Source organism: Cytophagales bacterium, assembly GCA_033344775.1.
Taxonomy (GTDB): Bacteria; Bacteroidota; Bacteroidia; order Cytophagales; family Cyclobacteriaceae; genus JAWPMT01.
The window spans coordinates 634,383-741,842 of the sequence record JAWPMT010000007.1 but is presented as its reverse complement, the minus strand read 5'-3'; the positions used below and the strand labels follow the sequence as shown (position 1 = coordinate 741,842).

Annotated in this window: 100 protein-coding genes and 1 tRNA gene (1 of these 101 cut by a window edge); 46 read left to right on the top strand and 55 right to left on the bottom strand. The window is 43.4% G+C overall.

The genetic code is table 11. The features are described from left to right. The 9 genes from R8G66_35275 to R8G66_35235 form a co-directional block, all read right to left on the bottom strand. A partial coding sequence (locus R8G66_35275) for a hypothetical protein (GenBank protein MDW3197682.1) occupies window positions 1-883 on the bottom strand: 883 nt, incomplete at its 3' end. Window positions 884-915: 32 nt separating this feature from the next. After that, complete coding sequence (locus R8G66_35270) at window positions 916-2,121, bottom strand: exo-alpha-sialidase (protein MDW3197681.1); 1,206 nt, start codon at window positions 2,119-2,121, stop codon at window positions 916-918. Beyond that, window positions 2,121-2,696: a DUF2911 domain-containing protein gene (locus R8G66_35265; GenBank protein ID MDW3197680.1), complete on the bottom strand. Its 576-nt coding sequence runs from the start codon at window positions 2,694-2,696 to the stop codon at window positions 2,121-2,123. Before R8G66_35265 ends, R8G66_35270 begins: the two co-directional genes overlap by 1 nt. A 25-nt stretch (window positions 2,697-2,721) precedes the next feature. Beyond that, window positions 2,722-4,524 (bottom strand): efflux RND transporter periplasmic adaptor subunit, encoded by a 1,803-nt coding sequence (locus tag R8G66_35260; protein ID MDW3197679.1) that lies wholly within the window; start codon window positions 4,522-4,524, stop codon window positions 2,722-2,724. Then, window positions 4,521-5,744: a TolC family protein gene (locus R8G66_35255; GenBank protein MDW3197678.1), complete on the bottom strand. Its 1,224-nt coding sequence runs from the start codon at window positions 5,742-5,744 to the stop codon at window positions 4,521-4,523. The genes R8G66_35260 and R8G66_35255 overlap by 4 nt, the downstream gene beginning before the upstream one ends. Then, entirely contained in the window at window positions 5,741-9,556 is a 3,816-nt protein-coding gene (locus R8G66_35250; protein ID MDW3197677.1) for an efflux RND transporter permease subunit, read from the bottom strand. Before R8G66_35250 ends, R8G66_35255 begins: the two co-directional genes overlap by 4 nt. An 89-nt stretch (window positions 9,557-9,645) precedes the next feature. Then, window positions 9,646-10,014 (bottom strand): hypothetical protein, encoded by a 369-nt coding sequence (locus R8G66_35245; protein MDW3197676.1) that lies wholly within the window; start codon window positions 10,012-10,014, stop codon window positions 9,646-9,648. A gap of 80 nt (window positions 10,015-10,094) precedes the next feature. Then, a complete protein-coding gene (locus R8G66_35240; GenBank protein MDW3197675.1) occupies window positions 10,095-10,748 on the bottom strand; it encodes a DUF4396 domain-containing protein in 654 nt (217 codons plus the stop codon). A gap of 84 nt (window positions 10,749-10,832) precedes the next feature. Further along, on the bottom strand, window positions 10,833-11,399 hold the full coding sequence (locus R8G66_35235) for an AraC family transcriptional regulator (GenBank protein ID MDW3197674.1): 567 nt from the start codon (window positions 11,397-11,399) through the stop codon (window positions 10,833-10,835). Between the two features lie 298 nt (window positions 11,400-11,697). On the opposite strand from R8G66_35235, the gene R8G66_35230 reads away from it, so the two are divergent. Continuing rightward, window positions 11,698-12,171: a cupin domain-containing protein gene (locus R8G66_35230; protein MDW3197673.1), complete on the top strand. Its 474-nt coding sequence runs from the start codon at window positions 11,698-11,700 to the stop codon at window positions 12,169-12,171. A gap of 83 nt (window positions 12,172-12,254) precedes the next feature. Here R8G66_35230 and R8G66_35225 read toward each other — a convergent pair whose 3' ends face one another. The 11 genes from R8G66_35225 to R8G66_35175 all read right to left on the bottom strand — a co-directional run bounded on the left by R8G66_35225 (window position 12,255) and on the right by R8G66_35175 (window position 19,377). Beyond that, window positions 12,255-13,175, bottom strand: coding sequence for an isoaspartyl peptidase/L-asparaginase (locus tag R8G66_35225; GenBank protein MDW3197672.1), 921 nt, complete (start codon window positions 13,173-13,175; stop codon window positions 12,255-12,257). Continuing rightward, window positions 13,172-14,224 (bottom strand): hypothetical protein, encoded by a 1,053-nt coding sequence (locus R8G66_35220; GenBank protein ID MDW3197671.1) that lies wholly within the window; start codon window positions 14,222-14,224, stop codon window positions 13,172-13,174. Before R8G66_35220 ends, R8G66_35225 begins: the two co-directional genes overlap by 4 nt. Before the next feature lie 28 nt (window positions 14,225-14,252). Beyond that, window positions 14,253-14,684: a DUF2141 domain-containing protein gene (locus R8G66_35215; GenBank protein ID MDW3197670.1), complete on the bottom strand. Its 432-nt coding sequence runs from the start codon at window positions 14,682-14,684 to the stop codon at window positions 14,253-14,255. 1 nt (window position 14,685) lies between these two features. Beyond that, entirely contained in the window at window positions 14,686-14,865 is a 180-nt protein-coding gene (locus R8G66_35210; GenBank protein ID MDW3197669.1) for a hypothetical protein, read from the bottom strand. Window positions 14,866-14,871: 6 nt separating this feature from the next. After that, window positions 14,872-15,108: a hypothetical protein gene (locus R8G66_35205; protein MDW3197668.1), complete on the bottom strand. Its 237-nt coding sequence runs from the start codon at window positions 15,106-15,108 to the stop codon at window positions 14,872-14,874. A gap of 86 nt (window positions 15,109-15,194) precedes the next feature. Then, window positions 15,195-15,392, bottom strand: coding sequence for a hypothetical protein (locus R8G66_35200; GenBank protein ID MDW3197667.1), 198 nt, complete (start codon window positions 15,390-15,392; stop codon window positions 15,195-15,197). Window positions 15,393-15,456: 64 nt separating this feature from the next. Further along, window positions 15,457-16,806, bottom strand: a complete 1,350-nt coding sequence (mgtE, locus tag R8G66_35195) for a magnesium transporter (protein MDW3197666.1) — start codon at window positions 16,804-16,806, stop codon at window positions 15,457-15,459. Between the two features lie 465 nt (window positions 16,807-17,271). Beyond that, entirely contained in the window at window positions 17,272-17,808 is a 537-nt protein-coding gene (locus R8G66_35190) for a hypothetical protein (GenBank protein MDW3197665.1), read from the bottom strand. 85 nt (window positions 17,809-17,893) lie between these two features. Then, the gene (locus R8G66_35185; protein MDW3197664.1) at window positions 17,894-18,088 is read right to left on the bottom strand and encodes a hypothetical protein; all 195 of its coding nucleotides are present in this window, start codon (window positions 18,086-18,088) and stop codon (window positions 17,894-17,896) included. Beyond that, complete coding sequence (locus R8G66_35180; GenBank protein ID MDW3197663.1) at window positions 18,075-18,653, bottom strand: RNA polymerase sigma factor; 579 nt, start codon at window positions 18,651-18,653, stop codon at window positions 18,075-18,077. Before R8G66_35180 ends, R8G66_35185 begins: the two co-directional genes overlap by 14 nt. 73 nt (window positions 18,654-18,726) lie before the next feature. Next, window positions 18,727-19,377 (bottom strand): hypothetical protein, encoded by a 651-nt coding sequence (locus R8G66_35175; GenBank protein ID MDW3197662.1) that lies wholly within the window; start codon window positions 19,375-19,377, stop codon window positions 18,727-18,729. A gap of 62 nt (window positions 19,378-19,439) precedes the next feature. On the opposite strand from R8G66_35175, the gene R8G66_35170 reads away from it, so the two are divergent. Further along, complete coding sequence (locus R8G66_35170) at window positions 19,440-19,946, top strand: DUF2391 family protein (GenBank protein ID MDW3197661.1); 507 nt, start codon at window positions 19,440-19,442, stop codon at window positions 19,944-19,946. A 172-nt stretch (window positions 19,947-20,118) separates the two neighbouring features. Here the strand turns inward: R8G66_35170 and R8G66_35165 are convergent, their stop codons facing one another. Next, window positions 20,119-21,567 carry a C1 family peptidase gene (locus tag R8G66_35165; GenBank protein ID MDW3197660.1) on the bottom strand — a complete coding sequence of 483 codons (1,449 nt, stop codon included), beginning with the start codon at window positions 21,565-21,567 and terminating at the stop codon, window positions 20,119-20,121. 34 nt (window positions 21,568-21,601) lie between these two features. Then, window positions 21,602-23,380, bottom strand: coding sequence for a caspase family protein (locus R8G66_35160; GenBank protein MDW3197659.1), 1,779 nt, complete (start codon window positions 23,378-23,380; stop codon window positions 21,602-21,604). A gap of 381 nt (window positions 23,381-23,761) precedes the next feature. Here R8G66_35160 and R8G66_35155 point away from each other — a divergent pair, with 381 nt between their 5' ends. Then, a complete protein-coding gene (locus R8G66_35155; GenBank protein MDW3197658.1) occupies window positions 23,762-24,148 on the top strand; it encodes a hypothetical protein in 387 nt (128 codons plus the stop codon). A gap of 82 nt (window positions 24,149-24,230) precedes the next feature. Here the strand turns inward: R8G66_35155 and ppk2 are convergent, their stop codons facing one another. The 6 genes from ppk2 to R8G66_35125 all read right to left on the bottom strand — a co-directional run bounded on the left by ppk2 (window position 24,231) and on the right by R8G66_35125 (window position 31,559). After that, window positions 24,231-24,968, bottom strand: coding sequence for a polyphosphate kinase 2 (ppk2, locus tag R8G66_35150; protein ID MDW3197657.1), 738 nt, complete (start codon window positions 24,966-24,968; stop codon window positions 24,231-24,233). After that, entirely contained in the window at window positions 24,968-26,005 is a 1,038-nt protein-coding gene (locus R8G66_35145; GenBank protein MDW3197656.1) for a PepSY-like domain-containing protein, read from the bottom strand. Before R8G66_35145 ends, ppk2 begins: the two co-directional genes overlap by 1 nt. A gap of 189 nt (window positions 26,006-26,194) precedes the next feature. Continuing rightward, window positions 26,195-27,382: a cation:proton antiporter gene (locus R8G66_35140; protein MDW3197655.1), complete on the bottom strand. Its 1,188-nt coding sequence runs from the start codon at window positions 27,380-27,382 to the stop codon at window positions 26,195-26,197. Between the two features lies 1 nt (window position 27,383). Further along, on the bottom strand, window positions 27,384-28,349 hold the full coding sequence (locus R8G66_35135; protein ID MDW3197654.1) for a mechanosensitive ion channel: 966 nt from the start codon (window positions 28,347-28,349) through the stop codon (window positions 27,384-27,386). Next, entirely contained in the window at window positions 28,349-31,303 is a 2,955-nt protein-coding gene (locus R8G66_35130; protein ID MDW3197653.1) for a hypothetical protein, read from the bottom strand. The genes R8G66_35135 and R8G66_35130 overlap by 1 nt, the downstream gene beginning before the upstream one ends. Next, window positions 31,296-31,559 (bottom strand): hypothetical protein, encoded by a 264-nt coding sequence (locus tag R8G66_35125; protein ID MDW3197652.1) that lies wholly within the window; start codon window positions 31,557-31,559, stop codon window positions 31,296-31,298. The genes R8G66_35130 and R8G66_35125 overlap by 8 nt, the downstream gene beginning before the upstream one ends. Window positions 31,560-31,730: 171 nt before the next feature. On the opposite strand from R8G66_35125, the gene R8G66_35120 reads away from it, so the two are divergent. Continuing rightward, the gene (locus R8G66_35120) at window positions 31,731-32,264 is read left to right on the top strand and encodes a mechanosensitive ion channel (GenBank protein ID MDW3197651.1); all 534 of its coding nucleotides are present in this window, start codon (window positions 31,731-31,733) and stop codon (window positions 32,262-32,264) included. On the opposite strand, the gene R8G66_35115 is transcribed toward R8G66_35120, so the two are convergent. From R8G66_35115 to R8G66_35065, 11 genes are all read right to left on the bottom strand, one after another. Next, window positions 32,261-33,106 (bottom strand): universal stress protein, encoded by an 846-nt coding sequence (locus R8G66_35115; protein ID MDW3197650.1) that lies wholly within the window; start codon window positions 33,104-33,106, stop codon window positions 32,261-32,263. The two genes, R8G66_35120 and R8G66_35115, sit on opposite strands and share 4 nt — an antisense overlap. Window positions 33,107-33,161: 55 nt before the next feature. After that, the gene (locus R8G66_35110; protein MDW3197649.1) at window positions 33,162-33,605 is read right to left on the bottom strand and encodes a hypothetical protein; all 444 of its coding nucleotides are present in this window, start codon (window positions 33,603-33,605) and stop codon (window positions 33,162-33,164) included. Between the two features lie 296 nt (window positions 33,606-33,901). Continuing rightward, a complete protein-coding gene (locus R8G66_35105) occupies window positions 33,902-34,813 on the bottom strand; it encodes a D-Ala-D-Ala carboxypeptidase family metallohydrolase (protein ID MDW3197648.1) in 912 nt (303 codons plus the stop codon). Next, window positions 34,813-36,423 carry a L,D-transpeptidase family protein gene (locus tag R8G66_35100; GenBank protein MDW3197647.1) on the bottom strand — a complete coding sequence of 537 codons (1,611 nt, stop codon included), beginning with the start codon at window positions 36,421-36,423 and terminating at the stop codon, window positions 34,813-34,815. Before R8G66_35100 ends, R8G66_35105 begins: the two co-directional genes overlap by 1 nt. Window positions 36,424-36,614: 191 nt before the next feature. Further along, window positions 36,615-37,565, bottom strand: coding sequence for a calcium/sodium antiporter (locus R8G66_35095; GenBank protein ID MDW3197646.1), 951 nt, complete (start codon window positions 37,563-37,565; stop codon window positions 36,615-36,617). A gap of 9 nt (window positions 37,566-37,574) precedes the next feature. Then, on the bottom strand, window positions 37,575-38,402 hold the full coding sequence (locus R8G66_35090) for a universal stress protein (protein MDW3197645.1): 828 nt from the start codon (window positions 38,400-38,402) through the stop codon (window positions 37,575-37,577). 62 nt (window positions 38,403-38,464) lie between these two features. Next, window positions 38,465-39,049 carry a DUF5698 domain-containing protein gene (locus R8G66_35085; protein ID MDW3197644.1) on the bottom strand — a complete coding sequence of 195 codons (585 nt, stop codon included), beginning with the start codon at window positions 39,047-39,049 and terminating at the stop codon, window positions 38,465-38,467. 100 nt (window positions 39,050-39,149) lie between these two features. Beyond that, window positions 39,150-39,827 carry a hypothetical protein gene (locus R8G66_35080; protein ID MDW3197643.1) on the bottom strand — a complete coding sequence of 226 codons (678 nt, stop codon included), beginning with the start codon at window positions 39,825-39,827 and terminating at the stop codon, window positions 39,150-39,152. Between the two features lie 134 nt (window positions 39,828-39,961). Further along, window positions 39,962-40,819: a universal stress protein gene (locus R8G66_35075; GenBank protein ID MDW3197642.1), complete on the bottom strand. Its 858-nt coding sequence runs from the start codon at window positions 40,817-40,819 to the stop codon at window positions 39,962-39,964. A 4-nt stretch (window positions 40,820-40,823) separates the two neighbouring features. Further along, window positions 40,824-42,146, bottom strand: a complete 1,323-nt coding sequence (locus tag R8G66_35070; protein ID MDW3197641.1) for a hemolysin family protein — start codon at window positions 42,144-42,146, stop codon at window positions 40,824-40,826. Between the two features lie 2 nt (window positions 42,147-42,148). Then, window positions 42,149-42,997 carry a universal stress protein gene (locus tag R8G66_35065; protein MDW3197640.1) on the bottom strand — a complete coding sequence of 283 codons (849 nt, stop codon included), beginning with the start codon at window positions 42,995-42,997 and terminating at the stop codon, window positions 42,149-42,151. Between the two features lie 141 nt (window positions 42,998-43,138). Here R8G66_35065 and corA point away from each other — a divergent pair, with 141 nt between their 5' ends. From corA to R8G66_35045, 4 genes are all read left to right on the top strand, one after another. Continuing rightward, window positions 43,139-44,266 carry a magnesium/cobalt transporter CorA gene (gene corA / locus R8G66_35060; protein ID MDW3197639.1) on the top strand — a complete coding sequence of 376 codons (1,128 nt, stop codon included), beginning with the start codon at window positions 43,139-43,141 and terminating at the stop codon, window positions 44,264-44,266. Window positions 44,267-44,335: 69 nt separating this feature from the next. After that, window positions 44,336-44,836: a PepSY-like domain-containing protein gene (locus tag R8G66_35055; protein ID MDW3197638.1), complete on the top strand. Its 501-nt coding sequence runs from the start codon at window positions 44,336-44,338 to the stop codon at window positions 44,834-44,836. A 184-nt stretch (window positions 44,837-45,020) separates the two neighbouring features. Then, on the top strand, window positions 45,021-45,443 hold the full coding sequence (locus R8G66_35050) for a DUF2141 domain-containing protein (GenBank protein ID MDW3197637.1): 423 nt from the start codon (window positions 45,021-45,023) through the stop codon (window positions 45,441-45,443). A gap of 68 nt (window positions 45,444-45,511) precedes the next feature. Then, the gene (locus tag R8G66_35045) at window positions 45,512-46,138 is read left to right on the top strand and encodes a MarC family protein (protein MDW3197636.1); all 627 of its coding nucleotides are present in this window, start codon (window positions 45,512-45,514) and stop codon (window positions 46,136-46,138) included. A gap of 44 nt (window positions 46,139-46,182) precedes the next feature. On the opposite strand, the gene R8G66_35040 is transcribed toward R8G66_35045, so the two are convergent. From R8G66_35040 to R8G66_35020, 5 genes are all read right to left on the bottom strand, one after another. Further along, window positions 46,183-46,815 (bottom strand): JAB domain-containing protein, encoded by a 633-nt coding sequence (locus R8G66_35040; protein MDW3197635.1) that lies wholly within the window; start codon window positions 46,813-46,815, stop codon window positions 46,183-46,185. Window positions 46,816-46,890: 75 nt separating this feature from the next. Then, window positions 46,891-47,604 (bottom strand): hypothetical protein, encoded by a 714-nt coding sequence (locus R8G66_35035; protein ID MDW3197634.1) that lies wholly within the window; start codon window positions 47,602-47,604, stop codon window positions 46,891-46,893. After that, window positions 47,604-50,543: an N-6 DNA methylase gene (locus R8G66_35030; GenBank protein ID MDW3197633.1), complete on the bottom strand. Its 2,940-nt coding sequence runs from the start codon at window positions 50,541-50,543 to the stop codon at window positions 47,604-47,606. Before R8G66_35030 ends, R8G66_35035 begins: the two co-directional genes overlap by 1 nt. Window positions 50,544-50,702: 159 nt before the next feature. Next, the gene (gene cutA / locus R8G66_35025; GenBank protein ID MDW3197632.1) at window positions 50,703-51,014 is read right to left on the bottom strand and encodes a divalent cation tolerance protein CutA; all 312 of its coding nucleotides are present in this window, start codon (window positions 51,012-51,014) and stop codon (window positions 50,703-50,705) included. A gap of 121 nt (window positions 51,015-51,135) precedes the next feature. Further along, complete coding sequence (locus R8G66_35020; GenBank protein MDW3197631.1) at window positions 51,136-51,570, bottom strand: Hsp20/alpha crystallin family protein; 435 nt, start codon at window positions 51,568-51,570, stop codon at window positions 51,136-51,138. Between the two features lie 255 nt (window positions 51,571-51,825). Between R8G66_35020 and R8G66_35015 the strand changes: the two genes are divergently transcribed. The 13 genes from R8G66_35015 to R8G66_34955 all read left to right on the top strand — a co-directional run bounded on the left by R8G66_35015 (window position 51,826) and on the right by R8G66_34955 (window position 65,026). Then, complete coding sequence (locus tag R8G66_35015) at window positions 51,826-52,137, top strand: co-chaperone GroES (protein ID MDW3197630.1); 312 nt, start codon at window positions 51,826-51,828, stop codon at window positions 52,135-52,137. Window positions 52,138-52,144: 7 nt separating this feature from the next. Then, window positions 52,145-53,767: a chaperonin GroEL gene (gene groL, locus R8G66_35010; GenBank protein ID MDW3197629.1), complete on the top strand. Its 1,623-nt coding sequence runs from the start codon at window positions 52,145-52,147 to the stop codon at window positions 53,765-53,767. A 188-nt stretch (window positions 53,768-53,955) separates the two neighbouring features. Continuing rightward, the gene (locus R8G66_35005) at window positions 53,956-55,014 is read left to right on the top strand and encodes a pyridoxal-phosphate dependent enzyme (GenBank protein MDW3197628.1); all 1,059 of its coding nucleotides are present in this window, start codon (window positions 53,956-53,958) and stop codon (window positions 55,012-55,014) included. Next, window positions 55,011-56,069: a DUF1611 domain-containing protein gene (locus R8G66_35000; GenBank protein MDW3197627.1), complete on the top strand. Its 1,059-nt coding sequence runs from the start codon at window positions 55,011-55,013 to the stop codon at window positions 56,067-56,069. The genes R8G66_35005 and R8G66_35000 overlap by 4 nt, the downstream gene beginning before the upstream one ends. Next, complete coding sequence (locus tag R8G66_34995; GenBank protein MDW3197626.1) at window positions 56,066-58,417, top strand: creatininase family protein; 2,352 nt, start codon at window positions 56,066-56,068, stop codon at window positions 58,415-58,417. The genes R8G66_35000 and R8G66_34995 overlap by 4 nt, the downstream gene beginning before the upstream one ends. 2 nt (window positions 58,418-58,419) lie before the next feature. Next, the gene (locus tag R8G66_34990) at window positions 58,420-59,481 is read left to right on the top strand and encodes a dipeptide epimerase (GenBank protein MDW3197625.1); all 1,062 of its coding nucleotides are present in this window, start codon (window positions 58,420-58,422) and stop codon (window positions 59,479-59,481) included. A gap of 215 nt (window positions 59,482-59,696) precedes the next feature. Further along, on the top strand, window positions 59,697-59,894 hold the full coding sequence (locus R8G66_34985; protein MDW3197624.1) for a hypothetical protein: 198 nt from the start codon (window positions 59,697-59,699) through the stop codon (window positions 59,892-59,894). Window positions 59,895-59,962: 68 nt separating this feature from the next. Then, on the top strand, window positions 59,963-60,424 hold the full coding sequence (locus tag R8G66_34980; protein MDW3197623.1) for an STAS domain-containing protein: 462 nt from the start codon (window positions 59,963-59,965) through the stop codon (window positions 60,422-60,424). Between the two features lie 2 nt (window positions 60,425-60,426). Then, window positions 60,427-61,419 carry an ATP-binding protein gene (locus R8G66_34975; GenBank protein ID MDW3197622.1) on the top strand — a complete coding sequence of 331 codons (993 nt, stop codon included), beginning with the start codon at window positions 60,427-60,429 and terminating at the stop codon, window positions 61,417-61,419. Further along, the gene (locus R8G66_34970) at window positions 61,416-62,411 is read left to right on the top strand and encodes a PAS domain-containing sensor histidine kinase (GenBank protein MDW3197621.1); all 996 of its coding nucleotides are present in this window, start codon (window positions 61,416-61,418) and stop codon (window positions 62,409-62,411) included. Before R8G66_34975 ends, R8G66_34970 begins: the two co-directional genes overlap by 4 nt. A gap of 1 nt (window position 62,412) precedes the next feature. Further along, on the top strand, window positions 62,413-63,075 hold the full coding sequence (locus R8G66_34965) for a response regulator transcription factor (protein ID MDW3197620.1): 663 nt from the start codon (window positions 62,413-62,415) through the stop codon (window positions 63,073-63,075). Between the two features lie 409 nt (window positions 63,076-63,484). Continuing rightward, window positions 63,485-64,063, top strand: a complete 579-nt coding sequence (locus tag R8G66_34960) for an RNA polymerase sigma factor (GenBank protein ID MDW3197619.1) — start codon at window positions 63,485-63,487, stop codon at window positions 64,061-64,063. 609 nt (window positions 64,064-64,672) lie between these two features. After that, the gene (locus R8G66_34955; protein ID MDW3197618.1) at window positions 64,673-65,026 is read left to right on the top strand and encodes a hypothetical protein; all 354 of its coding nucleotides are present in this window, start codon (window positions 64,673-64,675) and stop codon (window positions 65,024-65,026) included. 37 nt (window positions 65,027-65,063) lie between these two features. On the opposite strand, the gene R8G66_34950 is transcribed toward R8G66_34955, so the two are convergent. Continuing rightward, on the bottom strand, window positions 65,064-66,200 hold the full coding sequence (locus tag R8G66_34950; protein MDW3197617.1) for a putative porin: 1,137 nt from the start codon (window positions 66,198-66,200) through the stop codon (window positions 65,064-65,066). 241 nt (window positions 66,201-66,441) lie between these two features. Between R8G66_34950 and R8G66_34945 the strand changes: the two genes are divergently transcribed. The 3 genes from R8G66_34945 (at window position 66,442) to R8G66_34935 (ending at window position 68,713) form a co-directional block, all read left to right on the top strand. Beyond that, window positions 66,442-66,828, top strand: coding sequence for a hypothetical protein (locus tag R8G66_34945; GenBank protein ID MDW3197616.1), 387 nt, complete (start codon window positions 66,442-66,444; stop codon window positions 66,826-66,828). 243 nt (window positions 66,829-67,071) lie between these two features. Beyond that, entirely contained in the window at window positions 67,072-68,304 is a 1,233-nt protein-coding gene (locus R8G66_34940) for an ATP-binding protein (GenBank protein MDW3197615.1), read from the top strand. Continuing rightward, on the top strand, window positions 68,297-68,713 hold the full coding sequence (locus R8G66_34935) for a response regulator (GenBank protein MDW3197614.1): 417 nt from the start codon (window positions 68,297-68,299) through the stop codon (window positions 68,711-68,713). The genes R8G66_34940 and R8G66_34935 overlap by 8 nt, the downstream gene beginning before the upstream one ends. 12 nt (window positions 68,714-68,725) lie before the next feature. Here R8G66_34935 and R8G66_34930 read toward each other — a convergent pair whose 3' ends face one another. From R8G66_34930 to R8G66_34920, 3 genes are all read right to left on the bottom strand, one after another. After that, complete coding sequence (locus tag R8G66_34930) at window positions 68,726-69,427, bottom strand: ATP-binding protein (protein MDW3197613.1); 702 nt, start codon at window positions 69,425-69,427, stop codon at window positions 68,726-68,728. Between the two features lie 290 nt (window positions 69,428-69,717). After that, complete coding sequence (locus R8G66_34925; protein ID MDW3197612.1) at window positions 69,718-70,041, bottom strand: hypothetical protein; 324 nt, start codon at window positions 70,039-70,041, stop codon at window positions 69,718-69,720. Window positions 70,042-70,217: 176 nt separating this feature from the next. After that, window positions 70,218-71,024 (bottom strand): hypothetical protein, encoded by an 807-nt coding sequence (locus R8G66_34920; protein ID MDW3197611.1) that lies wholly within the window; start codon window positions 71,022-71,024, stop codon window positions 70,218-70,220. A gap of 2,930 nt (window positions 71,025-73,954) precedes the next feature. On the opposite strand from R8G66_34920, the gene R8G66_34915 reads away from it, so the two are divergent. Together R8G66_34915 and R8G66_34910 are read left to right on the top strand one after the other, a co-directional pair. Continuing rightward, window positions 73,955-74,431 carry a hypothetical protein gene (locus R8G66_34915; protein MDW3197610.1) on the top strand — a complete coding sequence of 159 codons (477 nt, stop codon included), beginning with the start codon at window positions 73,955-73,957 and terminating at the stop codon, window positions 74,429-74,431. A 281-nt stretch (window positions 74,432-74,712) separates the two neighbouring features. After that, a complete protein-coding gene (locus R8G66_34910; protein MDW3197609.1) occupies window positions 74,713-74,913 on the top strand; it encodes a hypothetical protein in 201 nt (66 codons plus the stop codon). Window positions 74,914-76,484: 1,571 nt separating this feature from the next. Here R8G66_34910 and R8G66_34905 read toward each other — a convergent pair. The 4 genes from R8G66_34905 to R8G66_34890 form a co-directional block, all read right to left on the bottom strand. Further along, window positions 76,485-76,562, bottom strand: a tRNA-Val gene (locus tag R8G66_34905). 94 nt (window positions 76,563-76,656) lie between these two features. After that, complete coding sequence (locus R8G66_34900; GenBank protein MDW3197608.1) at window positions 76,657-77,307, bottom strand: DUF2461 domain-containing protein; 651 nt, start codon at window positions 77,305-77,307, stop codon at window positions 76,657-76,659. A 5-nt stretch (window positions 77,308-77,312) separates the two neighbouring features. Beyond that, window positions 77,313-78,587: a UDP-N-acetylmuramoyl-tripeptide--D-alanyl-D-alanine ligase gene (gene murF, locus R8G66_34895; protein ID MDW3197607.1), complete on the bottom strand. Its 1,275-nt coding sequence runs from the start codon at window positions 78,585-78,587 to the stop codon at window positions 77,313-77,315. Window positions 78,588-78,627: 40 nt separating this feature from the next. Continuing rightward, window positions 78,628-80,052 carry a helix-turn-helix domain-containing protein gene (locus tag R8G66_34890; protein MDW3197606.1) on the bottom strand — a complete coding sequence of 475 codons (1,425 nt, stop codon included), beginning with the start codon at window positions 80,050-80,052 and terminating at the stop codon, window positions 78,628-78,630. A gap of 251 nt (window positions 80,053-80,303) precedes the next feature. Between R8G66_34890 and R8G66_34885 the strand changes: the two genes are divergently transcribed. The 5 genes from R8G66_34885 (at window position 80,304) to R8G66_34865 (ending at window position 86,081) form a co-directional block, all read left to right on the top strand. Then, window positions 80,304-81,311 (top strand): S8/S53 family peptidase, encoded by a 1,008-nt coding sequence (locus tag R8G66_34885; protein ID MDW3197605.1) that lies wholly within the window; start codon window positions 80,304-80,306, stop codon window positions 81,309-81,311. Beyond that, the gene (locus R8G66_34880) at window positions 81,308-81,688 is read left to right on the top strand and encodes a hypothetical protein (GenBank protein ID MDW3197604.1); all 381 of its coding nucleotides are present in this window, start codon (window positions 81,308-81,310) and stop codon (window positions 81,686-81,688) included. The genes R8G66_34885 and R8G66_34880 overlap by 4 nt, the downstream gene beginning before the upstream one ends. A 185-nt stretch (window positions 81,689-81,873) precedes the next feature. Further along, on the top strand, window positions 81,874-83,550 hold the full coding sequence (locus tag R8G66_34875; GenBank protein MDW3197603.1) for a sensor histidine kinase: 1,677 nt from the start codon (window positions 81,874-81,876) through the stop codon (window positions 83,548-83,550). Then, window positions 83,547-84,191 carry a response regulator transcription factor gene (locus R8G66_34870; protein ID MDW3197602.1) on the top strand — a complete coding sequence of 215 codons (645 nt, stop codon included), beginning with the start codon at window positions 83,547-83,549 and terminating at the stop codon, window positions 84,189-84,191. The genes R8G66_34875 and R8G66_34870 overlap by 4 nt, the downstream gene beginning before the upstream one ends. 147 nt (window positions 84,192-84,338) lie before the next feature. Beyond that, window positions 84,339-86,081, top strand: coding sequence for an ABC transporter ATP-binding protein (locus R8G66_34865; protein MDW3197601.1), 1,743 nt, complete (start codon window positions 84,339-84,341; stop codon window positions 86,079-86,081). Between the two features lie 136 nt (window positions 86,082-86,217). Here the strand turns inward: R8G66_34865 and R8G66_34860 are convergent, their stop codons facing one another. Further along, a complete protein-coding gene (locus tag R8G66_34860) occupies window positions 86,218-86,910 on the bottom strand; it encodes a DUF547 domain-containing protein (protein ID MDW3197600.1) in 693 nt (230 codons plus the stop codon). A gap of 170 nt (window positions 86,911-87,080) precedes the next feature. Between R8G66_34860 and R8G66_34855 the strand changes: the two genes are divergently transcribed. Together R8G66_34855 and R8G66_34850 are read left to right on the top strand one after the other, a co-directional pair. After that, complete coding sequence (locus tag R8G66_34855; GenBank protein ID MDW3197599.1) at window positions 87,081-88,415, top strand: FAD/NAD(P)-binding oxidoreductase; 1,335 nt, start codon at window positions 87,081-87,083, stop codon at window positions 88,413-88,415. A gap of 16 nt (window positions 88,416-88,431) precedes the next feature. Continuing rightward, on the top strand, window positions 88,432-90,006 hold the full coding sequence (locus tag R8G66_34850; GenBank protein MDW3197598.1) for a 4Fe-4S binding protein: 1,575 nt from the start codon (window positions 88,432-88,434) through the stop codon (window positions 90,004-90,006). Window positions 90,007-90,049: 43 nt separating this feature from the next. Here the strand turns inward: R8G66_34850 and R8G66_34845 are convergent, their stop codons facing one another. Together R8G66_34845 and R8G66_34840 are read right to left on the bottom strand one after the other, a co-directional pair. Further along, window positions 90,050-90,727, bottom strand: a complete 678-nt coding sequence (locus R8G66_34845) for a hypothetical protein (GenBank protein ID MDW3197597.1) — start codon at window positions 90,725-90,727, stop codon at window positions 90,050-90,052. A gap of 58 nt (window positions 90,728-90,785) precedes the next feature. Then, on the bottom strand, window positions 90,786-91,580 hold the full coding sequence (locus R8G66_34840) for an MOSC domain-containing protein (protein MDW3197596.1): 795 nt from the start codon (window positions 91,578-91,580) through the stop codon (window positions 90,786-90,788). Window positions 91,581-91,649: 69 nt separating this feature from the next. On the opposite strand from R8G66_34840, the gene R8G66_34835 reads away from it, so the two are divergent. The 13 genes from R8G66_34835 to R8G66_34775 form a co-directional block, all read left to right on the top strand. Further along, window positions 91,650-92,360, top strand: a complete 711-nt coding sequence (locus tag R8G66_34835) for a hypothetical protein (protein ID MDW3197595.1) — start codon at window positions 91,650-91,652, stop codon at window positions 92,358-92,360. A gap of 5 nt (window positions 92,361-92,365) precedes the next feature. Continuing rightward, complete coding sequence (locus R8G66_34830; GenBank protein MDW3197594.1) at window positions 92,366-93,871, top strand: hypothetical protein; 1,506 nt, start codon at window positions 92,366-92,368, stop codon at window positions 93,869-93,871. 332 nt (window positions 93,872-94,203) lie between these two features. Next, window positions 94,204-94,530, top strand: a complete 327-nt coding sequence (locus R8G66_34825; GenBank protein ID MDW3197593.1) for a helix-turn-helix transcriptional regulator — start codon at window positions 94,204-94,206, stop codon at window positions 94,528-94,530. Beyond that, on the top strand, window positions 94,527-97,082 hold the full coding sequence (locus R8G66_34820) for an ABC transporter permease (protein MDW3197592.1): 2,556 nt from the start codon (window positions 94,527-94,529) through the stop codon (window positions 97,080-97,082). Before R8G66_34825 ends, R8G66_34820 begins: the two co-directional genes overlap by 4 nt. A 15-nt stretch (window positions 97,083-97,097) precedes the next feature. After that, entirely contained in the window at window positions 97,098-99,740 is a 2,643-nt protein-coding gene (locus R8G66_34815; protein MDW3197591.1) for an ABC transporter permease, read from the top strand. A gap of 107 nt (window positions 99,741-99,847) precedes the next feature. Further along, window positions 99,848-100,513 carry a hypothetical protein gene (locus tag R8G66_34810; GenBank protein ID MDW3197590.1) on the top strand — a complete coding sequence of 222 codons (666 nt, stop codon included), beginning with the start codon at window positions 99,848-99,850 and terminating at the stop codon, window positions 100,511-100,513. Window positions 100,514-100,705: 192 nt separating this feature from the next. After that, a complete protein-coding gene (gene ggt, locus R8G66_34805) occupies window positions 100,706-102,394 on the top strand; it encodes a gamma-glutamyltransferase (GenBank protein ID MDW3197589.1) in 1,689 nt (562 codons plus the stop codon). An 87-nt stretch (window positions 102,395-102,481) separates the two neighbouring features. Beyond that, a complete protein-coding gene (locus R8G66_34800) occupies window positions 102,482-102,967 on the top strand; it encodes a sigma-70 family RNA polymerase sigma factor (GenBank protein MDW3197588.1) in 486 nt (161 codons plus the stop codon). Window positions 102,968-102,969: 2 nt separating this feature from the next. Continuing rightward, window positions 102,970-103,602 carry a hypothetical protein gene (locus R8G66_34795; GenBank protein MDW3197587.1) on the top strand — a complete coding sequence of 211 codons (633 nt, stop codon included), beginning with the start codon at window positions 102,970-102,972 and terminating at the stop codon, window positions 103,600-103,602. A gap of 85 nt (window positions 103,603-103,687) precedes the next feature. Continuing rightward, window positions 103,688-104,383, top strand: a complete 696-nt coding sequence (locus R8G66_34790; protein ID MDW3197586.1) for a glycosyltransferase family 2 protein — start codon at window positions 103,688-103,690, stop codon at window positions 104,381-104,383. Window positions 104,384-104,388: 5 nt separating this feature from the next. Then, window positions 104,389-105,849 carry a glycosyltransferase family 2 protein gene (locus R8G66_34785; protein MDW3197585.1) on the top strand — a complete coding sequence of 487 codons (1,461 nt, stop codon included), beginning with the start codon at window positions 104,389-104,391 and terminating at the stop codon, window positions 105,847-105,849. Beyond that, window positions 105,849-107,189 (top strand): hypothetical protein, encoded by a 1,341-nt coding sequence (locus R8G66_34780; protein MDW3197584.1) that lies wholly within the window; start codon window positions 105,849-105,851, stop codon window positions 107,187-107,189. The genes R8G66_34785 and R8G66_34780 overlap by 1 nt, the downstream gene beginning before the upstream one ends. Beyond that, on the top strand, window positions 107,176-107,460 hold the 5' portion of the coding sequence (locus tag R8G66_34775; protein MDW3197583.1) for a rhodanese-like domain-containing protein. Its footprint extends 225 nt past the window's final position; only the first 285 of its 510 coding nucleotides appear in the window; its start codon is at window positions 107,176-107,178; its stop codon lies beyond the right edge, outside the window. Before R8G66_34780 ends, R8G66_34775 begins: the two co-directional genes overlap by 14 nt.

The following is a 107,460-nucleotide window of genomic DNA, read 5'->3' as shown; positions in this document are numbered from 1 at the left end:
AACCCCATTCCGTAAGGATAATACCCCGTTGGTGTGATGATGAAATTTTCTCAAGCTCTGAAGAGATCCTTTCCCAAGATTTTATCAACGCCTCTTTGGATGGCAAACGCTCATTGCTCAAAGGGAAATAGGCATCCACACCGATATAATCGAAAGAATTCCAAAACTTGATCTTGTCGTAACTGTCCCAATTTGCGGCATAAATTATTGGTCCATCATAGACTTCCCGGACTTGTTTCGCCAACTTTCGGAAAAAGTCAGGCCGTTCTAATGCCACGCGCTTAAGCTCAGTACCTACACAAAATAATTCAACATCCAGTGAGTCAGCAATCCGGGCATAGTCAAGTATGAAGTCAATATATCCCTTCTCAAAGACCTGCCAATCTTCCTCTGTTTTTACTGCAAAATCTCCTCTCCAGCTACTGTTCCCTTCTACCTTACTTTCCTGACTTGATAAGAACTGCCTTGCACTCCTCGCATATTGCATTCTCGAAACACTATCTTCCAAATTGACCTCAGGCTCCTCCCAACCAGTCATGTCCCAACCTACGGCCAAATGAGGCTTTAACATGATCTTCAGTCCATGTTTCCTTGCCAGTCCGATACCCTCATAAACGGCCTGCTTGGTTTCACCGTACCATTGCCGTTGAAAACTGTATTTGACTTGTAAAGTTTGACGATAAACAGTAGCCTCAGGCACAAGGGCTACAAAGTTCCCATTGATTCCCGCCATATTGACAAAAGCTGTTGAATCATACGGCCCACGACCAGGACCTGTAAATGTGAGTCCTTTGATGTGGGTATTGAAATGCTCTGCAACTTTCAAGTCAGTACGACAACTTACAAAAAGCAATACCGATAAAATAGCAGCTAGGAATTTCATGAAAAGTTGGTTTTACATCACAATTTAAAACGTCACATCCCCATCTTAGCCACCTTCACCGAGTTACTATCTTCTGCAAGATCAGCCCAGGCAAACCACATTTCACCGTTGTGATAAGCCATCTGAGGGAAGCCGCTGCCACGAGACTCATTGCTTTGGGCAATGGTCATAGCAGGTTCTGCGCGTCCAGTCTTACTCACGATCCTGGCTTTAATGACACTGTTTTCCCCTTCACGACCTAGCCAGCTGACCATGGCTTTCTCTTCATCGATCATCACAACATCTACACGTCCCAGAGGCATTTGATTATCAATGGTTACTGGATTACCAAAGCTTGCGCCTCCATCCTCCGAGAAGATCAATTTTACTTGCGGTTGCTTATTAGGAGCGGCAAACCAGGCTACCGCCAAGGTGTTACCCACCGCATCGGCTCTGGGTCCATTGACCGGACAGCCTTCAATCTTCCAATTGTCGGCATAGATCGTTTGAGGTGCAGTCCATTCTCCGTCTACCAGTCTAACAATAGACATGTCTCGAACTTCCATTTCAGAGCGATCACGATAAACTATAACCGGTCCATTTGCGGTCATAGCACCACCGGTTTGACAGCAATCACAAACACGATTGTCCAACTCCACTTCGTTAGAAATCGCTCCCTGATCATCCAGCATGGCAGCTCTTATTGTCATAGCTCCCTGGTGTTCACCATGACCTCCGGAAGTGTTTCTGCCATCCAGCCAGGCCAGTTGAAATCCATTGCTTGCCGTGGGGATCATCGTTGCAAATCCGTGTTCCGTTGGTGTGCTGTCCTGATGAGGAATTAATGCAGAAGTCCAGGAATTGTCTACCCTTCTTGTAATGTTCACATCATAAGAATAGGTGCCTCCAGAATTTTTCGCTAGATAATGCGCGACCATTCCTCCATCCTTACTAGCGGCCAACATGGGATAATCAGCCCAATTGACAAACCAATCCGTACCAGAAGCAATGTCCTCGGTAGAAGACCAGTTATTTCCTTCCCATTTCGTGTATTTCAGAAGCGCGGTATCTCCCAATTGCTCTACCCAGGATAAATACAACTCACCATCATCACCAGAGATCAAATAAGGCAATGAGCTATTACCTACTGCCGGTGAGGTCACGGCAGCCAATTCCTGCTTTACCTCAGGATCTTGCTCCTTTGGTCCCTGGGTACACCCGAGGATCAAAAGGAATAAAAAGATGTATGCCCCTTTCATCAGCTATTCTTTACTTCAAAACTGATTGCCACATCATCCCAGGAAATGGTGATGGTACCGGTTGCTTCATCAACAGGCTCTACCAAATAGGTCAATGACTCCATTGGTTGATCCAGCTTCTTTGGAGTCACCTGAAATCTCACCACATCTTCAGCCTGATCGTAATCATCGGCTAAGTGCTGCTCCCAGTTTTTGTTGATGATCACGGTCCACTCTTCTTCACCAGGAATGGTAAAGAGCGCATACTTTCCTATCGGTATTTGTGTGCCTCCAATTTCGACATCCTTAGAGAAGCGAATAGAGGTTGCATTGTGCGCACCCGTCACCCAAACTTCACCATAGGCTACCAGACCACCGAAGATTTGACGTCCACGCTTGCTTGGTGAGTGATATTCGATATGCACGTGGTTTTTACCCACATTGTTCATGGCCATCTTTGCCGGACTCTTGGACTTGGGTTTTTCTGAACTTGCAGCAGCATGACTTTCATGTCCGCTATGGTCTTCAGATTTATTTTCAGGAGCTGAGCAAGCTCCAAGGATCACCAGGATCAAAAGGAATGTTAGATTTTTCATGTTTATAATTTCTTAGGGTTGAGGGTCATTTTAATTCTTCTTCGACGTTGCCACAGGTGAGCATTTCATCTCCGAAATAAGGGTTGAGTACTTCGTCCGAATCACTAAGCCAGAAAGCGCCTTTGAAATCAAAGGCCATTGGGCAGTACTGGCGAAATCCTCCGGTTTCTACCTGAAACTTGATCAGGGTTTGGTACAGCTGGTCACTGAGTGGCGAAAGTGTGGTTCGGATTTTCTCAACGTCAGATTCCGACACGATCATTTCCGCAGTAGTCTTAAGCACGCTCAGATCTTTCATCCACTCGACGTGCGCATCACCTTTCACCAGCGACATATCCACGGCATTGATAGAGGCCAGAAGCGGCTCCGCCTTTTCTTTGGCCGTGGAGGCATCTGTTTCTACTAGGGCATCTTTTAGCGGCAGATAGGTCTCGAAAACAGCCTTCAACTGATCGCGAAATGCCGCACTCACTTCATAGAGGTTTCCGGAAATGTTCACTTCAGGATGACTCATTTCATGACCAGAGTGATCTTCCATTCCGCCATGATCATGACCAGTAGATGATTTGCCGCCCATGGGACTGGCCGTCTGGCGATTCATCATGGAGGTCTTTCCCTGAAGTTGAGCCGCTGCATCAATCTTGAAAACACCATTAGCAGCCACTTCTTCATCTTCCTCCAGTCCGGCATTCACCACATAGTAGTCTCCGGCATCAGGGCCTAGTTCCACCTCTCTGAATTGAAAAGTAGGTTGACTGTAGTTCGGACGCTTCACATACGCGACAGCCCTTTTTCCAGTCCAGAGAATAGCCGATTTTGGTACCAATACGGCCGCCTCTCCCATAGTCAGGCCTGCCTCCACTGCTCCTTCCACAAACATTTCAGGCTTAAGCAAATTGTCAGTATTCCCGATCTCTGTGCGTACCGAAGCGGTTCTCGTTTGCTTGTTGACCACCGGATCAATGAAGGTCACCACACTTTCAAAGGTTTGTCCAGGAATGGACTGCACTTTAAACGATATAGAGTCTCCCGTGCTGATCCAGGGCAGATCACTTTCATAGGCATCAAACAACACCCACAACCTGTTCAGGTTGGCAATCTCAAAAAGGACACTTCCATCCATCACATGTTCGCCCTGACTCACATTTCGGGTCATGATTGTTCCTGATCGAGGAGCGTACACATCAAAGTAGAATTGGGGTTCTCCTTTTTCAATGATCGCTTCAATCTGCGATTCAGTAAGCTCCCACAGTTTCAGTTTCTGAATGGCCGCCTGATAGAACGAAGGGTTTGATTCCTTGAACTTCAATGCTTCAAATAGCTCCTTTTGCGCAGTTACCAGGTCCGGTGAGTACATGGTCGCCAGGCGTTGACCCTGACGGATGTACTGCCCGGTAAAGTCTGCATAAAGCTTTTCAACACGACCATCAAAATGTGCCGTGACTTTGGCAATACTCCTTTCGTCTGCTTCGATCTTCCCAGGAAGATAAACCTGCTTCTTCGGAGTGGATTTTGTCACCTTCACAGTCTGGATGGAAGCCATCATCATCGCAGCTTCCGTCATTTGTACCTCGTCCAGGTTCACCGCTTCCTGCTCGTTGGAGGAGAGCGGTATCAGGTCCATTCCGCAGAAAGGACAACTCCCAGGACCATCTTCACGCACCTGTGGGTGCATGCTGCAAGTCCACACTTCGGCCATGGTTTCGTGCTCATGTCCTTCATGAGCCATGGAATTACCAGATCCGCCAAAGAATACGCCACCGAGGAACACGCCAATAACCAGCAATGCTACCCCAATAAGTACTTGTTTTATATTGATCTTTTTCATTTTCCGATGATGTAATTGATTTGATAAATCGCACGGTTGGTTTCTACTCGTGCTCTCTCAATTTCCAATTGATAGGTCAGGAGCTTCCGCTCCATGCGCAAGACCTCCTCAAAGTCTGCTGTTCCCGTCGTGAACTCTGTTTGCAACAGTGACAAGGAGCGACCAGCCAGGTCGTGGAGGTTCTCATAAAGCACTACCCGGCGCTTTGCATCCAGGTGATCACGAATGAACCCTTCCAGGGCAGTGACTAACCGATTATTCTGCTCCTCGATTTGGTATTCAAGCCCTTCCTTTTCAAGAGTGACCTGAGTTTCCTGCGCTTTGTATTTCTTTCGATAGATCGGAATTTTCAAACCCACCTGAGGAAATACAACCGCGTCTTGACCATTGTCGGGAAGTTCCACCCCTGAACGTTCACTGATATTGACATAGCTGGCTCCAAGGGTAAAGGACGGCTTACCATTCAGTTCCGTCACTTTCAAGAGTTCTTCTTTCGACCGGACCATGGATCGAATACTCTGAAGTTTAGGATTTGCAATGATGATGCTATCGTAGAGCACTTGCTTATCTAAGGTCAATTCGATGATCTCAAGGGAATCGCCAAATTGAATCGCCTCCACAGGAGCATTCAGCAACTTCTCAAACGCAACCTTGGCGGTGGTCCGACTGTCTTCCCAATAGGCAAGCTGAGTCTGGAGTTCTTTTTCCTCCATCTCTACCCGAAGCACATTGACAAATCCGGTTTTTCCACTCTCGAAATTCACCCTGGCCAGTTCCTTGAAAGAACTTAACAGATCCAGATTCTCGTTCGTGAGCGCAATAGATCGATCCAGTAAGTACAGTTGATCGTAGGCCATCCGTACTTCACTGAATAGCTGCAATTTCGCATCCTCAAATAGCTTAAGCTTGGCATCGGCCATTTGTGTGGCCACTGCGCCCTGAGCTTTCAAAGTCCCAAACCAGGGAAACGCCTGACTGACGGCCAGACTAGCTCGTTGAGGACCAACCCTTGTTTCCACAGGCTGGACAAATAACCCGAAAGTAACCTGCGGATCAGGTAAGGTTTGTGCCTGTGGAATTCGCTCCATTGTTGCGAGATACTCATTGAATTTCGCTTTCAATCCCGGATTATTCTCAGCCGCAAGGGTCAGATAGGGCTCAACCTGACAGACCGCCAGAAGAGGCATCATGATGATGAATACTATGACTACTTTTCTCATGACTCTGGATTTGATTTTAGTTGACGTTCCTGCCACATGCAGTACAAGACCGGCACCACGAACATGGTGATCACCTGGATGATCATACCCCCGAACGTAGGGATTGCCATGGGCACCATGATATCAGATCCCTTACCTGTAGAAGTCAGGACCGGCAGCAAGGCAATTACCGTGGTAGCTGCAGTCATCATAGCAGGCCGGACCCGTTGTTGCCCGGCATGCAACACGGCTGCTCTTACTCCCTCAATGGAGTTAGGTTTTTCACGCACCAGGTGTTGCTTCAGATAAGTACCCATGATCACGCCATCATCAGTGGCAACACCAAACAGGGCAATGAATCCTACCCAAACGGCTACACTTAGATTGATGGTGTGTACCTGGAAGAGGTCCCGCATGTCTGCACCAAAGAGTGAAAAATTGAGGAACCAATCCTGACCATACAACCAGATGAAAATGAACCCTCCGGCAAAGGCCACAAAGACCCCAGAAAAGACCATCAATGTGGGTTGAAGTTTACCAAACTGGAAATACAGGATCAGTAAAATGGCCATTAGGCTAATCGGGATTACAATGGACAATCGTTTGGTGGCCCGGATCTGGTTTTCATAGTTCCCGGCAAACTTGTAGCTCACACCCATGGGAATCTGCAACGCACCATCAGCGATTTGCCCATTGAGATATGCCTGAGCACTTTCCACCACATCCACCTCTGCAAACCCATCCTCTTTATCAAAGATCACGTAGCTCACCAGGAAAGTATCTTCACTCTTGATGTTCTGCGGCCCTCGGACGTATTGCAATTCTGCCAGTTCCTTCAAGGGTACTTGTACGCCTGTGGGAGTCGGAATCAGAATATTACTCAGGTCATCGGGATTATCTCGAAGTTCTCTAGCGTATCGAACCCGCACCTGGTACCGCTCACGGCCTTCAACAGTAGTGGTCTGAGCATTACCTCCAACCGCCACACCGATGTACATCTGCATGTCTGCGACACTCAGCCCATATCGAGCAATGGCTTGTCGATTGATCTTGATTTCCAGATAAGGTTTCCCAACTACACGATCCGCAAAGACTGAACTAGGTTTCACGCCAGGCACTTGCTTCAGGAACGTTTCTATGTCAAACCCGACCGCTTCTATTGTTTCCAGGTCAGGGCCGTAGATCTTCATTCCCATTGGAGCACGCATGCCCGTTGAGAGCATCACCAATCTGGTGGCAATGGGTTGCAACTTCGGTGCGGAGGTCATACCAGGAATGTTGGCCATGTTTACGATCTCATCCCAGATATCATTGGGAGATTGAATATGCTCACGCCATTGGCGGAAATATTGCCCTGTGGATGCTGGAATCAATAAGTCTGCATTGAAACCGGCTAACGCTTCACTCTTCCATTCGAATGCTTCACCATTCGACAAATCAAAATGTCCGTCTCCATTGACCCTGAATCGCATGCGGTGGCCATCTTCATCCAGGACATATTCCGGTTTGTAGTTGATCACATTTTCGAACATGGAAATCGGGGCAGGATCGAGCGCAGAAGCGACACGGCCCCATTTCCCAACAGTCATTTCTACCTCTGGAATGGACGTCACCAGTTGATCCAGTAACTGGATGGTTTCGATGTTTTCCTGAACACCAGAGTGTGGCATAGTGGTCGGCATGAGCAAATAAGAGCCTTCATCCAGAGGAGGCATGAACTCTTTACCGACACCCGGAAAGGTCGTACTCATGGAAGCCCAGAAGCCAGACTCCCGGACATCCCAATTGACCGACTGGGCACCTTTAGCCACAAAGCCAAAAGCCCGATCAAATCCCTGCCAGGAAAGAAGACCAAAGACCAGGATGATCATCGGCAGGGTCAGAAATTGCCATTTATGTTCCAGGCACCAACTCAATATCCTGGTGTAGTAGCGGACTACCGTGAGAAGAATCCCTAACACCAGTACAATGATCAAGCCTACAAACACAAAGTTCAGGAACCAGCTATAACCCGCTCCGAGTGGCAACCACTCTTTGGTGAGAAAGTACAGCACGGTCACCAGGACTACCGCAATATTGAGATAACCTGGCACCCAGGTCCATTTGCCTTTCCACCGGTCTTCAAAGAAATTATTGACGCCCATGATGGCCAGCACGATTCCAGCCCAGGGAATGAAAAAGTAGATGACAATACCCAATATGATCAGTCCTATGTTCCAGAACTTTCGAGTTTTGTCTTTTCCGAAGTTCAAAGAGAAGATCCAATGTGCAAAAGCCGGAATGATCACCAACCCAATGAACAGGGCAGCGAGTAAAGCAAACGTCTTGGTAAATGCCAAGGGTTGAAACAGTTTCCCTTCCTGGGCCTGTAAGGCAAATACAGGAATGAAACTGATCACCGTAGTGGCCAACGCCGTGATAACTGCTGAAGCTACTTCTGTGGTGGCTGTATAGATGACCTTAAGACGGCCCTGTGAGTCCAGGTCTTTGTTCTCAGGCATTTGAAGGTGCCTGATGATGTTCTCAGTGAATACGACACCCACATCCACCATCACACCAATGGCAATCGCAATACCTGATAGTGCCACGATATTGGCCGACACGCCAAAGTAGCGCATGGCAATGAAAGTCATCAAAACCCCGATAGGTAGCAGACTGGAGATCAGAATGGATGCCCTCAGATTAATGACCAGAATAATCACCACGATCACACTGATCAGCACTTCCAAAGACAAAGCTTCTTCGAGTGTTCCAAGGGTCTCCTTGATTAATCCGGTTCGGTCGTAAAACGGAACAATCGTGACTTTGGAAACCGTACCATCCGATAGGGTTTTGGATGGCAAACCAGGAGCAAGCTCCTCGATCTTGGCCTTCACATTATTGATCACCTCCAGTGGATTAGAACCATACCGGGCAACGACTACAGCACCCACAGCTTCCGCACCGGCTTTATCCAGACCTCCACGACGTGTTGCAGGTCCCAGCTGAACCCTGGCTACATCCTTGATTCGAATCGGTATATTGTTCCTGGCCAACACAACCGCTTCTTCCAGATCGGAAATGTTCTTGATGTAGCCCAGACCTCTAACCAGGTATTCGGCCTTATTGAACTCTAACGTTCTTGCACCAACATCCAGGTTGCTTTTCTTCACCGCGTTCATGATGTCGGCTACATCCACGTCATAGCTTTTCATGGCCGTGGGATCTATCTCCACCTGGTACTCTTTCACATACCCGCCGATAGAAGCTACTTCCGAAACACCTGCTGCAGAAGAGAGTCCATACTTGATATAAAAGTCCTGGATAGAACGCAATTCCTGCGGATCCCAGCCACCAGCTGGACGTCCGGCTTCATCACGACCTTCTAGCGTGTACCAGAAAATTTGCCCCAATGCCGTGGCATCAGGGCCTAGCGCAGGTTGAACGCCCTCCGGCAATGTTCCGGAGGGAAGTGAGTTTAGCTTTTCCAGTATTCTTGATCGGCTCCAATAGAACTCGACCCCTTCTTCGAAAATCAGGTAAATACTGGATAGCCCGAAAATGGAGTTACTGCGGATGGTCTTCACGCCAGGAATGCCCAGCAGCGCAGTGGTTAGCGGATAAGAAACCTGATCCTCTATGTCCTGCGGTGAGCGGCCCATCCACTCCGTGTATACTATTTGTTGGTTTTCACCAATATCGGGGATCGCATCTACGGGCACCGGATCTCTTGGGATCGTGTCTGATTCCCAGTTAAAAGGCGCCGTAGCAATGCCCCATGTGATGATAGAAACAGCCACCAACAGTGTGACCAGCTTCTTCTCTAAGAAAAATTTAATGATATGATTAAGCATAGCATCATTCTATGTGTATGAATTGAACAATAGAATTAATGAGGCATCAAGTGATGCCCATACCTGTTTTGACAGGTACATGCTAAAACTTACAGGAGGAACGACTGCACGAGAACAGGGACGTCCTGAGCAATCAAAGGGGGCTTATAGTTGAGAAATTGCTTTTGCGTGGTGACTGTTGAGAAGAGCTTGTAATCAACAAGCACGTAAGTAACACCCGCCAACAGATTCAAATTAGGAGTAGCATTAAAATCAAAGTGAGCCTTTTGCAGATCATCGACCTTGAATTCTTCAACCGTATCCTTACAGCAGCCCATCGCATCAGACGCATCTCCCATATCCATCATGGACATACAAGAAGCGGCAGGGTGATTGATAGACGTATCCATCAACCTACCCATGCAATAGTGCCGATGCAGCGTTACGCCTACCGAGGTAGTCAGTAGCAGCGCTGCCATAAATACGGTCGCTATTTTCTTGAATAGGTGCATTCAGCTGTAAAGATACGGAATTTGAAGCTTGTGGTTTTTCATGTCGCTTAGTGACAAGCCTTATTGTACTTTTTCAACTTGTAATAATTGTACGGCAAAGGAGTGATGAAACCCACTACCAAAGCAGGGACCAACGCCAGCCAATACCAAATGTCGTTAAAGGCCGCTTTGCCTCCGGTGATCATGAAATCTGTTCCGGTCATGGCCAGTTCCATAGCCACCATGGAAATGAAAGACATCCCAAAGGCGGTTTTCAGGGCAAAAATCCAATTGAAGTGTTCCCGATACTTCAGGAGAATCGTTTCAAGCGTAATCGAGGTGATCAATCCTGCAATGATTGCCAGGACCATCATCCAGATCATCGGCGTTTCAGGATAAAAGGCTTGCAGGAAAAACACCATGCCAAAATCACCAATCGAACAGCCAATCAGACAATTCAATGTATTAAAGGATGCTCTTTTCCAAACGGGCATATCCATCCAGAAGGGCGTCTTTTGTCCCACGACTTTGTAACCCGCTTCATTCAACAACTTGGCCAAATGAGCTTCTGACAATCCTTCACCATGTGCGGTGAGTGTCTTTACTTCCGGGGCCAGGTTTACACACCATTCGGAAACTTTATTATCATTATCTAAGCCAGGGCGTATGGCATCCACACAACCATGGCAGTGTATATCGGTTTCTACTGTAATCGCATTCATAAGCATTGCATTTACACTTACAAAGTACGAGCATCACCCCCAGTCAGGGTTTATACAATTTTCGGAAAGATGTATATGATTGTCTTAAAGCTCGTCCAGGGGCTTACGAAGAGGTTTCCTGAGTCTCTTAAACTCACTGGGAGACATACCAGTCACCTTTTTGAACTGATTGGAGAGGTGTTGCACACTGCTGTAACCAAGTTCATGAGCAATCTGACTGGAGTTCAATTCATCATACACCAGCAACTCCTTTGCTCGTTCTATCCTTTGGAGTATTGTGTAGCGCTCAATCGTCACACCTTCCACAGAGGAGAACAATTGACTAAGGGTCTTGTAATCTTTCCCTAACTGCCTTTCCAGATAAGTAGAGTTGTTGGTTTCCAGATGTTCAGTTTGACGATGGATCAAATCAATGATCAGTTGTTTAATCCGCTCAATCAACTGGCTCGACTTATCTTCCAGGAGTTCAAACCCCCTGACCGCCAGACGTTCCTTGATAACCGATTTGGCACTAGCATCCAGTTCTTGTTCCAAAGCCACTTCACCCAGGTGAACAGACAGCACAGGAATCCCGGCATTCCCAAATTCCTCTTCGACCGCCTCAATACAGCGGTTACAGACCATGTTTTTGATATGTAGGATGTGGCTCATTATTTACCAGCCTTTGCTAACTTGTAGTACCAGTTATAGATAGATAAAGGTTAATTTGAAATTGAATGAGGAGCCAACCCAATTGACTTCTCATTCTTTTTTCAGGATTTTACAAGATGCATAATATCCATTAACCCTGTAAACGGACACGGTAATCTTTTGGATAACCTTACTTTGTTCTTGGTAAGAAACGAGAACATTGGAACATCAAACGCACTAGCATACTCCTTTTGTTCCTTGGCCAATTACTAAATACACATATCCAACGTAGCATCAACAAAAAAACCAGAGACATAAAATGAAAAATTCACTTCTCTTCCTTTTCCTTTTGAGTTCAGTTACAGCCGTTGCTCAAAAGTCTGAATATCGCGTCTCTTCGTACTTTACAGAGGGTGCAAAAGCGCCAAATACACACTACCTGGGAGAAGCCTGGCTGAATGCAATACTGCACGATGAAGAGGGACTGGACTACAACATCACAAAAGCAACCTTTAAGGCAAACTCCACATTAGACTGGCATAAACATAGTACTGCACAGGTCCTGATCATTGTGGAGGGAGAAGCTTATTATCAGGAGCGTGGAAACGAGCCTTTAATCCTAAAAGAAGGGGATATTATCAAATGTGAGAAAGACACGGAACACTGGCATGCTTCGACCAAGTCTAGTGATGTTACTTATTTGGCAATATATGGTGGGGGAAAGCCTACCGAATGGACCGAAGTATTATCTCAGGAATACTATGACGAAGTGGCTGAAAAATTAAAGCAATAAAACCTACATCCTATTCCATTAATGCTTAGAAATCCGACTAAATCAAATTCAAACCAATAATTACGAAATTCAATCTCCTGCAATCACTCAAATATCCCAACGAACTCTTCTCCGCTATAGCTCTTGAAACCACGATACATGCCTTTGGTATTAAATGGTAAGACTACATTTCCTTGCTTGTCCACTCCAATCAAACCACCTCGTCCGCCCATGGCAGGCATCCGTTCCATGATCACCTCATTGGTAGCTTGCTGCAAGGTTTGACCCTGATATAGCATCCGGGCAGATATGTCATGAGCTACTACCGAACGCATGAAATACTCTCCGTGACCAGTGCAGGAAATGGCACAACTTTCATTATTGGCATAGGTACCCACGCCAATCAAAGGACTATCACCTATCCTGCCATATTTCTTATTCACCATCCCTCCGGTTGAAGTAGCCGCGGCAAGGTTTCCTTTTTTGTCCAGGGCCACGGCTCCAACCGTACCAAACTTCTCCTCATCGTGATCCAATTCTACTTTGTCCTTTTGTAAGGCACGTTGCCATTGTTTGTATCTGAACTCATCGTAGAAGTAGTCTTTTGATTCAATGGTAAGGCCCTGTTCTTTGGCATACTCCAGAGCTTGTTCACCGCTGATCAGTACGTGCTTAGACTTCTTCATCACACAATCCGCCAACAAAATTGGATTCTTGACTTGCGAAACACCAGCTACGGCACCCGCATGAAGTTTGCGACCATCCATGATGGCCGCATCCATTTCAAATTCTCCCTGGTTGGTAAAAACAGATCCTTTCCCCGCATTGAACAAAGAAGAGTCTTCCATGATCAATACAGCTTCAGCAACCGCTTCCAGGGAAGAACCACCTTTTTCGAGTGTCTTATATCCTACCGTATACGCTCGCTTCAGTATCTGTTGGTACGCTTCAATTTTCCATTTGGTCATTTTGGTTTTGGAGACCGTTCCGGCTCCTCCATGAATCGCAATGGCAAATGGTTTCACTTAGACTTTCGTTTTCTTGGCGTACTTAGGATCTTATACAATTCTTCTGATTTGATGTTCAAGCTATTGAACACGGGGATGTCCGTGTATTCACTCAACTCCTTAATGTGCAGTGGAGAACTAGAACAAACACCAGAGATTGCATCAGGTACAAGGTTAAATTTATTTTTCAATACTTCCAGCCCGCCAATCGCACCGAAAGAATCAGCTGCACAGAAAATGAGCTTATGAATCCGATCCCTAATGTCTGGATGCTGGAGTAGCATTGCCGTTTCTCTTTGATTGATCCCATCCGCGAATTCTACTACCCAATAGTTATCCTTGTTGTTGGCGTATTTCAGATCCAGCTTATTGAATACATCCACTACTTCCTCCTCCTTAAGCATGTAAGTACTCGGATAACCCATATAGGAGAAATCGGAGAAATGGGTTGCACCGGCATCATTCATGCTCAAAATGTCCTTTAAGCTTGCTGTACCCGTAACCTTAGAAGCACGAACCTCTTTATCATGTACACTCAAGGCAAACACGCAAGCAGTTGCGGCCGCACTTTTCCCGGAGTTCATTGCAGTTCCAACGGCCAAAATCAGTTTTGCTCTAGGTGTTTTTTTCGTTTCATTCTTGGGCTTAATCAGATTGAATTGACGCGTATTCACCACTTCACCATTCGAATCACAAACGTATCCCAGGGGTTTGATTACCGTAGGAGAAATGACCTTACCACTTTTAGAAACCACAGTACCAACTACACCAGAACGAGCCAGCAAATCAAGCGATTCGAAATTTGAATCTTCAGGGATCAATCCTTCATAATAGTCAGGCGCATAGCGATTGCCAAATATGAATACCGCTTTCGTTCCGGGATGTATCGTATGGATACGACCCTGACTATTCTCAAGCGAGTTGTGCTGGCCAATCGTATCTACCTGGCCGTAAACCAGGTCTCCGATTTGAGGTGCTCGATCAATTTCAATGTAGCCCTTCAGTGCTTTTCTTGGCACCGTGTAGGCTGCACTGGGGAGTCTGAAACCCCTGTACAGTTTGTTCATTGCAGTGTGAATTACAGTTTAATTATGATTAGAATTTTAAGTATCGAAATTTGACGTTGATGTCCCGATTTTCAGGGAAATTGAAAGTAAAGTCTTTGAACTTCGGGAAAGAGATCGAGCGATGATAATAATTCGAAAAGCCAAAACCTTCCTTAGGGAACACCATACCCATGTCTACAATCTCATTACCATTTTCATCGTCGAGAAAGGCCAGGCCATAAAATCCCGGTTCAAAATCGTTGAGTGTGACCGTGAGAGATCCGTCTACGATATCCTGTTTGGAGATGATAAATTCTCTTTCCGGAGTACGTCGCGACCAGCTGTCTTCAGCTTTATACACACCAACTAGAATATGCCCCTCATGGAAGCGAATGTTTTCAAAACGAATAGTCAATGTGGTTGCTTCTGGCGTAGTTACAAAAGGATTGAGCAGCAGCAGATTGATAAATAGGGTGATCATCTCAATTCAAATAAATAGCCAGGGAATGTTCTCTTTCTGAGTTGGTGGAAGGCATCTTTTTAGACATGGACAAAGCCCTAAAGCCCTGCTCTTCAACTGAAAATAAATTGCTGGTCATCTTCACATAGGTGACTGCTGAATTATATCCTTTAAAAAACTGCCTTCTCTCAGGTTCGATCATGTCTTCTCAGTTTGGGTTAGAAGGTCGCATCTGGGCGAACTTATCTAATCCTGGATCAATCGATGGGAATCTCACACTGCTGTCAAACCGAACTCCCATACTGATGACCCATGTATTGAGCTTCAATTGCTCAGTATCGTTCAAATACTTCAATGATTTTTGGTACTCCTTCAAAAACAAGCTTGGATCAAATGCCACCTTGGACAAGATCAGCTTCGAATATTCCAGGTACGAATGCTTCATTGATATTCGCATTTTAGATTTAGGTGATTATTAGACTTGAGATTTCATGAAAAGTCACATCTGGAAGAGAAGTTTTTTTGATGAATTTATTCGGCACTATTTCGGTCTTCAAAAGCACGCACGATCTTGAGGTTTTTGATCGCGTCAAGCCGATTAAAATATCGGCGTTTTAGCCTATCGCTTACCCGAAGTGTCGGGTTCTTTAAAACAGATATCAAGGCATTCATCTCTACCGTAAGCTTTTCGATAAGCGAACTGCTACTTGATTGAATTAGCTTTTTCATTTCAAGTATTAGACCGGACTTTGCCTTAAAAGTCACATGAATAAAGAGGCGTGAATTGAAGAATTTATAAATGAGGCATGAGCGTACTGGCAAATGTCAATGCAAGGAAAAATCCCAGCATGTCTGTGATGGTAGTCAGCAACGGACCTGATGCCAGTGCAGGGTCCACGTTAAATCGCTTCAAGATCAATGGTATAGCTCCTCCGAGAGATACGGCAATGAGCGTATTGATTCCTAGCGCCCCACCCACAACCAATCCAAGATATATGTTTCCCTTCCATATCCAGGCCGCCAATCCAATCAACGTGCCGAGTACCAGACCATTGATCAGACCGACAGAAGCCTCTTGCCAAAGTACGCGGACCAATTCGAAAGGCTTGATCACCCCCAGGGACAATTCACGTAAACTAACCGCCACTGCCTGATTTCCCGAACAGCCACTCATATCAGAAATGATGGGCAGAAACACCGCCAGAGCAATAACCGCTGAAAGCGTATCCTGATAAACAGCAATGACACTGGCTGCGGCAATGTTTAGTAAGATGTTTACGCTCAACCAGGACAAGCGTCGTTTGGCTCTCGTAAGTATTGGCAACGTCCTGAGCTCTTCCCCGCCAACGATACCCTGAGTTTCCAAATGCTCGTAGTTGATTTGTTCGGTTTCTGCCTCACGTAAGTCTTTCCGTAAGACCACTCCCAACAAGTCTCGTTTTTGATTGACAACAGGCACTCCATAAAAATCGTGGGTATCAAAGAAACTAATCAATTCATCCAGGTTATCGTCATCATTCACGGTGATCGCATCCCGCAGCACAATATCAGTCAGCGGAGTACTCCGTTTTCTCAACAGGAGATCTCGCATCTGCAAAACCCCCTCGAACTTATCGTGAGAAGTCACATAAATGTATTGCAGGTTGTAGCGTTCATACTTCTCAGCATGGTCACTCAGGTTTTTGACCACTTCGCCGACTGTCAGAGATTCATCAAAAGCCAGAAATTCTGTGATCATCAAACCACCTGCAGAGTGATCGTCATACTGAATGAGTTTTTTGACTTCCTCCACCGCATCTGGTTGCCATTCATCCAGGACAGCATTTTGGTTGGCAGTCTCAAACTCCGCAAGAAAGTCTGCCTGATCATCACTGGGCATTTCCTGCAGGATCGCAGCAGTTTCCTGAGCATCCATGTCTTCCAGGATTTTAACCGCTTGCTGCCAGGGAATCTCATCGATCAATTCCGCTGCCTCTTCCGGTTTCAAGACATGTAGGAGCTGGACCCGTTCCTCTTTTTCCAGATGACTTATTATTCCTGCAACATCCTCTGACCTCATTTCCTCCAGGAATTCCTTGATGACTTCAGGATCAGGAGATACAAGTTGTTCTTTGATGATTTCCCAGGGCTTTTCAATGATCATTGCGTTCAGGATTAAGACACTCAAAAGTTAGTCGAGATTACATAAAAAACCCTGACCAACCAGGATCAGGGCCGCACAACTGAAAAACAGCTGTCGAGTAGACACTCTTAGGCCAAGAGTATTTTAAACCAAATCTCAATCTTCAAAGGCAAGAGGTGTCCAACTCGTATGGATGAAAGACAGGTCGCATGCACACGACCTTGTCTTGTCGGGGTACACAAATTGGTAGTTTACCGCTCCACTAACCAATTGCTAACCCTTTAGAAAAACACTTCTTCATCGATTTAGTGATCATTAGACTGAGAATTCCACAAAAAGTCACAGGTTGAATTAGAAAAAAATCAGAGAGAAATAGAAAACCCTGATCAGGTAGTACCATAATCAGGGCCAAACAACTAAAGGTGTAATGGCCTCGGGTTGGGTGCCGCGAGGCATTACAGGGTCAAACTCAAAAACAACTACAAATTAGTCTTCTATTCTTTTCACGGAGATCAGCTCTGATTCACCGTTGAAGGTCAACTCAAGGTAAGTTAGCCAATCACTTTCTTCATTGACTTCTATTACCTCTTCTTCATCGTCTTCCCAGGTCAGTTCTTCTTTCTGGTCTTCTTCCATGGCAAGCACTACCCTGTACTCCAGTGAGGTCTCTGGGTCCTCATATGCTTTTGTTTCGTAGATAGTTGCTCCATTGTATTCATCTTCCAGATAGTTGATGATCTCTTCTGAAAGGTCTGATTCCTCGATTAAGGTCCAAGTGTGCAACCAAACACCTCCAGGTTGAAAGTGGACCTCTTTGTCACCATCACGGGTCACAAAATACGCTACCAGGTTCCCCTCATCATTGGATTCCCAGACTACATTCTTTGCTTTTGGGAACATCCGGTTAAAGGTGTTTTTTACCTTGTCATCGGTTACGCTAGACAATACTGCGGCGTTCGTCCACATCAAGGAGGAGGCCACAATCAGCAACGAAAGTGCTGTAAGTTTAATAAGCGATTTCATCTTTTTTACTTGATGAATATTAGACGGCAAAATCTCGAAAAGTCACACGAACAACCGACTATTATTTTGATGCCCTGGGAGGTAACTAATCCTTAGGTTTCTCGTCAGTTGGCGGAACCACTTTGAACACCTCTTCTTCGGGCACATCTTCCATTATGTTACCCTCATCATCTGTCAGGTCATTTTCAATGGTATTCATCACTTCTTCCTTAAGATCTGCAGGTACCTTTTCAACCTGATTCAGGTGTTCAAAAGGATTTTCTTCATCATCGTTTTTCATAAAGCGCGATCAACTTTGCTTTTGTTCTTTTCAATTTCATTTTCACGGAGCTCTCACCAGCCTGAGTGAGCACAGCAATCTCCTTGATGGACATGCCATCCTGGTATTTCATCAGAATGATTGACTTTTCTGCTGGAGTCAAAAGCTCCATCAATTCTTCAAGTGTATCGATACTCAACTCCATCAATTCGCTATCATCCGGAACATCAGAAGGCTCCGATTTTCCAGCTTCGAGCGCCAACTCCTCTGATATTGATAACTTTTTTTTCTTCTGTGCCTGGTAGTCTACACAGCAATTGTAAGTGACCTTGTACACCCAGGTAGAGAACTTGGATTTGCCACTGAATTTCGTCAATTGCGTAAAAAGCTTCACGATAATATCATGAGCCACATCCATCGCCTCTGAATCATCCTTCGTAAAGCTCAGGCACTTCTGATAGATCTTACGTGCATACCGATCATAGATCAGTTCAAACAAATCAGCCCGACTGTGATCTACAATCAGGCTTATGAGCTCCTCGTCTGAGCACTTCCTAAGTTCTTTTCTGTCCAATGTCTGCTCCATTAGCAATTGCCCGTCTCAATAAAGCTACGGGCAATTGACCTTATTTACTAATGCGTGAATTTTTCATTTTTGATTAAGAAGGTTGCTTTATCGCCCCACCCTGGCGTTGTTTTTTAAGCGCCTTCTTGAATTGCTTAACTACCCCATTGGTTTCTTCCCAAATTTCAGGAGACGAACGTTCCGCCTCTTCAAGCAAGGAAGTAATACTTGCAATAATGGCTTGTTCCTCCTCGGTAAGCGGATAATTTTGATATTGTGCGGCATAAGTAATCCTCATTACTGCTGCCAGGAGTTTATTCAAACCTTCCTTGTTTTCACCCCCGTTCCAGTAATAGGTTTCTACAAACCCGAGATGATAGCTGGCTATCGTTCGATCCACACTGGAGAAAGTAGAGAGCAATTCTTTATCCCGGATGATACTCCCTTCTTCAATAACGGCTTTCAAAGACTCCAATTCACCGACAGCAAAATTCATGGTCCCTTGATGCACCGTATCCTCACTGTCCGCTTCAGTGACCAGAAAAAAGATAGCATCCTCAAGACTTTCAAGTGTTGAAGCCATGTCTCCGTTTCTGAAATGCTGCAGTGATTGTTCAAAATAGCCATCGGGCTGAGTAATCTCAGAACCAGCCAAAGAATCAGCATCCTCAATAAACCTGGGAGGATCATTGGTACACCCTACTAATAAAAGGGCGAACCAGGCAAAGTGTATAAACTTTTTCATTACCCACTTGAGACTGAAGAATTGAATTTTAGTCACATCTTACAAGAAAAATATTTTAAGAGATGGAAGAGAAGATTGAGATCAAACCTTCTACCGACAAGAGAATTGGCGGCTATCTACACCGCGTTACTCCCGTCGCCAATAAGTCCGGTGAAATACTGAACTACGTTCTCAGGCCTCTAATGGTAGAGTTCAAACTACGCGATATCTTCCAGGTTTCCGTTGGTTCCGCTTTACTGGCCATCCCCGTTTCATTCACAGAAGAAGCCTGGCAACTGGCGGAGCAACTGCCGGATGCGAACATCATAGGTATCACCCTGTTTTCATTGATTCTCACGTCCATCTTTATTTACTTCAACTTTTATAGGATTGCTTTCAAAGGGCATCAGTTTGAGTTTGTTAAACGTGTATTGGGTACCTACCTGATCTCCATGGCCATTGTTGCGATTATTCTGACGTTGATAGACAAGTGTCCCTGGGGAGCGGACAATGTACTAGCCATGAAAAGAATCATTATTGTGGCGTTCCCCGCAGCGATGAGCGGTACACTTAGCGACTCCATCAAATAGTATGATCTAATTTACCGTTTTCAAATCCAATAAACATGCTACAGCCAAACCACATTTCACAATCATGGAAATTTGCTACGGGACTCAATACCTTAAAATAATAGCAAAGTATAATCTACATATAAGTGCTGGAGTAGAGCAGTAGTCTGTCCTGACCCAGTATGGACAATTGTCAATCCACCTGATTGAATTGAACAATCATCGCAAATGCATTTTTACCTGAATCATTTTGCTGGACGGAAAAACCGATTGCTTCAGAATCAAACTCCACATATTCCGAAGGCATCAACAAGCCTTCGGTAGCGGACTTTAGTCGCCTGCCAACATTTCCTGAAGCATTGGCAAATCGCTCTTTGATCGATTCAATGTTCAGTTTGTTTCTGGAAAAAAGTAGGATGATATAGTTTTTGCCTGTCGTATTGTCCATTTTGAAATAATGATTTTCCGAAGGCAGTGCAATTTCACTGTTCAAATAATTAAGTGCCGGGCTGATACCATCTACCGGAAACAATTGTGCAACTGACCGATCTACTTCACCAGTTCCCAACATATAAACGAAGGCTGATTGCTCACTTTCGATGTACATCCGCATCTCACTACCCGAAAGGAGATTCGCGTTTACCTTATAGGTATAGAGTTCTTCATCATTTTCTTCACGATACCAATTCCAATTCCTGTTTTTGGCCGCCAATGTTACCTCCAGGTCCTGCTGATCGTCCAGATCAAACATTCGTAAACTTCCGGCCAAAATAGGTTCTACAGGCTCAGGCGGCAGGAACTGCACTAACTCAAAAGCCTGATAGATCCATTCTGCATAATCCTCGTATTTCACCCAGAAGTATCCTCCAAGTCCATAATTTGTTCCCCAACTATTCTGTACTTCAAAAGCTCCTCCAAATTTGAAATCATCATAACTCACTACGCAGATCGCATGTCCGCCGTGATTATCATCAGGGTCTTCGGTCGGATCCCAAAGTCCTTCTGAAGTTAGTCGGGACATGGAAGAAGGACAATTGGCAGAAATGACTACCGGGTTACCAGAGGCAATACTGGTTTTTGTACGTTGAATTTTCTGTTCTGCAGAGGCCCCGCTCGACCATAGGCGCGTATACTCTTCAATTTTGTAGAGTTCTGCAATGTTATGGTTAGCAGATGGTACAGGAACCGTAGGACATAATTCATCACCTCCCGAAAACGTAAAGCTCTTCATAGGTACGGAACCTACATTTTTCAAACTAGCCACGACCTCTGAGGTAAAAGCCCCTCGACAATTGGAATTATCAGAATTGACCCTGTATTGGTACAAAGGTGAAAAAGCATTTTCAGTAATGTAATCGCGATTGGTCCAACCGTTCTTTTGAGCTTCCAGGATCGTCCTTGCGGTGTAGGCTACCGCCCAACCGGTGCAGGTGCCATAAGGAGATTGACTTCCTGGATAAGGGGCGTACCGCTTCAGTGAATAAGCAGAAGGATTACTGTCATAGAAATTTCGCGTGAGTACCGCTTTCTCCGGCAGATTATCATAATCTGGATCTACTCCGGGTAGGATACCCTTTGGATACTCCTGTCCCTGCACTACATGGAGCATCAGGAAAAATAGCATACCAAGGATGCTTTTCATTATTGATGATATAGGTCTCATAATGGTCAATCTGTTATTCGCAAGCCCTCCAATATCCTTTGTCGCATGCTTCCTGTATTAGTCTCTGTCCCTTGTATTTGTCTTTTTTCACACCATTGAAGCCATACAAATAGTTCTTTCCTAATTCATGCGCATAGAACCCATTGTCAGTTTCAGCGGCTTTAGTCAACCATTCTATCCCGATTTCTTTTGTGTATTTGGACTGATTTACCCAGTCCTTATTTGCTTTCAAACAGTACAACTCGTAAATCCGGTACATCGAAGAAGTATACCCTTCATTTCCTGCTTCCATATAAATTTCAATGGCCTTCGAAACATCATAAGGTCGGGATTTTGGATAATCTCGGTATTTATGTGTTGGATCATAACTTTTCACATCGTAACTCCGGCCGAGGTAATGTTTTCCTATCAGATGACCGTCATCGTAGACCTGTTGATAGATGGCCCTGGCTTTTTCCAAATCGGGTGCACCAGCATGCCCATACTTGATCTGGAAGGAGTCTCGTTCTGTGATCCAGCCATATTCATACAATTCACCGAGATTGACGGTAGCCTGTACATCACCTCCGGCACTTGCTTTCTCAAACCAAAATTTGGCCAGTTCAAAATCTTCCAAATCAGACCAGCTCCCATCCCTGTAGATTTCCCCAAGGTACATTTGGCTACTTAGGCTTCCTTGTTCGGCAGCTTTCGTATACCAGTAAATGGCCTTTCGCCAGTCCTGTTCTACTCCTTGAGATTTATGATGCATCCAACCAGCATAAAGTTGTGCACCCCTATGACCCTCATTTGCGGCTTTTTCAAACCATTTATAGGCTTCTCTATAATTTTCCCCTCCTCCTTTATCATGGATCTCTTCACCTTTTCGATACCATTGTTCTGCTTCCGTAATGGTGATCTGGGGTTCCGGGCAACCGTTTCTTGAGGCCACTCCAAATTCATAAGGACAATCGTCTTCCCGGTCAATGATACCATCTCCATCACTGTCTGTATTAACAACGACTACCGGATCAGGAACTGGTGCTTCGCCAAAACACACTTTATCGAATAGCTGACCATAGCTTGCCGGAATTTGATCGGCGTTGTATTCGAAAATTCGTTTTGAAACCACTCGTTTAATGTCAGATAAACAAGCTCCTTGTTTCAGTTCCTGTATAAAGTATTCAATGTAGGGGTTGTCATCCCTGACCACCGCTCCTTTAGCGGTTGTAAAAAATATCTCGGCATTTCTGGGTGCGCTTACATCGCCGAAGCCACTATTTGAACCAGACCTATCTGCAGATGACCAATTGACAGCAAATGGATTGTTTCTGCAGGCATCCAGTACGATCACTTTTGGGGTGTGGGGGTCGTTTACCTTCTTAAGCACATAGTCCACATTGATCGCATGTACTTCCACATCATCTTTGGAACTGGGTTGGGCATCAACCGGGATCAGGTAGTTTTCGCCATCAATTTGGAAACCGTGACCCAGATAGAAGATCATGGCGAACTCGTAGTTCCGAAACTTATTAGAAAAATCATCCAGTACGGATATCATTCTCATTCGGTTCAGATCGTGACCTACCAAAACGTCAAAACCTTCCTCTTGTAATTTCCGCTCCAACTTACTCGCCATTGGAATGGGTTGTTCCAGGGATCCAGCACTTTCGTAGGTATTATTCGCAATAATTAGGGCGATACGTTCTTTCTTTTCGGCATTTACTACGGTCCAATTCCGGTAGTATTGATTTTGTGCATGTACGGATACCATACAAGCCAGCAGAAAGTAGGCGTCTAAAAAAACTCTCATAAGGTTAACTCGGTTTGGCGATTTTAAGATAATTGAAAAAATCAATTTGCAATAACAACTTGAAGTGACAGGGGATAATTGTTGAATTCATCAACTGGATTTGGAAACAGTAACTTCCACAAGCTCCACCATATTATGCAAATGTGGAAAAGTGTTGACCTTACTGCGAGGATATTACGCAATGCCTATCTGAAAAAGCATGCTATCAAGCTTTCTCAAGTAGCTTATCTCATTGTACTCGGAAAGGAATAAGGAAAGTCAGTTGCAATTTTCAACTCACCTACAATATGGTTCTATTGGCCGAAATGACCCATGGAACAGGTCCACACCATCCAACGTTCTGCGTATATTTCATCAACATTTGAAAAGTCCTGATCAACCATGTACAAGATTGAAGTGAAAAGTTATGGGATCAAATTAACCTTCGAAGGGTTTATTAGCCCGGAGGAGATGCAGGCCTATAAGGATGAATTCAAAACAACCCTGGATTTGGTACCACACCAATTTGGATTATTGGCGGATATGCGCAGCATGAAACCTCTTCCAGCGGAAAGTCAGGCCATTCTAAGTGCGCACCCGGAATGGACCGCTACCCGAATTGTGCGTTCTGCGACGATCATTGATAGTGCACTGGTCAAAATGCAATCCCGAAGACTGTCAAAAGAATGGAAGCAAGATTCAACAAAAAGGTACATTGATTCTACCCAATATCAAGATTGGGAACATCGAGCTGAAAAATGGATCAAGGATGGTATAGAGCCCGAATGACTTATAAAACAAGTAAAATTACCTTATGATAGATAAAGGAAGTTGTCTCTAATTCTTTTTGACTTCAAGGTCAGATTGAAGTTTAACCAATGACTTTGATCCGATTGGAACCGGGGATCAGTCGTTCTCCGGTTTCTCCTTTTTCCGGGTAGTCAAGAGAGTTGAGAACATACCTCATCGCCTCCAGGCGCGCAACGTCCTTGTCATTTCCATTTATTACGATCCATGGGCTCCCTTCCCAACTGGTCCTTTTGAACATCTCGTCTTTGTAACCGGTATAATCATGCCATTTCAATTGGGCCTGCATATCTACGGTACTCAATTTCCACTTTTTAAGAGGATCTGTCTGGCGTTGTTCCAGTCTTCTTTTTTGCTCCTTAAGCTCGATTGAAAACCAAAGCTTGAAAATATGAACACCATCTCTTACCAGCATCTTCTCTAACATCACTACCTGCTGCATGAAACCTTCATACTGATCTTGGCTACAAAACCCCATTACCGGCTCTACCACTGCTCTGTTATACCAACTACGATCGAAGAATATGATTTGACCCGGATCAGGCAATTCCTTCAGATACCTTTGAAAGTACCACTGTCCTTTTTCAATATCATTTGGTTTAGACAGAGCCACTATTCTGTATCCTCTTGGGTTGATAAATCGGACAAATCGCATGATTGCACCACCTTTTCCTGCGGTATCACGGCCTTCAAAAAGAATAATCACCCGTTGACCAGTATCATGGACCCACCGCTGCATATTGATCATCTCCACCTGCAAATTGACGTACTCCGGATGATTCTCTAAAGAGTGTATTTCCATTAGAATAGGCCGTAAGTACCTTGATCGTTCAACAAAATAATGCGTGGCTCACCCTTAGAAGTCGCATAAATGCGATAGATGAAACGTCCATTTTCACGATCAATCCTGTCATGCTCCTTGTCAAACTTCCAGTCCTGATAAAGTTTCGCCTTCATTTCAGATCTAATGGCTTCAGGAAGTTCTTTTTTAGAAATCACCTCGGCAATCTCCAGAAGGTCTCCATAAGACGAATAGGTAGCCCTATACTTTCCACTTTTACTTTCCAGAACGGCCTGATAGAATACAGGCAGCGTTAAATCATAGTAGCTTCGAGTATCACCAGTGGCGAAGGGATCATAAAATCTGGTGTGCTCAGACCATTCAATGATAGAAACATTAACGTGATTCTTTCTGACCTTATTTTTGACCACTACAGGCACATTGTTTTCGTCGACAACTTTGTGATTTCTTGATCCTGGTGCCCGTTTCAATTTAGCATTGGCATTAGCTGCAAAATTCAAGTCATTGTTAAAAGTCATTGTTTTCGACAACTTACCCTCCTGATCAAAAAACAGGATACGATTCTTCTTTCCCTGGTTCAACCAGACTTTGAAATAACTTCCTTGAACACCCGCTTTTGTCAGTCGTTCAATTTTAATCAAAGACCAGTCTGAATAACCTTTCTCTGTAAGAAGACCCTTCGCCTGTTCCGGTAATGCAATAGCCTGTACCTCACGGGAGGTCACCTGTATCACTCCGGTCCGATCATAGACTTTCCTGATTTTACCTTTGTCATCGGCAAATCGAACCTCATAATAATCCGGGACATGATTGGTCCATAGGATTGGAAAGTACATGGGGGTTGCACCTTGCTCATTCTTCCAATACCGATTGGGATATGGATACCATACTTGACCGCTAACTTGTGGATGCTGTGCTTTGAATTTTTCAACGACCTTCTTCCTGACCTTTTCCTCGGGCATTCGATTAGGTTCGTTAGTTTGGGCCGACACAGCCAGCATCCAGAAGCTCAAAGCAGTAAATAGCACGTTTCTCATCGTATTTTTATTTGATCGGACAGTAATGATTTCACAATCAGTTCAAGGCCGGATAGTTCTATTATTCTTGAGACGTTGTTCAGTCAAATGGTCACTTATAAAGCTCCATTCAACAAAAACAATCCGGATGTTGTAGTTGGAATTAGATGCTGCGTTGAACTGCAATCCCGATCAAGATGAAATCCAAGGTTAAATAGGCAACTTATTAACCTCAACCCCCCACAAGTTCTTTGCAAATAAGGCCCAGAATGGGCTGATGAAAATGGTGACGGAGATCACAATGATCGTCAACTGATAACTGAATAGGGAAATGATCGCTGAATGATACCCAAGTGAAGCAAGAACAAAACTGAACTCGCCGATTTGTGCAAGTAGCGAACCACCGTATAAACTTTCTCTCCAGGAACTACCAAGAAACCTTAAAGAAATGGTATTGATCCCGTGATTGGACACATATACGCCCAATACAACCAATAGGATCGTTAACCAATGCTCCGAAAAAAACGTGAGGTCGATCAACATGCCAATGGATAAAAAGAAAACTGAAATCAGCACTACGCGAAATGAATGCAGGCTATCGTGGAGCCATTTAGTAGAAGGCGATGCATGTACAAAAAGACCCGCAACAAACGCCCCCAGGCCCGCTGAAAGTTGAAATAAGGACGTTATGAGTGCCAACCCAAAACATACGATCAGACTTGCGAATACCTGCAACTCGTGATCACTTTTCAGTTTATCCGCAAACGGCAATTTGATGGTTTGTTTTTTAAACAGGAAAATCAGAAATGACACGATCAATACTCCTCCCACCACCTGAAGAAGGATTTGTTGTATGGATACCTCGGCTCCTCCAAGAAACGACATCAAAATGATCATGGGTACTATAAGGATGTCCTGCGTCAATAGAATACTGATCACATTTTGACCGATCTTCGTTTTGTTCAATTGATTGTCTTCCATCAGTTTGATTACCACAGCAGAGCTACTGATGGAAATGATGAACCCTAATAGCAAAACACGTTTAAACGACCAGTCGAAGTATAGGCCAAGTAAAAGGATAAGCACAATACTGAAAATCACCTGCATTCCTGTCCCGAAAAGAGCTACTCGCCATTTGCTGACAAAATCCTTGAGAGAGATTTCCATTCCAATAAAAAACATCAGGATCACCAGCCCCAATTCCCCAATTACCTCAGCAGTTTCCAATTCTGTGACCATCTGAAAGCCATGTGGTCCAAGGATCACACCTGTCATGATATACGCAATGATATAAGGTTGATTGATCCGTTTTAATATCAAGCCAAATACGACGATCAAGCCACTAATACCTAGCAGCAAATTCAGTTCATGCCCTAATGCTCCACTGAGTAATATCATTTCAATCCGTTTTTATCAGTTTTTCTTCGAGAAGGGTTTTTGTGGCTCGCTCTACCAACTCACTTTTGAATCGGAATTCGTCTCTTATATCCGATACATAAGCTTTGATTTTCATCTTGATCATCGTTTTACCTGCGGGCAGGAGTTCTTGTGTAAAAATGACCCCAACAGGTTTATTTAAGTAAATAAAGGTAGAAACCTTCGCTGCCTCTATACCAATCTCTTTGGCTCTTTGCAGGTCGGCATTCAGAGGTAAAAACACTTCCGCAGATACCTGGCAATTGGACTCGCCTGCATTCGCATTGGAAACTGAGTGATTCATGATTTCGCTATTGGGTACACTCACAAGGTTATCATCTGGTGTGATGATGCGTGTTGACCGCAACCCGATTTCTACTACCTCGCCATAATGACCTCCAACTTCAATTTTATCCCCGGACTTGAAAGGTCGGTCCAATAAGATCACTATTCCTCCAAAAATATTTTTCAGAATATCCTGGGATGCAAAACCCACGGCCACTCCGATCGAGGCTGAAAAAGCCAGCAAAGTAGCAGCAGGTGGTTGAAAGATTCCCGCTACGATTAAAAACACAACAGTGATCCAACCAAAAATCTTTACTACTGGTATGAAACTGCGAATGGTGATTCTGTACCGTGCATTCCTTTCGGCAAAAAGCACAAGCGTTTTGATTGAAAAACGGATGAACAAATACCCGATCAAAGCCAACACCAAAGACCAGAATATCTTGGGAAAAGAGATCAATTCCTGAATAGGTGGAGGGCTGGTAAATGAATTACTTTGATTGATATAAGATGCTGCCATGATCGTCGAGTCTTGAGAAACAGCCACAGAAGCATCATCTACCCCAAAAGCAGAAACGGAATCATTCGAGACACTATCTTCCTGGCCATGAATCGGCAAAATCAACCCAAAGGATAGGAACAAACTGAAAAGAATGAACTTCATTAGTGTACCAGGTTTTTATCTTTCAGCATGGCGACAGTACTCCGATACAACATGGGGTTAACCATGTAAATCCCATCCTTGAAAAAAAGGATCCCATCCTCTAAAAGCGACAACAGCGTCAACTGTAAGGCTCCTACTGCAACATTCAGTACACGTTCCAATTGGACTTCATCTAGCCCATCATGGATGATCAATCCATTTAACAAGTGGATCTTCTCCGAGGATAACGCACTCATAAAGCTGAAGTCCGGTTTTTTGAACTCGCCCATGAGCAGTGAATCACCCTTAACTTCCCTTGTAGAAAGTAACCAGAAAATCAATGCAAGGCTGATGTTACTATCAGCAAATCCATTCAGCGCTGCGAAAAAGTCTCGCTTCAAAATCAATTGCTGATCTTCTACCGGCAGCTTCTTGAATTTGTGATCACCAGACCTTTTCGAAGAGGGCAAAAATTGGATTTTGTAACCACTGATTCGATTGCGTTTCCAGATGATGCTCGTGACTTGCTCATCGGTTAAGGTTTGCATCGCAATTGCATAACTGAAGAAGTCATGCATCGCAATGGCTTTGGACAGATATTGCCAACTGTACAACGTAGTGGTAGTTATCCAAAACACCTCTTTACATGTCTGGTTAATAAACTGCAGGAGTATACGAATCCCAGTAAACCCTCCTACACACCGGAGAAAACTATTTTGCAGATCTTCCAATATCACCACTTTCCTGGGACCGTTTCCAAGGTAGTCCTTTACTTCTTCAACACTTTGAAAGTCTTCCTTTTTGAACACCTGGCGCAACAAATCAAGAAATTCAGATTCCGTATAAAAAGGACTGTTCAATGAGTATCGAACTACTGGATATGGATAGTTCCTTTCATGAATCGCGTAAGTAATAAATGAAGTTTGTCCTCCCCATTTCTCTCCAAAAATGATCGTCGCAGCAAACCTTCCCTTCTCCCAACTTTCAAATGCTTCACCGAGTTTTTGGAATTCGGTTTGTCTTCCTTCGAATAGCTCCAGATCCTTTAATGGCTCGATATTGTAGAGACGCTGATAGACCTGCGGAAGGCGATCAATGATGGAGCGAGAATCTACCAATAAGTCGGAAACCTCTTTATCAATCAATCTTTTACCAGGCGTCAGTAACAGACGTTCGCTGATATCTTCTACGAGATGTTCCGCTCGTAGAACAGCATTTCGAAACACAGTTGTCAGCTGCTCTTTTCTACTCTCAAGCTTCAGCCTCGTTTCCTTTTTTCGTTCCTCACGTAAGCGTGCCGACTTTGCTTTCTGGATTCTACCACGAAGTTCTCGGATATTCTCATTTTCCGTCAGCTCCATGATCCGATTACAAAACCGAAGTGTGACCTCCGCTACCTGATTGGAATGAAGCTGGAGATTTCGGTCAAGAATTTCCTTCGATTCCCGTAACCGAAGTTGAGCCCGATCTAGTCCCTCAATAGCAATTCGTCGAGATCCCTCTGCTGAATGACCGACTTCCTCGAGTACGGAAAGGGCCGCCTGAATATTGAAAGTGATGATATGGTCGATATCAGACACTTGCTCAGCCACATGCTCCAATGTCTCAAATAACCCTTTTTTAACTCCGGAAATATCGTTCTGAAACTGATCCAGTGTTTCGAAAGCTATGAGCTCATATGGAGAAATCCTCTTCAATTCTGCAGAATCCATTGGTTGATCGTAGGTCCGTGTTTTCACTACCACATGAGCCTTCGACAATTCTTCGACGTTCTTCTGAATATTGATTTCCAGTTTTGAGATCAGGTTAAAAACGTATTGGCTACTGAGTTTTTCAGTAAGCGCTGGAATAAGTTGTTGATCCAGTTGTTTTCTGGTTTGATAGTTAATCCTGGTCAGCGCTTTTTTCAGTTCTTGATCAATACCACTAAGAGAACCTTTCATTTCAGTGATCATCTGGTCGATTTCCTGAACCTCAGGCCCGATTTGTTCTCCCAGTCTTTTGATTTGAGCTCGTTGAAAATCATCAAGTTCCGCCAATGTTTGATGATGCAGTTTATAGATATCAAGATCCGATCGCCACTCCTCAAATAAGGCGTGAATCGTATTTTTCCACCTTAGCAGATGTAGGGACCATTTCGAATCAGTCTGCTGCCAGGATTTTTGCAAAGCCTTGTTCTTCAGTAAGCCATTTGCATATTCCAATGTCCCAGCCTTCATATATCCGTCTTCGAATGCTGCCACTGATTCTGCGTATATCTCTTCCCATATCGCCTGTACTTGAGAGTAAGTAACTTGAGCGAAATTTTGAATGGTCTCGTTGAGGGCAAGCGTTTCAGCTTTGTCTTCATACTCCCGATTAACCACGGCCTCTTCCCAAAGCTTCAATCTCAAATAGGTATCTGAGAGCGCTCCGAGCAACAAATGATCGACTGACTGCAAACGGAGTATTGGATTTATGTGAAAACATAACCTCGCCAAATTTCTGAGCGCCACACTATGTTGCCAATAGCCTGTCTTCATAGGGGGTTGCCTCCACTTGTTGCGTAACTTAATTGGCAGTTGATGCAGACCAAAAAGGAACTGCTTCATATACTTCAGGACCTTCAAATTTGAAGAGTCTTTTGGCTGTATCGTGAATCGATCTACGTGCTGTTCTTGATGGACTCGTGCAGGAATCTGTTCAATTGTTTCCCTCAATATAATTTCCAACTCAGGAAATCGACTGTAGAAATTCTCTTTAACGGGAAGGTGCCACATAGGGCCAACCAACTGGTATAGTCCCTGTTTATATTTAGCTATTGCCAGGTGATGTTGTATCTCTCTCTGCCGCTTGGTTTCGAATTGCCGGACAAAATCAAAAACGAGCACCATACGCTGCTGTTGCTCAATGAGCTGTTGTTTCACGAACGGCAGATAGTGTTGATCAAAACAGGATTTGAATTGACCTGTGATGCCAATAACTGTGTCATTCATAATCAGATGCTGGCTCAGATAGTTTGTCGGATGATTGGTTTTCCTTCGGATTTTTTCTCCTTCTCACAAGGCTCGGAAGCAGGCTGACGAGGGTCATTACAGATCCGGTAGCAAAACAGAGTAACATCAAAATCGTCTTTGAAATTTCTCCTGAAAATCCGACAAATCGCAACTCAACCGATTCCGCATTTTGAACGGAAAATAGTACGACCAGTATCATCGTGAACAGGATAAGAATGATTCTGAACTGTTTCATGATCTATATTGAATTATGGGCAATAATTATGCGCTTTGTTGTTGAGACTTAAAAAGGGAAAAAGGTCACTGAGAATCCGCAAATCATGATAGGAAATCACAAATTATTGAGCCCTCTTCAAGGCCTATCATAAAATAGGTTCAATTTTGCCAATAATATCTCAACGATTTCATGGAACTATTGAATGAATTAAAAGCAAACTACCCCTTTTCACAGTTGGTACTTACACTGCTAACGTTCATCATGTACCTTCTCTTCAGAAGATTCATCTCTATGGTGGTTATTCAGAGGGCAGATAAGAACAACTTTGATGACAAACGAGCCACTTACATTAAGAAGACCATCCGATGGGTCGTGTGGTTGGTGCTTATTGTATTTCTGGGGATCATATGGGAAATCTCCCTGGAAGGGCTCTCTGTCTATATTGCCTCAGTACTTACAATTGTTGGAGTTGGACTCTTCGCTACCTGGTCCATTGTCAGTAACATCACAGCATCGGTCATCCTCTTTTTCTTCTTCCCTTTCAGAATAGGATCGAGAGTCAAAATCGTTGACGGAGATAACTCGGCTGAAGGTGAAGTGATCGGACTGTCTCTCTTCTCCATTCAAATTCGAAGAGAAGATGGCCAGGACATATATTATCCAAATAACCTGGCCATTCAGAAATCCATCGTTCACCTAAAGCAGCAAACACCACCGAGTTAATCCCTGGTGGCGCTAAAGTGGTAAGTCAATACCGGCCTTTGTGAGTGTTCGGCAACCTCCTCAGCCAGTTCTCCGCCACTGATGAGGCGGCGAAGGCCAGACTTTTGGTGGATTCCCATGGCGATCAAATCGGCATTGATCTCATCGGCAAAAAAGATGATCCCATCTTCCTCATCTTCGTGATTGTAAGTATGAGTTTCAACATCGGTCAACCCGTATTTGTCTACCAATTTTCGGAACGCCACATCCGTGTCAATATCGTTGCTATAACTCTTGCGGGTATTCACTTTTACAATATGCAGTTTCGCATCAAACAGGTGTTGAATATTCTTCAATAAATTGATGAGCTTAGGATGCTCTTCTTGCAGATCCGTGGCATACAAGACCCGCTCAATGGGCTGATCCTCGATTGTTTGATTCACAGTGATAATTGGATACCGGGAAGTGCGGACGATTTTATCCGTTAACGAACCGATAAATAGATCATCTACCTCATGAATACCCTTTTCCCCCATGATGACCATGTCAACTTTTTCCACCTGGATCAAGTCATTGATAACCGTGTAAGGGTCACCAAAATCACGTTCAATTCTAATATCATAGGTGTGATAGGCCTTTTTCAGAGATTGAAGTTCTTCCTCAACTTTTCCTGAAAGTTTCACCATAAATACATCCTCCATATCCTTTTCAAGGGACTCACCCATCGAAGAAAAGGAAGCGGAAGGAGGCTCTATCACGTGAAGCAGGATAATTTCAGCTTGTGCGACATTGGCGAACTTCCGAGCCAGATGAAACGCATTAAAGGAGGCAGTGGAGAAATCAGTTGGAACCAGGATTTTCATGGAATTAGTGTTTTTTAATTGGATGTCAATACTTTTTTTGGATTCATACTACAAATCACTCCTCAGATATGAATTCACATTTGTTGCTATAGCTCACCACTTTTTGGGCACTGTGAATATCAGTTGTTGACTCTTTTCTGGCCAACACCGCGAAATAGGTGAGTTTAACCCCCGAACTTATGGCGAAGGCTTCTCTTGTTTCATAATCCGGATAGCCTTCAAGAATATGATCGCGAATGCAATACATCAATTGATCTGGTTGTAAGAAAATATATGTCTTCAACCAGTTCCCATTGCGGTCAAAAAAGGCAATTTTCTGTTCATCCACATGCGTGAACTTTACCGCCAATTGATTCTTTATGGTATCGGCCCAGGTAACTTCCGTTGCACGTTCATACCGATGTTTGAAATTCAATAAGGCTCTGGTGGGTACCTGGACTTGGGCCAATGCTATACCCCATGTAAACACTAGTGACAGAAAAAGGACTAAATGTCTCATTATCAAGCATGATTAAGAAGGAGCCCAATACTTTGAGGCTCCCTCAAACAAACCTCTAATCACACCACTATGAAGGTGCTGTTATATGATTGAGACGGATCAATAAGAAAAAGTCACTTCCCGTCGACAGAAGAGATTCATTCACACCTGCTACGCTCATGGATGGTCAGCATGACAAGAATTTTCAGTTCCTTAGGTAGCTCCTTATCGTTGTTAATGAGCATGAAAGGATTTTTCTTAGGGTTACGAATTACCATATAAATATCAATTTTGATAGAACAACGCGTTTCAAATATTTACCATCTGGCTCGTGTTCCACGTACATCTACATGTATAAACCCATGATGGCGTCCGTTCTTACGATAAAAACCAAGTCCTCCTTTGTATTTATCATAAGTTGGTTTTCCAAACTCACCTTCTACGATTTGATGAAAGACACGTACATCTTTTTCATTAATAATACCATCTCTATTGAGGTCATCCATTCGGCCGTCCCTGTCTTGATCGATGTAGATATCAGCCGCTCCACCGTATACATGTCTGCTGTACTGAACATTCTTGATAGAAGCATTGTAGAATGGGGTCCGGTAGCCACTGATGAACCCAAAGGTTTCACTTGAAATGTCATGCTCATTCACCTTTTCCAACAGGTACTCCAATTTCAATAACAGCCTTTCCCTTACTATAAGGTATTTCGGGAATGCTCCAACTTGTTTACACAAGAATTGTTTCAGGGTGAAGTGCGGTGTGAGTTGCAGGTCCTGATTTTCCATCGTCACTTCAAAGAGTCCGTCTGGTTTGTGGTAGATGGGGTTCCCCCTCAGGGCTTTCGCGGGGTAGTTTCCCAATCTGTAACCATTAAGGTATTCACCTTTCATTTGAGTAAGTGGAGTCAACACCAGAACATTCAATTTCATTGTCAGGGTGCCAAATGCCAGCCGCAAAGAATACGCTCCTGATTTTTCTGGAGCCGTAACCTGCCATCCCTGATCAGTAGGCTGCGTTAAAAGCCGATCTGAAACACAATCCAACGTCACATCGCTTGTAACACTAAATGAAGCCCCAGGCATCACAAAGACACTGAATACCTTGTATGGGTTCAGTTCTCCATTTACCTCAATAGTAAAGCCAGCTTTTTCGGTGGAGTAACTCCACACCCATGACGAGCAGACCAGCAAGATCATGAGTGTCAATTGCGTTCTCATCATTACAAGCTTGGAGGTTTTGATTTCAAAGCTTCCAATACAGGGAGATCCCTTTCATAAAGATCCTTTCTGAACTGCACCTGACCATCTTTAACCCAAGAGGTGAGGTATAGTATATGTACAGGTAATGGATGCTTCAAAATGACTGACCTTTCAATACCCTCTTTGAGCACCCCGGCAATCTTTGCTGCGTTCCAACTTTCATCTTCTTGCAAGAGATATTTAGCAAACTCCATTGGGCGGTCCAGACGAATGCAACCCGAACTAAAAGCACGATTGACCCGATTAAACAGTTCTTTCGACGGGGTATCATGAATGTATACATTATGCGCATTTGGAAACATAAACTTTACTAATCCCAGGGCGTTAGTCGGACCAGGTTGTTGTCTCAATGTGTATGGAAAATAGTTTCGAGACAATGAACTCCAATCGACAGTTTCTGGATCAACAACCTCCAGACTGCTACCTTGGCCCTTCAGAACAACCATGTTCTTAGTCTTCAAATACTCTGTACTCTTTTTGACCTCAGGTAAGATATCATCAAATAAGATCGTAGGTGGCACTGTCCAGGTAGGGTTGAATACCAGATAGGTCATTTTCCCACTGAAAACGGGTGTTTTTCTAAAAGGCTTACCAACAATTACCTTTTCCTGAAAAGTTAATGCCCCGTCTTTATAAACCTCCATCCGGTAGTTGGCAATGTTCACCATCACGTAGTGATCTCCCAGGCCTTGTGCGATCCATCTATACCTTTCCAGGTTGATCATAATTTGACCAATTCGCGTTTTAACTGATTCATTCAGTGCAACAAGGGTTGCTTTACCAATGTGTCCGTCTGGATCCAGACCATTTCGGATTTGGTAGGCCTCAATGGCCAACGAAAGCTGCTCGGTATATTCTGGAGATCTGATAAAATCCGAATCAATATCTCCTGTCTGTTTGAGGCGATCAACAATCAAGGGGACGCGATCCCAGTCTATCATACCCGGTTTTAGTGTCTCACCTTCAGGGATAACTTTCCATCCTCCTCGTGATTCAATGGACTTGTATCTCGCAAGGACTCCTTTTAAATCAGCGTATCCTTGGTGCTGTGGAGCCAAACTTGCAAACTCGTCGGCCAGATGGGGTACAAGCAAAGCCAGTTCGAGAAACTCCAGGGCATTCCCTTCGCGTCGAATCGCTTTCCATTCGCTATCCACGGTTTCGGGATTGATCTTACCGTTCAAAAAATGGCTAGCGTAAAGCAAAAAGGCGTCGGTGAGCACCAGGTCCAATTCCGCTTGCTCTATTGAACTTAAGCCATTACTAGCTTTCAAAATCGCGGCGTAGTGGTAATCAAATGGGTCCAGGCCATGTAACTCCGCATCTGCCAGAATTTGCTTAAGATCATCCAGATCATACGAACTCCAGGCAGGTTCAAAATCTCTTCTCAGGTAGAATTTAGGGAGGATCGTCTCGCAATAAATCAACTCCCCTCGAAGCTCTACTGATAGTCCAGACTGTAATTCCTCGGCTTTCTTCCTGATAAATTCATCAGGCTCAGCTTTCCCCGATAAAGAGATGCTGGTCACTTGAAAAGCCAAAAAGGTGATAAATGTTATTTTACTCTTCATGTGTATATCTATAGTTTCAAAAGACCATCAATTCAAAGCGGGGTGCCCTATAAAGGAATTCGCCTAACAGGATTCTTCGAAGATTGATGAGCCTCTGGAATTATGCTCTTTTCATGGTAGCATTTTGACGCGAGGTGTACTTTTAGGTCACCGTGTAATAGCCAAAAAATTTGCAGAAGTTAATGGTTCCACTAGTTGCGTAGGATGATAAAGATGCTGTACATCACATAACAGGCCAGGAGGATCACAGCTTCCCACCTGTCCAATTTCATTTTACCACCGGAAAACATTGCCACCATCAACAGGCCGGATGCCAGGATCATGACGAAAATGTCCTTATTCAGAGCGTTATCGTAGGCGACTGGGTGGATCACACCACTGACACCCAGAATGAATGAAATGTTAAAAATGTTGGAGCCAATTACATTACCAACAGCTATGTCCGCATTTCGCTTGAAAGCGGCCACGGAGGAGGTCACTAGTTCAGGAAGCGAGGTACCTATACTCAGGATAGTAAGAGCAATCAATGTCTCGCTCATCCCAAGTATTTCAGCAAGATTTACAGCACTTTCAGTGGTTAGATACCCACCCGATACCAGAAGAGTCAGGCCACCAACCATGAAGAGGAATAACACTCCCATGGACTTGGTTCCTATTGAGTCTTGAGTCGTATCGGTGCCTGTACTTTTAAAAATGTAAATCGCAAAGCACACGAATAACAGCAATAAAATAACCGCATCCCAACGGCTCAATAGGTCATCACTCTTGAAAAGGAGATGATCGTTCAGCAGGATCACAAGCACTAAGGATACCACAATGGAAAACGGTATTTCATAGGCTACAGAACGCCTTTCCACCTTTATAGGATAGATCAAACCAACAATGCCAAGTATAAGAGCGACATTGAAAATATTGGAGCCTATGATGTTTCCGAATACTGCTTCATTCATCCCAGCCATTGAATTGAAACTGTTCACTGTCAATTCAGGAAGGGAGGTACCGAATGCAACCACCGTAAGCCCAACTACCAAATCCGACACCCCCCATTTCCTGGCCAGCCCGGAAGCTCCGGTAACCAGCAAGTTGGCTCCGAAGATCAGCAACCCGAACCCAGCAATCAGGGTCAGAATACTCAATGCCATATTCGTCATTTACAAGATCAAAACGGGCAGGCTAGAGAAGTCCATGACCTTTTCAGCCAGATCTTCACCAACGATCCATCTTCGAAATGTCGAGCGATGTTTGTCTCCGATCACAATCATATCCGCTTTAGATTTTGTTGCCTGATAGATCAGACCATCTGCAGGGTTTTTGAAGTTGATAGAAGTAAAATCACAATTCTTCAGAGCAGGGAGCTGCTGGAGATCTCTTACTCGTTCGTCAAAGACGTCCTGACTCATAAAATCTGAGGGTGTATTGATCCTCACCAGTTCCAGCGAACCCTTAGATAACGCTCTTATGGTTTGGATGTGTCGTTGAAGTTCATTATCTTTTAATCGTAAGGCACTACCCATTAGTATATTCTCAACCATAGCAAAGTCCATGTTGCCTTTGGTGACCAATACGGGTGACGAGGCTTTATGAACAAGCTTATCGGTAAAGGTCCCAAATAAGTAATCACCAATTGTAGCTCCTTTGCTGATTCCAACAACCATCAAATCAAAATCACCATCTTTTTCGAATTGTAAAATGGTTTTCAACACCGGCCCGGTTTGCACCTCGGCAGTAACTTCTTTAGCATAAGATTGTCGTTCCAAAAGACTTGAAATCCTTTCTTCGGCAATCTTCTCCATTCGGAAGATCATTTCTTCCAGGCTTTCGTCACTACCATATTCAACGCGCGGGCCGTCCAGCATTGGAAAGTCCATCACATGAAGCAAGGTCACTTTTCCCTGGTTTTTCACCGCGATCTGATGGGCAAGGCTGAGCGCCAACACCGAGTTATCGCTAAAGTCGACAGGAACCAATATCTTTTTCATGGCTAATATTTTACTATTTAGAAGGGTAGGTGCTCAAAAGTCACACGTACTATGACACTTTTTTATGCAGAAGCCAGTTTGCGATCTCGCAAGCGGAAAAGCCCCAGCTTACTAAGGTTATCCTCCGATGCATATCGGATGTCCTGTACAGAGTAGAAGGCACCTGGATAAGTCCGTTCAATGGTATCCACAACCAGTTGCGCCCTTTTCCGGTTGACAATGGCCAACATCAGGTATGTCTTTTGGATCTGATCGTGAGCAACTCCTTCCATTTGTGTTGACTGGATATCCAACATCATCAATTGATCCGCTAGCAGGCTAAGGCCTTGTGTAGAGATAACTCGGACCAGTACAATGCCTTTCACCAGTTTCTCCTGGATCATCAACCCGATAAAGTTTCCGGCAGCAAAACCGCCTGCGTAGAAAAAGTAATAGTAGAAGTTGTTAAGGTTTTGCATTACCTGCTTCACAGCTAGTAGCCAGATCATGACCTGAAAGAAGCCCAACAAGTCAGCTACCCAGCGGTTGTTTTGATTGACATTAATGATTCGGATCGTATCAAGACTGACATCACATACCCGAGCGAAGAAGATGAAAAATGGGACTAATATCCACTCCGTAAATTCTGCTTGTGTCAAGGCCAGCATGTTTTTATGATTCTGACGTAAAACCCTCAGAAAGTCACCATTTTGCTACCCATCACAACAAAAAAGGCGGGGGTACCGCCTTCTTGTAAGTTATCCGTTCTTAGTGCTCTTGAAACTCCTCCGCATCTATTCGTTGCTCACGGTGAGCTTTCAATGATTTATTCACTTTTTTGATGATAGCACTTGTCCGCTTCCAAAGAGCCGGATTAGAACGTTCGGCATCTTTCAATGCTGTTTTCAATGCTTGTATCTCATCTTTTTCCTCATCACTGAGTTCAAACCCCTGGTATTGAGAGGCATGATCGATACGAATGAGCGCACGAGTCAACCTTTCCAGTCCTTCCTGGCTGTCTCCTCCAAGCCAATAGAATTCCTCCACGACTCGCAAATGATAGGTGGCCAGAGATCTATCGACACTCGCAAAGGTCGTATACAATTTAGCGACATCATCAATGTTGCCATCAGCGACATCATCTCGCAGTTGACCCAATTCCGTTTCCAGATAGTCCAGGATTTCAGAATATCGAAGGTCTCCTTCCATCTGAAGACCATCGATGAATGTGATCGCATCATCCACCAGTTCCGCGGCTTCAGTCAGGTTACCTTCCGTAAATCGCTCCATGGCCCCCTGAAAATACATATCTGGTTTTTCAAGTTCCATCAAAATATCAATTTCCTTATCAGGATCAAGTTTTGTTCCGTCATTACATCCGGAAATGACCAGGGCGAATGCCAATCCTACCAGGACCAACATCCATGAAAGTCTAGTTTTCATCATTTCAATTTTCATTGAGACGTAAAACTTTCAGGAAGTCACTTTACTTCACCAATGTGTACCGTTATCCCAGGTCACATTAAAATTTCGAGCATTTTAAAAGTCGGTTTTACTCAGCCCCTTGATGACACGATACATCAAATATCGATAGTAATAACTTTATCTGCCCGGACATTCAAAACAGGGATCGGACATTTCCCCATGATCTTCTTCGCCTTTGGGGAAACCCATAGATCAGACCATTTGAATCCGGGTCGGCTCATGATCACCACCAGGTCCGCTTTCCTTTCCCGACTATATTGAAGTATGCTGTCGGCCAAAGGCCGGTGGGCAACGGGTAGTACCTCCAGGTCAAAACCCTGAGCCACCAGTTCTTCCTTTGCTTCTTCGAGTTGTTTACTTAACTCCGCATGATCTTCCTGATGTTCAGAAGCTGAAATCAAGTGCAGTCGAGCTTTAAACTGCCGCGCTATGACCATGGCCAATGGTACCTTATATAGGCTACCTTCTGACAAATCCAGAGGCAGCAATATATTTTGTAGTTTATCTCCTGTTGAAGGCTCAGTAAATGTGAAAACCGGACATGGCGCATCCAATACTACTTTGTAAGCCGTTGTGTCCATTAGAAAGGGCTCCCAGTGGCCACTTTCCGGTTGCCCATGGTGCCTCATCACAATAAAATCAACCTCTTCTTTTCGGGCAAAGTCCAAAATGTGTCGGTAGAGCGGCCCTTCTAAACCTCTTACTTGCAGGTCTAATTTTTTCACTTCAGGGTAGCTTTTCCTGATTTCGCGAAGTGTTGGCCTCAACTGTTCAGAGACCATCAGATCCAGCTCCTTTTTGAACTGGGTCTTGGAATGAAACTGCTTGGGGTCTGCCAAATGAAGCGCCGTTACCGTGGCTCCAAATGAGGCGGCGAGCATGCCAGCAAATTCCAGTGCGCGTATAGATCTTAAGTTATGATCAAAAGGGACCAGTATCTTTTTTATCTCCATCTTTTCAATGATTATCAAGTTCCTGCACAGGTACGATCATCCGCACTTTAGTAATCCGACGATCCTTCACGGCCACCATCTCCATTACAATGCCTTCTTCCAGTTTTACTTTCTTTCCTACTGCCAGTTGTCTTCCACTGATCTCAATGAGGAAACCAGAAAGTGTATCTGCTTCATGGGGGATCAGTTCTATGTCTAGTTTTTCATTAAGATGAATAATGGACATATCCCCATCTACCAGGTAGGTACCATCGGATTCTTTGACGATCTTTGCACTCTCCGCATCAAACTCATCCTGCACGGCACCAACCAGCTCCTCCAGTACATTTTCTAAAGTCACGATCCCGATGACAGTGCCATACTCATCTTCGACAAAGGCCATATGTTGTCGGGTTCGGCGAAAATCCTGCAATAATGTATTGATGGGCAATGTTTCAGGTACATAGACCGGTGTACGTGCCAGTTTCTTTAACTTTTCATCAGTCACTTCCTCCTGACCAAGGAGGTCCTTGATGTGGACTACCCCTTTGATTTCATCGAGCGACCCCACGCACAATGGAAAACGCGTATGCTTTGTTTTCCTGGCGAGTTGCAGGTTTTCTTTATAAGAACGCTGAAGGTCAAAGAATTCTACCTCGCCACGCGGAACCATGATCTGCCGGGTGATCTGATCGTCAAACCTAAAGGCTGCATCCAATAGTTGATGTTCATTCTTGGTCAGATCACCTTGATTGTATGCGATGCTGAGAGAGGCCCTGATCTCTTCCTCCGTTAAAGCAGATTCATGTTCATTCGAACTTTCAATACCTACCGTCGCTAAAAGTTTCGCTGTAACCCAATCCAGTACCCACATGAAAGGATAGAATAACATGTAGAAGAACTTCAGAGGCCAGGCTGACCAACCGACCACCGCTACGGGTTTTCGGATAGCATAGATCTTAGGAAACTGTTCACCCATGACAATATGTAAGGCGGTGATGGCAGAAAAAGCAACCGCAAAGGCTATTCCATGCTGCAAGCCCTCAGTAGTAATGCCGATGGCCTCGAGTACGGGTTTCATCAAATGTGCCAGTGCGGGTTCACCAATCCAGCCCAGGGCCAGTGAAGCCATCGTGATCCCCATTTGACAGGCAGATAGCGCCATGCTCTGTCGTTTATACAGCCATAGTGCCACAGACGCAAAGGGATTATTATCCTTTTGCATCATCTTGATCTTGCTCTTGTTCACTTTGACCAGCGCAAACTCAGCCGCCACAAAGAATCCGTTCAAAATGATCAATACTCCAGTGATTATCAGATTAAAAGTATCAGCCGCGTATCCAGTCATGATTATTGCAGGTTAGTTCGATAGGTAAGTACGGGGCGAAAAGTATGTTCGGTCACTTCATCGGCTAGAGAGCCACCACTGATCAAGCGGCGAAAACCACTTTGTTCATGTACGCCCATAGCAATCAGGTCAGCTTGTTTACCATCGGCGAAATAGACAATGCCGTACTCCCTATCCTCATGGTTATATATATTGAGTGTGTAGTTCTTCAATTGATAATGTTGGACAAGCTGCTCCATTCGTCTTTGTGTGTCGATATCGTTGTGAAAGTTTTTAGGAGTATTCACCATCACCAGATGCAGTTGCGCATCGAATAGATCCTGAAGCCTCATCAATAAATTCATCATGGGTTTGTTGTCTGCTTCCAGGTCGGTGGCATAGACGATATTTTGGAAACTTCCCTCATCAATCACCTCCTTCACAGTGATCACCGGGCAAGGAGCTGTCCGTACCAGTTTATCCGTGATGGAGCCCAGGAAAAACTCCTCAGCATCCATGAACCCTTTGGCACCAACAATAATAATATCCGCCTTGAGGTGCTCAACCATCTCTTTGATCTCACAATAGGGATCTCCTACTTTGATATAACTAAGGATTTGATGATCATGCCCCTCATTCAAAGCTTTCAGGTTTTGAAGCTCCTCTGTCAACTTCTCAACGAGTTGAACAATGTAAACATCATCCAGTGTGCTCCCCAGGTTCTCTCCCATACTTGAATATTGACCAGATACAGGTTCCACCACATGAACTATATGAATCACACCCCTGGTCCCCGAGGCGATCCGCTTAGCCAACCTCAGGGCATTATATGATTTAATAGAGAAGTCCGTTGGGACGATGATATTGTGCATAATTCAGGTGAGTTTTTCTCTTTAGGACGTACACTTCATCATTGGTCACATGTGACCTCATAGTATTTCATCGTCTTATTCAAAAGACTGTCTTGGTGACTCAAGACCACTATCAATACTTCGAGAAATAATCCAAAAAACATGAATCCCCTGGACCTGACAAGACCTGACAAATTGATCCTGAAAGGTTTGAAAACCCTTGGGAGCCTGAGCTCCGTGCTCTACGCCGACCAAAAAACAGAAGCCAAGGCAAAAGCCGAATTGACCTTCATTGGAGAGAAAAAACTGGATCAGGTTAGGAGTCAATTGTTCACTTACAATGAGACCGAGCAGAACCGAAAGGAAAAAATTCGAACTTTCAACTTCCTCAATAATCCAGAACCGGATAAGTTCTACTGGCTCAATTTCTATGGCATTCACGACGTGAAATTGTTACAAAAATTGAGTGAAAAAGCAGGACTACATCGCCTCACTTTACGGCAGATCCTGGACACGACACAGCGGCCAAAAGTAGAGGCATACGAAAATTACTTGTTCTTTAGTGTTAAATCCATCATCAAGGAAGATTCCGGAAACCTGAATATCGAACAGCTCTCTTTTGTTCTGGGAGAACAATACGTCATTTCCTTCCAGGAGGAAGAAGGAGACCACTTCGAGGGCATCAGAAGCAAACTAAAAGAAGGCGTAGGCTTCATCCGTAAGAAAAAGTCCGACTACTTGTTGAGCCAGTTGCTGGACGCCATTTTGGATAACTATTTTGAGACCCTGGATAAGATGAACAAGGAGATAAGCCACATGGAACCTGTCATCATCAATGCGCCCCACAAGGGCCTTCTGATCCAGCTAGAAGCACACAAACGATCTGCGTTTCTACTGAAGAAATCCCTGGTTCCATTCAAAGAGGCTTTGACGCAGATCAACGGCCACAAACCCAGGTTGATTGAGGAGGAAAACTTGCGACTCTTCAGTTATTTAGGCAACTCTGCGATCGCGGCACTGGAGGAGGCTGATACCATATTAAAAACGCTGGAAGGGCTTACCAACATCTATTTCGCCTCCTTAAGTCAGAAAATGAATGAAGCCATGCGCGTGCTGACTACCGTGGCAACGATATTCATCCCGCTTACATTCATTGCAGGGATCTATGGGATGAATTTCAAAAACATGCCCGAACTGGATTATCAATATGGTTATCACATAGCCTGGGGAGTCATGATATGCCTCGCCGTGGGCATGGCGGCCTACTTCAGAAGAAAAAAGTGGGTTTGATGAAAAAATACTCGATTCACCGTGTGACCTTTTCATTTTCGTTCGTCTCAAGTACATAATTAATCTGAGATGAAAGCTCAAAAATCAATTTTCTTGTTCATTCTCGCGATAGTCGCCATTATATGGACAGCCAGTGCTAAAGAGATTACCCCTAATGCCAAAATCAAAACTGCGTTCGAAAAGAAATTTTCGAACACAAGGAATGTGGTCTGGGAGAAAGGCACTGATGGAGATTTCCTTGCTTCATTCGATACAGAAGATGGAGAGGTAGAAGCCGCATTCGCAAAAGATGGCTCCTGGTTGTACACGAAAACAGAGATCTGGCATGAAACATTGCCAGAAGTCATTCAGGAATACCTGGAGGAAGAATATGCAGATGCCATGATCATGTCCACAATGACCTATGAAGACCCGGCCACTACACTGGAATACATTCTGACTCTTTCCATAGAAGAAGAGTTGGAAGTAGAAGAGGAAGATTGGGAGCAGGAGGTTCCGGAACCAACTTATCTGAAACTTACATTCGACGAACAAGGAGAGTTCCTTTCTGAGGAAACCATTGATTCGTAACCTTTGAGCTGAGTTGTTTGACTGCCCCCGAACGGGGGCTTTCTGCCAAACAAAGGCAACCTATTGAAACCCTTTGCCGCAGTGCACCCACTGTCCTGTTAGGCTTGTTCGTCGGAGGACCAACAAGGGCACAGGAGTTTCTTCACAAGATTATCTCAACAATTACTTACCCCTAACAAAACACATGCTTTATCTGACTTTATGCTCATTGCTGAGCATGTTACCAATGCCTGCCGAGAATCCAACACTCACAATCGAGTTTGAGAACATTCGTTTCTCCGAAGGCCAACTACTCATTGGTATTTATCAGGATGAAGCCAGCTGGAAAAAGAGAAAGCCTGCCCGTGAATTCACGACTTCCAAAGCCGAACTTCAAAATGGCAAGATGATACTACACCTCACAGATCTTCCGGCAGGTAGCTACGGCCTGGCAGTGTTGGATGATAGCAATGGTAATGAGATTGTGGACATGGGTTTTGTTTTCCCGAAAGAAGGCTTTGGCTTCTCCAACTACGTTCACAACACCCTGAGCCTGCCGCAGTTCAAAAATTTTGTATTCGACCTGAAAGAATCCTACACAGTAAAAGTAAAATTCCGATACCTGTAAGAAGGGAATTTTTATCTGAAGAAGAAATTAATCCGCAATAAGTTTATTCCTTCCACCATCCAGTAATTATGATAGAATCATTCTTAGGGGCATTCAGTGCCCTCTTTTCGGTAGCGAATCCACTTGGTGCCATCCCTGTTTTCCTGATGCTCAGCGAAGACGCTACTCATGCAGAAAGGAAACAACAAGCTCTGAAAATCGCATTCTTCATGATCCTGATCCTGGTTAGTTTCTTCTTCGCCGGAAACCTCATTCTGAGCTTCTTTGGCATCGAGATCGATCACGTGCGCATAGCAGGAGGTATCTTGATCTGTATCTCAGCCATGAACTTGCTTGGTAAAGACGCTTACAAAGGAAAACCCATGGCGAAAGAGGTACAGGAAGAAGGCAGGCACAAAGAAGACATCACTTTCACACCCATGGCTATGCCTCTACTATCTGGACCGGGATCCATCGCTCTCATGATCAGTATGTACGGCCCCACCAGTAAGACGGGCTTCATCGGGATCATAGGGATTTTGCTGGCAGTGGTACTGGTAGCAGGAGTTACCGCCCTCATACTCATTTTCTCCGCCAGACTGAATAAGTTTCTGGGTAAAGGCGGGATGGCCGCCCTTTCCCGGATGATGGGTTTCATCACTTTGTCTATTGGTATCAGTATGATCCTGAGTGGGTTGGTTGCAGTGTTCAGGTGATCCTGAGTGGGTTAGCTTGATATGTAAATTGAATCCTCTTAAGCTTAAGAAGCAGACTTTCGCCTTACTCGCAATGCCTTGACATCTTCCAAACTCAAGCCAGTAATTCGAGCAATTTGTTCGACAGGCTGACCCTCTCGTTTCATCTCCTTAGCTATTTTGATCGTATTCCTTTCTTCAGCCTGTTCCGTCAATTCCTTTTTCACTTTCTCCATCTGAACATAAGGAGGGACATATTTCCTACTCAGCTCCAGCTTGTCCATCAAGTCCACATCTTTGAAGCTTAGAAAAGATTTTCGGGTAATGATTAGGTGATCATATACAGGCGTATTCACGATCTTCCCAACCTGAATCAGGCGATCTGTAAGGTCTTTATCAGCATCAGAGGGCTTGAGTTCTCCTGAGGGGTGATTGTGTACTAGAATGATCCTAACCGCCCGCTTTTGCAGTGCCACGCTGAACACTTCCATAGGTTCTACCAGTGTCTTGTTCACCGTTCCCAAACTGATCAGTTCAATGAACAATAGCTTTTGATTGTTAGCCAAACCAACTACCCAGAAGTGCTCTTTATCTCGATCAATCTTATCCTCTCGCAATAATATACTCACCATGATCTCAAAAAGATCATCGGCATTCAGGATCTTAACACTGTGGTCTTCGGGAAGTTCTATGGTCATGGGCTGGAGTGATATGTTATGACGAAACTAGGAGATTGTATACTAATTTTCCAATTGATTTAAGGTGGTAATTGCCTATTCCTCTTCTGCTAGAGCAATCCAAAAATGAAATAGTCTAATCTTATCGGGCGGTTCTTCTGTATTCTTCTGGTGATCAGATTGGAATCTGGCAAGTGGTCCTGAATAGCTCGGCGTTTTGATTAATTTATCTTCCTCTTTCCATTCACCGCTGGTATTCGCAATGAGCTCCCCAATCCAATCATTTATTTTGATATACCAATATTCGAAATCTTCCTTTTGGACATACGCGATAATGGCAGAGTATTCTAAATCGCTACCATGGATTCTTTTCTTAAATCTCTCAATTCCACCATTCTCTTTCTCTTGACCAATCACATATTCTCTTTGTCGATTATGTCCTGGTGTCGGAAGCCGTTTTGCTTCTATCGCAAAGAATGATTCCCACTCTTGATAACTATAATCCCCAACTCCCATATTCTCGTTTTGGGACATGGTACCCAGATCGGCTCGAGCACTCTGTCCGGTTGTATGGTCCTGAAGCTTCTCAGGTTGAAAGAAAAATGGATATTCGGAAGCCTGACGATTAAAATAAGTACACAATTTATCCGTCAAGGAACTTTCACTGGTTGTAATTTCTCCTCTAACTTTTTCGGCAAATCGGGGAAAATATTGATCAATAAAGTGCACAACGGCATGGATAGAAGCATCTACTTCTAATCCTTTGGAGATTTCTCCATTACCGATATTTTTCACACCATCTGCTAACATCAGTATCCTTGTTTCCTCAAATCAGTAAAAGTCTCATCTGCATCGCGCAGTGCGATGGATTGAAGCCAATACCTAAGCTTCTTGGGTTTGATAAGGTAGATTACATTGGAATTGTACATCCTTACTATCCGGGTGAGCCTTAAATTGGTATTTAGACTTTTCCTAACTAATTCCTGTAAGTGTTGTTCTGTAACTGTGGTGTTTGAAAAATCAATTTGTGGTGATTTCTCTCCAAAATAAAAAGGGCAACAGATAAAGGAATTCGTTTCAAAATGTTCGTAAGGTCTGATTGTAGGATAAATTTTACTTAAAATCTTACAATAAATATCTTGGAATTTGTGTAGGTCTGTTAAATCCGCGTCTTGGGTTAAAATTTTTGAAGTTTCTCCTTTCCTTCTGAATTCAAGTAGGAATTTCCAAAAATCATTGATTAGAATGTTTTCGAACTCGCTCAATAAAAAGTCTTGGCCTTCATCTGGAATCCGAAAATTATCAAGATCTTTCTTCAAAAATGCAGAGGATCTATTAATCATGAATTCTGAACTTGTTCCAGCAAAATAGAATAAGTTCACTTTAGAATTGGACAGTACTTCATAAAGTCTTCTTAATTCTTGCTTCGATTCCTCAGGAGCATGTATTCCAACAATACGGTGTTTGAAACTGAGATCATCAGTACAAAAGGCCATAGGAACACTCATATCTACTACTGCCTCCTTTATTAGAATATGTGGAGCTTCGTATACATTCTTTTTACCTTTACTGTGAAAATATTTTGTTGGCGAGTGATCCTGCAAAAGTTCTCTTTTGATGCCATCGTTAGTAAGAGCTTCAGTGGGTAAAAATCTCTTATTCGAAATAAATGGAGCACTTAGTTTCTTTTCGAATTTTCGAAACTCATCTTCATCATCACCATTACTTAATCGTTTCAATTTTTCAATATCTCTACTAGTTGCTGCAGTAAAGCCTTCACTCGCAACCCATCCTCTTGAAACTCTTTCCGATAAATACTCTTTTAACGATTTACTCTTAGATAGTCTATTTATCAGATGATGTACTCTTGCCCCACCAATAAAGTTTGATTTCCAAATTAGAGAATCATCCAATGCTAATTGTCTTGGAATGTAGTGGAAATCATAGCTATCCAGTTCGAAAAATAATTTCTCCTTATGCGGCTTTGTTCTCCTAACAGTAACATGTAACAAATTTTCCGATGAAGGTGATTGATTCTGAAGAAAGATCGCTGCTGTACCAACATCTCCCTTCTTCCCAAATAGGATTCGATTGATATGGGTAAAATCAATAATCTGTGGTACATGATAACTTTCCAATAGTAGTCTTCTGAACTTAACGGATGTATTGTTGTAAAGTAATGGACCAGTTGGTTGAATTTGACAGATCAGACCTCCCTTTTTACAATGCTTCAGTGATTGCTCAAGAAAAAGAAGGGAAATCTGATTGCCTGGTAATTTGACGAAATCTGATTTCTTCTGAAAAGTGCTATTCCTGTCGATGAAGGCTTTATTGTCTACTAGTTTAGCAGCATGAGTTAGTTCCTCTTCAAACGGAGGGTTTCCAATGATTAAATCAAAATCCTCAGGAATTCTATCAGTACCTAAAACTCTAAAGAAATCATCGTAAATGATATTATCCTCTCTAAGGTTGTCAAATTGAAGTTCTTCCCAAATTTGTAGTGGGGTTAACTCGTCACAAAGTGCAAGGCTTAAACTGAAAATCGTTAAATCAGCCGCGTCTTCATTTAATTCTACACCAAAGATGTTCTTCTTTAAAAGTTTTTTTAGTGTACTAAGTGATGGGTTTTCCCAATTGTTATTTGCTCTCCATCTGTGTATTAATCTCCTAAAAGCCCCTACCAGAAATACTCCAGAGCCGCAAGCCGGGTCTAAAATCTTGAAATCGGTGACATCTGATTGCAAGGGCATGGCTTCATCCAGAAGAAAATTCACCAAAAATGGAGGTGTATAAACCACGCCTGGTTGCTTTCCTAAAAACTCTTCATAGATATTGCTGATCAATTCGACAGGTAAATCGTTGAAAGAATACAATTTCCACAAAACCCTTTGCATTCCCTCAGCCTTGCCTTCTAAAAACAACCCAAACCTAGAGAGATCAGCCTGAGAAAGAATCTGACGTATTTTGTCATCTACTTGAAATATTCCTCCGTTGAAGTGTTTCGCTAAATAGTCTAACAACTTTAAATAGGCTCCTCGAACAGCAAATACATCCGTAAAATTCTGACCATTCGAAACAAAACGCGCGAAGAATTCCTCAGGGAATACTTTTCTTCCCTCGTTATCTTCTCTTTCTTCGAGATACCTTATTAGAATAGAAGTTACCATGACTTTTCTGGCCACAGTCGCGGGTAACATCTTTGATTTTATAATATCCCGAAGAGCTTGTTTGAGTTCAGTCAGTAGTTTCTCATAAGCGCTATTACTGAACTTAAAATAACTACTGTATTTAGACTCTTCCCAGAATGTTCCATTATCAAAATATCGCGCAGAAAAGGCCTCATATTCTTTTTGTGTCTTCTTATGAACGGCCTTAGAGAGTTCGGAAGCAAACGCGATGGTTTTAAGAGGCTTGTATACTAACTGATCTCCCTTCGAAGGACTATCGAAGCAATTAAAAATCCGTACATCCTTCTTAGTGAAGACAAAGAACATTGGAACTAAAGCTGCACTATAGAGTTGGCGATGAAGATTGATTAATTCATGCTCACTCTCAATTTTAGTGGTGAAATCGTAAATGAAAACCTGCGGAATAGAAGGGCGATTTTCAAACTTCCGAAAGTAAACAAAATCAGCTTTGTACTTCCTCGCACTTTCAACTGAGATGAATTCGTCGACAGAAAGGGATTCCAGAGAGCTAGATTCCTGAACAGCCACAAGACCGGAAGCAAGTGTTCCTTCTTCCAGCATCTCAAAATTTGCAAGTCCCTGTTCAAGTGTGACGTTCATTCTAAGGAGCTAAAATACTAAAAATATTAGCATTTTTTACTAATTAAATTAGCTTTGACAAGTCCAAAGGTATTCATTGAGCACCCATTTCGCAATTAAGATTTAACGCTTACTAAAAATTCAAACCTCTATCAATCGCTTCCTTAGCAGTTTTTCATGATGAAGGTCCATGTTCACAATGGGCATGGCGTAGATGGCCGGTAGCTCCGCGCCGTACAGCTCTTTCAGTAACCGCTCGATGGTACTAAACAGGAGCACTTTACTTCGGCAAATGATAAGACTGGAAGCCACAGCTTCTGGTTCGCTTTTCCCTGTTAGAAAGGAAGTGGCATCCACTACGGTCACTCCGGTGATCAGCCGTTTTTTAGTCAGTAAGGGGATAATTTCGTCCACCTGCTCTTTGCGATAAGTCGTGATGTGTAAGAGGATCATAGTCGGAGAGTTCCGTGGTATACATTGTTGTTCAAATGGATAAGGAGCAGGATAACAATCCGGTGGCCAGATTTCATGGTTGATCTGACGCACCGGACGCTCCACTCACTACAATCTCACACTATGAGATCTTAATGGCTTTGGCTTCGGCTTTTTGTGCTTCAGCTTTCTTCTGCAAGTTGATATGCAGGATACCCTCTTTGTAAGAAGCATCGATTTTCTCCGCATTCACGGATTCAGGAAGCGTGAAAGCCCGCTTGAAGGATGTGAAGCTAAACTCCTTTCGAGTGTACTTCTTTTCCTTTTTCTCCTCTTCTTTTTTCTTTTCACAAGAGATCGTCAATACACGATGATCCAGGTTCAGTTTAAAATCATCCTTCTCCATTCCGGGAGCAGCCACCTCTATCTTGTATTGATCTTTCTCCTCGCTCACGTTTACTGCAGGGACGTTGTTGCCTACAAAGGCAGGGGTCATAAAGTCATCTTTGAAGAAGTCATCAAAGAAGTTTCCGAAAACTGAAGGGAACAAATCCCCTCTTTTTGTTAACAGGTTCATTTCTTTTCAAATTTTCATTTGGACGAACATCATATAGAAAGTCACAGGACACAGTAAAATATTTTTTCTATTGGAATCTTTCATAAATCATGAAGAAAGAGAGTGACTTATTGCCAATTGCCCGTCTAATCATCATGAGATTAGGAAAAGGATGAACGGGGCGGCCACATGCGACATGGGACGGCCCGGTTCATTGCCTAAACTACAGGTCCGTAGGACCGAAAGAGATTACTTATCAAATAGGTTAATCACAAAATGTCAACAATAAATTTCAAACCATTGGCAGATCGGGTTCTGGTGGAGCCTGTTCCTGCCGAAGAGATGACCAGCTCAGGGATCATCATACCTGATACCGCTAAGGAAAACCCGCAGCAAGGTCAGGTTGTCGCCGTAGGGCCAGGGACCAAAGACAACAAAATGACGCTTTGTAAGGAAGATGTCGTGTTGTACGGAAAGTATGCTGGTACGGAAATACAACTACAAGGAAAAGCATACCTGATCATGAAAGTGACAGATGTCTACGGCGTGATCAGTGCGGAGGAAGTATTGGAGGAAAGTCTAGTCTGATAAGAACATGGCGAAAGAAATAGTTTTTGATGTCACCGCTCGTGACAAGATGAAAAGAGGTGTCGACGTACTTGCCAACACCGTAAAAGTGACACTAGGTCCCAGAGGCAGAAATGTCCTGATTCAAAAGAAGTTCGGTGCCCCTGCGGTAACAAAAGATGGTGTATCCGTTGCCAAAGAGATTGAACTGAAAGACCGGATAGAAAACATGGGTGCCCAGTTGCTCAAGGAAGTAGCTTCAAAAACAGCCGATGATGCCGGGGACGGCACGACTACTGCGACAGTTTTAGCTCAGTCCATTTTCTCGCATGGATTGAAAAACGTGGCAGCGGGAGCCAACCCAATGGACCTGAAAAGAGGGATCGATCAGGCTGTAGCCACAGTGATCGAAGATCTGAAACAGCAGTCAAAGGCCATCCAGAATACCAGAGAAATCGCACAGGTTGCCACCATTTCGGCGAATCACAATGAGTCCATAGGCGAAATGATCGCGGATGCAATGGCCAAAGTAGGCCAGGATGGTGTGATCACTGTAGAAGAGGCCAAAGGCACTGAAACAGAAGTGACCATCGTGGAGGGTATGCAGTTTGACCGAGGTTACCTGTCCCCATATTTCGTCACTGACACAGAAAAAATGGAAGCGGTGCTCGAAGATGCATTCATCCTCATCTTCGAGAAGAAGATATCTTCGATGAAGGACCTGTTGCCAATTCTTGAAAAAGCTGTGCAAACAGGAAAACCACTTCTGATCATTGCGGAAGATATTGATGGCGAAGCATTGGCTACACTGGTCGTAAACAGGATCAGAGGCACATTGAAAGTAGCGGCTGTAAAGGCTCCAGGTTTTGGTGACCGACGCAAGGCCATGCTGGAGGATATTGCCATACTCTCCGGAGGTGTGGTCATCTCCGAAGAACAGGGATACAAGCTCGAAAATGCGACATTGGACCATCTTGGACGAGCTGAAAAAGTGATCATAGATAAGGACAATACCATACTGGTCAACGGGAATGGTCAAAAAAGCAGCATTAAGGAGAGGATCAATCAGGTCCGGGTTCAAATAGAGAACACCACCTCCGACTATGACAAAGAAAAGCTTCAGGAGCGACTTGCCAGATTATCCGGGGGTGTGGCTGTGTTGAAAGTAGGCGCTGCCACCGAAATTGAGATGAAGGAGAAAAAGGACCTGGTGGATGATGCTCTGCATGCCACTCGTGCGGCTGTGGAGGAAGGCACGGTCTCAGGCGGTGGAGTCGCCTACATTCGTGCTATTCAGGCGCTGGATAAGCTTACCGGAGCAAACGAAGATCAGAACACGGGTATCAATATTGTTCGTGCGGCCCTGGAAGCCCCGCTTCGATGCATAGTGGAAAATGCCGGACTGGAAAGCTCAATAGTGGTCCGGAAAGTCAGAGATGGACAGGCAGACTTTGGTTATGATGCGAGGGAAGGCAAATATGTCCATATGATTGAAACAGGGATCATTGACCCTACGAAAGTGACTCGTCTGGCCTTGCAAAATGCAGCTTCTATCGCCTCATTGTTGCTGACTACTGCGTGTGTGGTTACGGACCTGCCTGAAAAAGCGACCCGAAGTGGACTCCCGGATATGGGAATGGGCGATTACTAGAATTAAACAACCCGCATACAAATAAAAGTCCTGTCTCATTCGGCAGGACTTTTTGCTTGGTCGACCATGAACTGCGCTTGACCCAGATAGAAAATCTTCGTAAGTATCCTGTGACTTTCCTGTCCCTTCACGTCTAATCCTCACAAGAATCGCGACCATCAGACCTTGATCGTCACATATACGTAAAAATGAAACATTTAAATCCGGCACCCACGTCCAATACCATTTCACCCGAATCCAAAAAGTTGAGTGAAATGGTGCAGGATCGGACCCTGTCTCTGGTAGATCGGGTAGAATGCTACGAAGACATCATCAACATAGAGGTAGGCGACACCTCTTTATCACGAGCCCGCAACCTTGAACGAGAGGCAGGAATCAGGCAGCTCTACTTGAAATTCGAAGGAGGCAATCCCACCGGAACACAAAAGGATCGCATTGCATTTGCACAATGCCTGGATGCCCTTAGACGGGGCTACGATTCCATTGCTGTTGCTACTTGTGGCAATTATGGTGCTTCAGTGGCATTAGCAGCGAGTCTGGCTGGACTTAAATGCATCATTCACATCCCCAAAAACTATCATACCGAGCGCATCGCCGAAATGGAAAATTTCAGCGCTGAAGTGCATCGGATCGCCGGATCTTATGAGGATACCGTACGGATTTCAAGTGAAATGGCTGCCAGTCATGAATGGTACGATGCCAACCCCGGAGGTGCCAATACACCCCTGCAGATCATGGCTTATGCCGAGATCGCCAATGAGATCTATGATCAGTTGCGGGATGCCCCAAAAATCGTGGCGGTCCCTGTATCCAATGGAACCCTACTCGCCGGTATTTACCGGGGCTTTGTCAGTCTGTATAAACGCGGAAAGACTTCAAGAATACCCCTGATGATAGCAGCATCATCCACCAGAAAGAATCCAATTGTTCAATCCTTCAAAAAAGGACTCCAAAACTGCGTGGACCTTGTTCCTGAAAAGATCAAAGAAACAGCCGTAAACGAGCCCCTGATCAACTGGCATAGCTTCGATGGAGAAGAAGCTTTATATGCAGTCCGGCAATCAAAAGGAAATGCATTCAACATCAGCGATGAGAAAATGCTGAAGACGTCCAGGCTCCTTAAAGAAAAAGAAGGCCTCCATGTACTTGCCGCTTCTACGGCGGGATTAGTGGCCCTTTTACAAGCAGATCAGGAAAACGAATTCGAATCCGATCGCTACGTGGCGATCCTTACCAGTAGAAAATGAGAAAAGCAATAGATGGCAATGCGATCGTGTACTGCGAAGGCGCATTCAATACACCCAATGGCAAGACAGCTCATGGATTAGTCAGATTTACAGAGCGCTATGAGGTACTTGGGGTGATAGATTCAAACTACGCAGGTCAAGATGCAGGAGAAGTATTGGACGGTAAGAAAAATGGTATCCCCATATTCGGCAGCCTCCGGGAGGCACTTAAGTTGCTGGGTGACATTCAGTACTTTGTGATGGGCCTTGCCCCTGATGGCGGAAGACTTCCCTTTCACGCAAGACAGGACGTATTGGAAGCCATAGAAAACAAATTAAATGTGGATTCGGGGCTTCACGACTTTATGTACAAAGATCCTGGCCTGGTAAACCTGGCCAAAGCCAACGGCTGCACGCTTCGAGACATTCGGAAAACTCCTGAGAGAGATGAGTTGCATTTTTTCACGGGTAAAATTGAAGAGGTCAGTTGCCTCAAGTTAACGGTACTGGGCACCGACTCAGCTGTCGGTAAGCGGACTACAGCCTGGATCATCGTTCATGGATTAAGGGCTGCAGGCAAGAAGGCTGAAATGATCGGTACAGGCCAAACAGGCTGGATGCAGGGCGCTAAATATGCGATGGTCATGGATTCCCTGATCAACGATTTTGTGAGTGGTGAAATTGAACATGCCGTGCATGAGGCCTGGAGAAATGAGGATCCGGATGCTATTGTCATTGAGGGTCAGGGTAGCCTGATGAATCCGGCGTATCCTGGTGGATTCGAAATCCTGGCTGCAGGAAGGCCCGACTTTGTCATTTTGCAACATGCTCCACGTCGATTAGAGTACGACGGATTCCCTGGTTATCCGATTCAGCCCATCAAAGAGCAGATGGCTGCCATTGAAATGATCTCCGGGAAAAAAGTCCTTGCCATTACCTTGAATCATGAAGGTATGGAATCCAATGAGATCGCAAGTGAATGTCAAAAACTGGAAGACGAAACTGGACTATTGTGTACTGATGTACTTCATGAGGGTCCCGAAAAATTGGTCAATTTAGTCATGCAGCAACTATGAGGCCAGCAACAGCAACTCTGAAGGTTACCAACCTCAAAGATTTCGTAGTACTCAAAGAACTACGTGTAGGGCCAGTAACCATAGAATCCAAACGGATCAAAGTACCTTACACAGTTACCAAAGCCAACGCTGAAGTAGCGACTAACGAACTCATTTACACCTATTCGGAGAGGGTATTTGATGTTAACAGCTACGCCAGCGTAAACCTTGCCTCAATGATGGCAGTACAGGTGGCCATGAACTACGGGTTGTTTTGTGAAAGGCTTGTTTTCGATGGAATCTTTGATGAATCAGATCAACGATTCATTCGGGATATGACCGAAAACACCTCCAGGGAGATCTATGTCAACAAATTGCTCATGCCCAATGAATTCCTCAAACCAGAATTCACGCACCTGCAAGCCCTGAAACAAAAGCGATACACGGTAGCTAATTTGCTTTTCATCAATACCGAGTACACACAATTGACTGGGGATTGGCATTGGACCGAAACAGACAGAGAGCAGTTTGCCATTCTTAGCAGTGGCGGAAAAGATAGTCTACTCACCTATGGCCTCATCAAGGACATGGGTTACCAGGGCCATCCGGTTTTTATCAATGAATCAGGCAGACATTGGTTCACCGCCATCAATGCGTATAAATACCTGGAAGAAAATGAGTCCAACACGGCCAGAGTGTGGTGCAACAGTGACCGCATTTTCAATTGGATGCTTCGTCAGATGCCTTTCATACGAGAGAATTTTGCCGACATCAGGGCCGACATCTATCCGGTGAGGCTATGGACAGTTGCAGTATTTCTTTTTGGTGTATTGCCCATCGCTCGAAAACGTAGAGTGGGCAATATCCTTATTGGAGATGAGTACGACACCACCTTGAAACTTAACCATCAAGGGATCACCCATTATGGCGGGTTGTATGACCAAAGCAAATACTTTGACAATGCCCTGAGCCGGCACTACCTTAAAAAAGGATGGGGCCTTCATCAGTATTCCGTTTTGAGAAGCATGTCCGAATTGCTAATACTCAAAGCACTTGTAAAACGGTACCCACAACTTCAAGCTCAGCAGGTCTCCTGTCACGCAGCGCATGAAAAAGAAGGGCGAATTTACCCCTGTGGCAACTGTGAGAAATGTCGCCGGATTGTCGCAATGCTCTCCGTACTAGAAGAGGATGCAGGCAGGTGCGGGTATTCAAGTGAACAGATAGCGAAGGGCCTAAAAAGTCTTGAATCCAAACAAGTAAAACAATTGGGTCAGGATGCGGCACATCTCTTTCACCTGCTATTGGATAAAAAGATACTTGAAGAAAATGCGCATACCCGAAAGTTAGGAAAGTCCCATCCTCATATTATGAAACTTCGCTTTGATCAGGAACGAAGCACAATAAAAGATCTTCCGAAATTCATCCGAAAACCACTCTTCAAAAGCTTGCTTTTACACAGCGACGGAGCTGCAATTTTCAAAGATCGAAAATGGACTGAATTTGACTTAATGAACAGTGAGATGCTTGATGTACCTTATCCTTTTGAAATAGAGAAAAAGCCAGCTTTATCCAAAGCACCTATTTCGGACCAATTTCGATGGGAAAAACTGACCTGGCCAGAGATAGAAGAAAAATTAAAGGTTGTCGATACCGCCATTTTACCCTGTGGTGCAATAGAGCAGCATGGGCCGCATCTTCCAGTCGATATTGACTATTACGATGCGGTTTATCTGGCGGATAGAGTAGCTGCGGCATGCAGCGAACCAAAGCCATTTGTGCTGCCACCAATACCATTCGGCGTTTCTTATCATCATGAAGACTTCAAAGGGACGCTCAGTGTCACTAATGATGCACTTTCCAGGTTTGTCTATGACATTGGAATGGGACTTGCAAAAAATGGGATCAAGAAACTCATCATTCTCAATGGCCACGGTGATAATGCCCCTACGTTAAGTTATGCGGCACAAATGATCAATCGCGATGCTGAGATCTTTGTTTGCGTTGATACGGGAGAAACCAGTGACATTGATCTTTACGACCTCATTGAAACCAAGAATGACATCCATGCCGGAGAAATTGAAACCAGTACTACGATGGCCATTCGTCCGGAAGTCGTACAAATGGATAAGGCCGTGAATGAAACCCTCTCATTTGGAAGTGATTATCTGGATTATACATCGGATCGGGGAGTGGCCTGGTATGTCCAAACCAGTAAGATCTCAGATTCCGGAATTATGGGTGACCCTACGAAAGCATCTGCTGAAAAAGGGAAGAAAATGTGGGAAATTATGGTAGCTCATCTGGTCAAGTTTGTGGAAGAAATCAAAAAAGCCTCTTTGGCGGACTTATACCAAAAACGCTACTGATCATGAAAATCATTCGATTGGAATGCTGGAAGGAAAGTTACCAACTTCGGGAACCCTACACGATTGCCTATGAAAAAATCGAAAGTACCTCCAATGTTTTTCTTAAGATAGATACCGATCAGGGCTTTAGTGGCTGGGGATGCGCGGCACCCGACCCTGAAATCACCGGTGAGGATTACAAAACCGTTTTGAAGGCTTACCATGAAGTCATTGCTCCGTATCTCAAGAGCAAGTCACCTTTTACCTATGCGTTGATACTGGAAGAATTGAGGGTGATGCTCAAAAACCAACCCTCCGCGCTGGCGATGGTGGATATGGCACTATTTGATTTGATCGGTAAAAAAACAGGAGAACCTGTCTATCGATTACTGGGAGGATTCCGACACAGCATTCCTACAAGTGTCACCATTGGAATATTATCAGTAGAAGACACCCTTAAAAAAGGTCAGGAATTCATTGATCAGGGCTTCTTCATTTTGAAAGTGAAAGGCGGTAGAAGTGTTGAAGAAGATGTTGAGCGCATCATTCGACTGAGAGAATCACTTGGGAGTTCAATTGAAATTCGTTTTGATGCCAATCAGGGATATTCCGTTTCTGAGGCAGTCTCCTTTATTGAAAGAACGAAAAATCAGCGAATTGAACTCCTGGAGCAACCCACGCAAAGAGACAACCCCGATCTCTTGAAGCAAGTCAGTAAACAAGTACCCGTCCCCGTGATGGCAGATGAAAGCTTGATGTCACTCAAAGATGTATTTCAATTAACCTCTGATGAGGCGACTGACATGATCAACATCAAACTCATGAAAACAGGGGGCATCACAGAAGCGCTGAGAATCAATGCCGTGGCGAAAGCCGCTGGTGTGGAATCTATGGTGGGTTGTATGGACGAATCTGCCATGGGAATTGCTGCTGGTTTACACTTTGCACTCGCCCGACCCAACATCCATTACGCGGACCTGGATGGTCACTTCGACCTGGAAGACGACACCTTTGCCGAGATGGTTATCTGCAAAGACGGAGTACTCTACCCCTTAGAAAGGCCCGGCTTTGGGTGGTCAGAGTAGTTTTATTTCGGCAAATATCTGGCACTAGCTAAAGCTCAAAATCGCCTGGACAAGTGTATTACTGTCATTCAGGTCCATTGGTAAATACATTTTTGTTGCGTAAGATGTGACTTCTGGTGTCCAATTCGTCTAATCATCATGAGATTAGGAAAAGGATGAGCGGGGCGGCCACATGTGACATGAGACAGCCCCGGTTCATTGCCTATGTTATATAAATGAAAAAGATCAATTACGATAAAAGAATATCCTCCTTGTTGGACAAAATCAATGGCCTGGCTCAGGAGTTACTTACACGGCCCGATAGAGAGAGCCCGACAGTGATTGATCGCTATCTCATGAAAATGAATAAAATGCGAGCATCGATCACGGACCTTAAGATCAAAAAACTGCAGGGTGATTCCCATACTTTTTAGGTGCGTTTGCAGCGGTTTTGCTGATATTATCTGACAACCATTTAACTTCCTTCCAAAAAAATCAAATCATGGCAAAGCAGGAGAAAGAAAGCTTAGAAGAACTTACCCAGGGCCAGGTGGCCATAAGTCGAAGAAAACTGGGTGGTGAAGCACCTATCGTCGTAAACGAGATAATAGAGGGATGTCTTTACACCGGCATGTTTGGAACACTGGATTCCGCTCGTATGAAGGCGGTTGTGGACCTCATTCTGGCAGTAGCATCCAATAGCGATACCGACATCATCATCATCGATTTGAGCAACATCGATATTGTGGATTCTGCGATTGCCACACAATTGATCAAGATCAACAAGACCTTGCAGATGGTAGGCATGCAAGTCATGTTTTGTGGTATCAAGCCCATTGTGGCACAATCAATTGTAGCTGCTGGCATCGACATAGGTAATGTAGATGTCGTAAAAAATCTGAAAGCCGCCGTGATGGAAGTGTTCAAAAGAAAAGGATTGAAAGTTGTAAAAGCTGATCAGTAACTGTGACCAAACCTTCCAGTATACCTATACAATCCGAAGCAGACGTGCGCTATGCAGCAGAATTGGCCTCGCATTACGCCAATGAAATGGGTCTGGAGACCTCATCCAGTGCGGAGCTGGCCCTGGCCGTTTCAGAAATAGCCCAAAATGCGATCAGGTATGGTGGAGGTGGCAAAGCGCTGTTTTCCAGTGGAAACGCTGGCCGAATTCTTCAGGTAATGGTCAAAGACGAAGGTGCCGGAATTTTGAATTTAAATGAAGCCATGAGAAAAGGATACACCACTTCCAAAGGCAGCCTTGGAGTAGGACTGGATGTGGCCCGAAGATGCGTAGACGAATTTCAAATTTCCACCAGTGAAGAACGAGGTACCCAGGTCACACTGAAGAAGTTCTTACCCATTCCCGAAGAAAAGATCGACTATGGAGTGGTGAGTCTGGCCGATGAAAACTACGCAGTAAACGGAGACGACTATTTGATTCATGAATATGATGGTGATAAGGTCTTAATGGCAGTCCTAGACGGGACAGGAGAAGGCTATGCTGCACACACCGCGGCCTATCTGACAAAAAAATTCCTGATCGAAAATTACCGACTTCCCCTGGACGAACTAGTTATCCAATGCCACTCCGTACTGAAAAAGGCCGAATTGGAGCGAGGAGTCACCATTGCCTTAGGAAGATTATCGGAAGGCACCTTTGAGTACATTGGCGTCGGGGACACCCATGCTTACTTATTGGGTGAAGAGATGTCCATGATCACCAACCATGATGGTATCGTAGGATTGTTTCAGCTGCCCACCCTCAAGCTTCGCAAAACCAAACTTGAGCCAGACACTTACATCCTGCTTTGTACAGATGGCATCAAGTCCAACCTTTGGCTCGATGAGGGCCAGGCTGATCATCCACAAAAAATTGCCAATTTCGTTTTCCGGGAATTTCACAGAGATTACGGAGATGTTACAGTTTTAGTCGCACGCTACAAAGCCCCCTTATGATACAAAGGCAGGATTTTACGGAAACCAATGACTTTCTTCTTTCTCTGATCGGGTCAGCTCCCTACGGGATCATTGCCATCGATCTGGAAGGTTTCGTAACCATCGCCAATACACAGGCGATCGAATGCCTGGGACTTAAGACATCTGTTCAGGAGTTGGTCGACATGGAGATTCTGGAGGTCGTTCAGGGTATGGAAGAGCTAACCAATGAAATCAGAAAGTGTCTGACAAAAGGAAGAAATGACTTTGACCTGGAGGAAGTAAGTTATCTGGACAAGTATCTGACATTCCGTGGACGGAAGATACTTGGGGGAATGGTGATCACCATCGCCGATATCACATCTGTCAAGTTATCAGAGCAAGAGATCCTACACTCATTGCTACAAGGCCAGGAGCAAGAACGCAGAAGACTTGCACAGGAAATTCACGATGGCATAGGCCCCTCCCTCTCCACCATCAAGCTCAACCTTGCCAATATTGAAAGTGATCTGCAACAAATCGACCCGTCCCGCTTGGAGAATTTTAGAGCATCCTATCAGATGATAGATGAAGTAGCCAATGACCTCAGATCCATTTCACACAACCTCCTTCCGAAGGTACTATTGGACTTTGGCTTGTTGGAAGCATTGGATACACTGATCGAACGCATCCGGGAAAGAAAGACCATTGCCATCGAGTTCCTCAATCCCGCAAAGGATCTGAACTTATCCAAGACCACAGAGCTTGGTCTTTATCGGATCATACAAGAGCTAATCAACAACACTTTGAAATATGCCGAGGCCACCAAAATCACCCTACAGCTTGTCAAACATGAAAGCACCGTACTATTGACCTATGAAGATGACGGCAAAGGCTTTGACCCTCATGTCGCTCGAAAAGGAATCGGATTGTTCAACATTCACAACCGAACACTCGCCTTGGGAGGCGAAGATGAAATACATTCACAGCCTGGCAGGGGCATGAGTGCCACCATCGAAGTTCCAATTGCATGATATGGAAAATACACTGAAACTTTTGATCGCAGATGACCACAAGATCTTTCGGGATGGGCTTGTGGCCTTACTCAACAAAGAAGAAGACATGGAGGTCGTGGGCGACGGAGGTTCCGAGAGTGAGATCAATAGTATTCTCAGTAAAACACAGGTAGATGTGATCCTGATGGACATAGATATGGGAGAATCAAGCGGCATTACCATCACTGAGGACGTTTCCAGTAAATATCCAGCTACGCATGTCCTGGCACTTTCTATGCATGGTGAACGTAACTACATTGTTAAGATGATGGAAGCTGGAGCCAAAGGGTACATCTTGAAAAATGCCGGTAAGGACGAAATGATCACGGCCATCAAGACCGTCGCTGCAGGCAATACGTATCTCAGTAGTCAGGTGTCTTCCAAGTTGTTTGAGCAACTTTCCAATCCCAAACCTCGAAAGGGGCACGTCAATGCTGATGGCTCCATCCCATTGACAGACAGAGAAACAGAGGTATTGAAATTAATCGCGGAAGAATACTCCAATCCGGAAATAGCCGAGAAGCTATTCATAAGTATCCGAACCGTAGACACGCACAGGCGCAATTTGCTGGAGAAGCTTCAGGCCAAGAATACGGCCGGACTCGTCAAACATGCTTTGAAGATGGGTTTGTTGGATTCTTAAATAGTGTGACTTCTGTCAGTTTTTCCGTCTAAAATTCTAAAGAAAAAAGATGGGCAAGCCCAAGCGTACAATTGGTTCTTTGACTAGCGAAACTAATTCTAGCCACATTTTGGGTTTAGCGGCTGTTAAAGTATCATCCGATAGGAATTTACTGACGACCATCCCTCAAATTCGTGAGAGGTCAGAAAACAGCTTCCTGGAGATCGAAAACGCACTTGAGGGTTATCACTTGACCATCTCCGACCTGCGGCTACCCCATTTAGAAGTCTAGGTAAATTACCTACGCCCCAAGCAAATCACCTACGTTCTGAGCGTATTACCGATTTTTCAATATCGGCTTTTCAGCTCTTATAATCCGTTCTCCGCATTCGGAATTTAGCATCATCAAACGAACACGAAAAATTACTTGATGATGAATAACTTGAATACACTGACCGACGAATTATTGGCTGCAAAAGCGCAACAAGGTGATGACAAAGCCATGGGCTTGCTCTACTCCAGATATTATATGCTTGTTTTCAACAAGTGTCTTTCATTTACTAAAAACACCGACGAAGCAAGTGATTTAGCTCAGGACGTGATGTTGCGTGTCATCGAAAAGATCACGACCTTCAATGGACAATCCAAGTTCTCTACATGGCTATACTCCATCACGTTCAACTACTGTACTGATCAAATGAGAAAGAAGAAAGGCAAGCACTTTGAAGATGTGAACCTCCATTATGAGATCATCGACGATTCTGAACACGACCTGGATGCCGCCCTTTCAGCAGAAGTAAAAGAAGGTCAGGCAGGCAAAGCACTTTCGATGATCAGTCAGGAAGACCAGGATTTATTGATGATGAAATACCAAATGAACAAATCCATTCAAGAGATACAGGTCATGCTCAACCTATCCTCTAGTGCTGTAAAAATGCGATTGAAGAGAGCAAGAGCTAAAGCTACAGACATTTACGAAAGCAGCCTCACAACGGCGACTTTTGCTTAGTGGGTCTTTCAACTAAAAATTCAATTGACAAGTTATTCTTTTTTGGGCGTATCCTTTGTAGATTCTTCAATGTCAGATTTCGTTTGAATAAGCTAATCCCATGTCTATTATAGATGTCAGATATAAGAAGATACTTATTCATCTTATCCCTTAACAAATCACCTAATGAAACAACTTCCATTGTAAATAATTCACCGATTTTCTTTCCATAACAAGTTCATCTCCTCACTGAAGTGGATGAAGCTTACAATGGCCAAACCCTGAATGTAGCTGTATCAAAGAGGTTTCCCTAGGAATAGCACTTTCCAATAAAGTTTCCTTATGGGAATGCAGTGATTTTCAAATCAGAATTTGCTTTAGTCAAAACAAGTTTCTTTAGCGCATCTGCGCTTTTTATACAAGTGTGGAAAAGTGTTGACCTTACTATCCGTGAAAGTAACTTGAACAATTTTAAGGACCGTATCACTTCATTTTAAGAAAAATTGGGTTCTTGTGTATATTGGAAGATTACGCAATAACTCAATACAGACATTGCAGATTCCAGCAAAGTAAGCGGCCCCAATACTTGAATCAATCCTTTCAAGTGTTATGTCCACAGTATCTTAGCACGTGTCCAAGACCTACCTACTTATTTCACTGCTCGTTTTCTTAACGATGATTGGTGCATGCAGGCATCAGTATAACAGAGAGATCATCATCGACGATGTGTCCAAAGCGAGAACTGATACTATTTGTTTTAAGCTTGCTTCTCATGAAAGTTTCAGCCGCTTATCACTTTCTATCAAGGGGAACCTCAATGGTAAATCGCTGATCGACGAAATGGAACTTTCACCAGGAGAAATAGATACGGTCTTTATCATGGAATGGGTTTCTTCCTCTTACATCCTGAGATACATGCCCATCGAAGCAACTGAAGGCATTCTCAAAATCAATTTGGAACTTGCGACTGAGGTGAATTTCTAGCAAAGTAGCCATCAGCTCATGAGGTGCTTGTGACATCTTAAAATCTGACATCTATGTCAAATCGAATTCTTTGTCCGTTTTCTTTAAAGGCTCCAAGAGCCACCAATTGTTGAATATTGTAGTACTTCATCTTCAGGGTGATGTTATCTTCAATGCTGGTCCCAATTGTAAATTCTATACCCTGAAAATTAGTCAATCTCCCATCCGGTGAATCATAAGCAGAATAATCCCATCTGGTCCAATCATTCTGAGCCATGAAATCCAAAGCAGAATAGCGCTGCAAATTGGCATAAGTAAGCTCAATATGCCAGTTGCCCTTAGCCGATAACTCCCCATAGCTTACAGCCATGGTTATTCCTTCCTTTTGCCCCGCTAAATTCTGTGGAATGGAATCGTTCTCGCTATAGTCTTCCAGATTATGGTACCAGTCCATTTCTAATTTGACTAAAGGTGATTTGCTCAACTTGATATATCCTCCGATGCTGACTATGGAATAATTTAGGCGATAGGTTTCTGCTCCATCAGGGATGTTTTGAATATTTCTAAGCAGATAAAGCGAAGGCCAAAAAGAAACCCTATCATTGAAATTTTGAGAGACGATTTGAATCCCTTGCAGGTAGCTATCATCCTTAAATCTGCCTCCTCTTGTATTCATGACAAAATGGCCAGCATGAAATGATAAACGATCAATCCATCCAGCATTTAGAGGAACTATTTTATTCAGATGTATCCCCTCGGGAAATACATTATCGCTCCAAAAAAGTTCATTTTGTTTCTTGAATGAGAATGAGTTTTTACCTAACCAAATCCTAAAACTTCGCAATTCTGTTTGAAAATAGGCTTTTTCTAATGCGATAGGTAGGGTCCCAAATTCATTGAACCCATCACCTAATGTCAGTTGAGGGTCTTGCTGTTTTCTGGGATTACCGGTTCGTAACCTGATACCAACCTGGGTTTGATCATTATGCTGATATACCAATCCAGCTCTTATCCTGTACCTCAGCCTTGATCGATCAGTTCTGAACTCGCCATTTGACTTGCGAGAGTCCCAATCCTGTTCAACCCTAAACCTAAAATCGCCACTGAAGTTAATCTTTGACTTAAGGGAATCGGTCTGAGCAGACACTGAAAATGAAAAAGCCAGGAATGAAAAAATAGAGAGATACTTGATCAAGTGGTTTATTGGTTATTGCTATCCACGCTAAGATATTACGCAATGCCTATCTGAAAAAGCACGCTATCAAGCTTTCTTAAGTAGCTTATCTCATTGTACTCGGAAAGGAATAAGGAAAGTCAGTTGCAATTTTCAACTCACCTACAATATGGTCCTATTGGCCGAAATGACCCATGGAACAGGTCCACACCATCCAACGTTCTGCGTATATTTCACTAACAAATGAAAGTCCTGATCGACCATGTACAAGATTGAAGTGAAACGTTATGGGATCAAATTAGCCTTCGAAGGGTTTATTAGCCCGGAGGAGATGCAGGCCTACAAGGATGAATTCAAAACAACCTTGGATTTGGTGTCACAACAATTTGGATTATTGGCGGATATGCGCAGCATGAAACCCCTTCCAGCGGAAAGTCAGGCCATTCTAAGTGCGCACCCGGAATGGACAGCCACCCGAATTGTGCGTTCTGCTACGATCATTGATAGTGCCTTGGTCAAAATGCAATCCCGAAGATTGTCGAAAGAATGGAAGCAAGATTCAACAAAAAGATACATTGATTCCACCCAATATCACGATTGGGAACATCGAGCTGAAAAATGGATCCGAGATGGGATAGAACCCGAATAACTAATATCAACGACAAAGTCACCTACCTTCAGTAAGTTTATCGCTTAGGTATGCGCAATCGCGTATTGTCTATGCTGGTTGTATGCAGTGGGGGTTTGACCTCCACTGTTTTTTAAGGAATAGAATAGTCCTTGAACAGCCCAATAACCGAAGACACTCCGTAATTCATCGATTTCGCTTACTATAGGTATTAGAAGTTTTACTATCTTCCGATAACCTGGCCTTTGCTAATTGACTAACCTAGTGACTACCCAAAAAGATAGGAGTTGGTTTAGACTCCTGATGACTTTCGCCTATTGTTCGACCCTGAGCTTTAGTATCTACTTCTATGTTCGTGAAGTTTACATTCTGGCGTACAATGGCTTCTTTTGCCTTTCTCTGTTTTTCATTTTTGGCATAGCCAGTTACTTCACAAAGCATCTTAGATGGCTCTTTCGGCTTTCTGTGCTTACGGCCTTTCATGCCTTCTATTTCGAGGTTTTCTTCACAGGTGGAGTGTTCTCACCGGCATTACCTGAGTTCATCATACCTCCCATCATTGCATTCTTCTATAAACCCGTGAGGGATCGATATTTCTTCATGATCGTAGCGGTTTTATGTGCCTTAAGTATTTGGCTATTATCATCGTTAGGTTACACAGAAAACCGCTTTCCGGCAGATTGCATGATGGAAATGCATATTATCTCCACATTCTTCGTTTTTGGCATCGTAGGGGCATACATCTATATCTATCGTAAGTCGCTGAATGAGAAGAATCTCGAACTTAAAATGTCTTACCAAAAATTGGTCGAGTCTGAGAAGATGGCCTCACTAGGACTATTATCTGCCGGTGTTGCTCATGAAATCAATAACCCATTGAACTTCATCAAGGGAGGTATTGAAATGTTGACCATGCAATTAAACGGTTCAAAAGACGCAGAGCCCTATGTACAAGCAGTTGATGAGGGAGTGAAAAGAGTAGCATCAATTATTGATAGCCTCGCACACTTTAGCAGAGATTCTCCTGCGATGAATGAAGTTTGTGACATTCAGAAAGTGATTGACAATTGTCTGGTAATGCTGAACCATAAACTTAAATACAAGGTAGAGTTAGTTAAGGAATATGAGGACTTAGGCTCGTTAAAAATCATTGGGAACGAGGGGCAATTGCACCAGGCCTTCCTTAATGTCCTCACCAATGCGGAAGAAGCCATTGATGAAAGTGGTACCATTTCTATTCGCACTTACACGGATGGTGAGGCATTAAAAGTCACCATTTCCGATACCGGCCGAGGAATAGATCCAAAGTATATCAATAAAATCAATGACCTGTTTTTTACTACAAAAGATACAGGAGAAGGTACGGGTTTAGGATTGTCTATCACTTACAAGGCGATTGAAGAACATGATGGTTCCATTGCAGTTGAATCCGAAGTTGGTGAAGGAACGAGCTTTCACATTACATTCAATAAACCTCTTACGTTTGATAGTGAGTAGACAACTAAAGCATACTGTGATGTTCGTTGATGATGAACTCATCAATTTGCTCCTATTCGAAAAACGATTTGAGGTAGACTTTAAAATACTAACAGCCTCCTCCGGAAAGGAGGCTTTGGGAAAATTGGAAATACATGTTCACGAGCTGGAAGTCATCATTAGCGATATGCGAATGCCATCCATGTCCGGTCTTGAGTTTATCAAGACAGCCAGAAAACGTTTCACCGGCATTCGTTACTTTATCCTTACAGGATATAGTTATGATAAAGAGCTCGAAAATGCATTGCAAGATCAGGTGATTGAACGACTTCTCAAGAAACCCTATGACTATGAAACCATTAAGGATGCTGTTGTTCGATACGATAACCCAAAGATTTCGATAAGTAATAAAACCGATGCTAATATTTGATTAGTAAACACCTCAAAAACTCAAAACAAACGTTGTGCCTTTTCCTGGTTGAGAGAGTACTTCAATCACGCCCTTATGTTCCCTAACAATGTTATACGCTATTGACAACCCGAGACCTGTTCCCTGTCCTGGAGGTTTGGTCGTAAAAAATGGGTCATTGATCTTGTGAAGTATTTCTGATTCTATTCCGATTCCCGTGTCGGCAATGATGACCTTTCGTATCTCTCTATCCAATTCGGTGGAAATCTTAATTATACCAGAATCGGGAATTGCTTGTTCTGCATTGGCCAGGATGTTTAGAAAAGCTTGATGCAGTCTCCCTTCGTTACCGATTAAATTAAATTGTTCAATTCCAAATTCCTTTACAATTTCAACCTTATGCCTGGTCTTGCTTTCAAGCATCAATAGACAATTGTCTATAATCGCATGAACATCACATACTTCATGCATATCCCTACTTTCCCGGCTGAAATGACTCAAGCTTTTGACAATAGTAGTTGCTCTGGCCACTCCATCATTGATCACATCCAGATAAGGCTCCAGTTCATTTACCGGCTTCCCTTCCTTTAAATCTAGCTCAAGCACCTGAACACCTCCCTTAATGAAGTTTAGCGGATTATTGATTTCGTGTGTTATTCCAGCCGAAAGTACCCCAAGAGAAGCCATTTTCTCTGTTTCAATCAGCTTTTCCTGAGTTCTCCTGAGATCAGACAAAGTTATTTGTAACTCTTTATTCGACCTTTCTGATTGAAGAACGGCTGTTTTAAGCAAACCAACTAAATATGAAATCAACCAAAATACCAAGCTGCTTACAATGCTCACATTAATTACCAGGAAAAGAAGCGAATGATCAGGAAGTACGACGGGCTTAATTGAGAAAAAATAACCTTGATAATAAGAAGAGATTCCAATAAGGCCTAGGAAAAACAGCCACCACAATAGAGAATGAACCTTTCTTTCATAGGCTAAGGAGGCAACTAATGAAAACAGAGACCAGATCATTATTATTCGGACGAAAAAAACCCACCCAAAGACCATTGGAATAGAAATGGGAGTGTCAGGCTGATGAAAACCTGAATGAACCTTACTTTCACAAAATCCCTGGTCTGTTGAAAGTATATCATGTTCCCGATGCTAATCACTACATAACCATAAGGAATAATAGAAGGATAAATCAGGCCATGAAAAACAGAGATCGTTCCCCAAAGGAGACCTCCTAAACTCATAAACAAGGTCAGAAAGACTAAAAAGCTTTTTCTGCTTTTATGAATTGTCGACTCAGCTTCATGATGGCCTAAAGAAGAAATCCCCTGAATTATCTCAATCATACTTTATTAATTCAATGAACCGGGCTGGAGCTTGATTTAATGAGATCTTAATGAATCAGGTCGAAACTAACCTTCACTGTAAGTACTCTATCCAATTCTTCGATGAACGGGCCATATCACGACTTTTTCAAGCATTTACATTGGAATGATGACACTGGCTCCCTTAAGTCAGAAGATTATTCCTCACCTTCTTTATTCCCACTTTCCTTGAAGTAACCCTGATCTTTCATCAACATGTGATTGATGTGTTGTTGCTTCTCGTTGATACGTTCTAAATTTACTTTTGACTCTTCTAGCTTAGAATTGCTCTGTTTTAATTCTTCCTGAGCAACTGCCAACTGTTGGTTCTTCTTCTTCAACTGGATCGAAACCTGTTTCAATTTATCATTGATCGCCTGCGCTTCTTGCTGTGCCTTCTGACTTTGTCCAACATAAAATATAACAAGGCCAAACACAATAGTGGAGATGACCAATGTATTGAGTGTGAGAAACAACAGTGATTGATCTGCTAATATTTCTGGCTTATTCGAAACAAAAAAACCATCATAATTAAAGGACACGATTCCAAGTACCAGGTAAAGACCCATCCAAATAAGAGAGAATTTTACATCTCCCAAAGCGGGCGCTGAGGTTACTGCAAGGATCGCCCAAAGCATAATCAAGCCAGATGAAAAGAATCCCCCAAGAGACCATTGAAATAGAAATGGAAGTAATAGACTGATAAATAATTGTACGACTCTGGCGAAATTGAAGTACCTCAGTACACCAAAAAGGATAAGGTTAATCATTGAGATTGCCACATACCCATATGGAATAAGCGACTGCCAGGTCAAACCGTAGGCTAAAGAAATGCTACCCCAAATGATACCTCCACATGACATGAAGGTTGCAAGGAATACTAGGAAGCTCTTACGTACTTTAATCTCTGGGATATCGGATGTAGTTTGTCCAATACTCAAGTACTGTTGAATCACGTTTGCCATCGTTACTATTGGTTGATACTAGGTTATTTGTCGAAAGTAATTCCGATGGCTGGCTCTAAATGTGCAGATTCGTTCAGGGGGCGAATCTGCAAGGCAAGTTATACTGTTTTCTCGATTTGCTCATTAATCGTCTTTGACAGTCCGCAAAGTGTATTATTAGCGACGTAAAAGTAAAAAAGCAATGCACCTGGAAGTCGCATTGCTCAATTTAGAAACTGTGGAATGATAGAGTTCCACACAATCAATATACAATATCGTAACTGATTCCAGAAATTATGATGAGTCACTAAGAGAAGAGCTGGTTGAATAGGAAAACAAAAAGCACACGCCTACTGACATGTGCTTTTCACTCATTAAGAACCAGCTATGGAAAATAGATACTCACTATTTTATGATGGTGAAATTACTGACCTTCATATAATCAAGAATAAGAATTTCGGTAAACGTGGAATTTTAAAGGCTAAACTGAGGTAAAACAGCTATCAAAGAGTTTATCAAAGCATGCAGCACACTTATGGCAGAACCTCCCTTAGCGTGTTCAGGATATAGTACAATTTTAGTTGGGTCAAATTACACGTCATTAGTAAGTTCATCTCCTAGCTAAAGAAGAACAATGTCGAAATTGAGGTAAGATTACACCAAAGAAGTTTCCTTAAGGAAACGCAGTGATTTTCATTTCAGAATTCACTAAAATCAAAACAAGCTCCTTAAGCGCTCCTGCGCTTTTTTAACAGGATGTAAGAGGTATGGCTTCATTTAGGCGAGTTCGTTTAGGAAAAGGCTCTTACATAGTCGAGTTTCCTTAAGAGCTTTCAAAATTCAACACACCCACCTTAAGGAGTGTGCGAATAAAAAACCCTAAGCATTTTTTTATAATTCCTTAGCAAATGCATCTCCTCGCTAAAGGAGGAAGAAGCTGAAAATAGCCAGACTTTGTATGTAGTTACATTAAAGAGGTTCCCTTAGGATAAATAAAGTTTCCTTAAGGAAATGTGGTGATTTACACGACAGCATGCGCTTTAATCAAAACGAGCTTCTTAAGCGGACCTGCACTTTTTTAAACACCATGTATGAGGCATTGACTTCATCAAGACGAGTTTGCTTAGAAAAAGCTCTTACAGAGCCGAGTTTCCTTAAGGAATTTCAAATTTCAACAAACCACCCTTAAGAAGTGTGGGAATAAGAAATCCTAAGCGTGCTTTAAAATTCCTTAGCAAATGCATCTCCTCGCTAAAGGAGGCGGAAGCTGAAAACGGCAAGGTATTGAATGTAGTTTCATCAAAGAGATTTCCTTAAGAAACAGCACTTTCTAATCAAGTTTCCTTAAGGAAAAGTGGTGATTTTCATCTCAGCATGCGCTTTAATCAAAACGAGCTTCTTAAGCGCACCTGCACTTTTTTAACACCATGTATTAGGCATTAACTTCATCAAGACGAGTTCGCTTAGGAAATGGCTCTTACATAGTATAGTTTCCTTAAGGGATTTCAAAATTCAACACACCCGCCTTAAGGAGTGTGGGCATAAAAAACCCTTAGCAAATGCATATCCTTGCTAAAGGAGGAAGAATCTGTAAATGGCAAGGTATTGAATGTAGTTATATCAAATAGGTTTCCTTAGGAAATATCAAATTTCCTAAGGAAATGTGGTGATTTTCATCTCAGCATGCGCATTAATCAAAACGAGCTTCTTAAGCGCACCTACACTTTTTTTAACACCATGTATTAGGCATTGACTTCATCAAGGCGAGTTTGCTTAGGAAAAGGCTCGTACATCACCGAGTTTCCTTAAGGATTTTCAAATTTCAACACACCCGCCTTAGGAGTATGGGAATAATAAATTCCTTAGCAATTTTTAAAATTCCTTAGCAAATGCATCTACCTGCTAAAGGAGGAAGAAGTGAAAATAGCAAGACATTGAATGTAGCTACATCAAAGAGGTTTCCTTAGGAATTGTTCTTTCAAATCAATTTTTCTTAAGGAAATACGGGGGGCTTCATATCAGCATGCGCTTACAATGAAAACAAGTTCCTTTAGCGTACCTGCTTCCTTTAACTCAAAAAATAAGCACTGTTGGGGTCAATGAGAAACATCAACACAGGCTTGCTTAAGGAGCTGATCTTCTTAGGCCAATATTCCTTAAGGAATAGGTATTACATTTCCATACGAATTCTTAGCCAAGTGCAATCATTGGTAGGGTTTCCTTAGGAGTAGCTTAGAAAAATTATATTTTCATGGATACTTCTTTTCAGGAAAGGAACGGAATCTAACTTTTCTAAGAAAGTGGTTCTCCTTAACCTTACCGATCTGCTTCTATATAATGACTGACAGCATGTGATAATCCAGCCTGACTTCCTCACATAAAAGGCCACACCGATGATCTATCTCAGCATAATGGGGCAGTATTTATATGGGGTATAAATTAAACATCAATTAAGGAGGTAGCTAAATAAGTGAGACGGGTTGCCTCTATATCTTTCAGAAAGGATCATTGCGAGAGCCACCGTATCGAAGAACGGTCAAGCCCTTAGATAATGGAAGTAGACTAATGAACTCAATTCTAAAAAGGAATAGCTGTTCTTCACACCAATCAGTCCATACGACCAGATGCCTTGAGAGCAAAACTCATAGCACCCTTCTTGGAAATTGAACAATTCTAATATCACTTATTGGTAGTCTCCAAGTAACCTTCCTGGCATTCTCATCAATTATCACCACTAAATAGAGGTAGTTAAGGTAAGTGTGAAGGTATGTTTTTGTACCGATTTGCCATTTTCAGACACAGAAATTTCGTCGAAAATTGACTTTAGAAAGCAGCTTAATTATACTTGTAAGTGATTGATAGACAAATACTTGAACTAGTTTACAATTTCTTTCACCTCAGTTTTCAAATAGTTTACAATGAGTTTCATCTCGCTTTACATCTAATTTACAATGAGTAACAAAACCCTGAACAATTACAGCAAATTACAACAACAAATCGACCAGGTAATCGGCAAGATCGGATTAGACAAAACCATCTTTTTACTGTCAAGTTTTATCGACTCCTCAGACATTGCCGTCTCTCAACCCCAGAAGTTCCAGATGCTTTCCCACTACCTGATTACAGAGTGCATCCGCGTCTTCGAACTCAATGACAAACTGTTCTTCACTTCCAACATCCAGGAATACAGAGACGCGAGGATGGTTTGCTATCATTTACTCAAAAAATACACGGGATTGAGCTATTCCAAAATCGCTGAAGACTTTGGATTAACAAAACGGAACATCCTTTATGGGGCTAAAAAGTGTGAGGAGAAGCTATCGGTTCCTTACTACTATGAAGGGTTTGTCGAGAAATACGACTTGCTTGAAAGCACTTTCCTGCAATTCATTTCTAAGCTGTCTCCAAAGGCTGAAGAACATAATTGAAATGCTGATATAAGAAATAGGATGAGCCAAAAAAAGGACACAAAAACAGGTTCAATTTCGACTGAAAATATGGAGCACTTTTTGACGCTCTATGAATTGCAACAAAATGGGGCATTTTGACACGATAAAACGGGTATTATCATCCTTATTGAAGATGAATCAAGTTTTTTTAGTCAAACATTAGTTTATACCCTTGGTACAAAAGCGAACCTTGTCTTGTTTCCTCCTCACAGCTAATCTTATCCTCATAACAACAGTGAAAGGAATAGCTAAACGACATCATGCAGCAAAGCTCAATATCAAAAAGGAAAGACATACAGGAGACGAAGCTCACCATCGAAGAACTAAGACAGTTTGATGGTTTTGAGGATATTGAAGAAGAACAAGGGCAGGAACTCATCGATTTTCTTCATGGCTTTTGCATCCTTATTTACGAAAACTACGTTAGTACATCCAAGACATCACAACATTATGAGCAATAAAAACTTAGACCGGTTCCTGAAGTTCGCTAACAAAAACGTTCGTGTACCCATCAGGAATTCAAGAGATGTCGTCATCTATACCCGTGTATCCTCCAGAGACCAAATGGAGAATGGGGCAAGTTTGGATACACAGATGAAGTACTGTAAGGAATTTGCTCGGAGAAAGGAATTGAATGTCGTTGCTTTCTTTGGAGGCACTTACGAATCAGCTAAATCAGATGACCGAAAGGAGTTCCAACGCATGATCAACTATGTAAAGCGATCAAAGAACGTTTCGGCTATCATCGTCTATTCCTATGATCGATTTTCCCGCTCCGGTAATAATGGAGCGATGATCAGTGAGGACTTACAAAAGAAGTATGGTGTCTCTACTTTATCCGTCACTCAGGAAGTCAATCCTGAAAATGCAACAGGAGCTTTTCAAAGAGACATGTTCTATCTGTTCGGCAAGTTTGACAATACTCAAAGAACAGAAAAGTGTATTACCGGAATGCGCGAAAAGATTAGAGAGGGGCATTGGGTATGGTCCATTCCAATCGGTTATAAGAACCTGAACAGAGGACAAACAGCCGATAAACATGAACTTATCATCACAAAAGAAGGAGAATTGCTCAAACAGGCGTTTCAATGGAAGGCTGAAAGAGACATGCCGACCGTTGATATCGCCAAGCGGTTAACCCATCAAGGATTGAAGATGACAGACAAGAAACTGTCCAAGATCTTTCAGAACCCATTTTACTGTGGCGTACTAACCAGCAGCTTACTACCTGGAGAAGTGCATCGAGGTAAACACATACCTCTGATCTCCGAAGAGCTATTCTGGAAGATCAATGATCCTAACCATAATCGTCCGAGAAAGAAGGGTTACAAGGTACAAATACACAATGATAGACTACCACTAAAAGTATTTACCAAGTGCGATGATTGTGGAGCGCCTATGACTGGCTACTTAGTCAAGAAGAAAGGACTATACTACTACAAGTGCAGAACGAAAGGCTGTGGCAAAAACAGAAACGCAGATGTAGTCAAACAGGGATTTGAATCACTACTCAGTAGCTTTCAATTAGATCGCCGATATCAGGACATACTAGCTGCTCAGATGAAGAAATTGTTCTTCAAACTGAATGAGGATAAGCTACAGGAATTAAAAGCCTACAAAGCCAATTTAACGGAGGTTACAGGCAGGTTGGAAACGATAGAGGAGAGATTCGCTATTGGGGAAATAGATCGCCCCATATACGAGAAATATCACCTAAAATACCAAGGGGAGAAATTGGAAATCGAGGGTATGTTAGAAAATGCCTCGATTAGCAGTTCGAACCTTGACAAATGCGTGGAATACACCGTCAATTTGAGCGGTAACTTGCTGAAAATGTGGCGAGAAGCAGATATTCTGGGCAAGCAAAATATTCAATCTCTGGTATTTCCAGATGGAATCAGGTATAATCGAGAAAAAGACGAAGTTCGAACCGAAAGAGTAAACATATATTTCAGTGTAATACCCACACTATCAGCTCATTACAGAGAAGAAAAAGAAAAGGGAAAGTACTCTAAAAATACTTTCCCTCATTTGGTGGGCTTTGAGGGATTCGAACCCCCGACCCCCTCGGTGTAAACGAGGTGCTCTGAACCAACTGAGCTAAAAGCCCTGAAGAATATTTTTTCGAACTGCTTTCGAAAACGGAATGCAAAATTAGTAGAGAAAATTACTCATGCAAAAAATCTGAGGATTTATTTTCAATTTCAACTCATCGCCACTGAAAAGTATTGATTGAATGGATACATCACCTGATACATCTCCGTGATTTTGGGAATGAAATGATTACTCAAGATTTCTTTATCACTCAGGTCTCTGGTCACCAAAAAGCTTTTCATCCGTAGCAGATCAATATTTGGATGATCTTTGGGATATCCTTTTGGAGCAGTTTTCAGACTCTCTCCGGTCATTTGGCCAAATACTTTCTTGAATTGCTCATCCTTCACGATGTTTCTCAACTCTTCCGGATTGTAATCTATTTCCTGTCTGATCTTTTTCAGGTTATCGGCTTCAGGCAGGTACACACCACCGGCAACAAAGCTTTTACCCGGCTGAATGTGAAGATAATAGGTTGGGTTTCCAGTCTTTTTTCCTCCTTCCATTATGGCTGCGCCAAAATTGGTTTTGTAGGGGCTTTTATCCTTACTGAATCGGATGTCTCTGTTGATGCGGAATATACAATGCTTTGGTTCTAAGCCTTGCACGTTTTCATCAAAATCAGCAATACCTGAAATTAGCGAAGCCACAATTTCTTTAAACTCTTTTTTAGCAACTTCATAGCGCTTCTTGTTGTCCTGCATCCACTCACGTTGGTTATTGACAGCAAGGTCCTTCAAAAAACCGACGACATTTTCCATCTGAATTATTCTTTAAAGTGTTCTAAAAGTTGCTCAAGTTTCATTTTTCTAGAGCCTTTCAACAAGATATGTGCAGTTCCGGGCTCAAGGGTCCTCACATGGGACTTTAATTCATCTACATGATCGAAATGCTGAGCCCCATCAATTTGATCTGCTGCGTGTTTCATTAACTCCCCTACTAACATGACTTGATCAAATCCCATCTCCGCAATTTTTTCACCTAATTGCGCATGAGCAGAAGATTCATTCTCCAGTTCCAACATGTCACCCAGAACCACCCACTTCTGTCCTGCTACTTTATTCAGCGTCTCTAAGGCCGCCAACATTGAATCCGGATTGGCATTGTAAGCATCTACAATTATTCGTGCTTGCCCCTTCTCCACCACTTGTGAGCGCAAATTGTCAGGGGCATATTCACATATCGCCTCTGTAACCTGACCATCAGGAACCTCAAAATAACGGCCCACCGCGACAGCAGCTGCTATATTCGGGAAATTGTAAGCTCCATAAAGCGAGGACTGATGATCGGTTCCATCCAAAGAGAATGAAAGCGGGTTTTCCTCATTAACGAGCTCCAGGTCTTTTGCTGGATAAGTGGTTTTCTCAGCAAACCTTTTGGCCATATTGATTAATCTTGGATCCAGTTCGTTGATGAACGGATGGCCACCCGTTTTTCTAAGGTGATCAAACAATTCACTTTTCCCTCTTAGGACTCCTTCAATTCCACCGAAAGTGTTGGTATGGGCGTGACCAATGTTGGTGATCAACCCATGTGTAGGGTTGGCAAAGTCACAGAGCTCTGCAATATCTCCCACTTTACTGGCTCCCATTTCGACGATCGCAATCTCTACTTGTGGATGGATTTTCAGTAACGTAAGCGGCACACCAATGTGATTGTTAAAATTCCCTTCCGTAGCGAGGACATCATATTTCTTCCCTAATACACGACTGATCAATTCTTTGGTACTCGTCTTTCCATTGGATCCAGTTAAGGCAAAAACCGGCTTTTTAAATCGACTCCTGTGAAACTTACTCAAAGCTTGTAAAGCTTCCAGGCTATTTTCAGCCAAAATATACCGGTCGTTCCTCACAAATTGAGGGTCGTCCACCACGACATAGGCCGCTCCCTTCTTCAATGCTTCTTCAGCATAGATATTACCATTGAAATTGGGACCACTCAACGCAAAAAAGAGATTCCCGGGCTGAATGGTACGGGTATCCGTTGACACCCCATCACTTAGCAGGAATCTGGAATAGAGAAGCTCAATGAAATTTTCCATTGCTCCGCAATTTAGACCCACCCCACGAAAGTAAATGAGATTAGCTCAACAAGATTTGATCAATGTCTGCTTGTATCTTTCGTTCGAGGAGATTGCTGTCCAGATTGGCCATTTTATCCATAAAGGCTTGAGCTGAGTTTCGAGGAATTTTAGGATCAGACAAAAACTTGATGGACTGTGTGACTTCCTCGTCAATGCGAACGCCCAACATCACACTGATCTGCTCGAGTGGATTCGACACGTTGGTGAAGGCAAGTGCCCAACAGAAATAAGAAGCATCTTCAAATTCCGAGATATGTGGCTCTATGACCAACTCCCCTCCTTTAAGCTTCTCAAATACCGATTCTGTAACCCAGGTTTTAAAATAACGCTGGTTACGCTCATTCGCTTCGGGATCGTTCAGGTGCGATAAATGCAATTCTTTGGTAAGCACCACTGATTCTTCTTGTGGAGACTTGAGAAACCTCATGAAAAACAGATTCCGCAGCTCGAAGAAAGTCGGCAATAGGTTGGTCAGTCGCTGCATTACCATCTCCGGAGTAGCATCAAATTCTGTCAACAAATTGAGGAAGCCTTTGGAATCCCAGGTCTTTTTTTCAAATAGTTTTTCCACTGATTTAACCATACGATCCTTTGGCATAATCAGGGCCGCCGAAAAATAAGAAGCCCGGTGGCTATTCAACAACATGTCAAAATTCTGTGCTTTTTGTGGAGGTGTCGCTGCCGGACGATCCTGAACCCGCATCCACTGAAAAGCTATTTCCCGCCCTAACAGAAAGTTGCGTTGTGCACGCGTGAGCCCCTGATTTAAATAAAGCAAGCGCTTCTTCTCATCATAGAGTGATCGTAGGTCTTTCAAGGACTCGTATTTTGCCAGGGTATCATAACTGGCCCTTACACCGATCTTTAGTAGGATATCTTCAAGCAATTCCGGCTGGAAAGGCAAGTCTTTCAACTCAAAAAATTCCAGGTGCATTTCTTCCACTACTTGCTCCAACTCTTCAAAGAAATTGAGGCGAAGCTCCTGATAAGAGCGTAGAGCGATTTCATAAAAAGGCTGCTTTCTCAATTCATAGCTCCGCACCACCTGGCTGATGGTATTGATCAGGGCATTGATCTTATCCGGATCTTCGGAGACGATCTCGACCAATTTCGCCGGACTCAGCCCAAATTCTTCCAAAGGAAACTCTTTGAAAAAATGAGAGTCCATCATATCCACCACAGGTTGCAGTTTTCGCGGGACCTGCAACGAAACTAATTCATCATATTGCACGCCTAATGCGTCGGCCAGTACAGCAATTTTATCTCCTTTGGGGTATTTCTTACCGCTTTCGATTTCACTGAGATAGGATACTGATAGTCCTGAAAGTGTATTCAACTGCTGATAAGTCAGTCCCCTTTCTTGCCGAAGTTCCTTAACCTTCAGTCCAAAAATATGCTTGAGTTCAAAAATGCGTTTGGGCATGGCGCCAAAGGTACACAATTAGTGAATTTTTATTGTTAGCGAATTTTCGCAAAATTCAATTGATATAGCATTGGATAACTTCTACCTAAAACCCGGTAGAAGAAATTCGTGAAATCAGGGGTGAATACAGTAAAGAGTCTATAAGATATTTGCTTCAAATTAAACCATTAACAAAATGTAAATTGAAACATATTAATTTAGAGTTTGCCCAGCAACACGGTCATTATAGTTACTCACAGAAACATAATACAATGGCCAATTTCGAAGAATTAGAAGCATTCATGCCGCAAGAGGCCAATCATAAAAATTGGGTTCTTGACTATCTGAAAATTACAGAGATCAAACAACAATTTGGTCTCTTCAGGAAAAGTTCAAAAATCAAAGTCGCAGTAATCGATACGGGAATCAACAAAATCGATTATTTCAACGATACTCAGGTTTCTACCTATTCAGTGGTCACTGACTATGCCACAGAATTTTGGAAAAAACATAGAAACAAAAGAAGATCAGAGATAATCAATCAGCTCCTAAAACAACTAAAACAAACGGATTGCCCTTTTACTGACGATTATGATGGCTACACTTTTGATGAGCTTAGTCATGGAACAGCCATTTCCAGCTACATTTCTGGCCAGAAAGGAATTTCCTGCAATTCAGAATTGATCATGATCAAGGCCTCAAATGATGCCAACAAGCCTATGAACCTGCCACTCGCCATTTATATGGCAGTGGCCTTAGGTGCTCATGTCGTGAATATCAGCCTCGAAGACCGGTGTTCTGCCGAATTGCACGATGCCGTATTACAAGCATACTTCAACGAAGTGATGCTTGTTTGTTCGGCTGGTAACAGCCTTGAACAAGATGTAGGATCCATCGAATATCCTGCGGCGTTTCAGAGGACCTTAGCTATCGGAGGATATGATCAGGATTTCAAACTTCAAAACGATGGCGCCAGAGGTAGATTGCTTGATTTTATGTGCCCGTCAGTGAGTGTGCCGAGTTTAACCGAAGACGACATCATTGCGGAAGGAACTTCTATCGCCAGTGGCATTTGTTCGGGAATCATAGCGCTGTACATGGAGGCGCACCTGGAAATCTATGGTCGTCTCCCTACCTGCAAAGATTTGAAAAAGAGTTTAATTTCGAGGTGTGTCCATCCTTATGATCCGGGTGATTATAACGAGGAATGGGGGTATGGGATTATACATCCCTGGTCACTATTCGGATTCCTGGCTTCAGAATCCAACATAGCCATATGAAGTACAATAAATTCTATACGTATTTAAGTTACGAGCGCGACGAAGAAGGAAACAGGTATTATGGTCTTTATTATAAGATTGACCTAAGACCTAAGTGGGCTACCTATGACTGGGTCCAGAATTTGGAACAGGTATCAAGAAATGTATACAAGTTGGAATTGACCCCTTGTAAGCCCGGTGAAGAAAGAATCCATAAAATAGAATTAGAGATTCGACAAAATCAGGCAGATGATAATATTAGCCGAGATGGAGTGATTCGCATTTATGGTCCACCGCGTCGTAAGCGTTTTTTTAAGGAGTCTTTTGAACTGAAAATTTTCGGCGGACCTAATAATGGTAATGGAGCGACAAAGCATCCTGGAGACGCTGATGGATAATGTGACTTAAAAGAGGTCTACTTGTTGAGTTTATTGCATGTATGTCAAATCATTTTATAACAATTTGTCTGGCTCTGCTAGTTCCATTTTCTGAAAATCCAGATCCAGAAGGATATAGAAGAAAAGGAATTTATGCTAAGAATAATGCCAAATTTGATTCCGCATTATATTACTATCAAGAGGCCTTGGATGGATTCTTGGCGATTAATGACAGTGTCGGGATAGGTAAAGTTTACAACAACATCGGTACAGTTTGGTACTACCTAACAAACTATGATAAGTGCTTAGAGTACTACAATTTAAGTGATCGAATATTTCGACAATTAAATGATGAAATCGGTATCGCCAATGTCAATATAGGGCTTGGGAATTACTATTTGGAGAGCGAACAAAACCCAGAATTGAGTCTGGAAAAGTTTAAGGAAAGCCTGGAGGTCTATAAATCACATGGAAATATCAGGATGGAAATGATTACATTGAACAATCTTGGTAATGTCTACTCCATTGAACTAAATAAGTTAAAGAAGAATAACCTATTAGATAAACAAAAAGCTTTAAAGCACTATAAGCGGGCATTAACCATTGCCAAGAGTCTACCGGATTCCTTTCAACTTGGTGGGATTTCCATGAACATCGCAACAACATTTGATGAAATATCTACTGATTCATCAGATCTCTATTACAACAAATCTCTAAAAATTTACGAGGCTCTTGAAAATTCATTCAAGATAGGTATGGTCCACATGAATCGTGGGTTCTCATTACTAAAAGCAGAAGACTGGAATGCCTCAATTGTTCAAAACAGAAAAGCACAGAAGTTAGGGTTTCAGGTGAATTCTTGGGATATAATCGCAGGATCCTCAATAAATCTTGCCACGGCATTTGATGAATTAAATCTGGCAGATAGTGCATTAAAATATCATAAAATACACACTATTTATCATGATTCATTGTACAACGAAGACAAACAACAAATCATAGAGAACCTAAAGATCTCATACGAAACCGAAAAGAAAGACCAGCAGCTAAAACTCAATGAAGCAACTATTCTCATTAAAACCACGGAAAACAGAACACTTATGCTTATACTATTCATTGTTGCGGGATGCGCCATTGTGGTGATCCTCTTCAATCAAAAACGCCTGAAGGACCAGAAAATCCTACGGCGAAAGGACCAGGAACTTCGAGAGCGTGAAACGGTCCTTAGAGAAAAAGATCAGGAACTCCATCAGCAGCAGGTCGACCAGATGGTCAGGGATCAGGAATTGAAATCCATCAATGCAATGCTTGAAGGGGAAGAAAAGGAACGCAAACGCATTGCCGAAGATCTCCATGATCGGGTAGGCAGCATGCTATCAGCCATGAAATTACAAACAGATACTTCCGATACAAAACTGACCAGTTTGTTGGACGAAACCGTAGATGAAGTTCGCCGGATCTCGCACAACCTGGAAACTAAGGTGCTGAATAAATTTGGACTAATTGCTGCCCTAGAAGACCTTGCTGACAAAATCAAAGGTTCTGAAAAGATCAATTTTGAATTACAATACCTTGACCTGACCGAAAGGTTAGAAAACAAAGTAGAGATCAATGCCTACCGCATTGTACAGGAATTAATCAGCAATGCACTTAAGCATTCTCGGGCCACAGAAATCGTCACTCAAGTAAACCGAATTGAGGATCAACTGATCATTACGGTAGAAGATGATGGTGTGGGTTTCAATAGCCTGAAAGTCAAAGAAAGCTCCTCAGGTATGGGACTCAGAAATGTCATGTCCCGAGCTCATGAACTGAATGGTCATTTCAATGTAGATTCCGGCAAAGGACAAGGTACCATGATCACCGTAGAGTTTCCGATATGAAAGAAATACTGATCGTTGAAGATCATCCCATATTCAGTGATGGTTTGCAAAATATCCTGGCAGATGAATCCAGCATCTCATTGCTGGACAAACTGGCCGATGGGAATCTGGTTATACCATTTCTCGCAAAAAACAAGGTTGACCTCATATTATTGGACATCAATCTTCCTGGCATAGACGGGCTGAGTCTCTTGAAAGAGATCAAAGCGACTTATCCTGATATCAAGGTGCTGATCCTGACTCAATATGACAAGGCCGCGTTCATACAGTCATCCATTGAGAGTGGTGCCGATGGGTACCTTCTGAAAAACAGTTCCAAAAATCAGGTCCTTGGTGCCGTCTCTCAAGTACTGTCGGGCGAACCCTATTTTTCACAAGAAGCCATGGGAACATTGATCTCAAGCATGCGAAGGCAGGGCACTAACCACCAGGTAAAGCTAACCAAGAGAGAAACTGAAGTAATGACCTTGCTGGCAAAAGGGCTGACGGTGAACGAATTGGCAGATAAATTATTCATCAGTGCACATACGGCAGAGACCCACCGTAGAAATGTGATGGCAAAAATGAAGTTCAAGAACCGGGCGGAACTGACTGTTTATGCCACGGAACATGGCTATCTGGATTTACCAAAAGGCGGCTGATTTTCTCATTTGCACAAATATTGCTTCGTCTTGATTCACGAATAATTTATGATGATGAAGACACGATCCGCAAACAATTAACGGAATCGGGAACTTTTAACAGGTCACATCGTATTTTGCATTGACTTAGCTGCATTTACTACTTACATGGCAAAATCAAAAGTGACCATGGGCCACGTTTTCAAAACGATCATCTGGCCCCGTCGAAAAACGGTCTTTATTGGACTTTTCTTAATCATCATTGGCAGACTCTCGGGATTCGTGCTTCCTATGAGTACTAAATACCTGATCGATGATGTAATTGATCAGGGAGATTCCGAATTTCTTAAACTGATCGCAGTAGTAGTAATGATTGCTGTAACCATTCAGGCAATTACTTCATTTCTACAAACCAAACTTTTGAGCGTGGAAGCGCAGCATTTGATCGCACAATTGCGTGTACGTGTTCAAAATAAGATCATTTACTTACCCATTCGTTTTTTTGACAATAGCCGTTCAGGAGAATTGGTTTCCAGGATCATGTCGGATGTGGAAGGTGTGAGAAATCTGGTCGGCACCGGGCTAGTTCAGCTTGTCGGAGGAACTTTAACTGCCTTATTATCCGTGTTTCTATTAGTCAACATCAGTCCGATACTTACAGTAGTTGCACTAATCCCAATGGCCATCTTTGGGGTCATTTCATGGAAGGTTATGGGAACCATCAGACCTGTGTTCAGAGAACGTGGGAAAATCAATGCCGAGGTAACAGGACGATTAACCGAAACCTTGAACGGTGTTCGTGTGATCAAAGGTTTTAATGCCGAGAAACAAGAAGTAAAGGTTTTCGAAAATGGCGTTGAAAAGCTTTTTGAAAACATCAAGCGCACTTTAACTGCCACTGCTACCATGGGAAGTTCAGGTGCTTTCTTGATTGGATTGGCTACGGTTTCTGTTTTAGGATTAGGTGCTTACTTAATTATCGGAGGAGATGACGCACTAACCAAAGGCGACCTGATCCAATTCATGTTCCTCGTAGCTTTTATGATAGCTCCAATCTTACAAATGGGTAACATCGGTACGCAATTAACTGAGGCTTTTGCCGGACTTGACCGTACCGAAGAGATCATGAACATGCAGGAAGAAGATGATCCGAGTGTTCGAACGGTAGCATTAAAAGACATCAAAGGAGACATCAAATTTCAGGATGTTTCATTCGCATACGAAGAGGACAAGGAAGTCATTCACGATATCAACCTGGAAGCTCCTGCCGGTTCAGTTACCGCATTGGTCGGGAGTTCAGGTTCAGGAAAATCTACCATCGCCGGATTGGCAGCCTCTTTTCTGATGCCTGAAAAAGGCTTGCTTACCATCGATGGCCAGGACATTTCAAAAGTTCCCTTGAATAGTTACCGCGAAAATCTGGGTGTGGTGCTTCAGGATGATTTCTTATTTGAAGGCACCATCCGGGAAAACATCTTATTCCCGAGGCCTGACGCCACCGAAGATCAATTGATGGATGCTGTCAAAGCTGCGCATGTCAATGAATTTACCGAGCGTTTTGAAGAAGGATTGGATACGTTAATCGGAGAGCGTGGGGTGAAGCTTTCCGGAGGTCAGCGTCAACGACTGGCCATTGCCCGTGCCATATTGGCCGATCCACGGATTTTGATTCTGGATGAAGCCACTTCAAACCTGGATACAGAAAGTGAAAGTTACATTCAGCAAAGTCTGTCACGACTGATGGAAGGCCGGACTACTTTCGTGATCGCCCACCGATTGAGTACCATCCGACAAGCTGATCAGATTCTGGTCATCGAGAAAGGAAAGATCGTGGAGCGAGGCACCCACGATGAGCTGATCGCTGCGGAAGGCCGATACTATCAGCTGTATACGTATCAGGCGAAGATTTGAGCCGAGCTTAGAAACCAGATTACTCTAAGTAATCTGGTTACTGCTCGCGAAAAGAAAAAAGCCCCTCTTCCGAGGGGCTCCTAAGGTGGAAAACACCAAACCTAACCTACCGTATCACAGTAACCACCTTAATAACTCACTGCTGATTCAATGTCCAATCATATTCGTAGAAAGTAACTTTCTTTCCTGCAACTCCTTCTCTGTACTTTGCGATGTAGTCAATCAGTTTGCCATCTTTCTCAAAATCTTTCTTATACCAGCTAAAGATCTGAGATGCACTCACTTTCTTTCCTACCTGAATGAACCAATCCAGATTCAATACTTCTTTCGTTCTGGTTTCAAGTTTATCCTCTAACCCTTCAGGATACCAACCGTAATTGGCCAATGGTGGGCAACTTTTAGCCGCACATACCAGGGCAAAGTGTAATCTCGAATCGGGATATTCTACATATAGCTTTCCTTTTTCCAATCCATCGAGGGTGTAGGACTTTCCTGCCATGGTATGTTCGATCCCGTTAAAGAACTTAGGATTGTCCAAAGGACTTTTAATTGGCAACAGATCAACTACCTGCTCAATCACCCAGATATTATACGTATTGATCATGAACGCTTTCTGTGTTTGCGCGTCATAGGAGTCAAAGTCGGCATTTGCGATCAAGGAGACCAATTCATTTAAATCTGATCGATCTGCTTTCACATTATCGTAAGCTACTCCACCTTGATCATTCACATTAGCCTTAAAAAAGGCATCTGCTTTCTTAAAAAAGTCTGCTTGAGAAAATCCCGTCAAGGAGACAAACATCAGTAGTATAGCGAGGATTTGTTTCATTATTTAAACAATTATTTGTACTCTGTACGCTAAAATCATATTACATGTTGCTACACACGTCCTTCTTCAATTCATTGTGTCAAAGAAGAGACATAAACTAAGCTTATCTTTCTATCTTGAAACTGGCTCGGACTTCACTCACTTACTTTACCTAACTAAGTCATCTCTATATGCAGCACATCGTAATTGTCGGCAATGGCATCGCGGGTGTGACCACCGCCAGGCACATTCGCAAACGCAGCGACGATAAAATCACCATCGTCTCCGGTGAGACGGATCATTTTTTTTCCAGAACTGCGCTCATGTACATCTACATGGGACATATGAAATACGAACACACCAAACCCTACGAAGACTGGTTTTGGGAAAAGAATAAAATTGAACTGAAACGAGCCTGGGTAAAGTCCGTGGATTTTGATGGAAAGGCACTGGAGTTCGAAGGTGGGGAAAAATTGAGTTATGACAAGTTAGTACTGGCAACCGGATCCAAGTCCAACAAATTCGGATGGCCCGGACAAGATCTTGACAGTGTACAGGGATTGTACAACTTTCAGGACCTGGAGCTCATGGAGAAAAATACGGTCGGCATCAAACATGCAGTAGTCATCGGTGGTGGCCTGATCGGAATTGAAATGGCAGAAATGCTGCACTCCAGAAACATCCCTGTAACCTATCTGGTAAGGGAGTCGCATTTCTGGAATGGCGTGATCCCCAATCAGGAAGCGAAATTGATTGATCAACACATTCGTGAAAATCATATCGATCTCAGACTCGAAACAGAACTTAAAGAAATCATTGATGATGGCAATGGCCGTGTAAAAGCTGTCGTCACCAATAAAGGCGAAACCATCGAATGTCAGTTTGTTGGATTGACCGTGGGTGTTTCACCAAATGTGGATTTCTTAAAAGACTCTTCTCTGGAAATACAGCGAGGCATCATGGTCAATGAATATCTGGAGACCAATATTCCGGATGTTTATGCCGCCGGCGATTGCGCCCAAAGAAGAGATCCCATTACTAATAGGAGACCCATTGAAGCCGTTTGGTATACGGGCCGCATGATGGGTGAGAGCCTGGCGAAAACCTTAACCGGAGAAAAAACGACCTATGATCCGGGGTACTGGTTCAATTCCGCCAAGTTTTTCGATATTGAATATCAGACTTACGGACATGTCTGGGCTCAATTGAAAGACAATGAGCAGGAGTTTTACTGGGAACACGAATCTGGCAAAAAATGCATGCACTTTGTTTTTGACAAGTCAAGTCGCAAATTCCTGGGGGTAAACACTTTCGGCATTCGTCTTCGTCACCACTCATTCAATAAATGGATGCAAGACGAAAAGAGCATCGAGTATGTGCTGGAACACCTGAAAGATGCCAATTACGACCCTGAGTTCTATAAAGCACATGAACAAGAGATCATTGATCAGTTCAATCAGGAGAATAACACTTCGGTCAAGCCGAAATCAAAAAGTTGGAAAAGAATTTTAGCCTACGCGCAATAAAGACATATTCAGAAAGATGAAAACAATCAAATCCATTGGTTTAGCCATTCTGGTACTTGGAGTGGCCATATTCACCGTTTCGCCACTGCTTGGAACTTATGAGCTGGATCAGGCCACATTCGATCAGTACGCCTCATCAAAAGGCCTGAAAAACGAACTGTTCCTGCAAGGCATGAAAGACCATGTCATCGGCAAAGAACTCAGTGCTGTAGGCTTTGCAACCACTGTAGCTTCCACCCTCGAGGCGGCCAACGATGTTTATAAGTCTGAACAGGATTGGAACAATGTCTTTTGGGACAATCCTTATAAAGATGTGGCGCCGGCATTGATGAAAACGTCCGGTAAGGGTCCTGTAGCCGAGAATAAGTTATTGTTCTTCTTCCTTACTTTCGGATTGGCCATCATTGGTGGATTGATGTTTATCCTCCCTGACATGGTCTTGCTGGGGAAACCAGGCATCAAAAACAATCACATTTATCAAAATCCGGTCACTAATCGTGGCTGGGTAGCCTACATCGTTTTCGGTTGGCTGGTCGGGTTCTATGTCCTGCTATATTTCTATCCTGCGTTCATCACCAGTTGGGTCTACCCGGTAGATCCGCTCAGCATGGCGCTTAGTGGCAATCCTGCCAGTCAATGGTTCCTGTACGGCACCATGTACACTTCGGTGATGCTGGTCATGGGTATTCGTATGTATGTAAAATATCGCCACAACATGTATCAGATGGTGAGAACTACTTCAGTACTGTTCTTCCAATTAGGATTCGCATTCCTTATTCCTGAGCTGTTGGTACGGTTCAACATGCCTTACATGGATTTCAAGAATGCCTGGCCCCTTGATTATGATTTCTTCTTTGACTGGAATATCAATAACCTCATAGCTTCTGGTAATGTGGGCATGTTCATGCTTGGCTGGGGCATTGCTTTAACAGCCATTATTGTTCCTGTTCTAGTGTACTTCTATGGGAAAAGGTGGTACTGCTCATGGGTATGTGGTTGTGGTGGTTTGGCCGAAACTTTAGGAGATCCATACCGTCAGCATTCGGATAAAAGCCTGAAGGCGTGGAAAATAGAACGTTGGTTGATCCATGGAGTGATGGTATTTGCCGTCATCATGACTGCAGGTGTGTTATACACGTATTTCTCAGGGGCTGATCAATTCATTGGCATGAATACGGGTAAAGTAAGAGAATACTATGGTTTCCTGATCGGATCCGTCTTTTCCGGCGTGATCGGAACTGGATTTTATCCTGTCATGGGTAATCGGGTTTGGTGTCGGTTTGGCTGTCCGCTTGCTGCCTACATGGGGTTGGTACAGAAGTTCAAATCTCGTTTCAGAATTACCACCAATGGGGGTCAGTGTATTTCTTGCGGTAACTGCTCTACCTATTGCGAGCAGGGCATTGACGTTCGCTGGTATGCGCAAAGAGGTCAAAATATTGTAAGATCTTCCTGTGTCGGTTGCGGGGTTTGTGCAGCGGTTTGTCCAAGAGGGGTACTGAAATTGGAAAACGGAAGCAACGATAATGCAAGCAGAATGGAAGCTCCTGCTTTGATCATCGGAAATGAAGGAATCAAAGTAGAAGCTTAAAAATATTGAGGTCAGCGTTCAACCTCTGGCCTCATCTCTTTTTCTAGAAAAGAATAGCAAACAAGATATCTATACTAGAAATGTTTCCTGACGTGATCTGATTGTTGGGATCATCAAAGTTATTTTCTTTCACATCCAGGTTCGCAATTTTTACCCGTAATCCTGGCTCCAGAATTACTTTCTCCACTGGTGCGCTCAAGCTGGCTCCAAATAATAATCCTGGCCCTGATTGTAATCTAAAAGTCCCCCAGGTCTCGCCATCAGACCGGAAAGTCCCTTTCGAAGGAACGGTATAGAAACCACCTCCTCCTATTCGGAAATTAGCTCCGTTGTTTAGTTCAGGAAGATTGAAATAAGCACCTACATTCAAACTGGTTCTAAAGAAACTTTGGAAGGTACTAGCTGAGGAACTTCCAAACCCTCCGGTTGATGCTGTCTGCGTAAAACTGAGTTGCATGGTCTGTTCCAGGGTAACTTCAAGATCCAAATCAGTATTGAGCGGAACTCCTATGCCGAAATAGAGATTATACCCGCCTCCAGGACGATAGTTCTCTTCAAACACCCCATTTGATCCAACTGGAAAGTCTAATTGCGTAGCAGATAACCCAAAAGAATTCCCAACTCCAATTTTGAAATATAACCGCTCTTTGACGTCCTGTGACTGAGCTCCCAGTGCCAATAAAAAGAATGATATCTTCAGTAATAACCTTGCTTTCATCATGAGTAGAAAAATTGTTTTGCCTTCACTTATTTGCGGCAACTAAATTATCTCAATCAATTCATTTGACAACTATCACTTCGTTTCCCTTCTGGATCTCACCTAATTTCCGTGGAATCAAATGCATTCCGAACGCCACTCCTCCATCCGCAACTTTACGGTAACCAGCCAGGGTTCTTAGCGGCTCACCTCGCTTATTTTTCTCCTGAGTAATGGGATCAATAGTCGTAAACACACATCGCCTACAAACCTGCGCTACATCGAACTCACATACCCCAATTCGGATTCTTTTCCATTGATCTTCTTCGTAAGGTTTAGCATCGTTGATCACAATGTTTGGTCGGAAATGCCCCATGGTTACCGGACTTTCCAAACGGCTGTTGAGGTCATCCAGTGAGCCTTGTCCAATTAATAAGATTGGAGCTTCGTCACCATAATTGACCTGATCTCCGGCCTTTCCTCCCCGCTTTTCAAGCATGGGACGAAAAACTTCTTTTTGGTGAATCACCTGACAGGTAATGCCCAGGTAATCCGAAAACCATTGATTGGCTGCCCTGGAATAGATTTTTCCACACAACTGCTCGTTGAAAAACCGAAAACTGATCTCCGGGTCCTCTTCCGGGTCCTGAAAAGTGAAACTTTCAAGCGGGGTAGCAATTTTCAACTTGTTTTTCTCCACCTGAGTCCGCACTTGTAACAGTCTCGGGTAATCTCTTGCGGTGATCAGTTCCTGATTATGATCAATCAGCAGCCACTCCCGATCATGGGCCAGTCCGGTGGCAAGTACTTTAGATTTTTGAAGCGAAACCTGACGCGTTGATTTGATGGGATAGATGTTGAGTTCGGAAACTTTCATGATTGTTTTAGAAAAAAACAAAGGAAGGCAATTTCAATTCATTAACAATATTTAACTTTTTATACGTTAATGTCTTACACCATTCCGCCAATGCTGTACCGACTCACTCTTGCTTTAGCTGTCTTTTGGCCTGTATCATCTATTGATCAACAAGTAAAGGAAACTTGTGACTTCCTTGTGGAAGAAGTAGTTACCAACTATCCAAATGATGATGCTTCACTGGCATTTACCCTGGCTATTGCTGCTCCCGAATACATTCGATACCGTGAATTGTCCAACCTGATGGAGGTACAGGCACTGCGTCTTATGTATGCCGCGTTAGGTTCCGGGCAGGTGGATTTCAGTGTTGGGTATTTTCAGATGAAGCCTTCTTTTATAGAAACTCTTGAAGATGAAATCAGGAAAGATGAGCAGCTGCAAAATGAGTATGCAGATCTGATTGGGTTCTATGCCTCCGACGCCACCGGCATTCGACAAGAGCGCATCGATCGCATCCTTAATATTGAATATTCTGTAAAGTACTTGCAAGCTTTTGAGCAATTGATCAAAAAGCAATACGCAGCCGAACTAGAAGGCTTAACCGATCAGCAAAGCTTACATTTCATTGCTACGGCTTATAACCTGGGACTTGGCAAGTCCGGGTCAGCCATTCGATTGTATCAGACCAAGCAAAACTTCCCTCACGGTCCCAATTTCAATGGAGATCAACACGCCTTTGGCGACATCAGTATCAGAATTTATAGTCAACTGAATAAATTGTTATGCATTCCAAATCACTAATTATCATGTTAACGGGGCTGTTGCTATTTGCCTGTAGCCCCGATCCAGCTTTTATTCGCGCTCCTTTTCAGGGAGTGACCAATGAAGCGGTAGAGCAAGTCATGGATGCTACCACCGGTGGCGTCTTACTCGTTGGGAACGGTACAGAAATTCATGTACCTGCCAATGCATTTGTCAATCAGGAAGGACAACCTGTAACCGGGGATGTCAAAGTTGCTTATACTGCGATCTCTGACCCGGGCACCATTTTGATTTCCGGTATTCCATTGAACTACGGGAACAAGGAAAATCCATCAGTCATGCAATCTGCGGCCATGTTCGACCTCAGTGCATCCGCCAATGGGCAAGAACTGGAATTAAGCCAGGGTAAATCGATCAGGACGGTGATCTCATCTAATGTCGAGGGCGATCAATACGATTTCTTCGCACTGAATAAAGAAGGGAAAACCTGGGATAAATTGGGCACTTCTGAGCCTACGCCCAATCCGCTGATCGATAGTCTGAACAATTCCATTACAGACATGGAAAGCAAAAGTGTGGATTATGATCTAACCGATTGTTTCGCGTTCAACTATGGTTATGATCTGGACATTTATCTAGATGAGGATCGTGCCAAGTTGAAGGATAAACGATTCAATTACTATACCTGGGAAACCTCTCCAGCGGTTGAAACGCTAGACAGATTACTAAGAACCAAACTCAAAAGTTATGGCGTGACAGCTATGATGAATGAGCGTGTTTGGAAGGAAGTGGATTGGAACGGAGAGAAGCGAAATCCGAATCTTTTGCTTTGGAAGTCCGAGAAGCCATTGCCGAATTGGATCTTGAATAGTAAAACGTATCGAAACCCTGAAGTTAAGTGGGTTGGAAAAAACCGATACCGTGTTAAATTCTTGCGTTGGGAGTATGAAAATAACGAGTGGAAACAATTCACTGATTACACCGCTTACATCTCTCCTAAAATGGCTTTATCTGACCTTTATGAGAATCAGCCAGAAGAAAGATCTGCCGAGTATGAGGCTTTACTTGCGAAGGTTGAGGAAGAAAAAGTCACTTTGGGCGCTCAGAATAAAGTGCTTCGAGAATTCAACATCAGCAAAATGGGTGTTTACAACTACGATTACATCAAAGAAGAAGAGCGCCTGATGGTTGCGGCTGAGATCTATCTCGATGGTGAAAAGCTTAATGATCAAATCACCGACTTGTTCGTGATGATCAAGGATCAAAATGCAGTATTACGCTATGATAAAACAGGCATGAGTCACTTTGTGATCTATCCCGGACAGCAATTGTTTGCTTTCATGGTGGTAGATGGTAATGGTATCGCAATGGAAGCGAATCAGGATTTGAATAACCTGGACCTGGCAAGTTTCCGTAATGATGAAAACAAGACCTTGCGAATTGATTTGAAATCTACGGAGTACAAGATCAACCGACCGATTGATCTCACGGAGTTTCTGGATAGAGAAATGAATGGAATTTCGACTGGTAATGTTTTGTCGATGAATTAATCCCCTGGCCCATCTCAACCGTCAGGCGGGCTCAGCATAACGGAGAATGATAAGCCACATCGAAAGTTGTGGCTTTTTTGTTGCTAAAATCCCCCACCCTTCGGGCACCCCCTTTCAAGGGGGACTTAAGCTCAGTCTCGGAAAATTGAGGGATTAAATGACATTCTGAACGAGGTTAGCGTTCATTTTTTACAAATACGAAAGAAATTTTTCATTCAATTTTTACAAATACGAAACTTATTACAATTTTGGGAGTATATCTGTTAGAACGAGCTTGAATGTCGCACTTCGACAGGCTCAGTGTGACATTTGAATCTTGAAAAAGAGAAACTATGAAGGGAACTAACCTTGGAGAACTGGAAGAATTGGTCATGCTGACCATAGCGATGTTGTATGACGATGCTTACGGCGTGGCCATTCAAAAGTCGATCAAAGAAAAATGCAACCGATCTATCTCTATTAGTACTGTCCATGCGGTATTGTACCGTCTGGATGAAAAAGGCTTTGTCACCTCTCGCTACGATGGGTCCAGCCCCGAGCGTGGTGGTAGACGAAAGCACCTGTTCCGGGTCACAGTAGCCGGACAAAAGGCATTAGAGCAAACCCGGTCCATTCGCAATGACATCTGGGATGCGATTCCAAAAGTTGCTTTTGAATGAGAGGTCCGGCTTTCATCGAATGGTTACTCGAACGTTTCTGTGATCCCCGATTGCTGGAAGGCATTCAGGGTGATCTGGAGGAAAAACTGCATGAAAATGCTGCCCGAAAAGGTCAATTCAGGGCAAAGTTGCTGTACTCCTTTCAGGCGCTTGGATTCATGCGTCTAAAATTTTTAAGAAAAAACTCAAAATCTAATCTTTACATGGTCAATCACTATTTCACCAGCGCTGTACGGTCAATGAAAAAACAGCGTGTATTCTCGGCGATCCACATTTTCGGACTCGCCACTTCCATGACACTCTGCTTACTCATGATCCTTTTTTACCTGGATCAGCAGGGCATGGACCGACACAATGAACATTACGAATCCAGCTACCGAATTCTTACCACCAACAACGAAAGAGACCGTGAGCGCAAGCTAGCTACCACGCCTTACGATATTGCTGAACGACTAGCAGGAAACTTCGATAACATCGAAGCAACTTCTCGCTATAAATCGGTAGCTTCTGACATTCGCTTATCCGACAAAACAATTGGTTTTTCAGGCCTGTACGCGGAACCTAATTTCTTCTCCTTTTTCGGCTATGAACTAAATTCAGGCAATCCTGCTTCGGCATTGAACAACCCAGGTTCAGTGGTACTCACACAAGAACTTTCGGAAAAACTATTCGGTCAGCAGGATCCGATTGGCCAACTCATTGAGATTGGTGACATGGGCTCTTTCCAAATTTCCGGGATCACCAAACCCTTAGAAGGGCGATCACACCTTTTGTTCGATGCGCTCATTTCCATATCTTCTGATCAGCCAGAAAAGGCCTGGACCGATAGAAGCGCTTATTACAACTATTTTAGGATGCCACAAGGAAACGAAAAGGCAATCAATAATTACCTGAGCTCTCTCCGGCCACTGCTTCCTTCAGAAATTCAGGGAACTCACAACTTTGAATTGCAAAAGATGAGCGACATCAATTTCGGCCCTCCGGTTCGATACGAATTGGGCTTTGTCACTCCAAACATCGTTTTGTGGTTCCTGGTCATTCTTGTGTCGGTCATCATGTTATCCGCCTGTTTCAATTACATTGGGCTTTCCATTGCTCAATCACTGAAACGTGCCAAAGAAATTGGCATTCGAAAAATCATGGGGGCCGGTAAAAAGACCGTAATCTTCCAGTTCCTGATTGAGGCACAGGTGACGGTACTTATCTCCTGGGTATTTGCCATTGCCTTACTGGCCATCGTGCTACCTATCTTCAATGACCTAAAGGTGCTAAGAGACATTCAGGGTCAGATTGACATCAGTGTTTGGAGCAATGCCTCATTACTGCTTTACTTCCTGGGTTTTGCCATTTTCATTGGGCTGATCGCTGGAGGGTATCCTTCCTGGTACGTTGGTAAAGTCGCATTCCAGCAGGCCTTGAAGAGAACAGGAAAGAAAGCACCTGGAATGGCATTGAGGAAATCACTGGTGCTGATCCAGTACATTGCTTCTGTCATCTTCATCATAACTGCCATTGTTGTTTCAAGGCAATCAACACATTTCTTTGAAATGGAATATGGTTTTGAAAAAGAGTCCTTGGCTAGCATTGAAATCAAAGACGCTCCTTATGAAGCACTCCGTAATGAACTATTGAAACAATCCAATATCACGAGTGTCAGCTTGTCCAGTAGTTTGCCTGCTCTTGAAGTAGTCCCAAGAACAGAGGTGAGTTTGACCGAAAACTCTGAACCTAAAAAGGTCTCTAATTTTGCAGTGAACGAAGACTTTCTGGACAATTTCAGCATCTCGCTCACCTTAGGCGAGAACTTCAGAAAAAGCAATAATTCAGATCAAAAACTGGCCATGATCAACGAAGCGATGGCCAAAGAGTTGGACATTTCCGAAGAACATCAACTACCTATGACTTTGAAATCGGAAAATGGTCCTATCAAAATCATTGGTGTTGTTGAGGACTTCAAATACCAGTTCTTATTCATTGAATCCGGTCCACTATTGTTGACGTATGAGCCTGAGTCATTCGAATACCTGAACATCAAATATGCGAATCTTGAAAATCATGAAGCAGAAGCCATCATAGAGGCCAGTTGGAGGGAATTTGACAAGATCCATCCTTTTGAAATTTCGCATTACGCGTATGAGATTGACGACATCTACGCAGAATTTGAGGATATCGCTAAAATCGTGGGACTGGTCGCTGCCTTAGCCATCATCATCGCCTGCATCGGTCAATTCGGAATGATATTACACCACGTCGAATTGAAAACCAAGGAAGTTGGCGTTAGAAAAGTATTGGGATCTGGGGTATCACAATTGGTGATGTTGCTGTCCAGAAGTTTCTATGGATTAATTGTGATCTCACTATTGATTGGAGGGCCGATCGCCTGGTTCATGAACAATGCATGGACTTCTAAACTTGGCTATTCGATCAATGTCGATTGGACCATCATGACCCTGGGAATATTGCTAGTCATTGTACTTGCGTCAGTTTCTATTTTGTGGTTAACAGTCAAGGCCGCGAACACGAATCCGGTAAAAACCTTGAGATACGAATAATCACTCTGATAAATCGTGACCAAAGAGCCGATCACATATCGTCCTCCACAACGAATTACAAATCTTCTAGGGAAGTTTTGTAAACCTCAATTATTCGAAGGGATAGCTGGGGACCTACATGAGCAATTCCTGGAAGATGCAAGTCAAAAAGGTAAAACCATTGCTCAAATAAGATACTACCTGAAGGCATTCGGCTTTTTTCGAATGCTCTTCAAACAAAGAAAAAAGTCAAACTCAAACCTTGAAGCCATGTTGAAAAATTACCTGACGATCACGTATCGCAATCTGGCCAAACATCCTTTCTATTCCTTCATCAACACCATCGGATTAGCGATCGGAATGTCCGCAGGATTCATGATCCTACAATATGTCTACTTTGAACTGTCCTATGATAATTTCTTCGAAAACAAGGAAAATATCTATCGGGTGCAGACCAATCGGTACAACAAAGGAGAATTATCCACGCAATGGGCAGCCGGAATGGCTGGTGGAGGTTATCATCTAAAGAATGATATACCAGAAGTGCTGGATTATGTACAAATGACACAAAGTAGTGCACAAATCTCACAAGGAGATGATTACTTCGATGTAGAAGACCCATACTATGCCAGCGCTAATTTCTTTCAGGTATTTTCTGTGCCGTTGTTAAGAGGGGTAGATAGTGTTGTACTCAAAGAGCCATTCACTGTCGTATTAAGCGAAACTTTGTCCAAAAAAATGTTTGGCAATGAAGACCCTGTGGGTCAACGCATCACAATGAATGACTCCAGAGACTTTGAAGTAACGGGTGTATTTCAAGACCTGCCTGAGCGTTCTCACATGAAATTTGACCTGCTCTATTCTTTTAAATCCTTTGTTCAATTCACAAGTGAACGCTCTCGCTCCGCCTGGAATTGGGATGGCTTTCTGAATTATGTGGTTCTTAGGGAGGGCACCAAACCCGAAAATATGGTTTCCAAGATCAATGATGTGGTGGAAGCACGTCAGGGTGAACAATTGCGAGAAGATGCTGCCTGGATAGAACTGGTACTCCAACCACTCGAAAAAATTCACCTGACCTCTAATTACCGAATGGAGATCAAGCCCACTGGCGATGAAACAACAACCTACTTCCTACTGATCATCGGTTTGTTCGTGCTTTTCATTGCCTGGATCAATTATATCAACCTGACCACTGCCCGGTCCATTAATCGCGCCAAAGAAGTGGGTATCCGAAAAGTGATGGGAAGCCAACGAAAGCAATTGATCGGTCAATTTTTGTTTGAAAGTTTGTCAATCAATTTCATGGCCTTTTTGTTAGCGGCCATCTTTATCGTAATCAGTTTTCCATTCTTCAATGATTTTATTGGAAGAAGCATAGCTTACACATGGCCAGATGCTCCTTACTTCTGGCTCGGTTCACTCGGAGTTTTCGTGTTGGGTATCATTTTATCCGGATTCTACCCAGCCTGGGTATTGGCGGGCTTTCAGCCAGTGACGGTACTCAAAGGCAAATTCTCAGGAAGTGACAAAGGCAATTTGCTACGAAAAGGGTTAGTGACATTTCAGTTTTTATCGTCTATTGTGCTGATCACGGGCACTTTTGTGGTCTATAAGCAAATGAATTTCTTACAGTCGCAGGAGCTTGGGATCACTATAGATCAAACCATGGTACTACGAACTCCAAGCTTCTCAAGTGACTCCATTTACGACATCAAAAACAATATTTTCATAGATGATCTTAGAAGTCAATCTATTGTAAGAAACACCGCTACTTCCAGTGCCATTCCCGGTCGTACTCCAGGATGGAACGCCGGCGGTATCCGGTTGATCCAGCAAAGTGATGCTGACGCTAATCAATACAGGGTCATTGGGGCAGATGATCAATTCATCGACTACTATGGCATTGAGCTAGTTGCTGGCAGAAAATTCAGCAGTCAATTTGGCACAGAAGAAAACAATGTGATCGTCAATGAAGCGGCCATGAAAAGGATAGGCTTCCTCGATCCTGATTCCCTGATGCGCGAAAAATTATTCTTCTGGGGGGATACATTCAACATCGTTGGTGTGGTCAGGGACTACCGTCAGGAGTCTCCCAAACAAGCCTATGATGCCCTTATTTTCCGTTATTTTGAATCTCCTGGGGGGTTCTACTCTATTCGGATCAATACCGGCAACATGCAATCTGCTGTCCAAACCGTGCAGGCATCCTGGGAAAGGGCATTCAACAACAAGCCTTTCGACTTCTTTTTCCTGGATGATTTTTACAATGAGCAGTATAATACTGAGGTCAAGTTCGGATCCATTTTTAGCTTATTCTCAGGCCTGGCCATTCTGGTTGCGGCACTGGGTTTATTCGGTTTGTCCTCTTTTATCACCGCTATGCGAACCAAAGAGATTGGTGTTAGAAAAGTGCTGGGGGCAAGCATTCAAAACTTGTGGATCTTGCTAACTACCAATTTCCTGAAACTAGTAGGCTTGGCCATTTTACTCTCCTTACCACTCAGCTATTGGTTGCTCAATAGTTGGTTGGAGGATTTTGCCAATCGTATTTCTCTTAGCTGGTGGCTATTTGCTATTCCGGCAATCAGTTTGATTGTCGTTGCTGCACTTACAGTTTCCTATCATACGATCAAGACTGCCTTTCTAAATCCTGCCACTACATTAAAGGACGAATAAGACTTGCAGATTAATCATCAAAAAAGGGATGCGCTTTGTATCCCTTTTTCATTTTTGAACCTCGGGAGATCATCATCCGTTTGTACCTTACAACAAAAGTGGAAACTTTGAAAAACAACCAACCTTTCAATTACCTGTTAGTTGCGTTTTCTATTTTACTGTGGTCCTGTGAAGTAGAAACAGAAACCGAGGAGCCTGTCAAAGAAATAACTCAGATTCCTGCTGTAGAACGACCTAAACCCAAAAGGATCGATCCGGCAAAATTTACGTCCTATCTCGAAAGAAAGTACATGCCACAAGCCAAGCTATTCGGTGTGTTTTTTCAGGACCGCATGCAATTTCATATTGTGGATGAACCGGACCTGACCTTGTATAAACAAGATGTAAATGAGTTGACGTTCTACCACATTGATGAAGAACTGTGCAAAAAGAAATTCATCATGGGCGGAGACATTTCCGAAAGCCTGATCTACACATTGGGTAATTTCAAAATGAAGCCACTTGATTCTGTCACTACAGCCATTGCAAAAGCTGGTCCAATCATCATAAGACAAGAAGGCAGACGGTATTTGAACAGTGCCTTTCGCAACTTTGAACTAAAATGGGAAAAGGAAGGTCGCCTCATTCGCTATCTGGCTGAATCTGATTCATTGGGTATGATGAGCTACACTTATTCTGAAGAAGATCCCGATTATAAGTTCATGCTCAAAGCCCTGAAATACGGCATTAAAATTCAGGAAGAAGAGGCTGAAATCATGGAGGAGGTGCTTTAGGCAATACAATTGGCGGCCGAGTTGGATCTATCAATTTATGAGTAGTGCTTGGTCGCAAATGCTTACCCGCCTTGCCAAGACGGGCGACCACATCTTATTCCCCTTTTGCAATGCCCGCTTCATTCCACTGATCAAACATTCGTTGATCGTCCTCTGTTTTTCTACTAGTTTGTGGCTCCTAAATCATACCTCATGAAGAAGTTTTTCCTTTTCATGGCCATCCTGGCCTTCATCAACCTTTCTTTCGCTCAGGATCGAATTACTGGCGAGTTGTTTTCTACTCGTTCAGAAGTCATTGCCCAGCATGGCATGGTTGCCACCAGTCATCCGTTGGCAACTCAGATCGGGCTGGATATCTTAAAAAAAGGTGGTAATGCCATCGATGCCGCAATTGCAGCAAATGCAGCGCTCGGTTTGATGGAACCTACTGGGTGTGGGATCGGCGGAGACTTATTTGCCATCGTATGGGACGCAAAAACCCAGAAACTCTATGGACTGAATGCCAGTGGTCGTTCTCCCCAAAGCCTGACATTAAAAAACTTTGAGAAAATGGGATTATCGAAGATTCCTTCTTACGGTCCCATGCCAGTTAGCGTTCCCGGTGCTGTTGATGGCTGGTTTGAGCTGCACGGCAAGTTTGGCTCTATGAAAATGGATGAAATACTGGCACCCGCCATTTATTACGCAGAAGAAGGATTCCCCTTGACCGAATTGATCGCCTGGTACATCAACTTGACCGTTCCTAGATTTATGGCGGCCGGATATCCGAACATCGAGGACAATTACATGCGAAATGGTAAAGTCCCACAGGAAGGAGAAATCTTCAAAAATCCATACCTGGCCAATACTTATCGGCAAATTGCAGAAGGAGGTAGAGATGCTTTCTATAAAGGTGACATAGCCAAAACCATTGGAACGTTTATCAAAGAACAAGGAGGTTATCTAAGCTACGATGACCTGGCTTCTCACAAGTCCGAATGGGTAGAACCTGTATCAATTAACTACCGCGGTTATGATGTTTGGGAACTCCCACCAAACGGACAGGGAATTGCCGCCTTACAAATGCTGACCATTCTCGAAGGTTATGATTTTTCAAACATTGAATTTGGCAGTGCAGAACATTTGCACATTTTCACGGAAGCCAAAAAGCTGGCGTTTGAGGATCGCGCAAAATACTATGCAGACATGGACTTCTTTGATGTGCCATTGGAAGAATTATTATCAGAAACTTATGCAGCAGAAAGACGAAAGCTGATCGGAGATCGTGCTGGGAAATACGAAGCTGGCGAAATTAGCGCTGGCGAAACGATCTACATGACCGTTGCTGATAAAGAAGGAACGATGGTATCCCTGATCCAAAGTAATTACCGTGGTATGGGTTCGGGAATGGCCCCTCCCAAATTGGGTTTCATGCTTCAAAATCGTGGTGAGCTTTTTAGCCTGAAAAAAGGACAGGCCAACACCTATGAACCCGGAAAACGACCTTTCCATACCATCATTCCTGCTTTCATTACCAAAGATGGAAAGCCTTGGGTAAGCTTTGGCGTCATGGGTGGGGACTTCCAACCTCAGGGACATTCTCAGATCGTCATGAATCTGGTAGACTTTGGCATGAACCTTCAGGAAGCCGGAGACGCTCCTCGCTGGGACCATACGGGCCAAACATCGCCTACTGGCCAGGTAGAAACCGGCAGAGGTCGGATCCGCATCGAATCGGGCATTGACTATAAGACCATCCGCGGCCTGATGGATCGTGGGCATGCCGTCGGATTTGGCCGTGGCATATACGGTGGCTATCAGGCGATCATGTGGGACGATGAGAACAAAGTGTATCGTGGCGCCTCAGAAAGCCGAAAAGATGGACAGGCCGCAGGATATTAAGACCCAGAAATATTTTTTCAACCTTCTTGTCATATTTTTCAATCACTGGTAACCAAGGGGATATCATGATGAAAAATATACTGACACATGGCAGTTCAGTTTGAACAGATCATTGAGGATAACAAAAGCAGTATTCTCAGAATCTGTAAGATCTATGCTGTTTCTCCAAATGAGCCGGAAGACCTGTTTCAGGAAGTGATCTATCAGATCTGGCGTTCTTTGGACAAATTCCAGGGCAATTCCAGCGTCGGGACCTGGGTCTATCGCATCGCCTTGAACGTATGCATCCGATCCAAGATGAAACAATCTAAAGATGCCGAAAAAGTTAGCTTAAATGCTGTGAGCTTTTCACTAGCCGCGGAAACAGACACATCTGACGATGAGAAATATCGACTACTCAAGCAATGCATTTCCCAACTCAACGAAGCAGATCAATCTTTGATCATCCTCTATTTGGAAGCGCTTCCATATGCTGAAATGGCTGCCGTATTGGGAATCACCGAAAATCATGTAGCGGTGAAAATGAAAAGAATTAGAAAAAAACTATTCGATTGTATGACCCAAATGAATTGACCATGCAAGAAGAAGAATTGAAAAGAATCTGGAACACATCCGCAGACCAAAACATGGTCAAAATCAACATCAAAGAATTGATCAGAGACATGAAAAGTACCATGGATAAATTCGACAATAAAATCCGAAAACGAGACATCACCGAAATTTTCGGAGCCCTGGGTGCAATTTTCTTTTTCGCTTATATCGGTTATGAATTTCCGTTCCCATCAAGCAAAGTGGCCTCTATTATTGGAATTGCCTGGGGAATTTATGTTATCTATCGACTTAAAAGCGCTCAAAAAAGCAAAAAACCTGATGATTTCACCCAGACGATTGAGGAACAGCTGGAGGAACACAAAAAGCATTTACAAGGTCAAAAAAAGCTGCTGAGTACGGTATGGTACTGGTATGTCCTTCCACCGTTTCTCTCCAATGCCATCCTTTTCATTGGAATGGGAGACCCTGGCGAATACGATTGGACGCCAACCATTTTCAGTCCTCCGTATTCTATTGGCCAACTTTTACTTATACTTGGTTTTTTGGTCCTGATCTATGGATATATCATTTGGTTGAACTTAAAAGCTGTTCGAGTCAATATCCAACCAGCGATTCAGGAAGTAGAACAGATGCAACGGCAGATGAGCGAAAACTGATCACTCGTTGAGTTTGTCTTACTTCGGACGTTGAGCAAGGGTAAAATAGTTCTAGATTTGCGCCTTCAAATCATCGTCAGTCCCTTTGTCCGGTTCCCCAGATATCAGAGTAGTTATTCCTGCATTCAATGAGCAAAATGCCGTTGGACTTGTCATTGAAGAAATTCCAAAAGACCTGGTATCTGAGGTCATTGTCGTTGACAATGGCAGCACTGACAACACGTTTCAAGTGGCTAAGGATAAAGGTGCAACCGCGCTTTCCGAAACAAGACGCGGGTATGGACAAGCATGCCTGAAAGGGTTAGAACATATCCACCAAAGCAGTACACATCCCGACATTGTGGTGTTTATCGATGGAGATCACTCCGACTACCCGGAAGAAATGACGAAATTGGTGGAACCAATCATCGGCGAAAATGTTGATATGGTGATTGGTTCCCGAGCACTTGGCCAAAAAGAAAGAGGGGCGATGACGCCTCAACAAGTTTTTGGTAACTGGCTGGCCACTACCTTGATGCGATGGTTTTACGGCACTAATTATACGGACCTTGGCCCCTTCCGCGCGATCAAATATGAAAGTTTGGTAGCCATGGGAATGAAAGACACGAATTATGGCTGGACTGTAGAAATGCAGCTCAAGGCGGCCAAGCAAAAAATGAAGACTGTGGATATTCCAGTGAATTACCGCGTAAGGATCGGAAAATCGAAAGTTTCGGGTACTGTTAAAGGAACAGTCATGGCAGGATATAAGATAATTACCACGATTTTTAAATATTTGTAGCAGCAATGGAGTGGTTGATCATCGTTGGTTACGGATTTTCATTACTGGTGATTTGCATCTTCAGTCTGGGGCAATTCAATCTGGCCTGGCATTATCGCAAGCATCAGAAGCAGCTGAATAATAGTGCGGATGCTTCCTTGGAAGAATTTCCGCATGTTACTGTGCAGCTGCCGATCTATAATGAAAAATACGTCATTGAGCGGCTGATCGATGCGGTTGCTGCGTTTGATTATCCAAAAGACAAACTGGAAATCCAGATACTGGATGATTCCAATGATGAGACAATTGAAATTGTCGCTAAAAAGGTAGCCGCTTATCAGGCTCAAGGAATTGACATTCAGCAAGTTCAAAGACCAGAAAGAAAAGGATTCAAAGCCGGTGCCTTACAATATGGCATGGAGCATGCGAAAGGTGAATTCATTGCTATTTTCGATGCAGACTTCCTGCCTCCTAAAGATTTTTTAAAATCTACACTCACCTCATTTAATGACCCTAAAGTAGGTATGGTACAAACCCGTTGGGGACATTTAAATCAGGATTATAGCCTATTGACTCGAGTCCAGGCCTTCGGATTGAATGCACACTTTACCATTGAGCAAAAGGGACGGCTTAATGCCGGAAGCTTCATCAACTTCAATGGAACAGGTGGCGTATGGAGAAAAACCTGCATCATCGACGCAGGTGGATGGCATCACGACACGCTGACCGAAGATCTGGACCTAAGTTACCGGGCTCAGCTAAAAGACTGGAAATTTGATTATCTGGAAGACGTTTTGTCTCCGGCAGAATTACCTGTATTGATGCCTGCGGTAAAATCCCAACAATACCGATGGAATAAAGGGGCCGCAGAAACGGCCAGAAAAAATCTGGGTAAAATCTGGCGTTCCAATCTTGACTTTTCTCATAAAGTCAGAGGAGCCATGCATTTGCTCAATAGTTCCGTATTCCTTTTCCTACTTACTGCTGCGGTGCTATCTATTCCAATGTTGTATGTCAAAGAGTCTAATCCAACTTTGGGATTACTGTTTGACCTGGGAAGCATTTTTATTGTCGGTTTTATTGGCATGAGTATCTTCTATTGGTTCTCATCCAAAGCCACAAACCCTAACTATACGTTAAGATATTTCGCAGGACACTTCCCGATGTTCCTCTCCTATTCCATGGGATTGGCACTACATAACTCCATTGCGATCGCAGAAGGTTGGATGGGAATCAAGACGCCATTCATCCGAACACCCAAGTTCAATGTGATGAAAAAAGGAGATTCCTGGAAAGGCAATGTATATCTAAAACATACGATCACGCCAATCACTTTATGTGAAGGTTTATTGGCACTTTATTTCGTGTTTGGGATCGTCTCCGCCTTTGTGCTGGGTGACTTTGGACTGTTGTTTTTCCACTTGATGTTGGCGATCGGATTTGGATACATCTTCTTCATCTCACTGAAGCCCATTCAATCTGCGTAATGGAAGCGCTGCCTTCTGGTACGCGGCCTGCAAAAACTGCCGAATACACGTTCCTGTTCATCTTATTGTCCAGTATTGCCTTCTTGGGCCTGGCGATAGCCCGATATGAAACGGCCACCTTACTGACCATCTACGGTGTAGCTTTCTTTACGTATGTCTGGATTGTGCGCCTCACTAATATTTCGTGGAAAGTGCTTTTTGTCAGCGGATTTTTGATCCGAATTGCTTTGATGTGGTCGCTTCCTAATCTATCGGATGATTTTTACCGCTTCATTTGGGACGGCACCTTACTGAAGCATGGTATCAATCCATTTGGCGTATTGCCTGACGAAGCAATAAAGCTCGATGTTCCAGGCATTGATCAAGCATTTTATACGCAATTAAACTCCCCTAATTATTTTACGATATATCCTCCGCTCAATCAGGCCATTTTCTGGCTAAGTGCGCAAATAGGTGGACCGGGTAATTGGTTGCTATCTGTCAATGTGATGCGATTGTTCCTGATCGGTTCAGACATTGGGACGTTTTTTCTACTTAAATCACTGCTACATCAGCACGAAAAGTCCATCAAAAATGCTTTTTGGTTTTTCCTCAATCCATTGGTCATTCTGGAATTCACTGGAAACCTGCATTTTGAAGGTCTGGTCATTTTCTTTCTGATCCTGGGGGTTCACCAATACGACCGTTCAAAAACCTTGGGTCAGGGCTTTGGGTTTGCCGGAGCCATTTCAGCGAAACTGGTCCCATTGATCTTTCTGCCTGCGGTCCTCATGAAACAATGGCCGAAAAAGGGTATACTGGTTTGTTTCCTGGCTGTTTTCATCGCACTAATCACTTTCATTCCCATGATCGGTAGTGCATTGGTATCAGGCATGAGTTCCAGCATTGGGCTCTATTTCCAAAGCTTCGAATTCAATGCCAGCATCTACTTCATCATCAGAGAGATCGGCTTTATGATCGTAGGATGGAACATGATCCAGCAGATAGGCCCCTGGTTGGGGATCACCACATTTATATTGATCATGACATGGGTTTTTGTTGGCTCCCGCTTTAAAAAGGACTTACCAATGATCTTGATGGGTTCTTTGGTCATTTATCTGCTCCTCAGCACTACTGTGCATCCATGGTACGTCCTGCCCTTAATTCCACTCGGTATTCTCTCAGGGTTTTATTTTCCAGTTGTTTGGAGTCTGATGATCTTCTTAACTTACATAGGTTATGCCACGGAGGATTTCCACTTGCCCATGCATTGGATTATCCTGGAATACCTCACGGTCATCAGTGTCATGAGTTGGGAGTTTGTGCAACATTCAAAAAAAGCCAAAAATGAAAACCAATAGTCCATGGATTCGTATCCTGCCATTAGCAATCATGGTAGCGATGGTACATGTTTCATGTGGCCAAAAGGCTTTTGAAAAAGAGCTAAAACGACTGTACAAGGAAACCGTACCCCTGGTAAAAAGCGAAGAGTTGACTAATTCGGATCTAGAGGAATATTACATATTAGACATTCGTTCTCCTGAAGAATATGAGATCAGTCATTTACCTGAATCTCGTATGCTCAACTTCGAAACGTTTAGCCCCGATCAAGTCATTGATATTCCAAAAGAT

Bases quoted from the DNA above. Each gene is read 5' to 3' on its own strand.
- R8G66_35270 (MDW3197681.1), bottom strand. From the start codon at position 2,121: ATGAAAGGGGCATACATCTTTTTATTCCTTTTGATCCTCGGGTGTACC.
- R8G66_35265 (MDW3197680.1), bottom strand. From the start codon at position 2,696: ATGAAAAATCTAACATTCCTTTTGATCCTGGTGATCCTTGGAGCTTGC.
- R8G66_35260 (MDW3197679.1), bottom strand. From the start codon at position 4,524: ATGAAAAAGATCAATATAAAACAAGTACTTATTGGGGTAGCATTGCTG.
- R8G66_35255 (MDW3197678.1), bottom strand. From the start codon at position 5,744: ATGAGAAAAGTAGTCATAGTATTCATCATCATGATGCCTCTTCTGGCG.
- R8G66_35250 (MDW3197677.1), bottom strand. From the start codon at position 9,556: ATGCTTAATCATATCATTAAATTTTTCTTAGAGAAGAAGCTGGTCACA.
- R8G66_35245 (MDW3197676.1), bottom strand. From the start codon at position 10,014: ATGGCAGCGCTGCTACTGACTACCTCGGTAGGCGTAACGCTGCATCGG.
- R8G66_35240 (MDW3197675.1), bottom strand. From the start codon at position 10,748: ATGAATGCGATTACAGTAGAAACCGATATACACTGCCATGGTTGTGTG.
- R8G66_35235 (MDW3197674.1), bottom strand. From the start codon at position 11,399: ATGAGCCACATCCTACATATCAAAAACATGGTCTGTAACCGCTGTATT.
- R8G66_35230 (MDW3197673.1), top strand. From the start codon at position 11,698: ATGAAAAATTCACTTCTCTTCCTTTTCCTTTTGAGTTCAGTTACAGCC.
- R8G66_35220 (MDW3197671.1), bottom strand. From the start codon at position 14,224: ATGAACAAACTGTACAGGGGTTTCAGACTCCCCAGTGCAGCCTACACG.
- R8G66_35215 (MDW3197670.1), bottom strand. From the start codon at position 14,684: ATGATCACCCTATTTATCAATCTGCTGCTGCTCAATCCTTTTGTAACT.
- R8G66_35210 (MDW3197669.1), bottom strand. From the start codon at position 14,865: ATGATCGAACCTGAGAGAAGGCAGTTTTTTAAAGGATATAATTCAGCA.
- R8G66_35205 (MDW3197668.1), bottom strand. From the start codon at position 15,108: ATGAAGCATTCGTACCTGGAATATTCGAAGCTGATCTTGTCCAAGGTG.
- R8G66_35200 (MDW3197667.1), bottom strand. From the start codon at position 15,392: ATGAAAAAGCTAATTCAATCAAGTAGCAGTTCGCTTATCGAAAAGCTT.
- mgtE (MDW3197666.1), bottom strand. From the start codon at position 16,806: ATGATCATTGAAAAGCCCTGGGAAATCATCAAAGAACAACTTGTATCT.
- R8G66_35190 (MDW3197665.1), bottom strand. From the start codon at position 17,808: ATGAAATCGCTTATTAAACTTACAGCACTTTCGTTGCTGATTGTGGCC.
- R8G66_35185 (MDW3197664.1), bottom strand. From the start codon at position 18,088: ATGAAAAACGATGATGAAGAAAATCCTTTTGAACACCTGAATCAGGTT.
- R8G66_35180 (MDW3197663.1), bottom strand. From the start codon at position 18,653: ATGGAGCAGACATTGGACAGAAAAGAACTTAGGAAGTGCTCAGACGAG.
- R8G66_35175 (MDW3197662.1), bottom strand. From the start codon at position 19,377: ATGAAAAAGTTTATACACTTTGCCTGGTTCGCCCTTTTATTAGTAGGG.
- R8G66_35170 (MDW3197661.1), top strand. From the start codon at position 19,440: ATGGAAGAGAAGATTGAGATCAAACCTTCTACCGACAAGAGAATTGGC.
- R8G66_35165 (MDW3197660.1), bottom strand. From the start codon at position 21,567: ATGAAAAGCATCCTTGGTATGCTATTTTTCCTGATGCTCCATGTAGTG.
- R8G66_35160 (MDW3197659.1), bottom strand. From the start codon at position 23,380: ATGAGAGTTTTTTTAGACGCCTACTTTCTGCTGGCTTGTATGGTATCC.
- R8G66_35155 (MDW3197658.1), top strand. From the start codon at position 23,762: ATGTACAAGATTGAAGTGAAAAGTTATGGGATCAAATTAACCTTCGAA.
- ppk2 (MDW3197657.1), bottom strand. From the start codon at position 24,968: ATGGAAATACACTCTTTAGAGAATCATCCGGAGTACGTCAATTTGCAG.
- R8G66_35145 (MDW3197656.1), bottom strand. From the start codon at position 26,005: ATGAGAAACGTGCTATTTACTGCTTTGAGCTTCTGGATGCTGGCTGTG.
- R8G66_35140 (MDW3197655.1), bottom strand. From the start codon at position 27,382: ATGATATTACTCAGTGGAGCATTAGGGCATGAACTGAATTTGCTGCTA.
- R8G66_35135 (MDW3197654.1), bottom strand. From the start codon at position 28,349: ATGAAGTTCATTCTTTTCAGTTTGTTCCTATCCTTTGGGTTGATTTTG.
- R8G66_35130 (MDW3197653.1), bottom strand. From the start codon at position 31,303: ATGAATGACACAGTTATTGGCATCACAGGTCAATTCAAATCCTGTTTT.
- R8G66_35125 (MDW3197652.1), bottom strand. From the start codon at position 31,559: ATGAAACAGTTCAGAATCATTCTTATCCTGTTCACGATGATACTGGTC.
- R8G66_35120 (MDW3197651.1), top strand. From the start codon at position 31,731: ATGGAACTATTGAATGAATTAAAAGCAAACTACCCCTTTTCACAGTTG.
- R8G66_35115 (MDW3197650.1), bottom strand. From the start codon at position 33,106: ATGAAAATCCTGGTTCCAACTGATTTCTCCACTGCCTCCTTTAATGCG.
- R8G66_35110 (MDW3197649.1), bottom strand. From the start codon at position 33,605: ATGAGACATTTAGTCCTTTTTCTGTCACTAGTGTTTACATGGGGTATA.
- R8G66_35105 (MDW3197648.1), bottom strand. From the start codon at position 34,813: ATGATGAGAACGCAATTGACACTCATGATCTTGCTGGTCTGCTCGTCA.
- R8G66_35100 (MDW3197647.1), bottom strand. From the start codon at position 36,423: ATGAAGAGTAAAATAACATTTATCACCTTTTTGGCTTTTCAAGTGACC.
- R8G66_35095 (MDW3197646.1), bottom strand. From the start codon at position 37,565: ATGGCATTGAGTATTCTGACCCTGATTGCTGGGTTCGGGTTGCTGATC.
- R8G66_35090 (MDW3197645.1), bottom strand. From the start codon at position 38,402: ATGAAAAAGATATTGGTTCCTGTCGACTTTAGCGATAACTCGGTGTTG.
- R8G66_35085 (MDW3197644.1), bottom strand. From the start codon at position 39,049: ATGCTGGCCTTGACACAAGCAGAATTTACGGAGTGGATATTAGTCCCA.
- R8G66_35080 (MDW3197643.1), bottom strand. From the start codon at position 39,827: ATGATGAAAACTAGACTTTCATGGATGTTGGTCCTGGTAGGATTGGCA.
- R8G66_35075 (MDW3197642.1), bottom strand. From the start codon at position 40,819: ATGGAGATAAAAAAGATACTGGTCCCTTTTGATCATAACTTAAGATCT.
- R8G66_35070 (MDW3197641.1), bottom strand. From the start codon at position 42,146: ATGACTGGATACGCGGCTGATACTTTTAATCTGATAATCACTGGAGTA.
- R8G66_35065 (MDW3197640.1), bottom strand. From the start codon at position 42,997: ATGCACAATATCATCGTCCCAACGGACTTCTCTATTAAATCATATAAT.
- corA (MDW3197639.1), top strand. From the start codon at position 43,139: ATGAATCCCCTGGACCTGACAAGACCTGACAAATTGATCCTGAAAGGT.
- R8G66_35055 (MDW3197638.1), top strand. From the start codon at position 44,336: ATGAAAGCTCAAAAATCAATTTTCTTGTTCATTCTCGCGATAGTCGCC.
- R8G66_35050 (MDW3197637.1), top strand. From the start codon at position 45,021: ATGCTTTATCTGACTTTATGCTCATTGCTGAGCATGTTACCAATGCCT.
- R8G66_35045 (MDW3197636.1), top strand. From the start codon at position 45,512: ATGATAGAATCATTCTTAGGGGCATTCAGTGCCCTCTTTTCGGTAGCG.
- R8G66_35040 (MDW3197635.1), bottom strand. From the start codon at position 46,815: ATGACCATAGAACTTCCCGAAGACCACAGTGTTAAGATCCTGAATGCC.
- R8G66_35035 (MDW3197634.1), bottom strand. From the start codon at position 47,604: ATGTTAGCAGATGGTGTGAAAAATATCGGTAATGGAGAAATCTCCAAA.
- R8G66_35030 (MDW3197633.1), bottom strand. From the start codon at position 50,543: ATGCTGGAAGAAGGAACACTTGCTTCCGGTCTTGTGGCTGTTCAGGAA.
- cutA (MDW3197632.1), bottom strand. From the start codon at position 51,014: ATGATCCTCTTACACATCACGACTTATCGCAAAGAGCAGGTGGACGAA.
- R8G66_35020 (MDW3197631.1), bottom strand. From the start codon at position 51,570: ATGAACCTGTTAACAAAAAGAGGGGATTTGTTCCCTTCAGTTTTCGGA.
- R8G66_35015 (MDW3197630.1), top strand. From the start codon at position 51,826: ATGTCAACAATAAATTTCAAACCATTGGCAGATCGGGTTCTGGTGGAG.
- groL (MDW3197629.1), top strand. From the start codon at position 52,145: ATGGCGAAAGAAATAGTTTTTGATGTCACCGCTCGTGACAAGATGAAA.
- R8G66_35005 (MDW3197628.1), top strand. From the start codon at position 53,956: ATGAAACATTTAAATCCGGCACCCACGTCCAATACCATTTCACCCGAA.
- R8G66_35000 (MDW3197627.1), top strand. From the start codon at position 55,011: ATGAGAAAAGCAATAGATGGCAATGCGATCGTGTACTGCGAAGGCGCA.
- R8G66_34995 (MDW3197626.1), top strand. From the start codon at position 56,066: ATGAGGCCAGCAACAGCAACTCTGAAGGTTACCAACCTCAAAGATTTC.
- R8G66_34990 (MDW3197625.1), top strand. From the start codon at position 58,420: ATGAAAATCATTCGATTGGAATGCTGGAAGGAAAGTTACCAACTTCGG.
- R8G66_34985 (MDW3197624.1), top strand. From the start codon at position 59,697: ATGAAAAAGATCAATTACGATAAAAGAATATCCTCCTTGTTGGACAAA.
- R8G66_34980 (MDW3197623.1), top strand. From the start codon at position 59,963: ATGGCAAAGCAGGAGAAAGAAAGCTTAGAAGAACTTACCCAGGGCCAG.
- R8G66_34970 (MDW3197621.1), top strand. From the start codon at position 61,416: ATGATACAAAGGCAGGATTTTACGGAAACCAATGACTTTCTTCTTTCT.
- R8G66_34965 (MDW3197620.1), top strand. From the start codon at position 62,413: ATGGAAAATACACTGAAACTTTTGATCGCAGATGACCACAAGATCTTT.
- R8G66_34960 (MDW3197619.1), top strand. From the start codon at position 63,485: ATGATGAATAACTTGAATACACTGACCGACGAATTATTGGCTGCAAAA.
- R8G66_34945 (MDW3197616.1), top strand. From the start codon at position 66,442: ATGTACAAGATTGAAGTGAAACGTTATGGGATCAAATTAGCCTTCGAA.
- R8G66_34925 (MDW3197612.1), bottom strand. From the start codon at position 70,041: ATGATTGAGATAATTCAGGGGATTTCTTCTTTAGGCCATCATGAAGCT.
- R8G66_34920 (MDW3197611.1), bottom strand. From the start codon at position 71,024: ATGGCAAACGTGATTCAACAGTACTTGAGTATTGGACAAACTACATCC.
- R8G66_34915 (MDW3197610.1), top strand. From the start codon at position 73,955: ATGAGTAACAAAACCCTGAACAATTACAGCAAATTACAACAACAAATC.
- R8G66_34910 (MDW3197609.1), top strand. From the start codon at position 74,713: ATGCAGCAAAGCTCAATATCAAAAAGGAAAGACATACAGGAGACGAAG.
- R8G66_34900 (MDW3197608.1), bottom strand. From the start codon at position 77,307: ATGGAAAATGTCGTCGGTTTTTTGAAGGACCTTGCTGTCAATAACCAA.
- murF (MDW3197607.1), bottom strand. From the start codon at position 78,587: ATGGAAAATTTCATTGAGCTTCTCTATTCCAGATTCCTGCTAAGTGAT.
- R8G66_34890 (MDW3197606.1), bottom strand. From the start codon at position 80,052: ATGCCCAAACGCATTTTTGAACTCAAGCATATTTTTGGACTGAAGGTT.
- R8G66_34885 (MDW3197605.1), top strand. From the start codon at position 80,304: ATGGCCAATTTCGAAGAATTAGAAGCATTCATGCCGCAAGAGGCCAAT.
- R8G66_34880 (MDW3197604.1), top strand. From the start codon at position 81,308: ATGAAGTACAATAAATTCTATACGTATTTAAGTTACGAGCGCGACGAA.
- R8G66_34870 (MDW3197602.1), top strand. From the start codon at position 83,547: ATGAAAGAAATACTGATCGTTGAAGATCATCCCATATTCAGTGATGGT.
- R8G66_34865 (MDW3197601.1), top strand. From the start codon at position 84,339: ATGGCAAAATCAAAAGTGACCATGGGCCACGTTTTCAAAACGATCATC.
- R8G66_34860 (MDW3197600.1), bottom strand. From the start codon at position 86,910: ATGAAACAAATCCTCGCTATACTACTGATGTTTGTCTCCTTGACGGGA.
- R8G66_34855 (MDW3197599.1), top strand. From the start codon at position 87,081: ATGCAGCACATCGTAATTGTCGGCAATGGCATCGCGGGTGTGACCACC.
- R8G66_34850 (MDW3197598.1), top strand. From the start codon at position 88,432: ATGAAAACAATCAAATCCATTGGTTTAGCCATTCTGGTACTTGGAGTG.
- R8G66_34845 (MDW3197597.1), bottom strand. From the start codon at position 90,727: ATGATGAAAGCAAGGTTATTACTGAAGATATCATTCTTTTTATTGGCA.
- R8G66_34840 (MDW3197596.1), bottom strand. From the start codon at position 91,580: ATGAAAGTTTCCGAACTCAACATCTATCCCATCAAATCAACGCGTCAG.
- R8G66_34835 (MDW3197595.1), top strand. From the start codon at position 91,650: ATGTCTTACACCATTCCGCCAATGCTGTACCGACTCACTCTTGCTTTA.
- R8G66_34830 (MDW3197594.1), top strand. From the start codon at position 92,366: ATGTTAACGGGGCTGTTGCTATTTGCCTGTAGCCCCGATCCAGCTTTT.
- R8G66_34825 (MDW3197593.1), top strand. From the start codon at position 94,204: ATGAAGGGAACTAACCTTGGAGAACTGGAAGAATTGGTCATGCTGACC.
- R8G66_34820 (MDW3197592.1), top strand. From the start codon at position 94,527: ATGAGAGGTCCGGCTTTCATCGAATGGTTACTCGAACGTTTCTGTGAT.
- ggt (MDW3197589.1), top strand. From the start codon at position 100,706: ATGAAGAAGTTTTTCCTTTTCATGGCCATCCTGGCCTTCATCAACCTT.
- R8G66_34800 (MDW3197588.1), top strand. From the start codon at position 102,482: ATGGCAGTTCAGTTTGAACAGATCATTGAGGATAACAAAAGCAGTATT.
- R8G66_34795 (MDW3197587.1), top strand. From the start codon at position 102,970: ATGCAAGAAGAAGAATTGAAAAGAATCTGGAACACATCCGCAGACCAA.
- R8G66_34785 (MDW3197585.1), top strand. From the start codon at position 104,389: ATGGAGTGGTTGATCATCGTTGGTTACGGATTTTCATTACTGGTGATT.
- R8G66_34780 (MDW3197584.1), top strand. From the start codon at position 105,849: ATGGAAGCGCTGCCTTCTGGTACGCGGCCTGCAAAAACTGCCGAATAC.